This window comes from Pseudomonas yamanorum (assembly GCF_013386765.1).
GTDB lineage: Bacteria > Pseudomonadota > Gammaproteobacteria > Pseudomonadales > Pseudomonadaceae > Aquipseudomonas > Aquipseudomonas yamanorum_A.
This window is the reverse complement of record NZ_JACARE010000017.1, coordinates 111550-226892: the sequence shown is the minus strand read 5'-3', so window position 1 is coordinate 226892 and position 115343 is coordinate 111550. Positions and strand designations below refer to the sequence as shown.

Sequence of the window (115343 nt, the reverse complement as noted above, 5' to 3'; positions counted from 1 at the left end):
CAGCCCTACGCCCGCGGCGGGATGATGATGAAAGCCGCTGCGATGGATTCGGCGCCGACGCCGGAAGTCGAAGCCGGCACCAGCCAGGTGAGCATGAGTGCCGACGGAGTGATTGAAGTCCAGCAATAAACTTATTCAAGATAAAAGAATGGCGCGACCCTATAGGGCTCGCGCCTTTTTTTATCCAGAAGTTCCGACCAAACGGGCAATATGCACGCCGTTGAATATGGTCCACGCCTTATATCGTTGACTGCAAAATACCCAACATGTGAAAAAACCTGATACGTAAATGATATTTACTTACTTATGACTCGGAACTCTTCCTGCATATCCATCCACATAAGTGGATAGAACAATGTCGCTTCACCACGTACGCCATTTGAGGTTACACCAATGAAAGTGGTCGCTCACTCAACGGCGCAGCGCCATAAATATGCATCCCGCACCCTGCCAGGTAACATAAAATGACAACATCGACTCAGTATAATATTGTCCGTTACCCAACAGCACCAATTCCCGGATCTACCCAGGAAGAACGCACCGAGTCACAGGAACAGAAAGTCCCACAACCGTTGAGCAATAGTGAAACATATAGCCTAGAAAACAATACATCACAGACCAGCTCTGACGAGGTTGCATCTTCCACATTCGAATCCAATACCTACAAAACAACAATTTATGGATCGGGCAGCGCTTCTGCGCCTATAGCCGGGCTTTCTCTGCTGGAACGGGAACAGCTTGTTGACGCCTATGCCAACCGTGTAAAGGCGCAAATCGGAAATATAGAAAGTGGCAGCGAAGGCGAAAGAAACGTTAAGTTCCAGAATGTGCGTTTATTCATGGAGCCCTCTGGATATTTCAGTGCTGGCTTGTTGGCAGCCGGGTATGACCCGAATGAAAAAATCACGGTAACGTTCAACTCCTACGTAGGGAAATGGAAACCGGAACACCTGACCGATACCGACACACGCACCTACTTTGCATGGGAAATTGCAGCGGGTGCCCTTAAGCACGATAAGCCACCAGGAGGCGGTCTGCTCAATTTCCATCAGATGGAAATCGCGCCTAAAGATCAGAGTAAGATTAACGATCTGGAGTCACTTGGCAAGAAACTCCAAAATTACTGGGAAGACGAAATAGCCAAGCCGATGCGGGATGAGTCGGGAGAAATTACGAAGCGTTCAGGAAAAGCAGATAACTATCTAACACGGGGAACCTTGCAAAGCCTGGCCAATAACAAGGAAAGTTTTAAAAAATTAAGCACTGAAGGCCAAGAGGCGGTTAATCGTACATTGGAAAATAATGGACAAGTCATTATCCCCAACATATATGGCTTTCCACTGGCGGGGTATGCATTTATCCCTTATACCCCCTATGACGGCAATTATGATCATAGACCCAATAAGGGCCTGATGATCGATTTGAAGAACGGCGCCGTCCATGAAATCAGGGGAGATGAAGATTTTTCCAACTGGACTAAAAGCAATCGAAATGATTTGCTGCGTAGCTTCAATGCCAGCGATAGGCAAGGAGGTAAAGATGCTCATTGGCCAAAGGCGGGGGATGTGCTCGACAACTTGATCGCAGGCAATCATGCCAGCTACCCGGGATACTCCAGCCTCCTAAAAGATAAAGCAGTACCGGTGTGGGAGACATTTAACTATACCGAATCACGGGGTAGCGAATATCGGTTGAAGTACGGCAACCTCGACTCCAGTATTGCGGCAAAATACCAGGAGGTGAACGCCAAAAATGCGGTGTGGTCCGACCAGACCGAAGTGTTTGGTTCCTCGCAGCAAATCTGGAAGGACGCGAAAGAATTGTGGGGGCGCACCTTTGGTTACGTGCCCATCCTTGGCAACGCGGGCAATATTTATTTCGGCGTCCATGACTCCACTTATGGCATGACAGCCGACGATCGCATTGGCGGGTCTGCTGCCGCAGTAATATCGGGCCTGCAATTACTGCACGAACTTGCGCCCTATGCGGCAGAGTCCGGATCGGGTGATGTACCGGCGAACGTTAACGCCCTGAAGGCCAAAGATTACAGCTGGGAATACAATTCAAAGACAAATGATTTTGAGTTGGTACGAGTGCAGAAGGAGCCAACGTCCATGGCGCCACTGGCCCCCATCACCGAAACCGTGTCGAAGGATGGCAATCTGGTCACACTCACAGGGACCAAAGACAACCTGAATAAAGTCGAAGATAACCTTTACACCTTTGCCGACATGAACAAAAAAGGTACCCAACATCGACTCAACATCATTGCCCACGGCGATGGTACGCACATCTTCTACAACGGCAAAAAACACACCCCGCAAGGGCTATACAACACGCTAAAGCGTAACGGCGTCATCGTTTCACACTATGACAACATTCGAATTTTGAGTTGTTACTCAGGAAAGCTCGGCGAAAACTCTTTCGCCGCCGAATTTCAACGGCTCACCGACCGCCCTGTTAAAGGCTATACAGGAGAGATCATTGCCAGGTACTCCGCCGAAGAGATTACAGGCGACTCTAACGTTATCTATAAGAGCGGCGAAAACCCGGTGGACAACCCTGATGCCATAAACAACAACAGTATCGAAAATAAGGAATTCAAACCGGAAAAAAACAACCCTTATTCGATTTTCCAGAACCCGTTCAAGTGGTGGAAATTCAGCTACAAACCCGTCGTATTCGCACCGGGTACTAACAGCCTGTAGCCCAGGAACGCCGACCGGGCCAAGTAGACCCTTCAGTGACCCCTACCTGACAATCCTGAACGGCGGTAACCTCGGTGACCGCCGTTTTCGTTTGGGCAGCCTTCAGCTGCCATCTCAGGGGTCTCCATGGAAAGAATCGCCTTTAAACCGCTCCTCCTCGCTGCCGGCCTGCTGGCATTTATGCCGATGGCCCAGGCGGCCAGCACCCTGGTCTACTGCTCCGAAGCCAGTCCCGCCGGTTTCGATCCCAGCCAGTACACCAGCGGCACCGATTTTGATGCCTCCGCCGAAACCGTGTTCAACCGCCTGACCCAGTTCAAGCGCGGCGGCACCGAAGTCGAACCGGGCCTGGCAACCAGTTGGGATGTGTCCAAAGACGGCCTGACCTACACCTTCCACCTGCGCGATGGCGTCAAGTTCCACACCACCGACTATTTCACCCCGACCCGTGACTTCAACGCCGATGACGTGCTGTTCACCTTCCAGCGCCTGCTCGACCCCGAGAACGCGTTCCGCAAGGCCTACCCGTCGGAGTCGCCGTACTTCACCGACATGGGCTTGAACACCACCATCAAGAACGTCGAAAAACTCGACGAGCACACCGTGCGCTTCAACCTGAACAACGTCGACGCCTCTTTCGTGCAGAACCTGGCCATGAGCTTCGCCTCGGTGCAGTCCGCCGAATACGCCGCGCAGTTGCTCAAGGAAGGCAAGGCCGCCGACATCAACCAGAAGCCGGTGGGCACCGGGCCGTTTGTGTTCAAGCGTTACCAGAAGGATTCGCAGATTCGCTACAGCGCCAATAAACAGTATTGGAAGCCCGAGGATGTGAAGCTCGACAACCTGGTGTTCTCGATCACCCCGGACGCTGCGGTGCGCCTGCAAAAGCTCAAGACCGGCGAGTGCCAGGTCAGCGGTTACCCGCGCCCTTCCGACATTGAAGTGATGAAGCAGGACCCGAACCTGCGGGTGCTGCAGCAAGCCGGCTTCAATCTGGGCTTTCTCGCCTACAACGTGACCCACCCGCCCCTGGACCAGCTCAAGGTACGCCAGGCCCTGGACATGGCCATCGACAAGCCAGCAATCATCAAGGCGGTGTACCAGAGCGCCGGACAATTGGCGCAGAACGCGCTCCCTCCGGCGCAGTGGTCTTATGACCCGACGATCAAGGACGCACCCTACGACCCGGCCAAGGCTCGGGCGCTACTAAAAGAAGCAGGGGTTGCACCAGGTACCACCATCAATCTGTGGGCGATGACGGTTCAACGCGCGTCCAATCCCAATGCCCGAATGTCGGCGCAGATGATCCAGCAGGATTGGGAAAAGATCGGCATCAAGGCCAATATCGTCAGCTATGAGTGGGGCGAATACATCAAACGCGCCAAAGCCGGCGAGCATGACGTGATGATTTACGGCTGGACCGGCGACAACGGTGACCCGGATAACTGGCTCGGCGTGCTCTACAGTTGTGCTGCGGTGAAGGGCAGCAACTATGCCAAATGGTGTAATCCGGCCTACGACAAACTCGTGCAGCAGGCCAAGGTCAGCAGCGACCGCGAGCAGCGCATCAAGTGGTATCAACAGGCACAAAAAATCCTTAAAGAACAAGTACCTATAACGCCTATCGCAAACTCGACGGTTTTCCAGCCCCTTCGAAAGGAAGTGCAGGATTTCAAAATCAGTCCATTTGGGCTCACACCGTTCTATGGCGTCAGTCTGAATAAGTAACAGCCCCGCCCCAACCTAGTGCGCCAGACGCCTCGGCTGGGCATTCCTGGTGCACGCCTCGCACCGAAAAAAACCCTCAAAAGTGCGTAAATGTGTCTGAACTTACACATATGCGACATTCGTGTACGTTCGTACCACTGTTTAGCCGTTGTAGGCTCTCAACATCTTGCATTGGGTATGGGCCCTGCATAAGTATCCGCAGGTCGACTCACGAGGTCGCCCTCACTACCAAAAATGACAACAAATCATGAGGCCAACATGCTTAAACACGCAGTCATTCCGTTATTAGTCAGCGCCGGTTTAATGGCTGCTGCACCTTTCGCCCAAGCGGCGAGCAACCTGGTGTTCTGCTCCGAAGGGAGCCCGGCCGGTTTTGATCCAGGCCAGTACACCACCGGAACAGACTTCGATGCTTCGGCCGAAACCATGTTCAACCGTCTGACCCAGTTTGAGCGCGGCGGCACCGCTGTTGTTCCTGGGCTGGCCACCACCTGGGACGTTTCCCCGGATGGCCTGACGTACACCTTCCACCTTCGTGAAGGCGTCAAGTTCCACACCACCCCGTACTTCAAGCCAACTCGTGAATTTTCGGCTGACGACGTACTGTTCACCTTCAACCGGATGATCAACAAAGATGATCCGTTCCGCAAAGCCTATCCAACCGAGTTCCCGTACTTCACGGACATGGGTATGGACACCAACATCAAGAACATCGAGAAAGTCGATGCCCACACCGTCAAGTTCACCCTTGGCACCGTGGACGCCGCCTTTATCCAGAACTTGGCAATGAGCTTCGCCTCCATCCAGTCGGCTGAATACGCCGCCCAGCTGTTGAAGGAAGGCAAGGCACAGGACATCAACCAGAAGCCAATCGGTACTGGTCCGTTCGTGTTCAAGAGCTACCAGAAAGACTCCAACATCCGTTACACCGGCAACAAGGATTACTGGAAGCCTGAAGACGTGAAGATCGACAACCTGATCTTCGCCATCACCACCGACCCGTCGGTGCGTATTCAGAAGCTGAAGAAAAACGAATGCCAGGTGACCCTGTTCCCGCGTCCGGCCGACCTCAAGGCGCTGGGTGAAGACAAGGACCTGAAACTGCCGCACCAGGCCGGTTTCAACCTGGGCTACATCGCCTACAACGTAATGCCGGTCCTCAAGGGCCAGACTGCACCGAACCCACTGTCCGACCTGCGCGTGCGTGAGGCCCTGGACATGTCGGTGAACAAGCAGCAGATCATCGACTCGGTTTACCAGGGCGCAGGCCAACTGGCCGTCAACGCCATGCCGCCAACCCAGTGGTCCTACGACACCACCATCAAGGACGCCCCGTTCGACGTGACCAAGGCCAAGGCTTTGCTCAAGGAAGCCGGCGTCAAGGAAGGCACCGAGATCACCCTGTGGGCGATGCCGGTCCAGCGTCCGTACAACCCGAACGCCAAGCTGATGGCTGAGATGCTGCAGAACGACTGGAAACAGATCGGCCTGAAAGTGAACATCGTCAGCTATGAGTGGGGCGAGTACATCAAGCGCTCCAAAGGCGGCGAGAACCAGGCCATGATCATTGGCTGGAGCGGCGACAATGGTGACCCGGACAACTGGCTGAACGTGCTGTTCGGCTGCGATTCCCTGGCCGGCAACAACTTCTCCAAGTGGTGCGACAAGAAATTCGATGGCATCGTGAAAGAAGCCAAGGCGACTTCCGACGTAGCCAAACGCACCGAGCTGTACAAGCAGGCGCAACATATCCTCAAAGATGCAGTCCCGATGACACCTATCGCGCACTCGACGGTGTATCAACCCATGCGCAACAACGTGCAGGACTTCAAGATCAGCCCATTTGGCTTGAACTCCTTCTACGGCGTGAGCGTAAGCGGCAAGTAAGGGTCACTGGCGGCGACGTTTCATAAACGTCGCCGTTATTGCATCCGCCAAGACCGTAGGAAACAGACCACATCCGCACACGCTGCCGTCCTACGGCAGCTAACTGCGAATCGCGGCTCCGTTGCCTACAAGGTCTGTCAGATTCGTTGCATTTACTGCCCGGCTCCCGACCCATAACGTCGTGGCACGGCAGAAGCATCGTCTCTGATAAGGCAACTGCCGTTGTGGGATCAGTGTTGTCCCAGGGCCCAGGCCTTGGGATTGCTCACTGACGAAAACAACAAACAAGGATCGGGATTGTCATGCGCCATACCACCGTTCTATCCGCGATATTTGGCACCAGCCTGTTGGCTGTGGCCTCGATGGGCCAGGCTGCCGAGAAAAAGAGCCTGGTGTTTTGCTCCGAAGGCAGCCCGGCTGGCTTCGACACCGCGCAATACACGACGGCCACCGATAACGACGCCGCCGAGCCTATCTACAACCGCTTGGCCGAGTTTGAAAAAGGCGCGACCAATGTCGTACCGGGCCTTGCAACCCGTTGGGATATTTCCGAAGACGGCCTGACCTACACCTTCCACCTGCGCGAAGGGGTGAAATTCCACAGCAACAAGGACTTCAAGCCGACGCGTGATTTCAACGCCGACGACGTGCTGTTCACCTTCAATCGCATGCTTGACCCCGAACATCCGTTCCGCAAGGCCTACCCCACCGAGTTTCCGTACTTCAACGGGATGAGCCTGAACAAGAACATTGCGAAGGTCGAAAAAACCGACCCGCACACCGTGGTGATGACCCTGAACACGGTCGACGCCGCGTTTATCCAGAACATCGCCATGAGCTTCGCCTCGATCCTGTCGGCTGAATACGCCGACCATTTGCTCAAGGTCGGCAAGCCCAGCGACATCAACCAGAAGCCGATCGGCACCGGGCCGTTCGTGTTCCAGCGTTACCAGAAAGACTCGCAGATCCGCTACACCGGCAACAAACAGTACTGGGACCCGAGCCGCGTGAAGCTCGACCAGCTGATTTTTGCGATCAACACCGACGCGTCGGTGCGGGTACAAAAGCTCAAGGCCGGCGAATGCCAGATCACCCTGCACCCGCGCCCGGCCGACGTCGAAGCCCTGAAGGCCGACCCGAAGCTGCAACTGCTGACCAAACCCGGCTTCAACCTCGGCTACATCGCCTATAACGTGCGGCACAAGCCCTTCGACCAGCTCGAAGTGCGCCAGGCCCTGGACATGGCGGTGAACAAGCAGAGCATTCTCAACGCCGTGTACCAGGGCGCGGGGCAACTGGCGGTCAACGCCATGCCGCCGACCCAGTGGTCTTACGACGACACCATCAAGGACGCCGCCTACAACCCGGAAAAAGCCAAGGAATTGCTCAAGGCTGCCGGCGTGAAGGAAGGCACCGAGATCACCCTGTGGGCGATGCCGGTGCAACGGCCGTACAACCCCAACGCCAAGCTGATGGCCGAAATGCTGCAAAGCGATTGGGCGAAGATTGGCCTCAAGGTCAAGATCGTCAGCTATGAATGGGGCGAGTACATCAAGCGCACCAAAAATGGCGAGCACGACATCAGCCTGATCGGCTGGACCGGCGACAACGGTGACCCGGACAACTGGCTGGGCACCCTCTACAGCTGCGACGCCATCGGCGGGAACAACTACTCCATGTGGTGTGACCCGGCGTACGACAAGCTGATCAAGCAAGCCAAGGTCGTGACCGACCGCGAACAAAGGACTGTTCTGTACAAACAGGCGCAGCAACTGCTTAAAGCACAGGTGCCGATCACGCCAGTCGCCCACTCGACGGTCAACCAGCCGTTAAGCGCCAAAGTCGAAGGCTTCAAAGTGAGCCCCTTCGGCCGCAACGTGTTCTCGGGCGTCAGTCTCAACCCATAAAAAGATAACCGGATTGCGCAGGGTGAGCATTCACCTTGCTGCAAACGTGCAGCCTTATTTCGGGTTTTACCCAAGGGCAAACGTTTGCAAAGGCTTGAAAGAGTTACACACCCAATAGCCGGTTCACCTAAAAAGACCGGCATTAAAAAGAGAACCAAAGGAGCTTCACCCATGAAACTGAGCAGCACCGCGCTACTGGCCCTGGCCATCAGCAGCATCACGGCTACCGCCTACGCTGAACCTGCAAGCCAGGACTTCGTTCCAACCACACTGGCCGGCACCAGCGCCCAAAGCGAGGCCAAAGGCTTTATCGATGGATTCAGCCTGGGCGGCACTACCCGCAACTGGTTCTCCAGCGAGAATAAATTCCGTGGTCAGCGTTTCTCGTACGAGAAGCACAACGTGACACAAACCGACGCCAACCGTACCAACTGGGTACAGGGCACCATCCTCAACGGCACCTCGGGCTTCACCCAAGGCACCGTGGGCGTGAGCACTGAAGTGGCGGTCTACAACGCTCTGGTCCTGGACCGCAGCAAGCGCGACATCAAGGGTGGCTCCAACCGTACCCTGGCCGACTCCGACGGCGATGCTGTAGGCCAGTGGAGCAAACTGGGCCTGGCCAACGTCAAGTTCCGTGTTTCTAACACCACCTTGACCGCCGGTCGCCAGAACTTCAGCAGCGGCATCGTCGACACCATCGGCAACCGTGCACTGCCTTCGAGCTTTGAAGGTGTGAGCTTCAACAGTGAAGAGTTCAGCAACCTGTCGTTCCAGGGCGGCGTGTTTGACCGCGTTTCGCCACGGACCGAGCAGAGCCTGTCGAAATTCCGTTCCGAATACGGCAATGGCCAGGAAACCGACAAGGTCAAGACCCTGGGCGTTAACTACCAGCCGTTCAAGAGCCTGAAAACCAGCCTGTTCGCCGCCAACGTAGAAGACTTCTGGAACCAGTACTACTTCGGCGCTACCCACGAGTTGGGCGACAGCCAGACCCTGTCCCTGACCACCGGCCTGAACTACTACAAAACTACCGATACCGGTAAAAAGCTGATGGGGAATATCGACAACGATACCTACTCCCTGTCCCTGGGCCTGACTCACCAAGCCCACAGCCTGACCTTCTCCTACCAGGCCATCAACGGTAACGAGTACTTCGACTACCTGCACGAAACCAACGGCATCTACCTGGCCAACTCCTTGACCTCCGACTTTAACGGACCGAACGAGAAATCCTTCCAGATCGCCTACGGCATCAACATGGCCGAATACGGCGTGCCAGGCCTGAAATTCAACGTCTACTCGGCGCGCGGCTGGGGCATCGACGGTACTCACTACACCGGCACTGCCTACGGCGAATCCGGCGTGGCGCGTAGCGACCTGCGTCTGATGGACGGCGAGACCCACCAGGAATACGGCGTGGGCGCGGCTTACGCGATCCAGAGCGGCTCGCTCAAGGCCACCACCATCCGTGGTACCTACGTGACTCACCGTGCCAGCGCCAACCAGGCTGACGGCAACATCCGTGAGTTCCGCCTGGTCACCACCATTCCGTTCAACATTCTTTAATCAGCGCCAGGTAGGCGGCGGGCTCAGGACGAGCCTGCCGCCTACGCTTGTCTGGTCCAATCGATTGCAGAGGGCTCTTAGATGAAAATGCTCCCGTTACAAGCTGCCATTGCCGCTGCGCTGTTGAGCGTCGCCGTCGGCATCTCGGCCAAACCGTTGGTCGTCTGCACCGAAGCCAGCCCGGAAGGCTTCGATCCGGTCCTGTACACCACGGCCGTCACCGCTGACGCCGCGGCCGAAACCATGTTCAACCGCCTGGTGGACTTCAAGCCCGGCACCACCGAAGTGATCCCGGCGCTCGCCAAGGACCTGCCGGAAATCAGCGCCGATGGCCTGACCTACACCTTTCACCTGCGTGACGACATCAAGTTCCACACCACCGACTACTTTAAACCCACGCGCAACATGAACGCCGACGACGTGCTTTGGAGCTTCCAGCGCCAGCTGGACCCGAAACACCCGTGGCACAACAAGTCCAACGTGGGCTACCCGTACTTTGAAAGCATGGGCTTCAAGGAACTGCTCAAGAGCGTAGAGAAGACCGATGACCACACCGTGGTCTTCACCCTGACCCGCCCTGAAGCACCGTTCCTGGCCGACCTGGCCATGGCGTTTTCCTCGATCCACTCCGCCGAATACGCCGACCAGTTGCTCAAGTCCGGCAAGACCGATGACCTGAACGCCAAGCCAATCGGCACCGGCCCGTTCATCTTCACCCGCTACGCCAAAGACGCCCAAGTGCGCTTCAAGGCCAACCCGGACTACTTCCGTGGCAAGCCGCCGGCCGATCCGCTGATCCTGGCCATCACCACCGACAACAACGTGCGCCTGCAAAAGCTCAAGGCCAACGAATGCCAGATCGCGCTGTATCCGAAACCGGATGACGTGCCGAGCATGAAGGCCGACCCGAACCTGAAGGTGGCGGAACTGGCCGCGATGACCACCGCCTACACCGCCCTGAACACCACCCACAAGTACATGAGCGACGCGCGGGTGCGTCACGCGATCAACATCGCGTTCGACAAGAAAGGCTACAACGAGTCCCTGTACGGCAAAGGCAACGCGGTCGACGCCACCGGCCCGTACCCGCCAACGCTGCTGGGTTTCAGCGACAAGCTGAAGAACCCGCCCCGTGACCTGGACAAGGCCCGCGCACTGCTCAAGGAAGCCGGTGTACCGGAAGGCACTGAATTCACCCTGTTCACCCGCAACGGCGGCGGCCCGACCAACCCCAACCCGATGCTCGGCGCCCAGCGCATGCAGGCGGACCTGGCGCAAATCGGCCTGAAAGTGAACATCAGGGTCATGGAATGGGGCGAAATGCTCAAGCGCGCCAAAAATGGCGAACATGACATGGTCTCCGCCGGCTGGGCCGGGGATAACGGGGACCCGGATAACTTCCTCACGCCGAACTTGAGTTGCGATGCAGCGAAAAACGGCGAAAACTACGCCCGCTGGTGTAACAAAGAGTTTCAAGACTTGATCGACAAGGCGCGCGCCATCGCTGAACCCACCCAGCGCGCTGCACTCTATGAACAAGCAATGGACGTTTTCGACAAGGACCAACCATGGATTCCCATGGCTTACCCGAAAATGTTCACCGCCATGCGTAAAAACGTCGAGGGTTATACCCAAAGCCCTCTGACCACAAATAACTTCGCCACCACCCAGGTGAAGTAGATAAGAGACGCTCGGCACCGTCGACATTGACGGTGCCGAACCTGCCTAACCGGCTGATTGAGGTACACAACAAGATGTTTAGTTTTATTGCCCGCCGATTGGGGTTATTGATCCCCACGTTTTTCGGCATCACCTTGCTGACTTTCGCGTTGATTCGCATGATCCCTGGCGACCCCGTCGAAGTCATGATGGGCGAACGACGAGTCGACCCCGAGATGCACGCTCAGGCAATGGAACGCCTTGGTCTGAACAAACCGCTCTACGCCCAATACCTGGATTATGTCGGCAAGCTCGCCCAGGGCGACCTCGGCGAATCCCTGCGCACCCGTACCAGCGTGTGGACTGAATTCACCGCACTCTTCCCCGCGACCCTGGAACTGTCCATGGCCGCCCTGTTGTTCGCCGGCATCCTGGGGCTGTTAGCCGGGGTGATCGCGGCCTTGAAGCGAGGATCCCTGTTCGACCATGGGGTGATGGGCATCTCCCTGGCGGGATATTCGATGCCGATCTTCTGGTGGGGCCTGATCCTGATCATGTTCTTCTCCGTGAGCCTGGGCTGGACACCTGTGTCCGGGCGGATCGACCTGCTCTACGACATCGAGCCGCGCACCGGCTTCATGCTGATCGACACTCTGCTGGCTGGCGAAACGGATGCTTTCTGGGACGCCCTGCACCACCTGATCCTGCCGGCCATCGTGCTCGGCACCATCCCGCTGGCCGTTATCGCGCGGATGACCCGTTCGTCGATGCTCGAAGTGCTGCGCGAAGACTACATTCGCACCGCCAAGGCCAAAGGCCTGTCGCCGGCGCGCGTGGTGTTCGTCCACGGCCTGCGTAACGCGTTGATCCCGGTACTCACCGTGGTGGGCCTGCAAGTCGGCACACTGCTGGCCGGTGCGGTCCTGACCGAAACCATCTTCTCGTGGCCCGGCATCGGCAAATGGCTGATTGAAGCCATTGGCGCACGGGATTATCCCGTGGTGCAAAACGGCATCCTGTTAATCGCCTGCCTGGTGATTCTGGTGAACTTCGTGGTGGATATCCTCTACGGCTTCGCCAACCCACGCATCCGTCACCAGCGCTGAGATCATGACCATGACCACACCTACTCCCGCGGTAGCAGTCGATCAAAGCCTGCTGTATCCGTCCCCGTACAAAGAATTCTGGCAAGCCTTTTCCAAGAACAAGGGCGCCGTTGCCGGCCTGTTGTTCATGTTGCTGGTGGTGTTTTGCGCGCTGTTCGCCCCTTGGGTGGCACCGCATAACCCGAGCGAGCAATACCGTGACTTCCTGCTGACCCCTCCGGCCTGGCTGGAAGGCGGGCAGATCCAGTTCCTGCTGGGCACCGATGAACTGGGTCGTGACCTGCTGTCGCGCCTGATCCAGGGTTCGCGCCTGTCGTTGCTGATCGGCTTGTCGTCGGTAGTGATGTCGCTGATCCCGGGGATCCTGCTGGGCCTGTTCGCCGGCTTCTTCCCGCGCCTGCTCGGCCCGACCATCATGCGCTTGATGGACATCATGCTGGCCCTGCCGTCGCTGCTGCTGGCCGTAGCCATTGTCGCGATCCTCGGCCCTGGCCTGATCAACACCGTGATCGCGATTGCGATCGTATCGCTGCCGTCCTATGTCCGTCTGACCCGCGCCGCGGTGATGGGCGAACTGAACCGTGACTACGTGACCGCCGCCCGCCTCGCCGGCGCCGGCCTGCCGCGCCTGATGTTCGTCACCGTGCTGCCTAACTGCATGGCGCCGCTGATCGTTCAGGCCACCTTGAGTTTCTCCTCGGCGATTCTCGATGCCGCTGCCCTTGGCTTCCTGGGCCTTGGCGTACAACCGCCAACGCCTGAGTGGGGCACCATGCTGGCCTCGGCCCGCGACTACATCGAACGCGCCTGGTGGGTCGTGAGCCTGCCTGGCTTGACCATTTTGCTCAGCGTGCTGGCAATCAACCTGATGGGCGACGGCCTGCGCGATGCGCTGGACCCGAAACTCAAGAACGCCGCCTGAGGAGATTCCCATGTCACTGCTAGAAATCAAGAATCTCAATGTCCGCTTCGGCGACAAGACCGCCGTACCGGTGGTCGATGGCCTCGACATCTCCGTCGACAAAGGCGAAGTATTGGCGATCGTGGGCGAGTCGGGTTCGGGTAAATCCGTGACCATGATGGCGCTGATGGGCCTGATCGAGCACCCCGGCATCGTCACCGCCGACGCCCTGAACTTCGACGGCAAGGACATGCTCAAGCTGAGCAACCGTCAGCGTCGGCAGATCGTCGGCAAAGACCTGGCGATGGTGTTCCAGGACCCGATGACCGCGCTGAACCCAAGCTACACCGTGGGTTTCCAGATCGAAGAAGTGCTGCGCCTGCATCTGAAAATGTCCGGCAAGCAAGCGCGCAAGCGTGCCATCGAACTGCTCGAAAAGGTGGAAATCCCGGGCGCAGCCAGCCGAATGGATGCCTACCCGCACCAACTGTCCGGTGGTATGAGCCAGCGTGTGGCTATCGCCATGGCAATCGCCGGCGAGCCAAAACTGCTGATCGCCGATGAACCGACCACAGCCCTCGACGTGACCATCCAGGCCCAGATCATGGAGCTGCTGCTGGCCTTGCAGAAAGAGCAGAACATGGGCCTGGTGCTGATCACTCACGACCTCGCAGTGGTGGCCGAAACCGCCCAGCGCGTGTGCGTGATGTACGCCGGCCAGGCCGTGGAAGTCGGCCAGGTGCCACAGTTGTTCGACATCCCGGCGCACCCGTACAGCGAAGCGCTGCTCAAGGCGATTCCCGAGCACAGCCTGGGTGCCACGCGCCTGGCCACGCTGCCGGGCATCGTGCCTGGCCGTTATGACCGCCCGCAGGGTTGCCTGCTGTCACCGCGCTGCCCGTATGTGCAGGAGTCCTGCCGCGCCCAACGCCCGGGCCTTGACCCGAAAAGCAACAGCCTCGCCCGCTGCTTCTACCCGCTGAATCAGGAGGTGGCGTAATGGCCGTCGTACTTACCGCCCGCGACCTGACCCGTCACTACGAAGTGTCCCGTGGCCTGTTCAAGGGCCACGCCCTGGTGCGTGCCCTCAACGGCGTGTCGTTCGAACTGGAAGCCGGCAAGACCCTCGCGGTCGTGGGCGAATCCGGTTGCGGCAAATCCACCCTGGCCCGCGCCCTGACGCTGATTGAAGAACCGTCTTCAGGCTCGCTGAAAATCGCAGGGCAAGAAGTCACCGGTGCCGACAAGGCCCAGCGCAAGCAATTGCGCAAAGACGTGCAGATGGTGTTCCAGAGCCCGTACGCCTCGCTGAACCCGCGCCAGAAGGTCGGTGACCAACTGGGCGAACCGCTGCTGATCAACACCAACCTGTCCGCCGCCGAGCGTCGGGAAAAGGTCCAGGCGATGATGAAGCAGGTGGGCCTGCGCCCCGAGCATTATCAGCGCTACCCGCACATGTTCTCCGGTGGCCAGCGCCAGCGGATCGCACTGGCCCGGGCAATGATGCTGCAACCCAAGGTGCTGGTGGCGGATGAACCGACCTCGGCGCTGGACGTGTCGATCCAGGCCCAGGTGCTGAACCTGTTCATGGACCTGCAGCAGGAATTCAACACCGCCTACGTGTTCATCTCCCACAACCTGGCGGTGGTGCAACACGTTGCCGATGACGTGATGGTGATGTACCTCGGCCGCCCGGTTGAAGTGGGCCCGAAGGAAGACATCTACGCGCGCCCGCTGCATCCCTACACCCAGGCGCTGCTGTCGGCGACCCCGACCATTCATCCGGACCCGAACAAACCGAAGATCAAAATCGTCGGCGAGTTGCCCAACCCGTTGAACCCGCCGTCCGGCTGCGCATTCCACAAGCGCTGCCCGTACGCGACCCAGCTGTGCAGCACCGATGAACCGGTGCTGCGACCACTCGACAACCGCCAGGTGGCTTGCCACTACGCGGAGCAATTTGTGGTCTGACCTGCAAAAAAAATGCTCTGGAGGGTGAGTCCAGAGCATTCCAGTGTTCTACAGCCCTGCTTGTCGGATAGCGCATCTGTCCGGTAAGCGGGGCTTTCTTTTGCCTGCGTTACTTACGTATCGCTGTCGCCATCGTTGTAGGTGTCGCTGTCTTCGCCGTCATTGTCCGGGTTTTCGGCGTCGTCATCGTCCTTGGAACCGCCCTGGTTCTCGTCACCGGGCTCGGATTCGCTCTTGGCCAGCTGCAAGCCACCCGCCTGTACCGTCTTCGCCGCCACAAACCCTGTGCCATGGCTTTGCACGGCCGTATTGGCCCACGCGGCAGACATGCCCAGTGACATCATCACCAGCACTTTGAGCAACAGCACCACACGTTGAAAGATACTCATGGTCGAATTCCGCCCAGTCAGGAGTTGAATTGCGTACGACGGCTGTGCGCCGTCGCCTTGCTTCAAGCTAGTCCCGAACTGAAGTTTTCGCCAATGAAACAACCCGGATAGCAGCCAAAGAAAAAGGCGAAGCCATCACAGCTTCGCCCTCTCTTATATCGCCAACCCTTAGTGATGCTCGCGGGTCGCGCGGAACTTCACATCCGGCCAGCGCTCTTCCATCAGCGCCAGGTTGACCCGGGTCGGGGCCAGGTAGGTCAGGTGACCACCGCCGTCGATCGCGAGGTTTTCCACCGCCTTGATCTTGAACTCTTCCAGCTTCTTCTTATCGCTGCAGTCGATCCAGCGCGCGGAGTACACGGTGATCGGCTCGTAGGAGCATTCGACCTTGTATTCCTCTTTAAGGCGACTGGCCACCACATCGAACTGCAGCACACCGACGGCGCCGAGGATGATGTCGTTGCTGCGTTCCGGGAAGAACACCTGGGTGGCGCCCTCTTCCGCCAACTGCTGCAAACCCTGGCGCAGTTGCTTGGATTTCAGCGGGTCACGCAGGCGTACGCGGCGGAACAGTTCCGGCGCGAAGTGCGGGATACCGGTGAAGCCCAGCACTTCGCCTTCGGTGAAGGTGTCACCGATCTGGATGGTGCCGTGGTTGTGCAAGCCGATGATGTCGCCGGCAAACGCCTCTTCCAGTTGCTCACGCTCGGAGGAGAAGAAGGTCAGGGCGTCGCCGATGCGCACGTCCTTGCCGGTGCGCACGTGGCGCATCTTCATGCCTTTTTCGTATTTGCCGGAGCAGATGCGCATGAAGGCGATGCGGTCGCGGTGCTTGGGGTCCATGTTCGCCTGGATCTTGAACACGAAGCCGGCAAACTTCTCTTCCACCGGCTCCACGGTACGCTCGTTGGCAACCCGGGCCAGCGGCTTGGGTGCCCAATTGACCACGGCGTCCAGCACGTGATCGACACCGAAGTTGCCCAGGGCGGTACCGAAGAACACCGGCGTCAGCTGGCCGTCGAGGAATTCCTGCTGGTTGAACTCGTGGCAGGCGCCCTGCACCAGTTCCAACTGGTCGACAAACCGGTCGTACTCGTCACCCAAGTGGGCGCGGGCTTCATCGGAGTCGAGCTTCTCGATGATTTTCACATCGGTACGTTCGTGGCCGTGGCCGGCGGTGTACACGATGATGTAGTCGTCGGCCAGGTGGTACACGCCCTTGAAGTCGCGGTAGCAACCAATCGGCCAAGTGATCGGCGCGGCCTTGATCTTCAGGACGGCTTCGATTTCGTCCAGCAGTTCGATCGGGTCGCGGATGTCACGGTCGAGTTTGTTGATAAAGCTGACAATCGGCGTGTCCCGCAGACGGCAGACGTCCATCAGCGCGATGGTGCGGGGCTCAACGCCTTTACCGCCGTCGAGGACCATCAGGGCCGAGTCCACCGCGGTCAGGGTGCGGTAGGTGTCTTCGGAGAAGTCTTCGTGGCCCGGGGTGTCGAGCAGGTTGATCATGTGATCGCGATACGGGAACTGCATGACCGACGTGGTGATGGAGATACCACGCTGCTTTTCCATTTCCATCCAGTCAGAGGTGGCATGGCGGTCGGATTTACGGGATTTCACCGTGCCGGCCACCGCGATCGCCTTGCCCATCAGCAACAGCTTCTCGGTGATGGTGGTTTTACCGGCATCGGGGTGGGAAATAATGGCGAAAGTGCGGCGTTTCGCGACTTCGGCGGCCTGGTGGGTCATGGGAAATCGCCTGGCAGGTGAGTCAAAAAAGGGCGGCGAGTATAGCGCAAACCCAAGGTGACGGACCACCGTTCACCCCATTGGGGGTGGCTAATTGCTGCCAAGTATGGAACCTTTTAAAAGGTAGAGACGTCCACTCCCCTGCTACCGCACTCGTAACAGGGGCTGAAAAATCAGCAAGTTAGCCTGACGAGGCTGCGCTCATGGCTCGACCGCATACCGCGTTGCCGGTAATGGCGAGCTGCTATTCGCGACCACATTCGCCGACAGCCAGGAATGGCATTGCCGCTCGGAAATGTGTTCGCCGACAAAAGAAAAAAGGAGTCCGCCTGTGGCTATTCGCTATGGCAAAGGGCTGATAGGAGGAGTGGTTGTCGTCGCTCTCCTGGCCCTGCTGGTCCACTGGATCGGCATCAACACGATCGAACTGTACCGCGACGATTTGTTGTTTTACCTGCAAGCTCATTTGATCCTTGTTCTAGTCTCCATGCTGGCAGCCCTGATTGTGGGCATCCCCGCCGGTATCCTGCTCAGCCGACCGAACATGGTCGGGCGCGCAGAACGCTTCATGCAGATCTTCAACATCGGCAATACCGTCCCTCCCCTGGCCGTACTGGCCATCGCCCTCGGTGTCCTCGGCATCGGCAGCGGCCCTGCGATCTTCGCGCTGTTCCTCGCCTCGTTGCTGCCGATTGTGCGCAACACCTATGAAGGCCTGAAAAACGTACAAGGCTCCCTGAAAGAAGCCGCCGTGGGTATCGGCATGACCCCGCGCCAGGTGCTGTTTCGGGTGGAGCTGCCCAACGCCGTGCCGATCATCATCGGTGGCGTGCGTGTGGCCCTGGCGATCAACGTCGGTACCGCGCCCCTGGCCTTCCTGATTGGCGCCAACAGCCTGGGCAGCCTGATCTTCCCCGGCATCGCCCTGAACAATCAGCCGCAACTGTTGCTCGGCGCCGCGTGCACCGCGCTGCTGGCCTTGCTGCTCGACGGCCTGGTGACCATGGCCAGCCGTCTCTGGCTGGAACGCGGGTTGCGTCCGTCTTAAGGCTTGGCAAAGGAAATCACATGAAAAAACTGACATTGATATTGAGCTGCGTCCTGCTGTTCGCAGGATTTGCACAAGCCGCTGAAAAACCGGTCATCCGCATCGGCGCCCGAGTGTTCACCGAACAGACCCTGCTCGCCGAAATCACTTCCCAGTACCTGCGCACCAAGGGTTACGACACCCGTGTGACCGGCGGCCTGGGCAGCAACCTGGCGCGCAGTGCCCAGGAAAGCGGGCAGTTGGACCTGATCTGGGAATACACCGGCGTGTCGCTGGTGGCCTATAACCACGTCGACGAGAAACTCGACAGCGAACAGTCCTACGCCCGGGTGAAAGAACTCGACGCGAAAAAAGGCCTGGTCTGGCTCTCCCCGTCGAAATTCAGCAACACCTACGCCCTGGCGCTGCCAGAGAACGTGGCCAAGGAATTCCCGCAGATCAACAGCATCAGCGACCTGACCACGGCCCTCGCCGAGAAAACCAAGGGCACGCGCCTGGTGGCCCTCGACACCGAGTTCGCCAACCGTTCCGACGGCATGGCCGGCATGGTCAAGCTCTACGAAATGAACCTGACCCGCAAGAACACCCGGCAGATGGACGCCGGCCTGGTGTACACCGCGCTGCGTAATGGCCAGGTGTTTGCCGGTTTGGTCTACACCACCGACGGTCGCCTGAACGCCTTCAAATTGAAGCTGCTGGAGGACGACAAGCATTACTTCCCGGACTACACCGCAGCGCCTGTGGTGCGTCAGGTTTATCTCGACGCCCACCCTGAATTGGCCGCCGACCTGAAACCGCTGGCCGCGCTGTTCGACAACGAAACCATGCGCCAGCTGAACGCGCGGGTCGACGTCGACCATGAAAGCCCGTCCGCCGTGGCCGCAGATTTCCTGCGCCAGCATCCGATCAACTAAGAGGAGAAGACATGGAATTCCTGAACGCCTTTTCCCATCTTGATTGGGCCCAAGTCCTGCACCTGACCTGGCAGCACATCACCCTGGTCGGCATTGCCGTGATCCTGGCAATCGTCGTGGGCGTGCCCCTGGGCGTGCTGATGACCCGCTTCCCGACACTCGCCGGCCCGTTGCAAGCCAGCGCCACGGTGCTGCTCACCGTGCCGTCGATTGCCTTGTTCGGCCTGCTGCTGCCGTTCTACTCCAAGTTTGGCCAGGGCCTGGGGCCGATGCCGGCGATCACCGCCGTGTTCCTCTACTCCCTGCTGCCCATCATGCGTAACACCTACCTCGCCCTCACCGGCGTTGAGCCGGGCATCCGCGAAGCCGCCAAAGGCATCGGCATGACCTTCGGCCAGCGCCTGCGCATGGTCGAGCTGCCGATTGCCGTACCGGTGATCCTCGCCGGTGTGCGCACCGCCGTCGTCATGAACATTGGTGTGATGACCATCGCCGCCACCATCGGCGCCGGTGGCCTGGGTGTACTTATTCTGGCTTCCATCAGCCGCAGCGACATGTCGATGCTGATCGTTGGCGCCGTGCTGGTCAGTCTCCTGGCCATCTTCGCCGACCTGCTTCTGCAATGGCTGCAACGCACGCTGACTCCAAAAGGACTGCTCAAATGATCGAACTTCAAAACCTGACCAAGACCTTCCAAAGCAACGGCAAGACCATTACCGCCGTTGATTCCGTAAGCCTGACCGTCAACGAAGGCGAAATTTGCGTATTCCTCGGCCCGTCGGGCTGCGGCAAGAGCACCACGCTGAAGATGATCAACCGCCTGATCAAGCCGACCTCGGGCAAGATCCTGATCAACGGCGAAGACACCACCGACCTCGACGAAGTGACCCTGCGTCGCAACATCGGCTACGTGATCCAGCAGATCGGCCTGTTCCCGAACATGACCATCGAGGAGAACATCGTTGTCGTGCCCAAGCTGCTGGGCTGGGACAAGCAGAAATGCCACGACCGCGCCCGCGAATTGATGAGCATGATCAAGCTGGAGCCCAAGCAGTACCTGCATCGCTACCCGCGTGAACTGTCCGGTGGCCAGCAACAGCGGATCGGCGTGATCCGCGCCCTGGCGGCCGATGCACCGTTGCTGCTGATGGATGAGCCGTTCGGTGCGGTCGACCCGATCAACCGCGAGATGATCCAGAACGAGTTCTTCGAGATGCAACGCGCGCTGAACAAGACCGTGATCATGGTCAGCCACGACATCGACGAAGCCATCAAGCTGGGTGACAAGATCGCGATCTTCCGCGCCGGCAAGCTGCTGCAGATCGATCACCCGGACACCCTGCTGGCCCACCCTGCCGATGAATTCGTCAGCAACTTCGTGGGCCAGGACAGCACCCTCAAGCGCCTGTTGCTGGTGAAGGCCGAGGATGCGGCGGACAACGCACCGTCCGTCAGCCCGGAAACGCCGGTGGCAGATGCCCTGGAGCAGATGGACGAACTCGACCGTCGCTACGTGGTGGTCACCGATGCCGAGAACAAGGCACTGGGTTATGTGCGACGTCGCGACCTGCACCGTCAGACTGGCACCTGCGGCCAGTACCTGCGCGAGTTCAACGCCACGGCGGCGTACGACGAGCATTTGCGCATCCTGCTGTCGCGCATGTACGAGTTCAACCGCTCGTGGTTGCCGGTGATGGATGCGGAGCGGGTGTTCCTGGGGGAAGTGACCCAGGAGTCGATTGCCGAGTACCTGAGTTCCGGTAAGTCCCGTGGGGGCAAGACCAGTATCGTGTCGCCTGCCGAGACAGCACTGGCCTGATTGACTTCTGTGGCGAGGGAGCTTGCTCCCGTTGGGCTGCGCAGCAGCCCCAAAAAAGCCGGGAGCGCTACGCACTCCAGCGGGAGCAAGCTCCCTCGCCACAGCAAGCTCCCTCGCCACAAAAGCGCTCCAAATTCCCCTCGAATAACACTCCTGGGGGAACATCAATCCGTCACACCGGTCGGTTACATAAGTAGCTGCACGCGGCCTCACGACGAACGCGTGCAAAAACGCGACATTTTTAGTTGATCTATAGCCCCTCACGTCCTAAAGTTCGCGCCGAACGTCCATGCTGGAAACGATCCATCCGGCTCAAGTACTGACGACGAGACAGCAAGGCCAAGGGAAGCGGTTGATCCCATGGCCTTTTTGCTTTCGGCGACATGCCTTGGGAAGTAGGCGAACCAAAGTGGGGATACGGAGGACGTTCATTTGCACCCATTGATCAATCTAGTTTGCCAGTAGGAGTTCCCAGCATGTCGATCCAGGTCGAAGACTATTTCGCGCGCGCCACTTTTGACAAAATGAAGGCGTTCGCCGATACCCAGGAAACCCCGTTCGTGGTGATCGACACCGCGATGATCAGCCAGGCCTACGATGACCTGCGCGCCGGTTTCGAATTCGCCAAGGTGTACTACGCCGTCAAGGCCAACCCGGCCGTCGAGATCATCGACCTGCTCAAGGATAAAGGCTCGAGCTTCGACATCGCGTCGATCTACGAGCTGGACAAGGTCATGGACCGCGGCGTCAGCCCCGACCGTATCAGCTACGGCAACACCATCAAGAAATCCAAGGACATCCGCTACTTCTACGAGAAGGGCGTGCGCCTGTTCTCCACCGACTCCGAAGCCGACCTGCGCAACATCGCCAAGGCCGCGCCGGGTTCGAAAGTGTACGTGCGTATCCTCACCGAAGGCTCGACCACGGCCGACTGGCCGCTGTCGCGCAAATTCGGCTGCCAGACCGACATGGCCATGGACCTGCTGATCCTGGCCCGCGACCTGGGCCTGGTGCCTTACGGCATCTCCTTCCACGTCGGCTCGCAACAGCGTGACATCAGCGTGTGGGACGCGGCGATCGCCAAGGTCAAAGTGATCTTCGAGCGCCTGAAGGAAGAAGACGGCATCCACCTGAAGCTGATCAACATGGGCGGCGGCTTCCCGGCCAACTACATCACCCGCACCAACAGCCTGGAAACCTACGCCGAGGAAATCATCCGCTTCCTCAAGGAAGATTTCGGTGACGACCTGCCGGAAATCATCCTGGAACCGGGCCGTTCGTTGATCGCCAACGCCGGCATTCTGGTGAGTGAAGTGGTATTGGTTGCGCGCAAATCCCGTACCGCCGTCGAGCGTTGGGTATACACCGACGTGGGCAAATTCTCCGGCCTGATCGAAACCATGGACGAAGCCATCAAGTTCCCGATCTGGACCGAGAAGAAAGGCGAGATGGAAGAAGTGGTCATCGCCGGCCCCACCTGCGACAGCGCCGACATCATGTACGAGAACTACAAGTACGGCCTGCCGCTGAACCTGGCGATTGGTGACCGGATGTACTGGTTGTCTACCGGTGCGTACACCACCAGCTACAGCGCAGTTGAATTCAATGGCTTCCCGCCGCTGAAATCGTTCTACCTGTAAGCCCCCCTTGTAGGAGCCGGCTTGCCGGCGATAGGGCCCTTGAGATCACATTGATCGTTCGGGCCTCATCGCCGGCAAGCCGGCTCCTACAGGTTTAATTGCGTAGCACGATCCTGATAGGCCTCGGCCATCGCCCGTATCTGCGGGTCATTGGCGGCAGACAACGCCTTGTGCGCCACACGCAAAAACTTCAAATTCCCGCCCGCCAGCGCCTTGCGCAGCCACTCCAGCGCCGCGTCGACCTGGCCGCGATCCGCCAACACCGCCGCATAACTGAACTGCCCGCGAAAATCCCCGCCTTCTGCTGACCGGCGATACCACCCCACCGCCGCCTCCAGATCCCTCGGGCAGAACTGCCCTTCTTCCAGGTAACGCCCCAACAGGTTCATCGACTTGGCATGGCCCAGTTCCGCTGCCTGTCGATAACACGCCAGCGCCAGGACTTGATCCTCGGCAACCCCGCGTCCGGTCGCCAGCAGGTTGGCGTAGTTGTACAAGCCCCAATCCAGCCCGGCCTCCGCCGCCAGCCGATATTCCCGGGCCGCCGCCACGGCATCCGCCTCGCAACCCCAGCCATGCTCCAGGCAACGCCCGAGCATATTACGCGCCATCAGATGCCCGCCTTGGGCCGCAATGCGGAACCAGCGCACCGCCAGCGCTTCATCGCGCTCGATGCCACGCCCTTCCAGCAGGATCTGCCCGAGCAGCGCCTGGGCATCCACCACGCCCTCCTTCGCCGCGATCAGAATCGCCTGGGCAGCGCGCACCGGGGAATCGTCGAGCATGCTCTGCAATTGCTCGACGTTGAGCACTTCTTCTCGACGCAATAAAAAGCCCATGGTCAGACCTCAACCCAGCGGCGCAGCAGGTTGTGATAAGTGCCGGTGAGCTGGATCAGCGCCGGGTGGTCGGGCACGTCCCGGCTCAACTGCTGGATCGCACCGTCCATCTCGAACAGCAAGGTGCGCTGGCTGTCTTCGCGCACCAAGCTCTGGGTCCAGAAAAACGAGGCGTAGCGCGCGCCACGGGTCACGGCGTTGACCTTGTGCAGGCTGGAGCCGGGGTACAGCACCATGTCACCTGCTGGCAACTTGACCCGTTGCAAGCCGAAGGTGTCCTGGATTTCCAGCTCGCCGCCGTCGTAGTCGTCGGGGTCGCTGAAAAACACGGTGGAGGACAGGTCGGTGCGCACTCGCTCGTGGCTGCCCTTGGACTGGCGCACGGCGTTGTCGATATGGAAGTCGAAACTGCCGCCAGCGGTGTAACAGTTCACCAACGGCGGGATGACCTTGTGCGGTAACGCCGCTGACATAAAGAGCGGGCTTTTCCACAGGCGCTCAAGGATCGCCGCGCCGATTTCCTTCGCAAGCGGGTGGCCTTCCGGCAGTTGCAGGTTGTGTTTGGCCTTGGCCGACTGATGCCCTGCAGTGATTTTGCCGTCGGCCCATTCGGTGTGCGCCAGGGCTTCGCGGATGCGCAGCACTTCCTCGCGAGAGAACAGGCCGGGAATGTGCAGCAACATGAGGGCGTTACCTGAAAACAGTGAGGCGCCAATGGTAGTGATTCTTATTGACTGTGTACAACCCTACTCCGCCCAAAGGACGAACGAGAGAGTAAAAACCGTAAGCAAAAAGTGTAAAGAACGTAAATTCAGTGCGAATAGTAATGTATCGCAATTGATATAAAGTCTTGTTCTCCCTATATTCCGCGGCCTCAACTCCTTGGGGAAAGGACACTGTCATGCCGCGCACTTCGATAAAAACACCTGCCAGTTCACCGCGTTTGCTGGCCTCGGCCATCGGCGTTGCCATCAGTGCCAGTGCTGCCGCCCAAATGGCGCAAGCAGCTGAAGACACCGAGCAGAAAGGCGAGCGCAACAGCATTTCCCTGGGTGCCACCAGCATCACCGGCCAGGAACAGGACAGCACGTCCTACCAGGTCGAAAAAGCCTCCTCGCAGAAGTACACCGCACCGCTGGTAGATACCCCGCGCTCGGTCACAGTCGTGCCGCAACAAGTACTCAAGGACACCGCCGCCACCTCGCTGCAGGATGCCTTGCGCACCGTGCCGGGGATTACCTTCGGCGCCGGTGAAGGCGGCAACCCTCAGGGCGACCGTCCGTTCATTCGCGGTTTCGACGCCCAGGGCGATACCTACCTCGACGGCGTGCGCGACACTGGCGGCCAGAGCCGTGAGATCTTCGACATCGAATCCATCGAAGTCAGCAAAGGCCCCAACTCGTCCTTCGGCGGTCGCGGTTCGGCCGGCGGCAGCCTCAACCTGGTGAGCAAGACGCCACAGGCGCGGGACTTCACCAACGGTGGTTTCACCTACGGCTCCGACCAGACCCGCCGCTACGTGCTCGACGTCAACCGTCAGTTCCTCGACAGCGCGGCCTTCCGCCTGAACCTGATGAGCCACGAACAGAACGTCGCCGGGCGTGACGCCGTCAACTACGACCGTTGGGGTGTGGCGCCGTCGCTGACCTTCGGCCTGGGCACACCGACCCGCGTCAACGTCAGCTACTACCACATGGAAAGCAACGACCTGCCGGATTCGGGGATTCCGTATGGCTACAGCTCGCCGACCGCCGCTACCCACGGCCATGACAAACCCACCGATGGCGGCGACAGCAATAACTTCTACGGCCTGAAAGATCGCGACTTCCGCAAGACCCGCGCCGACATCAGTACGTTCTCCATCGAGCACGACCTGAACGAGAACATGACGCTGAAAAACACCCTGCGCCATGGCAACACCGGGCAGGATTACATCCTCACACAACCGGACGACAGCAAGCGCAACGTCAGCCAGTTCGGCACCGTATGGCGCCGCGCCAACGCCCGCGTGTCCACCACCGAAACCACCACCAACCAGACCGACCTGTTTGGCAGCTTCCAGGCCCTGGGCTTCAAGCACTCTTACTCCACCGGCCTGGAATTCACCGGTGAAGAAACCCGTGTCAGCGGCTACAACTTCGGCACCTCCAACAACGCGCAAGTGTGCAACCCCGGCACCGCGCCCAGCTGTACATCGTTGAGCAATCCAAACCCGAACGACCCGTGGAACAGCAGCATCACGCGCAACTACAACGGCACCAACACCAAGGCCACCAGCCGCGCGGCCTACGTGTTCGACACCATCGAGCTGGACCCGCAATGGCTGCTGAACGTCGGCCTGCGCTACGACACCTTCGACACCGTGGCCAACACCAACGCGGTGCCAAGCGCTACCGTCAAGGCCCGCAGCAAGATCAAGAACGACAGCCAGTTCTTCAACTGGCAGGCCGGCCTCGTCTGGAAGCCAGCGGAAAACGGCAGCATCTACGCCTCCTACGCCACCTCGGCATCGCCTGCCGGCGGCCTGGTGGGTGAAGGCGCCGACGGCAACCCGCTGTCTGCCGGGGCCGCCACCAGCGACCTGCAACCGGAAGAAACCGTCAACTATGAGCTGGGCACCAAGTGGGACCTGTTCCATGATCGCCTGTCCCTGACCGCCGCAGTGTTCCGCACCGAGAAGAAAAACACGCGGATCCTGGTGGACGCGCTGACCTATGAAAACGGCGGTGAATCCCGCGTCGACGGCCTGGAGTTGTCCGCCAGCGGCAAGCTCACCGATCACTGGCAAGTGTTCGCCGGCTACAGCTACCTGAAAAGCGAACTGGTAGACCCGGGGTTGAACGGTCGTAACGGCGTCATCAGTAGCGGCTCCAGCAAGGGCAACCAAATGCCCAACACGCCGAAGAACAGCTTCAGCCTCTGGACCACTTATGACGTGACACCCAAGCTGACCATCGGCGGCGGTGCGTTCTATGTCGACGAAGTGTATGGCGATGCAGGCAACACCGTGTACGTGCCGTCCTACACCCGCTACGACGCGATGGCCAGCTACAAGCTGACCAAGAATGTCGACCTGCAACTGAACGTGCAGAACCTGACCGACAAGACCTATTACGACAAGGCGTTCGCCGCACACTTCGCCAACCAGGCGGCAGGCCGCACAGCCATGTTGACCACCAGTTTCCATTTCTAAACCGATACAAATCACCGCACAAAACCCCACGCATCGGATGCGTGGGGTTTTTGCGTGTAAAAAAGAATCTTTCTCGACAACTCGCGGCATAATGCGCGCCGTGAGACACCTAACCTGATGACGAGGCCGTACGACGTGTTGAAGAAAACCCTGTTCCAGTTGCATTGGTTCTTCGGCATTACCGCCGGGCTGGTGTTGGCCTTGATGGGGATCACCGGCGCGACGGTGTCGTTCCAGGACGAAATCATCGAGGCGCTGAACCCGACCATATTGACGGTTGAACAGCGCCCGGCCGGTGTACTGCCGCCCGCTGAACTGGTGCACCTGTTGGAAGCCCGGGAAGGCAAAGTCGTGTCGATGCTCACGGTGCAACCCGACAGCACCAATGCCGCCAAGGTCTGGTTCACTCCACCGCCCGGTGAACGTCGCGGCCAGATGCGCTACTTCGACCCGTACACCGGCGACTACCTGGGCGACCCCGTCGGCCAGGACTTCTTCGGCTTCGTGCTGCAACTGCACCGCTTCCTCGCCATCGGCGACACTGGCCGGCAAATCACCGGCGCCTGCACTTTGATCCTGGTGTTCTTCTGCCTCTCGGGCCTGTACCTGCGCTGGCCGCGCCAGGTGGCAAGCTGGCGTGCGTGGTTGACCCTGGACTGGCGCAAAAAGGGTCGCAGCTTCAACTGGGACCTGCACTCGGTGTTCGGCACCTGGTGCCTGCTGTTCTATCTATTGGCGGCGCTGACCGGGCTGTTCTGGTCCTACGAATGGTACAGCGACGGCATGACCAAGCTGCTGTCCGACGCTCCGCAAAACGAACGGGTACGCAAGCGCGGCCCGGCGCCGGAAGGCCCGACGCCCGTGGCCAATTACGACGCGATCTGGAGCAGCATCTACAGCAACGCCGGCCCCGGCTTGAGCGGCTACAACATCCGTATGCCTGCAGTGGCCGGCCAGCCCGCCACGGTCTACTACCTGCTGAAGACCTCGCCCCACGACCGCGCCCTGAACCAGATCAACCTCGACCCGGCCACCGGCGAGGTCAAGTCCCACGCCACCTACGCCGGCAAAAGCTTCAAGGCGCAGATTCTGACCAGCATCTATGCACTGCACACCGGCAGCTATTTCGGCCTGCCAGGGCGGATCATCCTGACCTTCACCGCGCTGCTCATGCCGCTGTTCTTTATCACCGGCTGGCTGCTGTACCTGGACCGTCGCCGCAAAAAACGCCAAGTGCGCGATGCACGCAAAGGCCTGGCCGATAACCACAGCGACGCACCGGCCTGGCTGATCGGTTTTGCCAGCCAGAGCGGCTTTGCCGAGCAACTGGCCTGGCAGACCGCCGGGCAATTGCAGGCCGCCGGCTTGCCGGTGAAGGTGCAGTCGCTGGGCAGCGTCAGCGAAGCGGATTTGCGCCAATCGAGCAATGCATTGTTCGTGGTCAGCACCTTCGGCGACGGCGAAGCGCCGGACAGCGCCCGGGGTTTCGAGCGCAGCGTGCTCGGCCGGGACGTGTCCCTCAAGGGCTTGAACTACTCCGTACTGGCCTTGGGTGACCGCCAGTATCAACACTTCTGCGGCTTCGCCCGGCGCCTGCATTTCTGGCTGACCAACCAGGGCGGCAACCCACTGTTCGCCCCGGTGGAAGTCGACAGCGGCGACACCGATGCCCTGCTGCACTGGCAGCAACAACTGGGTCAACTGACTGGCCATGTACCGGCGACGGCATGGGCCACCGCGACTTATGAAAACTGGACGCTGAGCCAGCGCACGCTGCTCAATCCGGACAGCAGTGGCTCCGGCGTCTATCTGCTCGGCCTCACCCCACCCGCGCCCCGGGATTGGCTGGCGGGTGACCTGGTGGAAGTGCTACCGCGCAATTGCCCGTGGGCCATCGAACACTTCCTGGAGGGTCTGGGCTTGGCCGGCAGTGAAGGTGTCGTGGTCGACGGCCTGACCCACACCCTGGACCAGGCGCTGGCCAGCCGCCAACTGCCGGACAATCGCGCGCACCTGGTGGGCCTGCATGCCCAGGCGCTGGTCAATGCACTGGTGCCGTTGAGCATGCGCGAATACTCCATCGCCTCGATTGCCAGCGATGGCGTGCTGGAACTGATCGTGCGCCAGGAACGCCACTCCGACGGCAGCCTGGGTGTGGCTTCCGGCTGGCTGACCGAGCATACGCCGCAGGGTTCGAGCATCAGCCTGCGGCTGCGGCGCAACAGTGGGTTCCATTTGCCAACCGAACCGGTGCCGATGATTCTATTGGGCAACGGCACTGGCCTGGCCGGGTTGCGCAGCCTGCTCAAGGCGCGGATCGCCGACGGTCAGCAGCGCAACTGGTTGCTGTTTGGCGAACGCAATATCGCCCACGACTACCACTGCCAGGACGAGCTGCAAGGCTGGCTGGCCAGCGGTGACCTGGCGTTGCTGGACCTGGCGTTCTCCCGGGACCAGGCAGAGAAAATCTACGTTCAGGATCGCCTGCGTGAGTCGGCTGATGTGCTGCGTAAATGGGTGGCGGAAGGCGCCGCGATTTATGTCTGCGGCAGTTTGCAGGGGATGGCGGCGGGTGTGGATCAGGTGCTGCACGATGTGTTGGGCAGTGAAGCCGTCGAGCGGTTGATCGAGCAGGGGCGCTATCGCCGGGATGTCTACTAGCCTCTTCCAGCCAATGTAGATCGACTGTAGGAGCTGGCTTGCCTGCGATAGCGGTGGATCAGTCGATAATTTATTGACTGATCCACCGCTATCGCAGGCAAGCCAGCTCCTACATTTTTAACTGCATTCCAAATCAGGCGGGCTGCAGCTTCTGCTCGAACACCGACACGCCATCCAGGTCCCGCAAAATCACCGTCAACTCCGCCGTCTGCCCATCAATCTGCACCTCGCCAAAAAACTGGAAGCCGGCAAACGGCGAGCTGTTCTGCACCGTCGGTGCCTTCTCGAACACCACTTGCGGGCCAAACGTCTTATCAAGCAGATTAGGCCCGAAACTCCCGGCATTCAGCGGCCCGGCGACAAACTCCCAGAACGGCTCAAAGTCCTGGAACGCCGCCCGGTCCGGGTGGTAATGATGGGCCGCGCAGTAATGCACATCCGCCGTCAGCCACACGTGATTGCGCACCTGCTGCGCCCGCAAAAACCCGAGCAATTCGGCGATCTCCAATTCCCGTCCCTGGGCCGGGCCCGGGTCGCCGTTGGCGATGGCCTCCCAGCGCGGCACACCGGGGCTGACTTCACCGTCCGGCACGCCGAGGCCAATGGGCATGTCGGCGGCGATGACTTTCCACTGGGCCTGTGAGGCCTTCATTTCGCGCTTGAGCCAGTCCAGTTGCTCACGCCCCAGGAACGGTTTTTCGCCGCCGAGGTTGTCGTCGTTGGGCCCGCGATAGCTGCGCATGTCCAGCACAAACACATCCAGCAACGGGCCATAGCTGAGCTTGCGATAGATGCGCCCGCCCTGGTCGGCGCTCTGCCGGCGCATGGGGGAATATTCCAGCCAGGCCTGGCGTGCGCGGCCCACCAGGGTGTTGATGTCGCGGGTCTTGTAGCGCTCATCCAACTGCTTGCTCGGCGACCAGTTGTTGATCACTTCGTGGTCGTCCCACTGCCAGATCTGCGGCACTTCGGCGTTGAAGCGGCGCACGTTGTCGTCCATCAGGTTGTAGCGGTAGTTGCCACGGTATTCATTCAGGGTTTCGGCGACTTTGCTCTTGGCTTCGGTGGTGATGTTGCGCCAGAGGCGTCCGTCTTCGGTGGTCAGTTGCGCGGGCACCGGGCCGTCGGCGTAGATGGTGTCGCCGCTGTGGATAAAGAAGTCCGGCAGGCGCAGGCGCATGGCTTCGTAGATGCGCATGCCGCCGATGTCCGGGTTGATGCCGAAGCCTTGGCCAACGGTGTCGCCGCTCCATACGAAGCGGATGTCCCGGCGCTGTTGCGGCACGCTGCGCAAATGGCCGAACCAGGGCTCGCTGGCCACGCCGGTCTGGGCGTCTTCGAAGTGCACACGGTAGAAAATCGCCTGGTCGACGGGCAGGCCGGTGAGTTCGACACGGGCGGTGAAGTCGGTGCGGCTGTCGGCCAGGGGCGAGACGAATTTGCGCGGGTTGCTGAACACGCTGCGGGTGTCCCACTCCACCACCATCCGTGCCGGGCGGTCGCTGCGGCTCCAGATCATCGCGCGGTCGCCCAGCAGGTCGCCGGACTGCACGCCGTCGGTGAGCTGCGGGCGGTCCTTGACCGAGGCGATCACCGCCGGCGCGAGGCCCGGCAGCAACAGGCCGGCGCCGACGGCTTGCATCACGCGGCGGCGGCCGAGATTGAAGTGGCTCATGCAGGTTCCCTCTCGAGCAGCAAAAGGGAAACTTAAGCATGGGGGCGTGAAGGGCGTGTGACACCCTCTCAGACACTGGAGATCAAATGTGGGAGCTGGCTTGCCTGCGATGGCGGACTGCCAGTTGACATCCCTGTTGCTGATGCACCGCTATCGCAGGCAAGCCAGCTCCCACATTGACCGAGTCAGACCTTGACGGGCGCGACCGTCAACTCGACCGCTTCGGGCCGCTTGATCAAGGCATACACCACCGCCGTCAACAAACTCCCCGCCACAATCGCAAACAGATACAGCAGCGCATGGTTGATTGCATTCGGGATCAACATCACGAACAAACCGCCATGGGGCGCCATCAGCTTGCAGCCGAAATACATCGACAGCGCACCGGTCAATGCGCCGCCGGCGATGCTGGCCGGGATCACCCGCAGCGGGTCCTTGGCGGCAAACGGAATCGCGCCTTCGGAGATAAAGCACATGCCGAGGATCAGCGCCGCCTTGCCGGCCTCGCGTTCGGTCTGGGCGAACTTGCGTCGTGCCAGCAAGGTGGCGATGCCCATGCCAATCGGCGGCACCATACCGGCGGCCATGGTCGCGGCCATCGGCGCGCCGCTCTGGGCCGCCAGCAGGCCGACGGAAAACGCATAGGCCGCCTTGTTGATCGGCCCACCCAGGTCGACGCACATCATGCCGCCCAGCAAGATGCCCAGCAGCACGGCGTTGGTGGTGCCCATGGTGCTGAGGAAATCCGTGAGGCCGGTGAGCATCTGCGCCACCGGCGGCCCCACCAGGTAAATCATCGCCAGGCCCGTGAACAGGCTCGCCAGCAACGGGATGATCAGGATCGGTTTGAGGGCTTCCAGGCTCTGTGGCAAGCGGATCGCGCGGCTGATGAATTTGACGCAGTAGCCCGCCAGGAAACCGGCGAAAATCCCGCCGATAAACCCCGCCCCCAAGGTGCTGGCCAGCAGGCCGCCGATCATCCCGGGCGCCAGGCCCGGACGGTCGGCAATCGAATAGGCGATGTAGCCTGCCAACAGCGGCACCATCAGCATGAAGGCCTGGTCACCGACGGTTTTCAGCGCGGCGGCCAGGGTGCCTTTTTCTTCAAAGGCATGAATGCCGAACACGAACGACAGGGCGATCAGCAGACCGCCCGCCACCACCATCGGCAGCATGAACGACACGCCGGTCAGCAGGTGTTTGTAGACACCGGTCTTTTCCGACTTGGCAGCGGCGCCGCTGGCGGCGGACTCCTGCTTGGCTTCGGCCAGCGCCTTGTTGAGAGTCGCCTCCGATTGCTTGAGCGCAATCCCGGTGCCACAGCGATAGATTTTCTTGCCGGCAAATCGCTCGGTGGCGACTTCAATATCCGCCGCCAGCAGCACCACGTCAGCGTCACGAATCGCCTCCGGGCTCAGCGGCGTGCGGGCGCCTACCGACCCCTGGGTTTCCACCTGCAGGTCATACCCCAGGCGCTTGGCGGTTTGCTGCAACGCTTCGGCAGCCATGAAGGTGTGGGCGACGCCGGTCGGGCACGCGGTGATCGCAACGATACGCGGCGTGCTTTTAGCCGGAGCCGCTTCAGCCACCTGCACCTGGGCCTCTTCGGCCCCGCGACGCAACACCGCTTCCACATCCTGCAACGCCTGGGCCGGCGTGCTGCGGAATACGCGCTTGCCGACAAAACGCTGCATGTCCACCGGGGTGCTGGTGACCAGCAATACCCACTCAGCGGCCTCAAGGGTGGCCGCCGACAACTGGCGTTCCGGGTGTTGCACATCGACCACTTCGACGCTGGTGCTCCAGCCCTGGCGTTGTGCGGCGGCGTCCAGCAAGCGGGCGCACAGCACGCTGGTGACCATGCCATTCGGGCAGGCAGTAACAATGGCTAACTTCATGACCAACCCTCTTATTGTTCTGTCAGCGGGCGCACGTGGACGCCGCTCTGCAAAGACTCAAGCTGTGCGTCGTCGGTGATGCCGAAGCCGATCTGCGTGACCGCCATCGCGGCGATTGCGGTGGCGCGGCGCAAGGTGGTTTCGGGCACGTCGAAGGTCAGCAAACCGTGGAGCATCCCGGCCAGCAGCGAATCCCCGGCACCCACGGTGCTGGCCACGCTGACCTTGGGCGGCGTGGCGTGCAACGCCGTGCCGGGGCTATACCAGCTCACGCCCGCAGCACCGTCGGAGACCACCACATGTTCCACACCCAACTGGTGCAGCTCGCGGATTGCATCCGTGGAATGACCCAGGGCATCGGCCAGTTCTTCAGTGTTGGGTTTGATCAACCAGGGGCCGGCATTCAGCCCGGCGCGCAAGGCTTCACCGCTGGTGTCCAGGGCGACTTTCAAACCAAGGTTTTTCAGTTGCTGCAGCAAGCCCTGGAACCACTGCGGGGTGATGCCACGAGGCAGGCTGCCGGCCACGACGACCGCATCGTATCCGGGTGCAATCCGCGCCAGTTGTTCAAGCAACGCCTGTTGCGCCTGCTCGCTGACCACCGGGCCCGGTGCATTGACGTCCGTTACCCGCCCATCCTGCTCGGCGATCTTGATATTGCTGCGGGTTTCGCCCGGCACACGAATAAACGCATCGGTAAAACCACGCCGCGCAATCAGCATCTCAAACGCTTGAGGATTGTCCTCCCCAAGAAAGCCGCCCACGGTCACCTGATGGCCAAGGTCCGCCAGCACCTGGGCCACGTTCACGCCCTTGCCGGCAGCGTGAGTGATCATCGCTTCGCTGCGGTTGACCTCACCCGGTTCCAGGCGGGCCAGGCGTACCGTGAGGTCCAACGCCGGGTTCAGCGTCAGGCTTAAAATCCTTGCCATTTACACGGCCTCCACAAGCGCACGCACTTCGGCGGGAGAACCCACCGCCAGGGCTTTTTGGGCCAGGCCTTGAGCCTCGACCAGACTGAATTCACGTACCCGCGCCTTGACCTCGGGGATGCTGCGCGCCGAGACGCTCAGCTCATCCACACCCAGGCCGATCAGCACCGGAACCGCCAGCGGGTCGGCCGCCAACTCGCCGCACACGCCCACCCATTTGCCATGGGCATGGGCGGCGCGCACGGTGATGTCGATCAATTGCAGCACCGCCGGGTGCAGGCCATCCGCCTGGGCCGACAGCGTCGGGTGGCCACGGTCGATGGCCAGGGTGTACTGGGTCAGGTCGTTGGTGCCGACGCTGAAAAAGTCCACTTCCTTGGCCAGCACCGGCGCCAGCAGCGCGGCCGACGGCACTTCGATCATGATCCCCAGTTGCAGGTCGGCCACCGGGATTTCCAGGCGCAGGCGCTCGGTCATCTCACGGGCCTGGCGCCACTCGTCAACGCTGCCGACCATGGGGAACATGATGCGCAGCGGACGGTTGTCCGCCGAGCGCAGCAACGCGCGCAATTGCGCTTCCATGATCTGCGGGCGTTGCAGGGTCAGGCGAATGCCGCGCACGCCGAGGAAGGGGTTTTCTTCCTTGGCGATCGGCCAGTACGGCAGCGGTTTGTCGCCGCCCACATCGAGGGTGCGCACCACCAGCGGCCGACCGCCGAGGCCGTCGAGCACGCGGCGGTATTCGGCTTCCTGGGTGGCTTCGTCGGGCGCCTGTTTGTGGGCCATGAAAATCAGTTCGGTGCGCAGCAGGCCAATGCCTTCGGCGCCCTGCTCCACCGCGCTGGCAACCCCGGCGCTTTCGCCGATATTGGCGAACACTTCGACGGCGTGGCCGTCGCGGGTCAGGGCCGGCTCATGGCGTTGCGCGGCAGCGGCTTGCAGGCGTTGTTCGCGGGTGTCGCGCTCGACGGTGGCACGCTGCAAGGTGGCGGCGTCGGCGTCGACATGCAGGCGACCGCGCTGGCCATCAAGCAATAGCGGCGTGCCGGACGCCAGCAGCAACACGGCAGCGCCTGCGCCCACCAGCGCCGGAATGCCCAGGGCACGGGCGACGATGGCGCTGTGGGCGGTGGCGCCGCCACGGGCAGTGAGGATGCCGGCGACACGCACCGGATCCAGGCGTGCCACGTCCGAGGGGCCGACTTCGTCCATCACCAGGATGTAGGGTTCGTCGGGCTCCTGAGCAGTTTCGACGCCACACAGTTGCGCCAGCACGCGGCGGCCAATGTCACGCAGATCGGCCGCGCGCTCGGCAAGCAAGGCGTCCTGCAGCGACTCCTGCTGTTTGGCGGCGGCTTCGATCACGCTCATCCAGGCCGCTTCGGCGCTTTCGCCTTGCTTGAGGCGCGTCTCGACTTCGTCGGTCAGTTCCGGGTCGTCGAGCATCTCTTGATGGGTGATGAAGATTTCGCGGATGGCCTTGGATTTACTGCGCTCGATCAGGCCCTGGATATCCTGGCGAACGTCGGTCAACGCGGCGTGCAGGCGTTGGCGCTCGATCACCGGCGACTCGCCGCGCAGCGGGTACTCGAAGGGTTGCAGCACCTGGATATGTGCCGGGCCAATCGCGATGCCGGGAGCGGCGGCGATGGCCTGGATCAGGCTGCCGGATGCTGGCGCGCTGAGCACCGGTTCGATGTCGACCACAGCCTGTTGAACGCTGACCGCCGGCAGCGGCTCGACGTCTTCGCCAAGGCCTTCTTCCACCGCCGCCAACAACGCCGGCAAGGCGTCACCGGCAATGCCCGGTTCAGCGACAAACTCCAGCACCTGACCACGACGCGCGCCGAGGCTCAGCAACTTGCTCAGGCTTTTTACCGACACGGCGCTGACGTCGCCATCCACGATGCGCACACGGATTTCACCGTCAAAACTTTTTGCCAACTGCGCGAGGATCTTCGCCGGGCGCGCATGCAAGCCGTGGGCGTTGGCCAGGACGATGCGCACGCTTGGCCAGTCGGCAGGCAACTCACCGCCGAGCACTTCCAGCACGGCGCGGCTGCTGGTGGCACGGCCGAGTTCCTGGCCGCGACCTTCGATCAGCAAGGCACACAGGCGTTCGAGCAAGGTTTGGTGTGCCTCGCCCAGGCTGGCCAGGCAGAACAGGCCACTCAAGGGCTGGCCCAGGTAACGCATGGGTTTGTCCGGAGTGACAAAGGCCAGGCCCGGACGTTTGACCGTCTGCTCGCTGTGCAGCCACCACAGGCCATCACCCAGGGGCAGCGCGTCGACTTGCTGCAGCACGGCGGCAAAACCATTGCTCACGCAATCGGCCTGGCGCAACAGGCGCGCGCCTCTCCAGACAAGCTCTTCGAAATCGTCAGCCGACACGCCCAGGCCGATCATCTGTGCATCCAGCGCCAACTCCTGCGGCGCGCCTTGCAGCAGCTTCAGCAAGGCTTCGGCGGAGCCGGCGCGACGCAGGGCCTGGCCCAGGTCGGTCTCGCCGAGGGCGCGGGTCAGCAGTTGCAGCAGGCGCAGGTGTTCGTCGGATTTGGCGGCAATGCCGATCGCCAGGTAGACGATCTGGCCATCGCCCCAATCCACACCGTCGGGAAACTGCAGCAGGCGCACGCCGGTGGCGAACACTTGGTCGCGGGTCTCAGGGGTGCCGTGGGGGATGGCGATGCCTTGGCCGAGAAAGGTCGAGCCCTGGGCTTCACGCGCTTGCAAGCCACTGAGGTATCCCTCGGCGACCAGGCCATCGGCCACCAGTTTTTCAGCGAGCAGTTGCAAGGCAGCAGACTTATCCACAGCCGTCTGGCCCATGGAAATCTGCTCGTGGGTGAGCTCAAGCATGCCGTTCTCCTAGTTAGTGCGGCGGGCGCACTAGGTATTATTTTGAATAAATCAGTGCAAAAGCGTTCGAATAAAATTGACTGAGTGGTCAGTTGGCAGGACCACGTTCGTCGCGATAATCGTAAAAATACGCTTGCTGAAACGTTTAATCTAGAATTTATGGCAGATTACGCGTTAATTAAGCATGATTGAAGAGCCACTCGGCTGTTGAGTTGCGACAATGGTCGCCTGCAGTAATCGGTTACGATTGGACAAAATGTCGGGGCAAGCTCTAAAAAACAAGGAAATCCCGGTTTGAAACTCAGTGATATCGCGCGCATTGCCGGTGTGTCCGTGACCACCGCCAGCTACGTCATCAATGGCAAGGCCGAACAGCAACGGATAAGCAGCGCAACCGTCGAACGGGTGCGCGCCGTGGTTGAAGAACATGGCTTTACGCCCAATCCCCAGGCCGCCGGGCTGCGCAGCCGGCACACCCGTACCCTGGGCTTTATCCTGCCGGACCTGGAAAACCCCAGTTACGCCCGGATCGCCAAGCTTCTGGAGCAAGGCGCACGGGCCCGTGGCTATCAACTGCTGATCGCCAGCTCCGACGACGACGCCAACAGTGAACGGCAATTGCTGCAACTGTTCCGCGCCCGCCGTTGCGATGCGCTGTTTGTTGCCAGTTGCCTGCCGGCCAGCGACGACAGCTACCGTGAACTGCAAGCCAAGGGCCTGCCGGTGATCGCCATCGACCGGGTCATGGAGTCTACGCAGTTCTGCTCGGTGGTCAGTGATGATCGCCAGGCCTGCCAGCAATTGACCAGCAGCCTGCTGCAACCGCTGCCCAAGCAGATCGTGTTGATCGGCGCCCGGCCCGAGCTGAGCATCAGCCAGGAACGTACCGCCGGCTTCAAGGAAGCGCTGAAAGACTTCAGCGGTGAAGTGCTGATCGAACAGGGCGAGGCCTTCAGTCGCGACTGTGGCCGACAGTTGATGGAGCAATTGCTGCAAAGCCTGGGGCATTTGCCTGACGCGCTGGTGACGACGTCCTACGTGCTGCTGCAAGGCGTGTTTGATGCGCTGCATGATTTCCCGCTCAAATCCCGCCCCCTGCGCCTCGGCACCTTTGGCGACACCCAGTTGCTGGACTTCCTGCCGCTGCCAGTGAACGCCATGGCCCAGCAGCATCAATTGATCGCCGACACCGCGCTGCGCCTGGCGCTGGCGGCCATTGAAGAACAGCACTATGCGCCGGGCGTGCATGCCATCGGCCGTACCTTCAAGCAGCGGATTCACGCGGAGTAAGCGGTGTGGAGCTGATCGACAGCCACACCCATCTGGACTTTCCGGACTTCGATGCCGATCGCAGTGAAGTCCTGACGCGCAGCCGCGATGCGGGTGTGCGCCGGATGGTGGTGCTGGGCGTCTATCAGCAGAATTGGCAACGGCTGTGGGACCTGGTGCAAACGGACGCGGATCTATTCGCCGCTTTCGGCCTGCATCCGGTGTATCTCGACGACCATCGCCCCGCCGACCTGACGGAGCTGGGCGACTGGCTGACCCGCCTGAGCGGCCACCGGCAACTGTGTGCGGTGGGGGAAGTCGGCCTGGATTACTTCCTCGAACAACTGGATCGCGAACGCCAGCAGGCCCTGTTTGAAGCCCAACTGAAGTTGGCCGTGGATTTCCAGCTCCCGGCGCTGCTGCACGTGCGCCGCAGCCACGGCGCGGTGATCGCCACCCTCAAGCGCATTCGCCTGCCACGGGGCGGCATCATTCACGCATTTGCCGGCAGCCAGGAAGAGGCTCGCGAGTACATCAAGCTCGGTTTCAAACTGGGCCTGGGCGGCGCGGCGACATGGCCCCAAGCCCTGCGGATGCACAAGGTGATCGCCCGGCTGCCGCTGGAAACCGTAGTGCTGGAAACCGACTCGCCGGACATGGCGCCCGTGATGTACCCCGGCCAGCGCAACAGCCCCGAACACCTGCCGGACATCTGCACCGCTCTGGCGGAGCGCATGGGCATCAGTCCTTCAGCGTTGGCGCAAGCGAGCACCCGCAATGCCTGCGAGCTATTCAACTGGTAAGGGTTTTACTTCACGCAGTGTCAGGGTCATTCGCTGGCGGTGACGGGCATAGCGCAAGGTGATGAAGTAGATCAGCACAGCCACCAGTGAGATGTTGAGCTGCCCGATCACGCTGATCAGCCCTATCCACTCCGCCACCAGTGCCACCAGCAGCGCCGCGCTGGTGAGTACGATCATGCTCGGGCGCAGCAGGCCAAGGTTGTCCAGGGACTTGAACTGCTTCAACTGCTTGGGGCAACTCGGTTCCACGCCTTTGTGGCAATACGGGCACTCAAAGGGTTCGTTGATGGCAATGGCGTTGAGCTGCCAGGGCTTGAGCTCAAAGGACACATCGCAAAGGACGCAATGCCCTCTGACGCCGACAATGGCAGCGGTCATAAGCGAACCTCCGAGAAATATGTGGCACAAATTTTGGTCTATTTTGGCAGCGGAAAAAGGTCAGCACCAAAAATAAGACAAATGCCACGCCATCTTCGAAGTTGTCCTACAGCCAAACCTCACACCCGAAAGGCACCGATCAACTGCTTCAGCTCGATCACTTGCAAGGACAACTGCCGGCTGGCCTCTTCGGTCTGGTGCGCGCCGTGTGCCGCGTGTTCACCGGCACGGTTGATTTCAACGATGTTCTGATCGATATCGTGGGCCACGGCGGTCTGCTGCTCGACGGCAGCGGCAATCTGCTGGTTCTGGTCGACGATCATGCCCACGGCGCCGAGGATATTTTCCAGCGCCTGCTGGACTTTTTCCGACTGGCCCACGGTGCCATTGGCCATCTCATGACTGGTGCCCATGGCCTTCACCGCCGCGCCGACGCCGCTGTGCAGCTTGGCGATCATCTGCTCGATTTCCTCGGTGGAGTGTTGGGTGCGCCGGGCCAGGGTGCGCACCTCATCGGCCACCACAGCGAACCCGCGCCCTTGCTCACCGGCGCGCGCGGCCTCGATGGCGGCATTCAGCGCCAGCAGATTGGTTTGTTCGGCAATGCTCTTGATCACGTCCAGTACGCGGCTGATGGACTGGCTATCGATGGCCAGCTGGTTGATCACCCGCACCGATTGATCGATCTCCGAGGCCAACGCTGCGATGCTGCCTTGCTGGGACTGCACCAGGCCACGACCGCTGACGGTTTCATCGTTGACGCTGTGGGCGCTGCTGACCGCCGCTGCCGCGCTGCGGGCCACTTCCTGGGCAGTGGATGACATCTGGTTCATGGCGGTGGCCACTTGCTCGATCTGGCTGCGCTGGCCGGACACGGCCTGGTTGCTACTGGCCGAAACCGACTCCACTTGCCCGGCCTGGTGTTCGACCTGGTTGACGGTGTGCCCTACCCGCTCGATCAAGTCATGGATCTTGGCCACAGTGCCGTTGAACACCTGGCCCAAGTCCCCCAGTTCGTCACGGCTGTGGGCGACGAAGGTGACGGTCATGTCGCCCGCCGCCACCTTGTCCATCATCGCCCCGAGGCGGCGCAGGGTGGTGCGGGTGGAGGCGTAGAACCCGGCGTACAGGTAGAAGATCAGCAAAAACACCGAGGACAGGGCGGCGACCAACCCGATCATGTGTGTGCGGTTTTCCGACAGGCGCTGCTCCAGTTGCTGCTCGAGGAACGCCAGGGTGGCTTCGTCCAACTGATAGGTCTTGGCCATCAATGTGCTGACTTCGTCGTAGAACCCTTGCCACGGGGCGTCCAGGGTTTCGGCCATGACGACCTGTTCTTCGAACAACTCACTGCCTTGCTTGAGGCTGGCTTTGCTCGCGTCCGCCAGGCTCGCCAGGGCGGCGTGAGCGGGTTTGCTGGCGCCGAGGGCGTCTTGCAGTTTCAGGCCATATTCGGCCTGGAGTTTTTCCAGTTGCTGCAGCAATTCATCAAAGCGGGTACTGGAAGATGAGTTGAGAAAGCCCTGGCCCAGCGAATAAGCCCCCATCGCCCGGCCTTCGCCCAGGGTCTGGGTGACGAGCGGAGTGACGCTGGTGATCAGTTCGCTGAGTTGGCGCAGGTCACCTTGGCGGTCACGGCTCAAGCCCGACTGGCTGGCAATGATCTGGCTGAGCATTTGCGCCTTGTTGAGGAGTTTGCCGATCAGCGCGCTTTTGCTGAGCAGCGAGGTTTCCTGTTGCTGGGCCTTGAACGCAGCGATCATTTCATCGCGTTTGCCTTCGAAGGCGGCGGCTTGTTCGGGGTCGGCGGACAGCGCCTGGAAGCGTTGCAGGCGCTGCAACAGGCTCTGTTCAAGGGCGACGATCTTGCCTTCGATATCACCGGCCTTTCCCGACTGGCCAAGGGTTGCGTTGATCTGCACCTGGTTGTTCAAGGTTTCCAGGTCGCGACGCAGGGCCAGGCTGCTGCCCAGCAGGTCGAGGCTTTGCAGCTCGATGCGGGTGCCCTGGAATTCACGCCAGGAATCACGCACCAGGTAGTAATTGGTAGCCAGCATGGGCAACAGGAACAGCACGCTGATCAGGCTGAACTTCATGCCGAAGGTCAGGCGGTTCATGAACGCGACGGCGGGATAGAGCAAGCTCTTCACAGGTGAACTCCCTTTTCTTTTATTTTTATTGAGGGCGCAGGGCGGCGGCAGATAGCCACTATTTGGCGCTCTGTCTGTATAGCTCAATTCGAAAAGGAGGTTTGTAACTTAAGGTTAACGAGGTAGGAGGAAGGAGCGAGCAAGCTCGCTCCTACAGGGGTGGATCAGGGCAGCACGGTCCAGATGGCGAAGCCGGCGTACCACAGCACGGCGGCGCGCAGCAGCAGTTCCCAGATTCGGTCGAGGCTGTTGATGCCCTCGGCGCCCACCACCGGCGGCGGGATTTCAGCGGCCACCAGGCCGACCTTGTCCACCAGTTGCGCCGCCGTGATGTCCCAGCTCAGCAGCTCATGCAGCATCACCCGGCCGACCGCCACAAAGTTGCCCACCAGGGCGAAACTTGCCGCCAGCAGGCGTACCGGCAACCAGTCGAAGGCATGGCGCAATTGCCCGGCACGTTCGGCCACCAGCGGGTTCTGGCTGTTTTCGGTGGCCAGCGCCAGCAGCCGGTAGGCCAGGGCCGCAACCGGCCCGAGGAGGAAGTACCAGAAAATCACCGCAAAGAAGCTTTGGTAGGCCTGCCACAACAGATGGCCCTGGACCCGTTCCAGCAACTGCTCGCCACTGTCGGCGCTGATGCTCAAGTCGCGCTCGGCCACATGCTCGGCGGCTTGCAGGTCACCCCTGCGCCAGGCATCCCGAAACGGTCCCAGCCCGGCCAATAGATCGCCACGGCCCAGGCTGTAGATCACCACCAGCAAATGCACCGGCAGCGCCAACAGGCCATAGGCAACGGGCTCCAGCACCAGCAACAACAGCGCGAGCAAGGCCACCGGCAGCAGCACCAGCAACGCCAGTATCAGCCACGGCTGTTTGCCCAGGCTGGCGCTCGATTCCAGCTTGGCCAGCTCACGCAGCCAACCGCCATCACGTTGTATACGCTGGCGCAGGGCCGAGAACTTCTCGATCCATACCGCCAGCACCAACACCAGAAAACTCATTGTGCGTGTCCTCCATCCTGCAAGGCGCTGCGAAAGCGCGCCCAATCAAAAGCGGGTCCGGGATCGGTCTTGCGTCCCGGGGCGATATCGCTATGGCCACAAATGCGCTGGCGGGTAATGCCCGGGTACGCCGCCAGCAACTGGCGCGTCAGGGTAATCAGGGATTGATACTGGGCATCGGTGAAAGGCAGGTCGTCCGTACCTTCCAGCTCGATCCCCAAGGAAAAGTCGTTACAGGTCTCGCGGCCTTCAAAGCTGGATATACCAGCATGCCAGGCCCGGTCCCGACACGAAACAAACTGCGTCACCGCACCCTCACGCTCAATCAGAAAATGCGCAGAAACCCGTAGGTCGGCAATGCCTTCAAAGTAGGGATGTTCCGTGACATCCAGACGATTCTGGAAAAACTCGTGCACCTTGCCGGTGGCGAATTGCGCAGGCGGCAGGCTGATGTTGTGCACCACCAACAGGGAAATCTCGCCACCGGGGCGCTCGTTGAAGTTGGGCGAGGGGCAATGACGAATGCCCTGGCACCAACCGCTGGCGGGGTCCAACTGCATACAGGTTCCTTGAACGAGGCTGGGGTGACTCAGTATGCCGCGTTCCGCTGTCTGGTTGCGATCACTTGGCGCGATGAAGTTGACGCAGGTTGCCAATCACCGAGGCCAGGGCACGGTCGAACAGCAGCGCATCGTCCAGGGTTCGCACCGCGCCGCGCTTGAACTCCAATGCCAGTTCAACCGGGCTTCTTTCCAGAACCTTGAGGCCGGTTCGATTGACGAAAATACAGGTATTGCCCGGCGCAATAATCGCCGTCAGCTTGCAACGCAGGGTGTTTTCAGCGTCTTCCTGGAACTCGACCCAGCAACCGACCCGCAATTGGCGAGCCTTGAGCAGGTCGGGATCATCTTCCGGCAGGCTCACCGCAATGGCCGGTGCAGCCGGATGGAGGACGAATGCCTCGCGCACCTCGATCGGCGACAACGAAGGTTGTTCGCCGGCATCGCCCCGGAACGATTGAACATGCAGGGTTTGCAACTGGGTGAAAAAATCCCGGGTGATGAAGGGATCAAATGCCGCGCCGCTCAACCCATCCCGCAAGGCCTTGAGCAAGCCCGGTAACTGCTCCAGCAAGTGCCGGCCGGCTTCGGTGTCTTCGTTCAGGCCCACACTCCAGATCAACTCGTCCATGGTGCGCAGCCCGGCTGCCCATTGCGGCGAGTCATCGCCATGTTTCAGGCACGCCAGCAACAGCACCTGGCTCCAGGCTTGCTGCAGGAACTGCACGACGAACGCGGGCAGCATTTTGCCCAGCAACCGCCGATTGAGGGCCTCGGCCACCCGCTGACGGGCGATTTCGGTACGGGCGCGCCCCTCTTCCGCATCGCGGGTGCGTTGTTCCAGCAATTCGCTGCGGCGTCGCTCGTCATGGCTGAACGCGGTGAACTCCGCCAACAGCTGGGAGAAAATCGCCGGGTCATCCACAAAGTCGTTCAACAACCGCTGCACCACCTGCTCGATGTGCAGGTACAGGCTGTCACGCTGATAGTCGTCGCGTCGGCTCCAGCCCATGGCGGCCGCGGCGATTTCATTGAGCAGGCGCCGCGCCGGATGATTGGCGCGGCTGAAAAAGCTCTTGTCCAGTACCGCCACCTTCAGCATCGGAATCTGCAGGCGGGCAATCAACGCCTTGAGGGACTCGGGCACCGTGCCGTCGTTGAGGATGAACTCGAAGAGCATGGCGATCAGGTTGATCACATCCTCGTCAGCATCCTCCACCACCCGCGACTTGCCGCTCTTGACGCTGACTCGGGTCAGCAGCTGTTCAAGCTGGTTGCGCAGGTCGAAATCATCCTCGACCTCGGGCGCGGGCACGTATTGCTGCAAATGGGAGAGCAGGCGCAGCAGGTCGCGGGTGGAAATCGGCTGGGTCTCGGCACTGGCCTCGAGGGTGGGGGCCACACTGCCGCGCACGGCAGACAACAACTCCTGCAGCGCCGCGAAGACTTCCTGCCCACTGTCGTCGGCGGGGTGTTCGGCAACGGGGGGCGCGTCTTCGGGCAACTCAGCGGTGGCGACGGCACGCCGCGATGGCACGGCCTTGAGTTCGGGCAAGACGCCGGTGGCGATCAACAACTGATTGGCTTCGCCGTACAGCAGGTCGGCATCACTGAGGACGTATTTTTCAAACAGCTTGAGAATGATCAGCTTGACCCGGATTTCCACGCCAAGGCTGCGTCCCGCTTGCAGGAAGAACGCGCACAGCATCGCCGGGCCAAGGGGGTTGTCCCGATCGTCCAGCGGGTTGTCGAGCAGCGCGCTCAACCGGGCCGTCAACTGCCCAAGGGCCAGGCCATCACGGCGCAGCACCTTGCCCAGCATGGCCTCAAGGGCGACGGCTTTTTCCAGCTCATCGCCGGAAACACCAGACACCGCGGTGTAGGACACCACCGGAATCAGTTGCAGGTCGCCGCGCTCCACAGTGCCAAGGTTGGCAAACGCCTCGTAGAGCTGCTCCATAAAGCCACGCTCGAAATTCTTGCGCTTGAGGCGCAAGTCGCGCATGGCTTCAAAGAAAATACCGTGGTCGACATTGCTGCGGGTCTTGTCGGCCATTTCGAACAAGGTGTCGTCGGCGTTATCAAACAGTTCCTGCAATCCCTGCCTGAGTTGCTGCGCCGCCTTGTCACGGACCTGAAGCAACACCACCGGCAGGCGGGCAAGCGGCGATGGCGTTGCCCGTGCCTTATTGATCGGCACCACCTTCCCGTCATTGTGCATCCTGGCCTCCTGAAACGGCGGTATTCGATTGTGTGAAAGATCGGTGCAGTCACGGAGCAAACACCCCGGAACACTGCGAAAATCGGGCTATCACTGCGACGTCAAAGCTATGACGCCAATTGCAAGGCGCGAGATTATCTTGCAAATGGGGGTTGTTGCGCCAGCAAACTCTGTGATGGCCGCGCAAATGAGCAGCACAAGCCGCGTCAGGGGTACTTGCTTGCCTTGGGTTCAGGCCCGCCCTGCCCCTATAATCCAGGCACTTTGTTTGTGGAGCCTGTTATGCCCAATCTTCGTCTAGCCGACCTGACCGCCGAAATCGAAGCCAACGTGCGTCGCGCACTGCTGGAAGACATCGGCAGTGGGGATATCACCGCACAACTGATCCCGGCCGAACGCCTGGCCAAGGCCACGATCATTACGCGCGATGCCGCCGTTATCAGCGGCACGGCCTGGGTGGATGCGGTGTTTCGCCAGCTGGACCCCCGCGTTGCGGTGCATTGGCAGGTGCGCGACGGTGAGCGCGTCAGCCCGAACCAGGCGCTGTTTCACCTGGAAGGCCCGGCCCGTTCGCTGCTCAGTGGCGAGCGTTGTGCGCTGAATTTCCTGCAACTGCTGTCAGGCGTTGCCACCCGCGCCCAATATTTGGCGGACTTTGTCGCGTCTACCCAAGTCAAGCTGCTGGACACCCGCAAGACCCTGCCCGGCCTGCGCCTGGCGCAGAAGTACGCGGTGACCTGCGGCGGTTGCCATAACCATCGCATCGGCCTGTATGACGCGTTCCTGATCAAGGAAAACCACATCGCGGCCTGCGGTGGCATTGCCCAGGCCATCAGCGCCGCCCACAAGATCGCCCCGGGCAAGCCGGTGGAAATCGAAGTGGAAAGCCTGGAGGAACTGCGCGAAGCATTGGCGGCGGGCGCCGACATCATCATGCTCGATGAGCTGAGCCTGGATGACATGCGCGAAGCGGTGCGCCTGAACGGCGGCAAGGCCAAGCTGGAGGCCAGCGGCGGAATTAACGAAAGCACCTTGCTGCCCATCGCTGAAACCGGCGTGGACTACATCTCCATCGGAGCGATGACCAAGGATGTGAAGGCGGTGGATTTGTCGATGCGGTTGAGTCTCTGAAACGCCTTTAAATGTAAGCGCATGCTTTTGTGGCGAGGGAGCTTGCTCCCGCTGGGTTGCGAAGCGACCCCAAAAACCTTGGGAGCGCTGCGCACTCCAGCGGGAGCAAGCTCCCTCGCCACATTAAACTTGTGTCAGATCGCGAGATTATTCATCCCGCAATACTCGTTCCAGTCGACACCCAGCACCTCGGCAGCCTCCTTGTGCAACGCCAGGCGCGCCGCCTCGAACGCTTCGGGGGTGGAGGTGTACTTCAGGGTCAATTCCCATGGCTGCAGGCCCTGAGCCTCGGCCTCATCCTCAAATGCCCATTGGATCTGGTCCCTTTGATCATCGGCGCTCAGGTCCTTGATCTCATCCAGCAGTTCCGGCGACTCCGCCACGTACTTTTTGAGGGCTGCTTCGTGCCGCGCTTCCTGGGTCATTTCTTGTGTGGTCATGTCGTTCTCTTAGATCGAGGAATGGGGATGCATCTGGGTCATCAAGGTCGCGCAGATACAAAAGAACAGGCATGAATACCGGTTCGTCTGGCCTTCAGAACCATTCTGGGATCATCTGAAAACTGTGTTGCCTTTTTGCCCGAGACAGGAATCGAACCTGCGACCTTCGCGTTACGAGTGCGCTGCTCTACCGACTGAGCTACACGGGCGGTGGGCTAAAGCTAGCACTGCCTTGGACGTCCGGCAACTCACTGCTTTTCGAGGGCAATCACGCCCTGCACCCAAAAGCGTGGCTGCAGATGACCGTCACTCAGTTTCATATAGTGCTCGCTACGTTGCGTGAGGTGGGGCACGTCACGAGTCGCGACGAACACCAGCAAGCCGATGGCCACGACACTCGCCGCCAGCCAGGTCCTGTAAAACATCGGCGCCGGGGCGACCGGTGGAGTTCGCCACACATGCAATGCCATCAGCCAGCCCACCACCAACGCCAGCCAGAGTTGCGAAACTGGCATCACAATCACCCCGTCCACCATGGACTGGGTCAAAGCCCCCACCAGTGCGCCAAACAGACACAGGCGCAGCAGATCCACGGGCGCCAACGACAACGCACGCTCACGCAACACACCCACCGTTGCCCAACTCGCCCGCGCAACCAACACGATCACACACAGGGCCGACGGTACGCCCCATTCGCTGGCCCACTGCAGGAGCGCCTGGTGAGGATGCGCGGCAATGTCGTTGGCGATGTCGGCGAAATGCATCGGCCCGAAGCCCAGCCATGGCCGCTCAACGATCATGCTCCAGGCCTGCCACCAGATGGGCCCACGCCCCGACAAACTGGTCGTCAGGCGGTCTGCGGCAGCATTGGAAACTTCAATCCCCAGGTAACCTGCCAGCACAGTGAACACCCACCAATACAGCAATAACCCGCAGGCCAGCGCCGCCAACTGCCAGGCCAGCCAGCGCCGCCCCGACGCTCCAAAAAACACCAGCATGGAGCCGGCGATGCCCATACCGAGCCACGTGCCACGGGTGCCGCCAGCGATCGCGATCAGCCACCAGGCACAGAGCAGCGCAAACACCATTGCCCGCGCTGTACGCGAGGTAGTTGAAATCAGCAAGGGAAGTGCCAACAGCGGCAGGGTGAAGGTCTGGAATTGCCCATAAAAGCGCTTATTGGAAAACCCCGAAAGCAGCAGATCCGGGTCCAATACCGCTGCACCGCTGGAAAACGCGAGGATGCCAGCATGCAGATACTGAATACTTTTGATCAGGCACAGCAACAATACGAACAGGATCAACACGCGATCCAGGGACTCATCCCCCTTGCGCCTGACCCGGCTGAAAGTAACGGCAATGGCGCAACAACTGATTGCCAGCGCCAGCTCGGTCAAGGCCCAGACCGGCTGATGGGCCAATACGGCAGAAGCCAGGCCCATCACCCCAATCAGTAACACTCCGACGGCTGTCGGCCTATCGACGCATCGGTCTGCCCGCGGCGAGCACAGCCCATACACCACGGCACACACCGCCACCGATATCTGCACCACACGTTGCCAGTCGTGACTGCTGAAAGGCGCGCAAATAGCCAGGGTCAGCAAACACATCACCACGACGAGGAATGTGCTCCCCCGCTGCTGGACAGACAACGTCATCGGCAACCTCTACTTCCTTGTGGCGGATGTGGAGCGGTTTACGCACGCGCTCTCCATTGTTGGCTAAACAGTAGACGACCTTGCGATCATGCACCGCCGGAGGCACACCCTTTGGCAGCGTATTGATCTTCTGCCGTGGTGACGCACTTCCAGCCGGTTGTGGCGCTGCGGGTCAAGGTGATGCTCTTGCTCAGGACCGGTGCGGGTGCATCGAGGATTTCGCAGGCAATGGTGCCGGCACCGGTGGCGACATCGCCGGTCACGTCAATCTTGCAGTTGGCGGTGGGGCTGGTCCCGCCAATCAACGCCAGGGTCGGCGGCGTACCTTGGTTCAGCGTGTCTTCAAAGCCCGCCTTCAACGCGGAGATTTCAGCCAGCCCGGCAGTGAACTTGGCCTTGGCCTGGTGCTTGGTGTACATGGGCAGGCCGATGGTGGCCAAAATGCCGATGATCGCCACGACGATCAACAATTCGATCAAGGTAAAGCCTTTCTGACGCATCACATTCACTCTCCAGAATAAAACCTGTCGCAAGGTGCATCCTGCACCCCGTCTCGGTAACCGCGCCAGTGTACTCATCCCCGCGCAGCCAATCCTGTACAAGACGCACAAACTGACATTTTTTCGCTCAAGACGCCCAGGCCCCAATCCGTCACCTGACTAAGCTATAAAACTTCCACTGTCGGCGTGCGGAACTGCGAAATGAATGATGTTTCAGCGATCTATGCCTGGGAAGGCGTCAACCGCAAAGGGCACAAAGTATCTGGAGAAACCAGTGGCCATAATCCTGCATTGATCAAGGCCCTGTTACGCCAGCAAGGGATCAGCCCCGGGCGGGTGCGGAAAAAATTCAGGGGTTGGCCGAGCCTAGCAGCTCCGGTCAAATCGACAGAGATCGCCCTCTTCACCCGCCAGTTGGCAACGCTGCTAAAGGCCGGCATTGCACTGTTGCAGGCGCTGGACATCATTACCGAAGGGGTCGAAAACCGGCACATGCGGGCACTGGTACAAGGTTTGAAAAAGGAGATCGCCGCCGGCAGCAGCCTGGCAGCCGCGCTGCAAAAACAGCCACGCTACTTCGATGAGCTGTACTGCAATCTGATCGCAGCAGGCGAGCAGGCGGGCGCGCTCGAAGCACTGCTGGAACGGGTCGCCATTCACCTGGAAAAAAGCCAGCAGCTGAAAGCCAAAATCAAGAAAGCCATGACCTATCCCATCACGGTGCTGGCAGTCGCCACCGTCGTCAGCGCGATCTTGCTGATACACGTCGTGCCGCAGTTCCAAAGCCTGTTTGCCGGCGTCGATGCGCCACTGCCGGGCTTTACCCTGGGCGTCATCAGCCTGTCGGAGTTCATCCAGCAAAACGGGTGGGTGCTGATGCTGGCCGCAGGAACCAGTTTCATCGGGTTGCGCAAAGCCTATGGTGCATCCACGGGCTTTCGCTACTGGCTCGATGCCAGTTTGTTGAAAGCCCCCGTGGCAGGCACACTGCTGAAAAAATCGGCGGTCGCCCGTTACGCCCGTACGCTCTCCACCACCTTTGCTGCCGGTGTGCCGTTGGTGCAAGCACTGGACTCAGTGGCCGGCGCCACGGGCAATGGGCTGTTCAAACAGGCAATCAATCGCATGCGGCACGACGTATCAACCGGAACCCAATTGAATGAATCCATGGCCACAAGCGGTCTGTTTCCTGGCATGGCGATCCAGATGACCGCTATCGGCGAGGAGTCGGGCACCCTCGACACCATGCTGGAAAAAGTCGCCAGCCACTACGAAGCCGACGTCGACAATCTGGTGGACAACCTCACCAGCCTGATGGAACCGCTGATCATGGTGGTACTCGGGGGCATCGTCGGGGCCTTGGTACTCGCCATGTACCTGCCGATCTTCCTGCTCGGTACTGCCTTTTGAGCACGCCATTGACTGAAATCCTGGTTTATCAGCCATGGGTGTTCGTATCGGCTGCGCTGGTGCTGGGCCTGATTGTCGGCAGTTTTCTCAACGTGCTGGTATGGCGCCTGCCGAAGATGCTGGAGCGCGAGTGGCGAGCCCAGGCCCATGAAGTCCTTGGCCTGCCCGCCGAGCCGGTGGCCGCCCCCTACAACCTGATGCGGCCCAACTCCTGCTGCCCCCACTGCAACCACCCGATTCGGCCCTGGGAGAATATCCCGCTGCTCAGCTACCTGCTGCTCAAGGGGCGGTGCTCGAGCTGCCATCAACCGATCGGCGCGCGCTATCCGTTCACCGAGTTGGCATGTGGATTGATCTCGGCGGTTGTCGCCTGGCATTTCGGCTTTGGCTGGGAGGCCGGCGCAGTGCTGGTATTGAGCTGGGGCCTGCTGGCAATGAGCCTGATCGACGTAGACCACCAACTGCTGCCGGACGCACTGATACTGCCATTGCTGTGGCTGGGATTGATCCTCAACAGCTTCGGCGCTTTTGTGTCGTTGCCCGATGCGTTATGGGGCGCGGTAGCCGGTTACATGAGCCTGTGGTCGGTTTTCTGGCTGTTCAAGCTGATCACCGGCAAGGACGGTATGGGGTACGGTGATTTCAAGCTGCTGGCAATGCTCGGTGCCTGGGGCGGCTGGCAAATCCTGCCGATGACGCTGCTGCTGTCATCCATGGTGGGCGTGATGGGTGGCCTGATTCTATTGCGCCTGCGCAAAGCCCAAGCCTCCACGCCAATGCCTTTTGGTCCGTATCTGGCAATTGCCGGCTGGATTGCATTGCTCTGGGGTGGTCAAATAACCGACTTCTATTTGCAGTCTGTCGGTTTCAGATGACCACTTCTGTTGCAACACCCTGGATTCTTGGCCTCACTGGCGGCATCGGCAGTGGCAAAAGCGCGGCAGCCGAACACTTCGTGCGGCTTGGCGTGGACTTGATTGACGCCGACCACGCCGCGCGCTGGGTCGTCGAACCCGGGCGCCCTGCCCTGGTGCAGATTGCCGCGCATTTCGGTGAGGGCGTGCTGCAACCTGACGGGCAACTGGACCGCGGGGCGTTGCGCAAGCTGATCTTTGAAGTACCCAACGAACGCCGTTGGCTGGAGGCGTTGCTGCACCCGTTGATCAACGAGGAGATTCGCAGCCATCTGGCCCGCGCACAATCGCCTTACGCGATCCTGGTGTCACCGTTGCTGATCGAGTCCGGCCAGTACACCATGACCCAGCGCGTACTGGTGATCGACGTGCCGCAATCGTTGCAGATTCAGCGTACCCTGCAGCGCGATGGCATCAGCGAAGAGCAGGTGCAGGCGATTCTCAAGGCCCAGGCCACCCGTGAAGACCGCCTGCGCCATGCCGATGACGTGCTGGTCAACGACCAGGACCTGGCCCGGCTGCATGCCGAGGTCGAGCGACTGCACCACTTTTACCTTACTTTGCGTGGAGGCCGATCATGAGCCAACCCTTGACCGTCGAATGCCCAACCTGCGGCGCGCCCGTGGAATGGAAAGCGACCAACCCCAACCGCCCGTTCTGCTCGGACCGTTGCAAACTGATCGACCTGGGCGCCTGGGCGTCGGAAGAACACAAGATTCCGGTCAGCCCGGACGCCGAGGACGAACTGTTCTCCGAAGACTTTCAGCCCAAACACTAAGGCCGCATAAAGCCATAGTCCTGCTGGTCGTCGAGATTCTCTGCAAGGTATTGCAGCTCGTCGGCCAGGTCTTCAAAACTGCGTACGCCCTTGCTCTGCTGCACCACCGCGCTGAGCATGGCGCGCAGGGTCAAGCCCGGGTCAAAGCCGATTTCCTGCGCCGCGTCCTGGCTTCTACGTAACTCCTGCCGTGCCCACTCATACACACTCATGATTCCGTGCTCCTGGAAATTTTGCAGAGCATGCGACCACTCACGTGTACAGGATTTGACCTGGATCAAGGCCGTGGATCGTCGTCCTTCCAGGGCGCCGAGAGGTAGCGGGTGCGGTTGAATGTCTCCAGCCACTCAGGGCAAAACACCACCAGGGCGCTGATCACCATGCCGTTGATAAAGGCCTCGGGGAAAATGATCAGCCACAGGTAGCCGACGAAATCCTCGATCCACTCCGGCATCGCGAAACGGCCGTCGAACCATAGCAACCCCAGGCCAACCAGCAGGCACAGCAACGCCGACAGCGCGGCGGCGAAAAAGCCCGAACAGAAGATATACACAAAGGGATTACGCGGTTTCGCCCGTTCCACCAGCAGCGCACAGCCTTCGGTGACCAGCACCGGCAACAGGATCAACAGCATGCCGTTGATGCCCACGGCGGCCAGGTCCTGGCGACCGAGCAACACCAGGCCCAACTGCGCGGCAAACCCGCCGACGATGGCCAGGGGCCAATCGAGCAACAAGGTCACGGCAGTCATGCCGATGAAGTGGTAGGACACACCGGTGTCGAAATCCCGGCGCACTAACCACAACATAAACAGCGCAAACACGGTACCAAACAGTAAATGCTGGCGCCGCCGGTCGGCAAACAGTTCGACCCACGGCGAACGCAGGAGCGCCCACATCACTACCGGCGCATACAGCAGCCAGCCGATGCTGAGGGTTTCCGGCGCCAGCACCGCTGCGCTGATCACGGCTGCACCTGCTCCAGGGCCTGGCGCAGTTCAGCGGCGGAAGCGTATTCGTGCTGCGCCACCAGCGTGCCGTGGTTCAGTTGCAGCCACAGGACTTTATCCACAGGCGCCGGATAGCGCGGCGTTATGCGCGCATCGCGGTCCAGCATGACGCGATAGTTGTAGGCCTGCATCGCCGGCACCGCGAACAGCTTCGCAATCAGCCGGGGCATACGCTGGATATCCGCGAGAAACACGGTATGCCGCGCCTCCAGATAACCCTTGGGGTGGCCTTGCAACGCCGCATCGACGATTTTGGCCGCGTCCATGCTGCGGGCGACGAGCAGGGTTTGCGCCTGGTCATCCAGGGTGTAGGCCTGGTCGAACTGGTCAAGCAACGTCCAGGGTGCAACACGCTCACCGACCTCGACGGCCTGGGCCCACAAGGGCAGAAGACTCAAGAACAGCACCACAAAAAACTTCACTGCACGCACCTCTCAGCACGGGAAACGGTCGAGCGGCCAGTCTACACCGACCTTTTGACGCGGGACTTCCTGCGGTCATCATTTGGACGCTAAGCTGGTGACATGGATGACTCAGATTATTTGCGCCTGCTCACCGTAGCGGCCGAACAAGCCAATGCGTTCCTGTCCAATGCCCGCAAATGGGAGCGTGAGCGTTGGGTCTGCCAGCGCCTTTTGCAAGGTTTGAACGTGCCCTACCGTGCCGAAGAATTCCACGCCGCCGGGCAAGAGCCGCCGGATGTGTTGTTTCGCGACGCCAGTTTCGAGGTGTTTTTCGTACTCGACGAAGGCCGGCGCCTGAACGACGAGTGGCGCGACGAACTGCTGCGTCGACGCAGTGCCTTTTCCCTGAGCCAACTGGTTCGGCGCGAAGCCAAGCCGCGGCGCATTCCCGCCCACGAATTCCTGCTGCGCCTGGCACCCACCCTGCGCAAGAAGGCTCATAACTATAAGGAGCGCGGGATGGACCTGGGGGAGCTGGACCTGATCGCCTTCGCCAGTCTCAAGCGCGAAGTGCTGGACCTCAACAGCCATTTTCCACCGCCCACCGAGTACCTGCGCCAGGGCTGGCGCTCGTTGTCCCTGGTCGGCCCGACATTTGCCCGCGTATTGTTTGCTCATCCGGACGCTCCGGACTTCTTGCGCAACAATCTGGGGCGCAGCATAGTGTTCGATGTGGGCATCAGCCTGTGATCGGGTTGGCGACTATGCTTCCTGCAATGCCGCCAATCACACGACTGTAACGTGGCGCCCTTTAGCAACGTCTACCTGACGAGGCCTTTATGACCAGCCGCCTGAACCCCGACGACCAACAGCATGTCGAAGAGTACCTGCAACTGTCCCAGAACCAAGTCGAGCGCAAGCCTTTCCGGCCCTGGCTGCTCCTTGCCGTGGTGCTGGTTGCAGTGATCGGCATGGGTTTGCTGAGCCGCCTTTTGAGTTACCTGACGCTATGAGCTGCCTTGCGCTCGCACGGGTAACCGCACCGATTTCTTTTAGCCTTGCGAGATATCCCCATGACCCATCGTATTATTATCGTCGGCGGCGGCGCCGGCGGCCTGGAGTTGGCTACCCGCCTGGGTAAGACTCTGGGCAAGCGCGGCACCGCCAGCATCACGCTGGTGGACGCCAACCTTACCCATATCTGGAAACCCTTGCTCCACGAGGTGGCGGCCGGTTCGCTGAACTCTTCGGAAGATGAACTCAATTATGTTGCCCAGGCCAAATGGAACCACTTCGAGTTCCAGCTGGGGCGCATGAGCGGGCTTGATCGCGAGCAGAAAAAAATCCAGCTGGCCGCCACCCTCGACGAAGAAGGTCGGGAACTGGTGCCTGCACGCGTGCTGGGCTACGACAGCCTGGTGATCGCGGTCGGCAGCACCACCAATGACTTCGGCACCGAGGGCGCAGCACAGCACTGCCTGTTCCTCGACACCCGCAAACAGGCCGAGCGTTTCCACCAGCAGTTGCTCAACCACTATCTGCGGGCCCATGCCGGGCAAACGGATGTGGTGGAGCAGATCAGCGTCGCCATCGTCGGTGCCGGTGCTACCGGGGTCGAGCTGGCCGCCGAGCTGCATAACGCGGCCCATGAACTGGCGGCCTACGGCCTGGACAAGATCAAACCGGAAAACATGCACATCACCCTGATCGAAGCCGGCCCACGGGTGCTACCTGCCCTGCCGGAGCGTATCGGCGGGCCGGTGCACAAAACCCTGGAGAAACTTGGGGTGACCGTACTGACCAACTCCGCCGTGAGCGAGGTGACTGCCGACGCCCTGATCACCAGCAGCGGCCAGGTGATTCCCGCCAGCCTCAAGGTCTGGGCCGCCGGGATTCGCGCACCAGGGTTCCTCAAGGATATCGACGGCCTGGAAACCAACCGTATCAACCAGCTGCAAGTGCTGCCGACCCTGCAAACCACTCGCGACGAGAACATCTTCGCCTTTGGTGACTGCGCGGCCTGTCCGCAACCTGGCACCGATCGCAACGTGCCGCCACGGGCCCAGGCAGCTCACCAGCAGGCGTCCTTGCTGGCCAAGTCGCTGAAACTGCGGATCGAGGGCAAGGACCTGCCGTCGTACAAGTACACCGACTACGGTTCGCTGATCTCACTGTCGCGTTTTTCGGCGGTGGGTAACTTGATGGGCAACCTGACGGGCAGCGTGATGCTGGAAGGCTGGCTGGCGCGGATGTTCTATGTGTCGCTGTACCGCATGCACCAGATGGCGCTGTATGGCTTCTTCCGCACGGCGATGCTGATGCTGGGGAGCAAGATTGGGCGAGGGACCGAGCCGCGCCTTAAATTGCACTGATAACACGGCCCCGGATGGGGCGCGGTTAGTGTGGGAGCGGGCTTGCTCGCGAAAGCGGTGGTTCAGTGCCAGATGTACTGACTGACACACCGCTTTCGCGAGCAAGCCCGCTCCCACATTTTTTTGTGGTGAACCCAGGATTTTCGCGGGCAAAAAAAATCCCCGTATCTTTCGATACGAGGATTTTTAATATGGTCGGGGTAAGGGGATTCGAACTCCTGACATCCTGCTCCCAAAGCAGGCGCGCTACCGGACTGCGCTATACCCCGGTAAAAAAAAGGCGACCTTTCAGTCGCCTTCTTCGATCAGCGCTTTTGGCCTCTGATCTTAAGATTCGATTCCAGCGTTAACTGGTCTCAAAAATGGTGGGTCGTGTGGGATTCGAACCTACGACCAATTGGTTAAAAGCCAACTGCTCTACCAACTGAGCTAACGACCCAAATATGGTCGGGGTAAGGGGATTCGAACTCCTGACATCCTGCTCCCAAAGCAGGCGCGCTACCGGACTGCGCTATACCCCGGTTTGAAATTGGCTCCGTGACCAGGACTCGAACCTGGGACCCAATGATTAACAGTCATTTGCTCTACCGACTGAGCTATCACGGAACTACATATTTCAAAGTGTTACGTTGTTGCTTGTTACCTTCTCTTCGACGCTTCCGTATCGCTACGTTAGTGCCTCTGAGGCGCGCTATTCTACAATCTTAAAAACCTCTGTCAACCCTTTAAATTGCTTTTAAGACAAGGATTTGCGCTTCTTTCTGATTTCTCCTTGGGGAGAAGAAACCGTTGGGCTGACGTTGCTGCGGGGCGCACTTTACAAGCCTTTGCCTTACAGTTCAACGCCCTATCGAAAAAAAAGGCCCCGCAATGCGGGGCCTCTTCTTATAGCACTACAGCCTGGACTCAGTGGAAGACGATTTCGTCGTTCTCCACCGTAGCCTCGACGCTGGTGCCCGGCATAAAGCTGCCCGACAGGATCAGCTGTGCCAACGGGTTCTCGATCCAGCGCTGGATAGCACGCTTCAACGGCCGTGCACCATACACCGGGTCGTAACCAACGGCGATCAGCTTGTCCAACGCCTCGCGGCTCAGTTCCAGCGACAACTCGCGCTCCGCCAGACGGCTGCGCAGGCGGCCCAACTGGATCTCAGTGATGCCCGCGATCTGATCCCGAGCCAAAGGCTCGAAGATCACCACTTCATCGACCCGGTTGATGAACTCCGGCCGGAAGTGGCTGGTCAGCGCGTCCATCACGGCTGCACGCTGGGCTTCACGATCACCCACCAGTTCCTGGATCTGTACCGAGCCCAGGTTGGAGGTCATGACGATCACCGTATTACGGAAATCCACGGTACGCCCGTGGCTGTCCGTCAGCCGGCCATCTTCCAGCACTTGCAGCAACACGTTGAACACATCCGGGTGGGCCTTCTCGACCTCGTCCAGGAGGATCACCGAGTAAGGCTTGCGCCGCACTGCCTCGGTCAGGTAACCGCCCTCCTCGTACCCTACATAGCCTGGTGGCGCTCCGATCAGGCGAGCCACGGAATGTTTCTCCATGAACTCGGACATATCGATCCGTACCATGGCCTCTTCGGTATCGAAGAGGAACTCGGCCAAGGCCTTGCACAGTTCGGTCTTACCCACGCCGGTCGGGCCGAGGAACATGAACGAGCCGCTCGGACGGTTCGGGTCGGACAACCCGGCCCGGGAACGCCGTACCGCGTTGGACACCGCGACAACCGCCTCTTCCTGGCCGATGACGCGCTGGTGCAACAGGCTTTCCATCTTCAACAGCTTGTCGCGCTCGCCTTCGAGCATTTTCGACACAGGGATACCGGTCCACTTCGAGACGACTTCGGCGATTTCTTCCTCGGTCACCTTGCTGCGCAGCAATTGGTTCTCAGGCTTGCCGTGCTGGTCGACCATCTGCAGGCTGCGCTCCAGGTCCGGGATCACCCCGTACTGCAACTCGGCCATGCGGTTCAGGTCGCCTTTACGTCGCGCCGCTTCCAACTCCTGGCGGGACTGCTCGATCTTTTGCTGGATCTGCGCCGAACCCTGCACTTCGGCTTTTTCCGAGGTCCAGATTTCTTCGAGGTCCGAATACTCGCGTTCCAGACGAACAATTTCTTCCTGAAGTTTTTCCAGGCGTTTCTTCGCCGGCTCATCCTCTTCTTTCTTCAGGGCCTGGGATTCAACTTTCAGTTGAATCAGGCGCCGATCCAGACGATCCAGGACTTCGGGCTTCGAATCGATCTCCATCCGAATACGGCTGGCCGCTTCGTCGATCAGGTCGATGGCCTTGTCCGGCAACTGACGATCAGTGATGTAGCGATGGCTCAATTTCGCCGCCGCAATGATCGCGCCGTCGGTGATTGCGACTTTATGGTGAACCTCGTACCGCTCTTTCAGGCCACGCAGGATCGCGATGGTGTCTTCTTCGCTCGGTTCTTCCACCAGCACTTTCTGGAAGCGTCGCTCGAGGGCCGCATCCTTCTCGATGTACTGGCGATATTCATTCAGCGTGGTCGCACCGACGCAATGCAACTCACCACGAGCCAGTGCTGGCTTGAGCATGTTGCCCGCGTCCATCGAACCTTCGCCTTTGCCGGCGCCGACCATGGTGTGCAGTTCGTCGATAAACAGAATGATCTGCCCTTCCTGCTTCGACAGTTCATTCAGCAGGGACTTGAGGCGTTCTTCGAACTCGCCACGGAACTTGGCGCCGGCAATCAGCGACCCCATATCCAGCGACAACAGGCGCTTGCCTTTAAGGCCATCCGGCACTTCACCATTAATGATGCGCTGGGCCAGGCCTTCGGCAATCGCGGTTTTACCCACGCCAGGCTCGCCGATCAATACCGGGTTGTTCTTGGTGCGGCGCTGCAGGACCTGAATGGTGCGACGAATTTCATCGTCACGGCCGATCACCGGATCGAGCTTGCCTTCTTCGGCGCGCTTGGTCAGGTCGACGGTGTATTTGTCCAGGGCCTGGCGGGACTCCTCGTGGTTAGGGTCATTTACCGCTTCGCCGCCACGCAAATTGTTGATGGCATTTTCCAGGGCTTTCTTGCTCACGCCCTGGCCCAGCAACAATTTACCGAGCTTGCTGTTGTCGTCCATCGCGGCGAGCAACACCACTTCACTGGAGATGAACTGGTCACCCTTCTGCTGGGCCAGGCGGTCGGCCTGGTTCAACAGGCGCGCCAGGTCCTGGGACATGTTCACGTCGCCAGTTGGATTTTGGATTTTCGGCAGTTGGTCGAGCTCTTTGCTCAACTCCTTGCGCAGGCTGTTGACGTCAAAGCCCACCTGCATCAGCAAGGGTTTGATGGAACCGCCTTGCTGCTCAAGGAGCGCTTGCATCAAGTGCGCAGGCTCGATGGCCGGATGGTCCAGGCCAACCGCCAGAGATTGGGCGTCAGATAAAGCCAACTGCAATTTGCTGGTTAAACGATCAATACGCATTAGTCACCTTCCTTTTGAGCAGGCCGGAGCTATGAACAAACACATCCTGAATGAAGAAACCTGCCAGATACCCCTATAGATGGGGTGGATTCTGCAAGATTCAAGCAGCCTATTGCTGACTTGCGTCAGGATTGACCCAAGTCAAGAGAGTCTAGCGTTCGAGCCAGATAAGGGAGGCAAACCGACCGGTGCGCGGGCTGCGACGGTAGGAATAGAAACGGGGATCGGTCACGGTACAGAAGCCGCCACCGTACACAGCTGTGACTCCGCGGGCTGCGAGGCGCAGGCGGGCCAGCTGATAAATGTCGGCCATGAACTTGCCCGTATTCTGACTGGGGACAAACGCCGCAATCGTTTCCGGAAGTTGCTGCACAAAGGCTTCCCGCACTTCCGGGCCGACTTCAAAGGCTTGCGGACCAATGGCAGGGCCTAGCCAGACCAGTACTTCGCCAGGTTCGGTATCCAGGCTTTCAAACGCTGCTTCCAATACACCGGCAGCCAGGCCACGCCAACCGGCATGGGCTGCCGCAACGCGGGTGCCCGCGCGGTTGCAGAAGAGCGCAGGCAGGCAATCGGCAGTCATTGATGTACAGGCGATGCCAGGGGTGCTGGTCCAACTGCCATCTGCTTCGGCAGTCCGACCGGGATCGGCCTCAACCACAACGACACCGTGAACCTGACGCAGCCAGGCCGGCTGGATATTGAAGGCATCGGTGAGGCGACGGCGATTTTCAAGAACGGCCTCGAGGTTGTCCTCGACATGATCGCCAAGATTGAGGCTGTCGAACGGCGCCACACTGACGCCGCCCGCACGGGTGGTAACACAGGCTTTCACCCCTGCCGGCGCGGGCCAGTCAGGAATCAGCCAGTCACTCATCCGATAAACGCCTCGCGATCCTGCTTGAGCAGCGACAACAACCAGACAAAATCGTCTGGAAGTGGCGATTCCCAGCTCATCCGCTTACCGCTCGTCGGATGATCCAGCTCCAGGAAGCGTGCATGCAGTGCCTGGCGCGGGAAGGTTTTCAGCGAATCGACCATGGTTGCACTGGCCGCCGGCGGAATACGGAAGCGACCACCGTAGGCCGGATCTCCGACCAACGGGAAGTTGATGTGCGCCATGTGCACCCGAATCTGGTGGGTACGACCGGTTTCCAGCTTCACCCGCACGTGAGTGTGGGAGCGGAAACGTTCGAGCACACGGTAGTGGCTGACAGCCTGTTTGCCGCCTTCCATCACCGCCATGCGCTGGCGCTGCTGGCCGTGGCGACCGATCGGGGCATTGATTTTGCCACCAGCGGTTACCACGCCGATCACGATGCATTCGTAGATCCGGCTGACACTGCGGCTCTGCAGTTGTGTGACCAGCTGCGTCTGCGCCTGAATGGTCTTGGCCACCACCATAAGGCCGGTGGTGTCCTTGTCCAGGCGGTGCACGATGCCGCAGCGCGGGACATTGATGATGTCCGGCACGTGGTGCAGCAAGGCATTGAGCAGCGTGCCATCAGCGTGCCCGGCGGCCGGGTGAACCACCAGGCCTGCGGGTTTATTGATCACCAGGATGTCGTCGTCTTCGTAGACGATGTCCAGTTCAATGTCCTGGGCGATCCATTCTCCCTGGGCTTCCTGCTCGGCAGTCAGCTCAAGAATCGCACCACCATGGACTATGTCTCGCGGGCGGATAACCGCTCCATCCACAGTCAGGCGGCCGTCTTTGATCCAGGCGGAAAGGCGCGAGCGCGAGTGCTCAGCGAATAATTGTGCGGCGACTTGATCGAGGCGTTGGCCGCCCAATTCGGACGGCACCTCTGCGCGAAGTTCAATTTTATCGGACATGCTCAGACTAGGCGTGGCACAGCCTTTGGTTTCGGCTGCGCGCTTGTGGTTAAATACGGCGTCTTTTGCCCCGAGGCTTTCCAAGGGGCGCTCATCATAACAGGACGGCCCCGCCCAAGACAGCGGCCGTCATAGGGACGCAAGCCGCCATGCAAGTGAAACACCTGCTGCTGATCGCCATCCTCGCCATGACTGCTGCTTGCTCGTCAACAAAGGAAGTCGTCGACGAAAACCTGAGCGAGGTCGAGCTGTACCAACAAGCTCAGACCGACCTGAACAACCACAGCTACACCAGCGCCACGGCAAAGCTGAAGGCACTGGAGTCGCGGTATCCGTTCGGGCGCTACGCCGACCAGGCCCAGCTTGAGCTGATCTACGCCAACTACAAGAACGCCGAGCCGGAAGCTGCCAAGTCCGCCGCCGAGCGTTTTATCCGCCTGCACCCGCAACACCCGAACGTAGACTACGCCTACTACCTCAAGGGCCTGACTTCGTTTGACCAGGACGTCGGCCTGCTGGCGCGCTTCCTGCCGCTGGACATGACCAAGCGTGACCCGGGCGCTGCCCGCGACTCCTACAACGAGTTCGCCCAACTGACCAGCCGCTACCCCAACAGCCGCTACGCGCCGGACGCCAAGCAGCGCATGATCTACCTGCGCAACCTGCTGGCTTCCTACGAGATCCACGTAGCCCACTACTACCTGACCCGCCAGGCGTATGTCGCCGCTGCGAACCGTGGCCGCTATGTCGTGGAAAACTTCCAGGAAACCCCGTCCGTGGGTGACGGCCTGGCCGTGATGACCGAGGCTTACCAGCGCCTGCACCTGGACGCCCTGGCGGCCACCAGCCTGGAAACCCTGAAGCTCAACTACCCGGACCACCCAAGCCTGAAGGACGGCCAGTTCGTACCTCAGGTAGCCGAAGCCGACAACCGTTCGTGGTTGAGCAAGTACACCCTGGGCCTGATCGAATCCCGTCCACCGCTGCCTCCGGGTGAAACCCGCGCCAACCAGGACATCATCAAGCAATACCAGGACGCCAAGGATTCGATTCCATCGGACCTCAAGCCCCGTGACGAAAACGGCGACATCATCGAAGAGCAAGGGCCTCAAGCCCTGGGCAACAACGAAGACCGCTCGTGGTTCAGCTACATGACGTTCGGTATCTTTGACTGATCGTTCGCCGCGACGCAAAAAGGGAGCTCTTCGGAGCTCCCTTTTTTATTGCGCAGCATTATTGCGCTGTGCGCCTGCCACGTCCTTGGCTAAACTGGCGCATTCCTTGTCGAGAAGCTGCCCACCATGGTTCGTCTACTGTTCTGGATTGCCGTTATTGCTGCCGCGGTATGGTTTTGGCGCAAATTCAAAAGCCCGGCCGCCAAACAGCAGCGGCCCAGCGAACCCGGCACCATCCAGATGGTGCGTTGCGCCCACTGCGGCCTTCACCTGCCGCAGGACCGGGCCTTGAGCCAGCGCCAGGAGTGGTATTGCACCCAGGCGCACCTGGAGCAAGGGCCGAAGGCTATCCAGCGTTGATTCGGCCTGCCGGCGCGTACGGTGCCGGATCAATGATCGGCTGACGCTCCAGCAACAAATCGGCGAACAACTGGCAGGACGCCGGCGCCAGCACCAGGCCATTGCGGTAATGCCCGCAGTTGAGCCACAGCCCCTCAAACCCGGATACTTTGCCAATATAGGGAATGCCTTCCGGCGACCCTGGCCTCAAGCCGGCCCAATGCCCAACCACTTCGGCATCGGCCAGGGCCGGAATCAACTCGACGGCCGAGGCTTTCAGGCTTTCCAGCGCGGAAACGGTAGGCGTCTTGTCGAAACCCTCATGCTCCAGTGTGCTGCCGATCAGAATATGCCCATCGCGCCGGGGAATCGCATAACGGCCCTTGGCCAGGACCATGCACGACAAAAAGTCCGACGCGCACTTGTACAGGATCATCTGGCCCTTGACCGGCTCCACGGGTAACTCCAACCCCAGGCTACCGAGCAACTCACCGCTCCAGGCGCCGGCGGCGAGCACTACCTGATCACCACGGATCGGCCCAAACGCCGTGTTCACTCCAACGACCTTCCCGCCTTCCTGAATAAACCCATCAACCGCGCACTGCTCGTGAATCGTCACGCCTGGCAAGGCCAACAAGGCCGCCTTGAGGGATTTGACCAGTCGCGGATTACGCACATTGGCCACATCCGCCATATAGATCGCCTGGGAAAACCCGGCGCCCAGTACCGGCACCGCGTCATGGGCCGCTGAAACATCCACCTTGCTCAGCGGGCGTCCTTCGCGGGCCGCCCAGGCAAGCGCCTCGGCCTCATCGTCCAGGTCCAGCCAGTACAGGCCCGTGGTGTGAACCTCCGGATCAACGCCAGTCGCGGCGAACAGGCGCTGTGCCAGTTGCGGGTAGAAGTCCTGGGACCAGTGCGCCAGGGCCGTCACCGCCGGGCTGTAGCGCCACGGATAGAGTGGGGAAACAATGCCGCCGCCTGCCCACGAAGACTCCTGCCCGACCGCCGAACGATCCAGCAGCACAACCGCCTGCCCCTGGGTCGCCAGGTTGAACGCTGTCAACAAGCCGATGACCCCACCACCCACAACCACTACTTGCTGTTGCTTAGCCATTGTTCGATCCAGCCGATAAAAAGAAAAAGGCACGCCCGGCGCCCAATCGTCCAGCTTCCTCATCATTGCCCCCAACACGCCTTGCCCGTCATATCAGGCGCGGCGCCCGGATTGCTTCGCGCACCGGTACTGCTCAGGCTGAAGGCGGCACAGGGATCACCCGCCATCACCGAGTCAATCGCCGGCGTGGCAAGCAGAACGAAATCCTGAGGGTTCAATGCAGGGGTGATTCTATAGCGATCATTGCCGGCGATGACGCCAGTCGCATCAATAAAAGTACCGTTCCTCGCGTAATAACGCTCAAGGTACTGGGCTTGCTCAGTCAGCAACCCGGCAATTTCCGCGCGATAGACCTTTTTCATATGGCTGGCGTACCCGGGATAGGCGACGCCGGCCAGGAGACCGATGATCGCCACGGCGATCAATAATTCGATCAGGGTGAAGCCTGTGCAATCCTTGCTCATCGTGCTGCTCACCTATTGAAGTTGTCGCCACATGATTCGTCGAAAACGCTCACCGGGACCGCTGCCCACGTGCGCATACACAGATTCCAGGACGGACCGCGAGTGGCCACTGACACCCACCGACGTCACGCGATAGAGGGTGGCCTGGGTTTCTGCCGGCAGATGAGCCAGCCCCGTCCCCGAGCCCAGGTTTTGAATGCCGTAAAGGCTGTCCTTCATCCCGACCCAGGTCACGGTCGACACGGGGTTCGTCCCTGGTCCCACGACGGAAACCGACTCGGCAGGAGGCGCGCAGGCAGTAGTCGAGCGACAACGGCGTAGGGCAAAACCAGGCGCCTGCACCGAAGACTCGCCAAGCCTTAGGCCGCTTTCGGCCAACTGAAACGACTGGTTGCGCTGGCGAACGCTGCCGGTCATTTTTTCCTGGGAGATTGCGCCCTGCATCGACGACAACCCGATTAGCGCCAACAGCAGCAGGAATACCAGGGCGACCATCAACACCATGCCAGACTGCCTCGAACGTGAGAGGTAATAACCCATCATCGAGCTACTCCAGCCGATTACGCAGCGCCGCTACAACGCTGTAGGTCTGGTCTTTAACCAATCCTTTCGGGTCCTGAAGCGTCAGCAGAATCCGCACACTACGTATCAGCGACTCATCAGCGGGGTCAGGGTCGTATCGGCTGACAATCGTTGAGCCCGCCTTCCCGGCCACCCCGAAACTGATATCGAAAGCACCCACGTTATCCACCAGCACGGCCTTGCTCGGGGCCGCCAGCGTGCTGAACTTCAACTGCCCGCCCTCGAAGGTGTAAGTCAGCCTGCGCAGTGGAAAGCGGGTCTGCCCGGGCGCTGGCACAGGCCCGCTCCCTGCATAGGCTTGGGCAGCGCCGGTGCAATCGGAAAGCACTGTCCAGTCAGGCTTGCTGCCACTCTCTCCGACATCGGCGGTCACCAGCGTTAGGGACCGTGAGCTGCCAGTGATACTCCAGCCGATGGGACGATCAAACCCCGCAGGCGCATTGCCGATTGAGGCGGTGGACAGGCAGCCAAACATGCCCGCCAGGCGTATTTCCTGAATCAGCTTGCCCAGGACAAAGCGTGCATCATCCTGCAACAGCGAGGCTGAATTCTGGCTGGCATGAGTGATTCGGGAGCTGAGCGCGACCTGGGTCACCCCCATGATCAGCACCAGGCCAAGCGCCAATGCCAGCAGCATCTCCACCAGACTGAAACCGCGAGCCGCGCCCCTCATGGCAGCGCCCTCGAGTCGACGGCAACCCGGCTCGTCAGGGTGAATGTTTCCCGGGCGCCTTGAGCCTTCGCTGCGCGAGAGTCGTCCCAACTGATGCTGATGGTCACCTCTCGCTGATTGACCACGACCGAGCCTTTGGCGCTCTCCCCGGCAAACCCTGCAATGTTGGCTTCGAAATCGTGCAGGTCCAGATCACGGACACTGGCGACCGCCGTACTGGCAGGCGCGCGCTCGCTCTGCCCCCATGAGTAATCGGCGCCCGAGTTGGCCCGGATTCGGTCAAGCATGTCGTACGCAATGAAACTGGCCTGGCTGGTCATCCTGGAACTGTCGGTGTACTTCAGCGCATTGAGCTGAATCACCGCCGCCCCCAGCAGGCCAACGGCGAGGATCAGCACAGACACCAGGACTTCGATCAGGGTCATCCCGGCCTGGGCCGGTTGAGGTCGAAACGTTACGGGGCAAGTGTTCATTACCATCGCCATCCATGTCGAAGGTCGTCAAAAAGCAGAAGAAAATCTGCAGTGCGACGCAAGACTAGCGTCGGTCTTGGCCCAGCGCTGCACCCCGGAACAAAGCGAAATACTTTGGACAGGATGGCCATCATTCGAGGTTCCAACCCCAGCGCTATAACTATGTCTGCCATCCGGCATCGACTGAAAAAACACACCGCGTCCACGGAGGGACGGCACATGAAACAACGAGGTTTCTCGCTGATCGAGCTGATACTGGGCCTGTTCCTGAGCGGCATCCTGGCCAACCTGGCAGTGCCGAGCCTCAAGGGGCTGCTGGAGTCGCAACGGCGCCAAAACGCCGCCGAATCCCTTGCCGGTGGTGTGCGCTACGCCCGCACGGAAGCCATCGCACGCAATCGCACGGTGGTCATCCATGCATTGGACGACGACTGGAGCCGAGGATGGAGGGTGATACTGGACCTGAACGGTCGCGGTCATCTGGACGACGACAACCCGATACTGCTGGAGCGCCAGGACAGTGGGCAGATACCGATTGTGGGGAATACGCCAGTGCGAACCCAGATACGCTTCAGCGGCCTGGGGGAGCCACTGCTGTCAGCGGGGGCCTTCAGTGCTGGCACGGTCCACGTGTGCGCGACCGACCAGCAACTGAGCCTGTATCAGATAGTGCTGGCAGCCAGCGGGCGAATCAGCCTGCGCAGCAACAAGACCGAGCAGGCGCTGTGCCGGGGCTATGCCGGCACCCTGGGACTCAGAGCAGCGAACGAACCCGCAGCTCCTTGGGCATGGAGAAAGTGATGTTCTCTTCACGACCAGCCAGTTCATCAGCGCCCGTGGCGCCCCAGGCCTGCAATTGTTGAATCACACCACGCACCAGCACTTCCGGGGCCGAGGCACCCGCAGTGATACCAATGCGCTCGACACCGTCGAACCAGCTGCGCTGCATGTCTTCGGCACCATCGATCAGGTAGGCCGGAGTTGCCATGCGCTCGGCCAGCTCACGCAGCCGATTGGAGTTGGAGCTGTTGGGGCTGCCCACCACCAGTACCACGTCGCATTCGTCAGCCAATTGCTTGACCGCATCCTGGCGGTTTTGTGTGGCGTAGCAGATGTCATCCTTGCGTGGCCCGCCGATGGCCGGGAAACGCGAACGCAAGGCATCGATGACGCGGCTGGTGTCGTCCATCGACAAGGTGGTCTGGGTAACGAAGGCCAGCTTTTCAGGGTTGTGCACCTGCAAGGCGGCGACGTCTTTTTCGTCCTCTACCAGGTAGATCGCGCCGCCATTGCTGGCGTCGTACTGGCCCATGGTGCCTTCGACTTCCGGGTGACCGGCGTGGCCGATCAGGATGCATTCACGACCGTCACGGCTGTAGCGCGCGACCTCGATGTGCACCTTGGTTACCAGCGGGCAGGTGGCGTCGAAGACTTTCAGGCCACGGCCTGCAGCTTCGGTACGCACCGCCTGGGAAACACCGTGGGCGCTGAAGATGACGATTACGTCGTCCGGCACCTGGTCCAGCTCTTCAACGAAGATGGCGCCGCGACTGCGCAGGTCTTCGACCACGAATTTGTTGTGGACGACTTCATGGCGCACGTAAATCGGCGGCCCGAAGACTTCCAGGGCGCGGTTGACGATTTCAATCGCCCGGTCCACGCCGGCGCAGAAGCCACGGGGGTTGGCGAGTTTGATTTGCATGCTGTGCCTCGTGTCTTGCAGGGCAAGAAATGGGATCAACTCTACTCTGTAAGAGTAAGCCTCTGTGGGAGCCGGGCTTGCCCGCGATGCAGACGACTCGGCATATCAGGTACGCCAAGGTGATTCCATCGCAGGCAAGCCAGCTCCTACAGGGGCCGGTTTCGTTAGTTACAGCGCTTTAACGTCGATGATTTCAACATCAAAGGTCAAGGTTTTCCCGGCCAACGGGTGGTTGAAGTCGATGGTCACTTGCGCGTCATCAAAGGCTTTCACCACACCTGGCAGCTCGGTATTCGCCGCATCATTGAAGATCACCAGCAAGCCTTCCGACAGCTCCATGTCCTGGAACTGCGAACGCGGGATGATCTGCACGTTTTGCGGGTTGGGCTGGCCAAAGGCGTTTTCCGGCAGGATCTGCAGGTTGCGCTTGTCGCCGGCCTTGAAACCGAACAGTGCCGCCTCGAAGCCCGGCAGCAGGTTGCCGTCACCGACCTTGAAGGTCGCCGGGGCCTTGTCGAACGTGCTGTCGACCGTGTCGCCATTCTCCAGGCGCAATGCGAAATGCAAGGTGACTTCCGTGTTCTGGCCGATGCGTTGCTCAGCCAATACCTGTTCAGTCATGAACGGTCTCTCCGGTTTTCTTACTTTTGAACATATCCAACGCCAGCATGATTGCACCGACGGTGATGGCGCTGTCGGCAAAATTGAACGCCGGGAAGTACCAGCGGTTCTGCCAATGCACCAGAATGAAGTCGATCACATGGCCCAGGGCGATACGGTCGTACAGGTTGCCCAGCGCACCGCCCAGCACCAGCGCCAACGCGACGGCCAGCCAGGTGTCATCGCGCCCCAGGCGCTTGAGCCAGACCACCAGCACCGCACTGACCACCACGGCAATCAGGGCAAACAGCCAGCGCTGCCAGCCGGAGCTGTCAGCCAGGAAGCTGAACGCAGCGCCGGTGTTGTAGGCCAGGGTCCAGCTGAAGTAGTCGGGAATCACCACGATCTGCTGGTACATCTGCAAGGCGCCTTCGAAATGAGCCTTGCTGAGCTGGTCAATGACCAGCACCAGCACGCTCAGTACGAGCAAGCCCAGGCGTCCAAAACGACTGGCTTTAGGCATAGTGACGAACCTCGCCAGCGCCAGAGATGTTGTCGACGCAACGACCGCAGATTTCCGGATGCTCCGGGTTCACGCCGACATCTTCACGGCAGTGCCAGCAACGGGCGCACTTGGGGAAGGCCGACTTGACCACTTTGAGCTTGAGGCCCGGGACTTCGGTCGCCACGGCGTCCGCCGGAGCCTGGGTAAACGGTGCAAGGCTGGCGGTGGACGTGATCAACACGAAGCGCAGTTCGTTGCTCAGCTTGGCCAGGTCAGCGGTCAGGCCTTCCTCGGCAAACAGCGTGACTTCGGCCTGCAGGTTGCCGCCAACGGCTTTCGCCGCGCGCTGCACTTCCAGCTCCTTGTTCACGGCAACCTTCACCGCCATCACGCCTTCCCAGTACTCGCGACCCAGCTCGAAGTCGGCCGGCAATTCGGTCAGGCCTTCGTACCAGGTGTTGAGCATCACGGATTCGTTACGCTCGCCCGGCAGGTATTCCCACAGTTCGTCGGCGGTGAAGGCCAGGATCGGTGCGATCCAGCGCACCAGCGCTTCGGAGATGTGGTACAGCGCGGTCTGCGCCGAACGGCGGGCCTTGCTGTTGGCGCCGGTGGTGTACTGGCGGTCCTTGATGATGTCGAGGTAGAAGCCACCCAACTCCTGCACGCAGAAGTTGTGGATCTTCGAGTAGACGTTCCAGAAACGGTATTCGCCGTAGTGCTCCTGCAACTCGCGTTGCAGCAACAGGGTACGGTCCACGGCCCAACGGTCCAGGGCGAGCATTTCCTCGGCCGGCAGGATGTCGGTGGCCGGGTTGAAACCGGTCAGGTTCGACAGCATGAAGCGTGCGGTATTACGGATCCGGCGGTAGGCATCGGCGCTGCGCTGCAGGATCTGCTCGGACACGGCCATCTCGCCCGAGTAATCGGTAGAGGCAACCCACAGGCGCATGATGTCGGCGCCCAGGGTGTCGTTGACCTTTTGCGGCGCGATCACGTTGCCCAGGGACTTGGACATCTTGCGACCGTTCTCGTCGACGGTGAAACCGTGGGTCAGCAACTCGCGGTACGGGGCGTGATCGTCGATCGCGCAGCCAGTGAGCAGCGAGGAGTGGAACCAGCCACGGTGTTGGTCGGAACCTTCCAGGTACAGATCGGCACGCGGGCCGGTCTCGTGACCCATCGGGTGCGAGCCGCGCAGGACGTGCCAGTGGGTGGTACCCGAGTCGAACCACACGTCGAGGGTGTCGCTGATCTTGTCGTACAGCGGCGCTTCGTCGCCCAACAGCTCGGCGGCGTCCAGTTTGAACCAGGCTTCGATGCCCTCTTGCTCAACGCGCTGGGCAACCACTTCCATCAGTTCGACGGTACGTGGGTGCAGCTCGCCGCTTTCCTTGTTCAGGAAGAACGGGATCGGCACGCCCCAGTTGCGCTGGCGGGAGATGCACCAGTCCGGACGGTTGGCGATCATCGAGTGCAGGCGCGCCTGGCCCCAGGCCGGAACGAACTTGGTGTCTTCGATCGCTTTGATCGCGCGCTTGCGCAGGGTTTCGCCGCTGTTCGGCTCTTTGTCCATGCCGATGAACCACTGCGCGGTGGCGCGGTAGATCAGCGGAGTCTTGTGGCGCCAGCAGTGCATGTAGCTGTGGGTGATGGTTTCGGTGTGCAGCAGCGCACCGACTTCCGACAGCTTGTCGATGATCGGCTGGTTGGCCTTGAAGATGAACTGGCCGCCGAAGAATTCCAGGGACGGCGCGTATACGCCATTGCTTTGCACTGGATTGATGATGTCGTCGTTGACCAGCCCGTACTGCTTGCAGATCACGAAGTCGTCTACGCCATAGGCAGGCGAGCAGTGAACCACGCCGGTGCCGGCGCCCAGTTCAACGTACTCGGCCAGGTAGATTGGCGACAGGCGGTCGTAGAACGGGTGACGGAAGTTGATCAGCTCCAGCGCGGAGCCGGTCGTGGTCGCGATCACCGAGCCTTGCAGGTTGTAGCGGGCCAGGCACGACTCGACCAGCTCTTCAGCCAGCACCAGCAGGCGATCACCGACGTCCACCAGGGCATAGGTGAATTCCGGGTGCACGTTCAGCGCCTGGTTGGCCGGGATGGTCCACGGGGTGGTGGTCCAGATCACGATGGAGGCTGGCTTGGCCAGGCTCGCCAGGCCGAATGCCTCGGCCAGCTTGGCTTCGTCGGCGATCGGGAAGGCCACGTCGATGGTCGAGGACTTTTTGTCTTCGTATTCCACTTCTGCTTCAGCCAGGGCCGAACCGCAGTCGAAGCACCAGTTCACGGGCTTGAGGCCCTTGAACACGAAACCGCCCTTGACGATTTCGGCCAAGGCACGGATTTCACCGGCCTCGTTCTTGAAGTCCATGGTTTTGTAAGGGTTGGCCCAGTCGCCCAACACACCCAGGCGGATGAATTCGGACTTCTGCCCTTCGATCTGCTCGGTGGCGTAGGCACGGCACAGTTCGCGGGTTTTATCCGCGCCCAGGTTCTTGCCGTAGGTCACTTCGACTTTGTGCTCGATCGGCAGGCCGTGGCAGTCCCAACCCGGAACATAAGGCGCGTCGAAACCCGACAGGGTTTTCGAACGCACGATCATGTCCTTGAGAATCTTGTTCAGCGCATGACCGATGTGAATCGTGCCGTTGGCATAAGGAGGGCCGTCGTGCAGGACGAATTTCGGACGATCCTTGCCAATCTCGCGCAACTTTCCGTACAGGCCAATACTGTCCCAGCGCTGCAGGATCTGCGGTTCGCGCTGTGGCAGGCCGGCCTTCATTGGGAAGGCGGTGTCCGGAAGGTTTAGCGTGGCTTTATAGTCGGTCATTTAAGGCTCTTCATTAGCGATGGGCGCTAGGTGCGGCTAGTGCACGGGCGGCGGCGACATCCGCATTGATCGCCGTTTTCAACGCCTCCAGGGAGGCGAAACGCTGCTCTTCACGCAGCTTTTGGTGGAAAGCCACCGTCAAACGCCGGTCATACAGATCACCGGCAAAATCCAAAAGGTGAACTTCCAGGTGGGCTTTGCCATCACCTGCAACCGTGGGCCTGACGCCTATGTTGGCGACTCCGGGCCACGATTGGCCGTCGATGTCGACACTCACCAGGTAAACCCCTGTCAGCGGCACACGACGGCGCTTGAGTTGCACGTTGGCGGTCGGCGTGCCCAGTTGGCGCGCCAGCTTCTGGCCGTGCAAAACCCGCCCGGCAATCCGGAACGGGCGACCGAGCAAGCGCTCGGCCAAGGCGAAGTCGGCAGCGGCCAGGGCGTTACGCACCTGGGTACTGCTCACGCGCAGGCCGTCCAGTTCGACGGTTTGCGCGGCTTCGACGGTAAAACCCTGGGTGACGCCGGCTTGTTGCAGGAAATCGAAATCCCCTACCCGGTCGCAACCGAAACGGAAGTCGTCGCCGACCTCCAGGTGCTGCACGCCCAGGCCATCCACCAGGATGCGGTCGACGAACTCGGCGGCACTGAGGCTGCGCAAACGCTGGTTGAAAGCCAGGCAAAGGACACGGTCCACGCCCTCTTCCGCCAGCAGCTGCAGCTTGTCCCGCAGGCGGGCCAGACGTGCCGGCGCCGTCTCAGGAGTAAAAAATTCGCGGGGTTGTGGTTCAAAAATCACCACACAGCTGGGCACGCCCAACTCAACCGCACGCTCACGCAGGCGGGCCAGGATAGCCTGGTGGCCACGGTGAACACCGTCAAAGTTGCCAATAGTGGCGACGCAGCCCCGATGCTGGGGGCGCAGGTTGTGGAGACCTCGAACCAGCTGCATAACGCGCTTCTTGCTCATAAAGTGGTCGATTATAACCACACCCGGCCCTGGACGACAGGCAACAGCGCAGGCCATTTGCGCGAATCGATAAAACAACTGCTTTATCGACGAAAAGTCTCTAGCTCAGCGACTTGCGATTGAAATCCCGCAAGCGGAAGCCCATCAGCAGCAACATGCCGAAGTACACCACAACGCCAGCGACCACCAACGCACCGAGGCGCATGAAGCGCTCCAGCATCTGGCCCTGATCCCAGGCTGGCATGAAGTGCATCAGGCCCAGCAGCACCGCGGCCATTGCCCCCACGGCCACCACCAGCTTGATCGCGAACAGACTCCAGCCCGCCTGAGGCTGGAACATTTTCTGTTTACGCAGTTGATAAAACAGCAGGCCGGCATTGATGCAGGCCCCGACACTGATTGCCAGTGCAAGCCCGGCATGCTTCAGCGGGCCAATGAACGCCAGGTTGAGCAGTTGCGTCACCACAAGGGTGAAGATCGCGATTTTTACCGGGGTACGGATGTTCTGTTGAGCATAAAAGCCGGGAGCCAGCACCTTGATCACGATAATGCCCAGCAGGCCGACGGAATAGGCGATCAACGCACGCTGGGTCATCGAGGCGTCAAACGCGGTGAACTGGCCGTACTGGAACAGCGCAACCGTCAGTGGCTCGGCGAGCAACCCTAGCGCCACGGCGCACGGCAGCACCAGCACGAAGCACAGGCGCAGGCCCCAGTCGAGGATCCGCGAATACTCGTGGCGGTCCTTGCTGGCATAGGTGCGCGACAGCGTAGGCAGCAGGATGGTACCGAGCGCAACGCCCAGCACGCCGGATGGCAACTCCATCAGGCGATCGGCGTAGTACATCCACGACACCGAGCCCGAGACCAGCAGCGAGGCAAAGGCCGTGTTGATGATCAGCGAGATCTGGCTGACGGAAACCCCAAGGATCGCCGGCAGCATGTTGCGCATCACCCGCCAGACGCCCGTGTCCTTGAGGTTCAGGCGCGGCAGCACCAGCATGCCGATTTTCTTCAGGTGCGGCAGTTGGTACAGCAGTTGCGCGAGGCCGCCGGCCAATACCGCCCAGCCCAGGGCCATCACGGGCGGATCGAAGTACGGCGTCAGGAACAGCGCAAAAATAATCATGCTGACGTTAAGCAGGGTCGGCACAAACGCCGGCACCGAGAAACGGTTCCAGGTATTGAGGATCGCCCCGGCCAGGGACGACAGGGAAATCAGCAATATATAAGGAAAGGTCACCCGCAACAGATCAGTGGTCAGGGCGAATTTTTCCGGCGTATTGGCAAAGCCGGGCGCCGTGGCCCAGATCACCCAGGGCGCAGCGAGCATCCCGGCGATCGTCACCAGCGTCAGCACCAGCGTCAGCAAACCCGACACATAAGCAATAAAGGTACGGGTCGCCTCCTCGCCTTGCTGCGCCTTGTATTCGGCCAGAATCGGCACGAATGCCTGGGAAAAAGCCCCCTCGGCGAAGATCCGCCGCAGCAGGTTGGGCAGTTTAAAGGCAATAAAGAAGGCATCCGTGGCCATGCTGGCGCCAAAAATACGCGCCAGCAGCGTGTCACGCACAAACCCAAGAACCCGGGAAATCATCGTGATAGAGCTGACGGCGGCCAACGACTTGAGCAGATTCATTGAAAGAGTTTTTGCCTATAGATAAAGAGCAGGCGAACAAACGGCCCACATATGCGATACTCCGCGCCTGCAACAAGCACAGAGCCAAAGCTCGCGAGTTTACAGGTCAAGCGCCGGAAATAAATCACCCGCCTCTTAAGATCGACCACTCAGCAGTTCGCATCACCCGCCCTTGACAAGACTTCAACTCATCGGCATGATTCGCGGCCTATTTTGTTTGCTATTTCCTAAAAAGTCTTTCGAGGAGCTCGACGGTGGCCAACACACCTTCCGCCAAAAAACGTGCAAAACAGGCTGAGAAGCGTCGCAGCCACAACGCCAGCCTGCGTTCCATGGTTCGTACCTACATCAAGAATGTAGTTAAAGCCATTGACGCAAAAGACGCTGAAAAAGCTCAAGCTGCTTACGTTCTGGCCGTGCCAGTTATCGACCGTATGGCCGATAAAGGCATCATCCACAAGAACAAAGCTGCTCGCCATAAAGGTCGTCTGAATGGCCACATCAAGGCTCTGAACCTTGCTGCTGCAGCCTAAGCGATAAGCTTGTTAAAAAACCGACCTCAGGGTCGGTTTTTTATTGCCTGCGTTTTTACAGGCACTGCAAAACAAATGTGGGAGCTGGCTTGCCCGCGATAGCATCACCTCGGTATCACTGATACACCGAAGTGCCTGTATCGCAGGCAAGTCAGCTCCCACATAGAGCAGGGTTATTGCCCAGCAGGCCACGGCAGGATCGGAATCGCCGTCACCGCATTCTGCGGGCTGCCTTCGATCAAGCGGTCGCTGTAGACCAGATACACCAGGGTATTGCGCTTCTTGTCGAGGAAACGCACCACCTGCATGGTCTTGAACACCAGGGACGTGCGCTCCTTGAACACCTCATCCCCATCCTTCAGCTCGCCCTTGAAGCGAATCGCCCCCACCTGACGGCAGGCAATCGACGCCTCGGCGCGATCCTCAGCCAGACCCAAGCCGCCCTTCACCCCGCCCGTCTTGGCGCGAGACAGGTAGCAGGTCACACCATCCACCTTCGGATCATCAAAGGCCTCGACCACGATCCGATCATTGGGGCCGACAAACTTGAACACCGTCGACACCTGGCCAATCTCTTCGGCCGACGCCAGCAACGGCATCGCCAGCAGCAAACCGAGCAATCCCTTCATTACGCGCATCGAGACATCCCTATTACTTAAACCAGAATCAGGTTATCCCGGTGAACCAGCTCCGGCTCAGCCATGTAACCCAACAGACCGACAATCGCCTCAGACGACTGCCCAATGATTTTCTGCGCCTCAAGGGCGCTGTAGTTAGCCAGGCCACGGGCAATCTCACGCCCGTCAGGCGCCACACAAACCACCATCTCGCCACGGCGGAAGCTGCCCTGGACCAGTTTTACACCCACCGGCAGCAGGCTTTTGTTGCCCTGAGACAACGCAGACACCGCCCCCGCATCCAGCACCAGGGTACCGCGCGTCTGAAGATGCCCCGCCAGCCACTGCTTGCGCGCCGCCAGCATGCCGCGCTCGGGCGACAGCAGCGTACCGATGCGCTCGCCCGCCTTGAGACGATCCAGCACCCGCTCGATCCGACCACCGACGATGATCGTGTGCGCACCGGAACGCGCCGCCAGCCGCGCCGCACGCAGCTTGGTCTGCATGCCGCCGCGCCCCAGGGCACCACCGACACTGCCGGCTACCGCATCCAGCGCCGGGTCATCGGCACGCGCTTCGTAAATCAGCTGGGCATCCGGGTTATTGCGCGGATCAGCGTCGAACATGCCGTCGCGATCGGTGAGGATCACCAGCAAGTCAGCCTCGACCAGATTAGCCACCAAGGCTGCCAAGGTGTCGTTATCGCCGAAACGGATTTCGTCAGTCACCACGGTGTCATTCTCGTTGATCACCGGGATCACCTTGAGTTCAACCAGAGCGCGCAGGGTGCTGCGGGCATTCAGGTAACGCTTGCGGTCGGACAAGTCATCATGGGTCAGCAGAATCTGCGCCGTGTGGCGACCGTGCTCGGCAAAGCTGGATTCCCAGGCCTGCACCAGGCCCATCTGACCAATGGCGGCAGCGGCTTGCAGCTCGTGCATCGCGCTGGGTCGCGCGGTCCAGCCAAGACGGCTCATGCCCGCGGCAACCGCCCCGGACGACACCAGCACCAACTCGACGCCAGCCTCATGCAAGGCCACCATCTGGTCCACCCAGACGCTCATGGCCGCACGATCCAGCCCTTTGCCATCCGCCGTCAGCAGCGCGCTACCGATCTTAACGACCCAACGCTGCGCACCTGTCACCTTGCTCCGCATCATCTTCAACCTTAGATAGAGGGCCGCGCGACCCAGCGCCGCCCATAACGTTATTCGTGACTACCGATTTCCAGATACCAAAACGCCGCTCGATTGAGCGGCGCTTAAGTTTACTGCAACGAATCAGTCGCGCACGTAAATGATTTCCGGGCCATCTTCATCATCCACGTCTTCTTCGTCCCAGTCGTCGTCACCGATATCATGGACCGACTTGACGCCACTGCGACGCAGCGCACGCTGGTCATCCAGCGCCTGCAGCTGGGCACGGGCTTCGTCTTCGATGCGCTGATCCAGCTCGGCCAGCTCTGCCTTGTAGACAGGGTCGGCCGCGAGGCGATCGGCACGATCTTCGAGGTAACGCATGATGTCACGCGTCAGGCGCTCAGTGCCTTCTTTGGCAATGGCCGAGATCACGTAGACCGGACCGGTCCATTCCAGGCGATCAACGATCTCCTTGACGCGCTCTTCGTGCTCTTCCTCGAGGATCTGGTCGCACTTGTTCAGCACCAACCAACGATCACGCTCCGCCAGGGACGGGCTGAACTTGGTCAGCTCGCTGACGATCACTTCAGCGGCGTCCGGCGCACTGGTGTCGTCCAGCGGCGCCATGTCGACGAGGTGCAGCAGCAAACGGGTACGGGACAAGTGCTTGAGGAAACGAATCCCCAGGCCTGCGCCATCGGAAGCACCTTCGATCAGGCCCGGAATGTCCGCAACCACGAAGCTTTTCCAGCGATCGACGCTGACCACGCCCAGGTTCGGCACCAGAGTGGTGAACGGGTAATCGGCGACTTTCGGCTTGGCAGCCGACACCGAGCGGATGAACGTACTTTTGCCGGCGTTCGGCAGACCCAGCAGGCCTACGTCAGCCAGCACCTTCATTTCCAGCTTGAGATCACGCTGCTCGCCAGGCTTGCCCGGCGTGGTCTGGCGTGGCGCACGGTTGGTACTGGATTTGAAACGGGTGTTACCCAGACCGTGCCAGCCGCCATGAGCCACCAGCAGGCGCTGACCGGCCTTGGTCAGGTCACCGATGATTTCCTGGGTAGCGGAGTCGATTACGGTGGTGCCGACCGGAACCCGCAGCACCAGCTCTTCGCCTTTCTTGCCGGTGCAGTCGGTGCTGCCGCCGTTGGAGCCACGCTCGGCATCAAAGTGCCGGGTGTAACGGTAGTCCACCAGGGTGTTGAGGTTTTCGTCGGCGATCATGTAGACCGAGCCGCCATCACCACCATCACCGCCGTTAGGACCACCGTTTTCGATGAATTTTTCCCGACGGAAACTCATGCAACCGTTACCGCCGTCGCCAGCTTTTACTCGGATCGAAACTTCATCAACAAACTTCATAACAAAACGCCTCTCGTCGCACGGACGAGCTTAAGAAACCAAGACATAAGACTCTTGCAAAAATGAGCGCAGCGACCTCAAGCAACGACCGCAAATCCACTGCTTTCGCCCATCACAAACAGCTTTGCAAGAGACTCACCCCACAAACGAAAAAGCCCCGTCGCGAGACAGGGCTTTTCCAGCAACTACGTAATTATGCCGCGACGACTTCAGTCTTCGGGACAATGCTCACGTAACGGCGGTTGAAAGCGCCTTTTACTTCAAACTTGATCACGCCGTCGATTTTAGCGAACAGAGTGTGATCTTTACCCATGCCAACACCGTAACCGGCGTGGAATTGGGTGCCGCGCTGACGCACGATGATGTTGCCCGGAATAATAACCTGGCCGCCATACATCTTCACGCCAAGGCGTTTGGCTTCTGAGTCGCGACCGTTACGGGTACTACCACCAGCTTTTTTGTGTGCCATGAGTCAATTCTCCTAGTGAGGAATTAGGCTGAAATTAAGCCTGAATACCGGTGATTTTGATCTCGGTGTACCACTGGCGGTGGCCCATACGCTTCATGTGGTGCTTACGACGACGGAACTTGATGATGCGGACTTTATCGTGACGACCTTGGGAGATCACTTCAGCCACAACGGTAGCGCCTGCAACAACTGGAGCGCCGATGTTCACGTCATCGCCATTGGCGACCAACAGAACGCGATCAAAAGTAACGGATTCGCCAGTAGCGATTTCCAGCTTCTCGATCTTCAGGTATTCACCTGGGGCGACCTTGTATTGCTTGCCACCAGTAACAATTACTGCGTACGACATGGTATTTCTCCGATAATCCTGCTCACCCAGCGCTTTATAAGAAGAGGTATTGGCTGGCATGGCTGCATGGGATGGACGTCCCGAATGCAATTGCGTAAGGCAGGTGCTGCCCAGGAAGTTCAGGGTGCGCGATTGTACGCAAGCTATGGAGGTGTTGCAAGTAGCCGTCTATCGCGCCTTGACACTACGGGACGTGGGTCCTAGCATGCCGCGCAACCCTTCTGGAGCGACTGTCGCTGATGCAACCCCAAGCTTTCTACCGCGCGGTGGCGGACGATTTTAGCGCCGTCGACGGCATCATCAAGAAGCAGCTGACTTCTAAAGTGCCGCTGGTCTCCAAAATTGGCGACTACATTACGTCGGCCGGCGGTAAACGCCTGCGTCCTTTATTAGTGTTGCTGTGTGGCAAGGCCCTCGGCCGCGAAGGCGATGACCTGCGCCTGCTGGCCGCGACCATCGAGTTCCTGCACACCGCCACCTTGCTGCACGACGACGTGGTCGACATGTCCGGCATGCGCCGCGGTCGCGAGACGGCCAACGCGATGTGGGGCAACGCGCCGAGCGTGCTGGTGGGCGACTTCCTGTACTCGCGCTCGTTCGAAATGATGGTCGAGCTGGGCTCGATGCCGGTGATGAAGATTCTTTCACAGGCCACGCGCATCATCGCCGAAGGCGAAGTATTGCAGCTGTCGAAGGTTCGTGACGCCAGCACCACCGAAGAAACCTACATGGAAGTGATTCGCGGCAAGACCGCGATGCTCTTCGAAGCCTCGACCCACAGTGCCGCAGCCCTGTGCGAAGCGACGCCCGAGCAGCGCGAAGCCCTGCGCACCTTCGGCGATCACCTGGGCGTGGCCTTCCAACTGGTGGACGACCTGCTGGATTATCGCGGCGACGCCGAAACCCTGGGCAAGAACGTCGGTGACGACCTGGCCGAGGGCAAGCCGACCTTGCCGCTGATCTACACCATGCGCGAAGGCACGCCGGAACAGGCGGCCCTGGTGCGCAAGGCGATCCAGAAAGGCGGGATCGAAGACCTGGAAAGCATCCGCGAAGCCGTGGAAGCCTCGGGCTCCCTCGAATACACCGCACAACTGGCCCGTGACTACGTCGCTCGTGCCATCCAGTGCCTGGAAGCCCTTCCAGCCAGCGAATACCGGGACGCCCTGGTTGAGCTGAGTGAGTTTGCGGTCGCCCGTACTCACTGATTCTGCTCTGCTTCATGTGGGAGCTGGCTTGCCTGCGATGCAGGCACCTCGGTTTGTCTGTCACACCGCGGTGATGCAATCGCAGGCAAGCCAGCTCCCACAGCGTTCTCTGGCGTTGCTGCACCCTGCCCGGCTAAAACCCTATACAATGTGCGCTTTTTAGCCATCCTGAAACTAAAGGAGCTTTAGTGAGCACGTTGCCACCCTGCCCAAAATGCAATTCCGAATACACCTACGAAGACGGCGCCCAGCTGATTTGCCCGGAATGCGCCCATGAGTGGGCCGTCGGTGGCGAAGCCGAGGCTGCCAGCGATGAATCCGTGAAGAAAGACTCTGTGGGCAACGTCCTGCAGGACGGCGACACTATCACCGTGATCAAGGACCTCAAGGTCAAGGGCACGTCCCTGGTGGTCAAGGTCGGCACCAAGGTCAAGAACATCCGCCTGTGCGACGGCGACCACGATATCGACTGCAAGATCGACGGTATCGGCCCGATGAAACTCAAGTCCGAGTTCGTCCGCAAGGTCTGAACCTGCTGCCTCCATCCCGTGCCCTGCACGGGATGGCGCTTCACCCTCCCCGCGTCACTTCCGCACTGGCGGCAAAAGGCCAGGCCTTTTGATCAGAAACAATATCCACACAGAAAAGTCCGGAAATCGCCAATAGGCACTTGCTATTCCTTGAATAAGAATTATTCTCATTGAAACCCATCAAGGAGATGCTTCCCATGACTTATTTGATCGATGCCTGGCTGGACCGTCCACACCCTTACCTGCGAATCCTCCATCGGGAAACCGGGGAAGTCTGCGCAGTACTGGAAGAAGAAGCGCTAAGCGAACTGCAGGACCAGGGCGACCTGGACGTCAATGGCCTGAGCTCGAGTGAACCTGGGGTATTGAAGGAGGTGGTGAGAAATCTGTTTCTGTTCTGCTATGCCCGGGCGTTGCGCCCAGTGACGGATCTCAATGGCAAGTTTCATCCATGAGCAACCTGCAAACCCTGAATAACACTGGCTCTATGTGGGAGCCGGGTTGCCCGCGATGCAAACGACTCGGTTTAACTTGAAACCGAGGTGATGCTATCGCAGGCAAGCCAGCTCCCCCCTAGAGCCAGGAGCAACTGTCAGCAGGTATTACAGAACGTCGAGCAGCTCGACGTCGAACACCAGAACGCTGTGCGGCGGGATGCTGCCAACGCCTTGAGCGCCGTAAGCCAGTTCGCTCGGCACGTACAGACGCCATTTGCTGCCGGCATTCATCAGTTGCAGGGCTTCGGTCCAGCCAGGAATCACGCCGCCAACCGGGAATTCAGCAGGCTGGCCACGCTCGTAGGAGCTGTCGAACACAGTGCCGTCGATCAGGGTGCCATGGTAGTGAGTACGTACCTGGTCTTCACGGGTCGGCTTGGCGCCGCTACCTGCAGTCAGCACTTCAAATTGCAGGCCGGAAGCCAGGGTGGTGATGCCGTCACGCTTGGCGTTTTCAGCCAGGAAAGCCAGGCCTTCGCCCGCAGCGGCTTCAGCTTTTGCAGCAGCTTCGGCTTGCATGATCTCGCGGATGACCTTGAAGCTGGCGGCCATTTGCTCCTGGTCCACACGGGAAGGCTTGCCGGCGAAAGCGTCGGTCAGGCCAGCCAGGATCGCATCCAGGCTCACGCCCGGTGGCGGGTTGTCGCGCAGTTGGTCGCCCAACTGACGGCCAATGCCGTAGCTCACGCGGGTTTCGTCGGTGGACAAGTTGACTTCGGACATGGAACTGCTCCGCTGTAGGACGACAACACACGCCGTCCAAACTAAAAGGGCGAGCAGCCTAGCACACAAGCCACGCCCTTGATGAGCCCCGCGCAGGAGAGCGCCAGGGGGTAATTAATGCTTGGTGACCTTATCCAGGTAACCCATGGCAAACGCCGACACTACAAACGTCATGTGAATGATCACGTACCACTTCAGGTGCTCGGGGTCGACGTTCTTGGCGTCCATGAAGACCCGCAGCAAATGGATCGACGAAATCGCCACGATGGACGCCGCAACCTTCATCTTCAGCGACGAGGAGTCCATGGTCCCCAGCCAGTTGAGCTTTTCCTTGCTTTCGTCGATGTCCAGCTGGGAGACGAAGTTCTCGTAGCCACTGATCATCACCATCACCAGCAGGCCGCCCACCAGCGCCATGTCGATCAACGACAGCAGCACCAGGATCACATCCGACTCGCTCATGGAGAACACCATGGGAATCACATGGAAGACTTCCTGGAAAAACTTCAACCCCAGCGCCAGCAGCCCCAGGGACAAACCGAAGTAGATCGGCGCCAACAGCCAGCGTGAGGCATACATTGCATTTTCGATAAAGCGTTCCATTGAATCTCACACAGCGTGGCTAAAAATGGCGCCGAGTATACCAGCCGCATCCAAACCCCAGAAACCGTCGAGAAAACTGATCTGTACGGCATCTGTAAAAGAATTTTTCTGCTAGTGTCGAGCTCATCAACTCGGCTCGATGATGTCGGACAGGAAAACTCAGATAATGGATGTGCGATCCCCTTTGGCCAGCATTGGCCTGTGTGCGGCGTTGCTGATGGGCAGCGGTTGTTCCCCCAGCGATGAACACAAGCAAGCCAGCCTCGAAGAGAAAACCGCCAAGTTCGAACAGTCCCTGGACGCCATCCAGGACCCCAAGCTCAAGGACGCCGTGTCCGAGCTCGGTGGCTCGTTGCTGTTGCTGGAACGGGCGCGGGCCAAGCTCGCCACCAAGCCCATCGAGGCCGAGTACAGCGAAGACAGCCTGGCGCTGCTCAAGCATTACCCGACGCCCCAGGCCCTGGTTGATACCTACATCAATGGCCTGTTTGTGCTGCGCAAGGCGTCCCATTCGGACTACCTGACGGACCTGCAGCCGATCTTCCCCTTCAACTTCAACGTGCCCGACCAGTTCCCCTTTCCCCACGGCCTGGAATGGCAGTCGGTGACCCTGAGCAACAACAAGGTCATCCCGTTCCAGCCGGAATGGTCGGAAACCGACCCGGGCATCCAGTTGAGCCCCACCAGTTCCAACCTGACCAACCCCGATGACCTGACGGTGACCTACCCGTTCGTCGAAGGCATCGAGACTGACAACAAGAGCCAGCCGCAGCCCGTCACCCTCAAGGGCAAGGTAGAAGTGATCGCGCCGCGTAAAGTCTTCACCTTCGACTTGTCGAAAAAGGACGTGGGCCGCAAACGCACCGAAGAAAACGTCACGGTCACCCTGCTGACCCTGGAAAAGAACTACGCCGAGATCGAACTGACCAACAGCGCCCCACTCGCGCCGGAAGTCGCCGACGAATCGCCTAACCCGCTGCTGGTGCAGGCGCGCGACACCACCGGGCAATTCCTTTCACGCTCGGGCTCGATCAACGAGAACGCCGCACAACTGGCGTTCTACGAGAAACAACTGGCGGAGATGCAAAAGCAGAAGGCCTGGTCCGACACCTTCGAGAAGCAGCTGGAAGACGAGCAGAAAGCCTTCGAACACAAGCAGGACAGCCACTACACCAAGGTGTACTTCAACGGCCTGATCGACAACGTGCAAGTCAGCGTCCTCGACTTCTCCCAAGCCACGATTACCCGCAAGGACCTGGACTTGCCCGTACGGCGCTTCGACAAGAACAGCCTGGAGAAAACCGTACAGCCCCTGCCGATGCCGGTCACCGTGTATGACGACCAGGCCTCCGACTGGCTGAAGGATGCCACGCTGTCCGAAGACCAACTGAAGAAAAGCGTCACCATCAATCAATCGGTGGATGACGCCAGCGCGGCGCACATCGAGTTTGATCACCCGTACACCTTCAACGACGACCTGCTGGGCGACGACCGCGGCGGCGGCGATGCCCCCGTGACCTTCCTCACGGCCAACGACGAAGGCAAGCTCGGCGAGCCGATCGAACTGCCCGCCGAAGCCTACGAGGTCGACCCGGGCCGCGCCACCATCACCTATGACCTGAACCTGTTCCCCGAGAACCCGGGATTTGCCGTGGGATCAATGCCGCTGTTCCTGGCCACCATCGAAAAAGGCACGCTCACCGCCGGGCAACTGCCCAAGGGCCTGGAGCTGAAAGACAACGCACTGATTGTCGACCAGAAGCAGTTCCCCGCCGACAGCTGGCGGTTCTATGCCAAGGACGCAAGCGGCAACTACCTGAAGGAAATCCTCGGCGTCAGCCACCGGGCCGAGGAATACGGCACTGCGTTGTTCGACGTGCATTACTTCTACGGCCAGCCGACCACATTTGAAACCTATCAGCGCACCGGACTGAATACGGTGGAGTATGGATTTGAGGTCAAGCTGGACAAGCCCGAGGCAGCGCCTGCCCCCAAACCGTAAGCGCCACCAGTACAGAAGCTCCAAGCCGGCTTGTGTGGGAGCCGGGCTTGCCCGCGATAGCATCACCTCGGTCTGGCTGAAAGACCGAGTTGCCTGCATCGCAGGCAAGCCAGCTCCCACACAAACCCACACATTCGGTTTTCGATGTTTAGCGGATATCACTCAACGCCGTTTGCCGTCCGCCATTGAGCTGTCGCAAGTGCGCCTGCAGGTGCAGACACCAGATCTGCGGATCATCAGCCAGCTCGTACCCGTGCAGGGTCAGGCTTTCGACAATCGAATCGAGGATGGTTTGTGCCACGAAAGGTCCGTGAAACGGGCCTTGGGACTTGATGGTGGAAGGCTGCTCGCCAGTCATTCCGGCGGCAAACAACAAAGTCCACATCCCGGTATCCCCCGCGAGAGGGCGAATCGAACATTCGATACGGGTGACCAGGCCCAGGCACTGGCGGGTAAGGCAGAGGTTGCGCGACATGGCGGCGACCCTCGGTAGATCCGGTATTCAGCCTTGCAGGGCAAGACTGTTTCTATCCAGCGACTCCTTTGGATATCCCTTGAGCTGAGAATAGAAGAAACCCGCTACAAACCAAGGCTGGGGGACCAACGGACGACTGCCGTCATGGCGGCGTCAAAAATATGCCGAAGGGGCCGGACAGCCGGCCCCTTCGGCATTGATTACACCGGCTTGGCCTCGGCCAACGCCTCCTGCGCCAGCTCCTTCTCGGCTTCCTTCAGGTCATCTTCGCTGATCATCTCGGCAATCGCCCGCAGACGCTCCACCACTCGCGCATTGACGCTGCCTTCAGGGAATTGCCCCTCCTCGTCCGGCGAACCGGCCGGCTCGCCCACCAGCAGGCTCAGGGCCTCGTCAGCCTGACGCACGGCGTAGACATGGAATTGCCCGTCCCGCACGGCCTGCAACACCTTCTCATCAAGCATCAGCGTCGCGACGTTGGCCTGGGGAATGATCGCCCCCTGCTCGCCGGTCAGCCCGCGGGCTTCACAGAGGCGGAAGAAGCCTTCGATCTTCTCGTTGACCCCGCCCACCGCCTGCACTTCACCAAACTGGTTGATGGAGCCGGTGATAGCAAAGCACTGCTTGAGCGGCGTCTTCGACAGGGCCGAGATCAAGGTACAGGCCTCGCCCAGGGACGCACTGTCACCGTCGACGTAACCGTAGGACTGCTCCAGGGCGATACTCGCCGAGATCGCCAGCGGGAATTCCTGGGCATAACGGCTGCCCAGGTAACCGGTGAGGATCATCACGCCTTTGGAGTGGATCGGCTGGCCGAGGTTGACCTCACGCTCGATATCCACGATGCCACTGCCGCCCGGATACACCGAGGCGGAAATTCGTGCCGGCACACCGAACGCCGAGTCACCCACCTCCAGCACGGTCAGCCCGTTGCACTTGCCCACCGCCGCACCGGCGGTGTCGATCAGGATCACCCCGGCGAGCATGTCATCGAGAATCCGTGCGGAAACCCGTCCAGTGCGCGTGGCCTTGGCCTTGAGCGCGCGCTCGATGTGCCCGGCGTCGGTACGCTCATCACCCGCCAGGTGGCGAATGAAGTCCGCCTCGCTGACCAACTGGAACAAATCACCGATACGCGCCGACAAGCGCCCCTGGTTCTCCGCCAGGCGCGCGCTGTAGGTCGCCAGCCGCGCCACGGCATCCGAGGTCAACGGCGCCATGCCTTCTTCCGAAGTGCGGGTTTTCAGCAACTGGGCGAACTGCTCCAGGCTTTCATCCACCATCGGGATGTCTTCGTCAAAGTCCACCAGCACCCGGAACATCTCCTGGAAGTCCGGATCCGCGTCCTGCAACGCGTAGTACAGCTGACGGGAACCAATGATGATGACCTTGAGTTGCAGCGGAATCACTTGCGGGTTGAGGGTCACGGTGGCCAGGCGGCCCAGTTCGCCCAACGGTGACTCCATCTTCAGCTTGCGCGATTGCAGGGCGCGCTTGAGGGCGTCCCACACAAACGGCTCGCTGAGCATCTTCTCGGCTTCAAGGATCAGGAAACCGCCGTTGGCCCGGTGCAACGCACCCGGCCGCAACTGACGGTAAGTGGTGTAGAGCGCGCCCTGGTCGGTGCTGTATTCAATGCGGCCGAACAGGTTGTCGTAGGTCGGATGCGGCTCGAAGACCACCGGCGCGCCACCGTTGACCGGATGGCCCACCACCAGGCTCGGGCAGTACTGCTCTTCCAGCAACTTGCGGGCCTGGGCGTCGGTTTTCGCGTCGTCCACCAACTGCTCGACCACGGTTTTCAGCAGGTAGACCTGCATCGCCTGCAAGTAGCCGCAGACCGCCGCGTTCTCCGCATACTTCTCGGAAAGCGGCGCCAGCAGTGGCTGCAAGGCCAGCGTGATGGTTTCTTCGTTGAACTGGCGCATCTGGTTGTTGGACTCGCGCTTCCACTGGGGCAGGCTGGCGAGTTCTTCGTTGAGGCGTTCTTCCAGTTCGGAAATGTCGGTGTGGAAACGCTCGCGATCGGCTTCCGGCAGTTGCGAAAACTCCGCCTCGTCCAGGGCCTTGCCGTCGAGCATCGGGGTAAACGCGATGTTGCTGCTGTCACGGTACAGCGCCACATCCTTTTCAAGGGCCAGGCGCTCGATCACATCCAGGGCGCGGTCGTAACGCTGGTTGAAGGCACGGTCGATGGCGCTTTTACGCTGTTGATAAGTCGGGTGTTCAAAGACCGCCGGGAAGGTCGCGACCAGGTTATCGATCAGGCCGTTGATGTCGCTGATGAACGCAGCTGCACCGCCCGCTGGCAACTCCAGGGCACGGGGTTCGCGAGGCTCATCGAAGTTATTGACGTAGACCCAGTCGGCCGGGGTCTGCAGGCGCTTGCCCTCGGCCTTGAGGTAGCGTTTGACGAACGAAAAGCGGCCCGTACCGGGCTCGCCCATGACAAATACGTTGTAACCGGGGCGTGGCATGGCCACACCAAACTGCAAGGCTTCGACCGCACGTTCCTGGCCAAGCACACCGCGAAAGGGCTCCAAATCATTGGTGGTCGAGAAGCTGAACTGTTCAGCGGAAAAAGGACGAGTCAGCGCTTCGGGCGCTAGACGCAAGCTGGCAGCAACAGGATCAGGCATCGGGCTTCCTTACATCAGGCGGGGCAGATGACGGCATTCTGGCGCCGGGTTGGGCCGGCTGGCAAGGCACGGCTTAGGGAAAGCATAGACACGGGTTCGGGGCTGTAAAAAAACCGAGTGTTTCCGGCTTGTTTCATAAAAAGTCACGGAACCCTTGGATCATGCCTAAACTCCAAACTGCGCGGGTTGGACTAATAACCGGCCCCTAGGGCGCTTTGAGGCGCCTGAACCCTTGTCCATTGGTTTGCACACAAAGAGAACAAAGCTATGAAACGGATCCTTCTCGGTACTCTCTTCACCGTCGTCTCCCTCAATGCAATGGCTGAAGCGCCAGGTGGCCCGAACTGCGGTTGGGGCAACATGTTGTTCGAAGGCCAACGCGGCACTCCCGCTCACTTCCTCGCCTCCACCACCAACGGTACCTCGGGCAACGCCACCTTCGGCATGACCTCGGGCACCAACGGCTGCAGCACCAACAGCGCACTGACCTACGGTGGCAAATCGTGGATTGCCATGAATGGCATGATGAACGAGCTGTCCGAAGACATGGCCAAGGGTAACGGCGAGGCGCTGACTACCTACGCCGTGGTACTGGGCGTTGCTCCTGAAGATCGCGAGCACTTTGCCGCTGTGACTCACGAGCACTTCCAGCAAATCTTCAGCAAGGCTGACGTCACTGCTGATGACGTGCACAACAACACCCTGGCGGTACTGAAAGGCGACACCCGTCTGGCGAAATACGCTACCCAGGCTTAAGCTCGACCTGCCCGTGCCTCGTGAGGCACGGGTTTATTATTTTTTGGACCTGCCTCCCCTTTGGGTCTTTTTATCTCGACTTAAGTTGCCCACATGCTCAAACGCCTTGCCTGGTTGGCACTCTTCGCCTGCGCCCCGCTGTATGCGGCCCCGCACCTTGATGATCAACGTTTGCAGCAACTGGCCAACGATCCGTTCTGGCTCTCGCTGGGGCATTACGAATCCGGCAAGTTCAAGGGCTGGCGCAGTTATGTCAGCGACAAGAAATTCTTCCTCGCTCCCGATGGCGCCCACCATCCGGACCAGGAGCTGAAGGCGACTGTAGAGGCGCTGTATGCCCCGGCCAGCCTCGGTGAAAAACACGCCCAATGCGTGTATCCGGCACGTACCCGTTGGCTCAAGGACCAGTTGCACCTGACTGACCTGCCGGCGCTGGACTGCAAGGAATTCAAGCAATGGTTCAAGGACGTCGCCCCCCACAGCGCGGTGATGATCTTCCCGGCGGCCTACCTCAACAGCCCCTCGTCAATGTTCGGTCACACCCTGCTGCGCATCGACCAGGCTGACGTACAGAGCAACAACACCGCCCTGCTCAGCTATGCGATCAACTTCGGCGCCTATATCGAAGGCTCGGACAACAGCATCCTCTACGCCTGGAAAGGCCTGATGGGCGGCTATCCGGGCCTGTTCGCACTGGTGCCCTACCAGGAAAAACTCTCGGAATACCGTAGCCTGGAGAACCGCGACCTGTGGGAATACCGCCTGAACCTGACCCAAGTCGAGACCGAGCGCATGGTCGAGCACGTGTGGGAGCTCAAGCAGATCCAGTTCGACTACTTCTTCTTCGACGAAAACTGCTCCTATCGCCTGCTGGAACTGCTGCAAGTGGCCCGCCCGAGCCTGCGCCTGACCGAACAATTCCCGCTGACCGCCATCCCCACCGACACGGTCAAAGCCGTGAAAGAAGCCGGCCTGGTGGAGAAAATCGACTACCGCCCCTCCCGTGAACGGGAACTGCTGGAACGCGCCAAGCCGCTGGACAGTGACGAGCAGCAATGGGTGCTGAAGATCAGTGACGACCAAAAACAACTGCAAGAGCCAGCCTTCAAGGCCATCGCCAAAGACCGCCAGGCCCTGATCATCGACGCCGCCTACCGCCTTGGCCGCTACCGCGCCAACGGCCTGGAGCGCGACACCGAACGTTCCCAGCGCAGCTTTGAACTGCTGCGGGCGATCAACCAGAACCCGGCACCGGACCTGAAGATCGAACGCCCCGGCCTGCCCGAAGACGGCCACGAATCCCGCACCTGGCAAGCGGGCATCGGCACCCGGGGCGACAAAGCGTTCGGCGAATACGGCCTGCGCATGGCCTACCACGACCTGAACGACAACGCCGAAGGCTTCCCATTGGGCGCGCAGATCGAAATCCTGCAAATGAAACTGCGCCAGTACGAAGGCAACCACTGGCAATTGCAGCAACTGGATCTGGCGACCATCCGCTCACTGACCCCGCGCAACGAACTGCTGCAACCCTGGTCGTGGCAAGTGACCGGCGGCCTTGAGCGCGTACCGGGCAAGCATGACGACGAAACCCTGGTCAGCCACGTCAACGGCGGCGCTGGCAGCACCTGGCAACTGCGCGACGACATGCTCGGCTTTGCACTGGGCACCGTGCGTGTGGAACACAACAGCGACTTCGGCGAAGCCATCTCCCCGGCGGCCGGGTTCAATACCGGCGTGCTGTGGCGCAACCCGCTGGGCAACCTCAGCCTGGAAGCCAAGGGTGATTTCTTCACCAATGGCGAAGTGCGGCGCAGTATCAGCCTGAATCAACAGTGGGAACTGTCGCGCAACCTGGGGTTGAGACTGAGTGCGCAGCGGGAATACAGCCACTTGGCGACACCGGTCAATGAAGTGATGCTGGAAGTGAAGTGGTATCACTACTGACCCCACTCTCCAGGAAAACACCTATCAAATGTGGGAGCTGGCTTGCCTGCGATGCAGACGACGCGGTCTGCCAGTTGCACCGCAACGATGCCATCGCAGGCAAGCCAGCTCCCACACTTCAGACGCAGCAGTGCCAACAGATTAATCACAGCCCTTTCACATCCCCCCAACGAATCGCCTTCTAAACTCCCCTCATCAGCCGTTCAACGGCCAGGGAGCAAGCGATGTGGCGGTACGCAGTAATGCTGGGCGTGTTGGCCTTGCTGTCGGGTTGCCAATCGACCCACGAAGATTTGCTGGCCAAGGGTTACCCACCCGCCTTCGCCGACGGCTATGACGACGGTTGCAGCAGCGGCCGCCAGGCCGCCGGGGTAATCACAGGGGAGTTTCGCAAGAACGTCCCCCGCTATCTGAAGGACCGCACCTACGCCGAAGGCTGGGATGACGGCTTTCGCCAGTGCAAGGCCATGCGCGAGAACGAAGACCTCAACGACTACAAGAACCGCCACTGGGACGACCGCGAACGCGCCTGGCAACAGGAAAAGGACCGCGACGCCGCCCGGGCCTTTCGCTCGCCATAGGTCGCTTTCAGACATCCGGCGAAACTTAACCCCTGCGACCATGGCCCAAACTCCATAGCAGGAGAATCCCATGAGTCGAGCGTTCGTCAACGAAGACAGCGCCGCTGCCCAGGCCAGCCAGCCGGTGGAACGCCAGGTCAGCGCGCAACCCAATCACCTCACCGCCCTGGGGCTCGCGCAGTTGCAGGCCAAGGTGGCGCAGTTGCAGAGCGAGCACAGCGAAGAGTCCGCCAAGGGCGAGCAGGCCGATAAACAGCGTCAGGCTGACCTCGAGCGGGATTTGCGTTACTTCAACCAGCGCCTGCAAAGCGCGCAGGTGGTGGCGCCGGCGACCTCCACCGACAAGGTGCAGATCGGCAGTTGGGTGACGTTTGCCAATGAACAGGACGAAGAGCAGCGCATTCAGTTGGTCGGCGAAGACCAGGCCGATGCCACGGTGGGCCTGATCAACTGGGGGTCGCCGCTTGGCCGGGCGCTGCTGGGTGCGCAGGTGGGCGACGAGGTGCTGTGGAAGCGCCCCGTCGGTGATCAGTTGATCGAAATCCTGCGCATCGAGCCCGAGGCTTAAACGATGCCTTGGGCCAGCATTGCGTCCGCAACTTTCACAAAGCCGGCGATGTTGGCGCCCTTCACGTAGTTGACCCGGCCGTTTTCTTCGCCGTAGTGCACGCACGCATGGTGGATCGACTGCATGATGTTGTGCAGCTTGCTGTCCACTTCGCCAGCGGTCCACAGCAGACGCATGGCGTTCTGCGACATTTCCAGCCCGCTCACCGCCACGCCGCCGGCATTGGATGCCTTGCCCGGCGCGAACAGGATGCCGGCCTCGATAAAGATATCCACAGCCTCAAGGGTGGTGGGCATGTTGGCGCCTTCGGCCACGCACACGCAGCCATTGCGCAACAGGGTGCGCGCCGCGTCAGTGTCCAGTTCGTTCTGGGTCGCACAGGGCAGTGCGATGTCGCAGGCCAGTTCCCACGGTGCCTTGCCGGCACGGAATTCCAGGCTGAAACGCGAAGCCAGATCGCTGATGCGCCCGCGCTGGACGTTTTTCAGCTCCAGCAGTGCCGACCATTGTTCTTCGGTCAAACCGCTTTCGCAGTACAGGGTGCCTTCGGAGTCGGACAGGGAAATCACCTTGCCGCCCAGGTCCATGACTTTGCGCGCCGCGTACTGGGCGACGTTACCGGAACCGGAGATGGCCACGCGCTTGCCTTCGACACGCTCGCCATTGCGCTTGAGCATTTCCTCAGCGAAGTACACACAACCAAAACCGGTGGCTTCCGGGCGAATCAGGCTGCCGCCGTAGCTCATGCCCTTGCCGGTCAGCACCGAGGTGAACTGGTTGCTCAAGCGTTTGTATTGCCCGAACAGGAAACCGATCTCCCGCGCGCCCACGCCGATATCACCGGCGGGCACATCCACGTCCGAACCAATATGGCGGTACAGCTCGCTCATAAAGGCCTGGCAGAAGCGCATCACCTCGGCATCGCTCTTGCCCTTGGGATCGAAGTCCGAGCCGCCCTTGCCGCCGCCCATGGGCAGGGAGGTCAGGGAGTTCTTGAAGGTTTGTTCGAAGGCGAGGAATTTCAGCACGCCCAGATTCACCGACGGATGGAAACGCAGGCCACCCTTGTACGGACCGATAGCGCTGTTCATCTGGATCCGGAACCCGCGGTTGACCCGCACCTTGCCCTGGTCATCTTCCCACGACACCCGGAACACAATCGCACGCTCCGGCTCGCAGATGCGCTCCAGGATGCCCGAGTTCAGGTAGTGGGGATTGGCTTCAAGAAACGGCCACAAACTGCGCAGGACTTCTTCCACGGCCTGGTGGAATTCAGGCTGGTCGGGGTCGCGTTTCTTGAGGCGGGCAAGGAAGGATTCAACGGATTCAATCATGAAAAGTCTCGGCAAATTTATTGTCGTTAAAGGAGATTTGTCCCGGACTTTATCAATTCATGTCGCACCGCGACAGGGCAAAATGTCGCTTTTGTGAATTTAAATGGTGCATTTAATATAAATTAAAGCGGTTTTTGCACCTTAATGAGGATTTCAATCCGAATTTTGCACCACTAGGTAAACCGCTATCGCAGGCAAGCCCGCTCCCACATCTGGAATGCATTTCAACTGTGGGAGCTGGCTTGCCTGCGATGAATCCACCTCGGTCCAGCTGAAAAAATGCAAAAAAAAGCGGAGCCACAAAGGGCTCCGCTTTTTCATACCACCAACCCGAATCAGGCCAGTTTCTTGTGCCGTACACGATGCGGCTGGGCAGCGGCTTCGCCGAGGCGTTTCTTGCGATCGGCTTCGTATTCGGTGTAGTTGCCTTCGAAGAACACGGCTTGGGAGTCGTCTTCGTACGCCAGGATGTGAGTGGCCACGCGGTCAAGGAACCACCGATCGTGAGAGATCACAATGGCGGCGCCCGGGAAGTCCAGCAGGGCTTCTTCCAGGGAACGCAGGGTTTCAACGTCGAGGTCGTTTGACGGTTCGTCGAGCAGCAAGACGTTGCCGCCCTCTTTCAAGGTCAGGGCCAGGTGCAAGCGACCGCGCTCACCACCGGACAGGTCCTTGACGAACTTCTGCTGGTCGCCACCCTTGAAGTTGAAGCGACCCACGTAGGTACGCGACGGGATTTCATAGTTGCCGATGCGGATCTGGTCGGAACCGTCGGAAATCTGCTGGAACACGGTCTTGCTGCCGTCGAGGTCGTCGCGGCTCTGGTCCACGCACGCCAGTTGCACGGTTTCGCCGACTTCGATAGTGCCCGAGTCCGGTTGTTCCTTGCCCATCAGCATGCGGAACAGGGTGGATTTACCCGCACCGTTACCGCCGATCACGCCAACGATGGCGCCTTTTGGCATGGAGAACGACAGGTTGTCGATCAACACGCGGTCGCCGTAGCCCTTGCAGACGTTCTTGAACTCGATGACCTTGTCACCCAGGCGCGGACCGGCCGGGATGTAGATTTCGTTGGTTTCGGAACGCTTCTGGAATTCCTGGGACTGCATCTCTTCGAAACGCGCCAGACGGGCCTTGGATTTCGACTGACGCGCCTTGGCGCCTTTACGCACCCACTCCAGCTCGTCTTTCATGGCCTTTTCATGGGCCGACTGCTGCTTGGATTCGGCCGCCAGACGGTTGGACTTGGCTTCCAGCCAACCGGAGTAGTTGCCCTCGTAAGGGATACCGGCGCCACGGTCGAGTTCCAGAATCCAGCCGGCAACGTTGTCCAGGAAGTACCGGTCGTGCGTGATCGCAACTACGGTGCCCGGGAAGTCGTGGAGGAAATGCTCCAGCCAGGCGACGGAATCGGCGTCCAAGTGGTTGGTGGGTTCGTCGAGCAGCAGCATGTCGGGAGCCGACAGCAGCAGGCGGCACAGGGCCACACGACGCTTTTCACCACCGGACAGGTGCTCAACCTTGGCGTCCCACGCCGGCAGGCGCAGCGCATCGGCGGCGACTTCCAACTGGCGGTCCAGGTTGTGACCGTCAGCGGCTTGCAGGATGGCTTCGAGCTTGGCCTGTTCTGCCGCCAGCTTGTCGAAGTCGGCATCTTCTTCCGCGTAGGCCGCGTAAACCTCGTCCAGGCGCGCCTGAGCGTTTTTGATCACGCTGACCGCTTCCTCGACCACTTCACGCACGGTCTTGGTCGGGTCCAGGATTGGTTCCTGTGGCAGGTAGCCGATGTTCAGGTCGGGCATCGGGCGGGCTTCGCCGTCGAACTCGGTGTCGACGCCTGCCATGATTTTCAACAGGGTGGATTTACCCGAACCGTTGAGGCCGAGCACGCCGATCTTGGCGCCCGGGAAGAAGGACAGAGAAATGTTTTTCAGGATTTCCCGCTTCGGCGGAACAACTTTTCCCAGCCGATGCATGGTGAAGACGTATTGAGCCATGGTGAACCTAGCGTCAGTGACTGATGAATTAAGCGGGCGAAGCCCGTGCCAGGCCATGCGCCGCGCGGGCCGTTGATGACGATCAATGCCTGCGTACGGTAGATGCCTGATTGTCTGGGGCTGGAACGCCCTCGCGTAACCGGCAAAGCTACCTGAATGCGGGTGGGCAGTCCAGCCAGGCGGGGCTGGCACTTTGCCACAACACAAGGCATGCTAGCCGCCCTCCGGGCGTCCGGCTTATAGTGCACGTCGCGCGCCAGTCCAGCCAAACCGCAGGATCACAGTTTGTCCAACGTAACAAAGCCAACTCCCCTGCGCGCCGCTCATATAGCGCCGGGAGCGCCCCTGCACGGAACCCTCAAGGGCGCATTGGCGACGCTGGTCCTGCTGCTGCTCGCCTTATTGTTCTGGCAACTGCTGGACCAACTGCAGCAAAACCAGAAGAACCAGCAGCAATACACCATCGACTACAGCGCCGACCTGGCCGAACAGATCAGCCTGAACATGGCCCTCAGCGCGCAGATCGCCCTGAACCTGCTACCGATCGTCGAGCCGCCGCGGGACACCGAACAGCAGCAAATCCTGATGCGCACCCTGCAACGCTCCCTGCCGGAGCTGCGCAGCGTGGCCCTGCTCGCCCCCAGCGGGGCGATGATCAGCGACAGCGCCAACGACAGCCAGGACAGCGCCTGGCTCGAAGAGCTGGTCAAGCGCAGCCACGCCCAGTCCTATTACCTGAGCAACAACAACGACGGCACGGTCATCTACCTGCTGCTGCACCAGCCCAGCGGCGGCACCAAGATGTACTGGGCCCTGCGCCTGGCGCCCAATTACCTGGCCAACCTGACCCGCCAGGACGGCCAGGGCCAGCGGCCGATGTGGGTCATCGAAAACCGCCTTAACCACCGCGTGGTCAGCCGTGACAGCGGCATGCCGGCCCAGTGGGCCTCGGCGTTGACCCCGGACGAACTGAACAAAAGTGTGCTGGTCACGCCCCTGAGCAAGAGCGACTGGCAACTGCGCGGCCTGTTCGACCGCGCCGCCGTGCTGGAGCAATTGCTGCCGGCGTTTATCGGCAAATGCCTGCTGGGCCTGGCCTTCTCGCTGATCCCGGTGATCGTGCTGCTGAACATGCGCCGCCGCCAGCGCCAGGTGCATGAGGGGCGCCGCCGCTACCAGGACATTTTCGAAGGCACCGGCGTGGCCCTGTGCGTGCTCGACCTGTCGGGTTTGCGCGCGTTCTTCGACAAGGCCCAATTGCAAACCCGCGAGCAACTGCAACAGTTGCTGCAAGACAACCCGGAGCAACGCCAGCAATTGCTCAAGGAGCTGCGCATCACCGAGGTCAACCAGGTGGCGGTGCGCCTGCTGAATGTGGCCTCTTGCGAACAAGCCTGGGAACGCCTGATCGACGCCTGCCCGTCGAGCCCGACCGCCATCGGCAACCAGGTGATCGACGCGGTACTGACCCAGCAAAAGCAGCTCGAACTGGAAATCCAGCTCAGCGATGTCGAAGGCAACGACCAATATCTGTGGCTGGTGATGCGCCTGCCGGAACAACAGGACGACTTCAAGGCGGTGATCCTGAGCATCAGTGACATCACCAGCCGCAAGCTGATCGAGCTGTCGCTGGTGGAGCGCGAAGGGTTCTGGTCGGACGTGGTGCGCACCGTGCCCGATCACCTGTATGTGCAGGACGTGATCAGCCAGCGCATGATCTTCAGCAACCACCACCTCGGCCACACCCTCGGCTACAACAAGCCCGAGTTGCAGCAGATGGGCGAGTACTTCTGGGAAATCCTGCTGCACCCTGAAGACGCCGAGCGCTATCACGACCTGCGCCTGCAACAGCGTCAGGCCGGCTACCTCAGCCAGTTGCAGTGCCAATTGCGCTTTCGCCACCGCAACAACCAATGGCGGCGTTTCGATATCCGCGAACAGGCCCTGGCCCGGGACAAGACCGACCAGGTCACGCGCATCATCGGCGTGGCCAAGGACATCACCGACCAGATCGAGGCCAGCGAGTCCCTGCGCGACAGCGAACAGCGCTACCGCATGCTGGCCGAAAGCATCAGCGACGTGATCTTTTCTACCGACAGCAAGCTGGCCCTCAACTACGTCAGCCCGTCGGTGAATGCGGTGCTGGGCTATGACGTGGACTGGATCTTCGAAAACGGCTGGCAGTCGACCATCGCCAACCCGCAGCAACTGACTGGCATCTACTCGCTTGTGGAGCAAGTCAGCCGCGCCCTGGACCAACCCGAATCCCTCGCCGCGTTGCGCAACGACGTGCAGACCCAGTTGTTCCTGTTCGATTGCCTGCGGGCCGACGGGCGCAAGGTCCCGATCGAACTGCGCCTGGTGCTGGTGTGGGACGAACACGGCGCGTTCGAAGGCATTCTCGGCGTGGGTCGTGATATCAGCCAGCAACGCCGTGCGGAAAAAGACCTGCGCATGGCGGCCACGGTATTCGAACACTCTACGTCGGCAATCCTGATCACCGACCCGGCCGGTTATATCGTGCAGGCCAACGAGGCGTTCAGCCGGGTCAGCGGTTATGCAGTGGCGGACGTGCTCGACCAGTTGCCGAACATGCTCACTGTCGACGAACAGCAGGAAGCCCACCTGCGCTACGTGCTCAAGCAATTGCACCAGCACAGCACCTGGGAAGGCGAAGTGTGGCTCAAGCGCCGCAACGGCGAGCATTACCCGGCGTGGGTCGGGATTACCGCCGTGTTCGATGACGAAGGCGACCTGGCCAGCTACGTGTGTTTCTTCAGCGACATCAGCGAGCGCAAGGCCAGCGAACAGCGGATCCACCGCCTGGCCTACTACGACGCCCTGACCCACCTGCCCAACCGCACGTTGTTCCAGGACCGCCTGCACACCGCGTTGCAGTCGGCGGAACGGCAGAAGTCGTGGGTGGTGCTGATGTTCCTCGACCTTGACCGTTTCAAGCCGATCAACGACTCCCTGGGCCACGCCGCCGGCGACCGCATGCTCAAGGAAATGGCCACCCGCCTGCTGGGCTGCGTGGCCGAAGACGACACCGTGGCGCGCATGGGCGGCGACGAGTTCACGTTGCTCCTGCAACCCCGGGTCAACCGCGAGATGGCGCTGAACCGGGCGATTCATGTGGCCGAGCAGATTCTGGCGAGCCTGGTGAAGCCGTTTGTGCTGGAGGGTCGCGAGTTCTTCGTCACCGCCAGTATCGGCATCGCGTTGAGCCCGCAGGACGGCAACGAGCTCAGCCAATTGATGAAGAACGCCGACACGGCGATGTACCACGCCAAGGAGCGCGGCAAGAACAACTTCCAGTTCTACCAGGCCGACATGAACGCCAGCGCCCTGGAACGCCTGGAGCTGGAAAGCGACCTGCGTCACGCCCTGGAACAAAACGAATTCGTGCTGTATTACCAGCCGCAGTTCAGCGGCGACGGCAAACGCCTGACAGGCGCCGAAGCCCTGCTGCGCTGGCGTCATCCGCGCCGCGGGCTGGTGCCGCCGGGGGACTTCATCCCGGTGCTGGAGGAATTGGGGCTGGTGGTGGACGTGGGCGACTGGGTGATCAGCGAAGCCTGTCGCCAACTCAAGACCTGGCACCAGAACAAGGTGCGGGTGCCCAAGGTCTCGGTGAACATCTCGGCCCGGCAGTTCTCCGACGGGCAACTGGGCGAGCGCATCGCCACCATCCTCAAGGACACCGGCCTGCCGCCGGCGTGCCTGGAGCTGGAGCTGACCGAAAGCATCCTGATGCGCGAGGTCAACGAGGCGATGCAGATCCTCGCCAGCCTGAAAAACCTCGGCCTGAGCATTGCGGTAGACGACTTCGGCACCGGTTATTCATCGCTGAACTACCTCAAGCAATTCCCCATCGACGTACTGAAAATCGACCGCACCTTTGTCGACGGCCTGCCGTCGGGTGAGCAGGACGCGCAGATTGCCCGGGCGATTATCGCCATGGCCCACAGCCTGAACCTGGCGGTGATCGCCGAGGGCGTGGAAACCCATGAGCAGCTGGACTTCCTGCGGGAGCACGGTTGCGATGAGGTGCAGGGCTACCTGTTCGGGCGCCCGATGCCGGCGAACCGGTTTGAGGCGCAGTTCAGCAATGATGCCCTCTTCATGTTCGATTAACCCCCCGTAGCAGCTGTCGAGCGCCAGCGAGGCTGCGTAAGCCGCACCGCCGAGCCATCGCCCGGCACTGGACCGAGTCGCTGCCGACGCAGCCTCGCTGGCGCTCGACAGCTGCTACGGGGCTACGGGGCTACGGGGCTACGTGAGCCCCGCTTGTCCGCGACATGATGTCCTTTCATATGCCATCTAAAACCCATTGGGTTAGAATGCGCTTCTTTTCTGCCCCCGATCCTTGAGGACCGCCATGTTCAGCCGTGATTTGACTATTGCCAAGTACGACGCCGATCTCTTTGCCGCCATGGAGCAAGAAGCCGTGCGCCAGGAAGAGCACATTGAGCTGATCGCTTCGGAAAACTACACCAGCCCTGCGGTTATGGAGGCTCAAGGTTCGGTTCTGACCAACAAGTACGCCGAAGGCTACCCGGGCAAGCGTTACTACGGTGGTTGCGAGTACGTCGACATCGTTGAGCAACTGGCCATCGACCGCGCCAAGGAACTGTTCGGCGCCGATTACGCCAACGTCCAGCCACACGCCGGCTCCCAGGCCAACAGCGCCGTCTACCTGGCCCTGCTGCAAGCGGGCGACACCATCCTGGGCATGAGCCTGGCCCACGGCGGTCACCTGACCCACGGCGCCAGCGTTTCCTCCTCCGGCAAGCTGTACAACGCCGTTCAGTACGGCATCGACGGCAACGGCCTGATCGACTACGACGAAGTCGAGCGCCTGGCGGTTGAGCACAAGCCAAAAATGATCGTGGCCGGTTTCTCTGCCTACTCGCAGATCCTGGATTTCCCACGCTTCCGCGAAATCGCTGACAAGGTGGGCGCCTACCTGTTCGTCGACATGGCTCACGTGGCCGGTCTGGTCGCCGCTGGTGTCTACCCGAACCCGGTTCCATTTGCTGACGTAGTGACCACCACTACCCACAAGACCCTGCGCGGTCCACGTGGCGGCCTGATCCTGGCGCGTGCCAACGCCGAGATCGAGAAGAAGCTGAACTCCGCTGTGTTCCCAGGTGGCCAGGGTGGCCCGCTGGAGCACGTGATCGCTGCCAAGGCGATCTGCTTCAAGGAAGCGCTGCAGCCAGAGTTCAAGACCTACCAGCAGCAAGTGGTGAAAAACGCCAAGGCCATGGCGGGCGTGTTCATCGAGCGCGGTTTTGACGTGGTGTCCGGCGGTACCGAGAACCACCTGTTCCTGTTGTCCCTGATCAAGCAGGACATCTCCGGTAAAGACGCTGACGCCGCACTGGGCAAAGCCTTCATCACCGTGAACAAGAACTCCGTACCGAACGACCCACGTTCGCCGTTCGTCACCTCCGGCCTGCGCTTCGGCACCCCGGCTGTGACCACTCGTGGCTTCAAGGAAGCAGAGTGCAAGGAACTGGCTGGCTGGATCTGCGACATCCTGGCGGACCTGAACAACGACGCAGTGATTGATGCTGTTCGTGAGAAGGTCAAGGCCATCTGCAAGAAGCTGCCGGTATACGGCGCTTGATTGCAGTAGCTTGAATAAAAAGCCCGGCTCAAGAGCCGGGCTTTTTTATGCCGGTTTTCAAATTGAAATACGGTTAAGTGTGGGAGCTGGCTTGCCTGCGATAGCGGTGTGCCAGTTGATACACCTGTGACTGACACACTGCTATCGCAGGCAAGCCAGCTCCCACATTGACCGCATTTCAAGTCAGCGTTGATAGACCCGTGCAAAGCCTTCGCGAATCTTCTCTTCCGGCAACTCATCGGCAATAAACACAATCACACTTTCCCGCAGCTCGCCTTCGGCCCATTCGGTGTCCCAATCGAACCCGTAGAGCTTCAGCACGCCCTGGAACACCATGCGCCGGTCTTCCCCGGCAATGTTCAGCACGCCTTTGTAGCGCAGCAGTTGCTTGCCGTGGTCTTCCAGCAATTCGTTCATGAACTCGCTGAGTTTGTCGATATCCAGCGGCTGGTCAGTGCGCAGCACCAGGCTGGATATGCGGTCGATGGACGGCGCCTGGCTCACCGGGCGCAGGCTCATGCCGGCATTCAGGTTGAAGCCGCGCACGTCCAGCAGTTCGCCGAGGTCGATCTTGCCGTGTTCCACCACACGAATCGGTGCGCGGCGGTTGATGCGGGTCAGGCGCTCGCTGAGGGCGTCGAACGTGGCGTCGTCCACCAGGTCGCGCTTGCTCACCAGCAGGCGGTCGGCGAAACCGATCTGCGCCTGGGCGATGGTCTGGGTCAGGTGGTGCTCGGCGTGGGCCGCGTCCACCAGGGTAATGATGCCGTCGAGGATGTAGCGCTCGCGCAGTTCTTCATCGATGAAAAAGGTTTGCGCCACTGGCGCTGGGTCGGCCAGGCCGGTGCACTCGATCACCAGCCGGTCGAAGGCAATCTCGCCGCTGTCCAGGCGCTCCAGCAGCAGGTACAGGGCCTTGGTCAGGTCGGTGTGGATGGTGCAGCAGACGCAGCCATTGGACAGGGTCATGACTTGCACCGGCTCGGTACCCAACAGTTGGGTGTCGATACCGGCGTCGCTGAATTCGTTTTCGATCACGGCGATTTTCAAGCCGTGCTCGGCCTTGAGCAGGTGGCACAACAAGGTGGTCTTGCCAGCGCCGAGAAAGCCGCTGAGGACGGTGACGGGGATGGGGGTTAACAAAACAACGATCTCCCATTCGCTAAAAGAAATGTAGGAGCCCGGCTTGCCGGCGATGGCGGTCTGAAGATCGCTATCGCCGGCAAGCCGGGCTCCTACAGTAGTGGTGTTGGGTTCAAGCGCGGTGCTTCAACAGCACTTGGGCCCACCCTTGCCGCCGTAACGGGCTTCCTGGCGTTCCCTGAAGAACGCCTTGTAGTCCATCATCGGCTTGTCCGGGTGTTTGGTTTGCATATGCTCGACGTAGGTGTCGTAGTCGGGCATGCCGACCATCAGGCGCGCGGCCTGACCGAGGTATTTACCGAGGCGACTGATGTCATTGAACATGATTGCAATCCTCTATCAAGCGTCCGGGATGGCCTGGTATGGCGCTTCTTTATCCGTACGTTCCTTTTTGCCCCAGGCGGCAATGCCGACCTTGAGCGCATAGAACAGGATGCTGAAGACCACGAACAGGAACAGCGCCGTCAGCGTTGCGTTGGTGTAGGCGTTCCAGATCACGTGTTGCATCTGGTCGATGCTCTTGGCCGGTGCGAGGATCTGGCCGGCGGCCAGGGCATCGCTGTATTTCTTGGCCAGCGACAGGAAGCCGATCGCCGGGTTGGCGTCGAACAGCTTGATGAAGCCTGCGGTCACGGTGCAGATCAGCAGCCAGACAGCCGGCAGCATGGTCACCCAGATGTAGCGCTGGCGTTTCATTTTGATCAGCACAACAGTGGCGAGCATCAGCGCGATACCGGCCAGCATCTGGTTGGAGATACCGAACAGCGGCCACAAGGTGTTGATGCCGCCCAGTGGGTCGATAACGCCTTGGTACAGCAGGTAACCCCACATCGCCACGCAACCTGCGGTGGCAATCAGGTTGGCCGTCCAGGACTCGGTACGCTTGAGCGCCGGTACGAAGGAGCCGAGCAGGTCCTGGAGCATGAAGCGACCGGCACGGGTACCGGCGTCGACAGCGGTCAGGATGAACAGCGCTTCGAACAGGATCGCAAAGTGGTACCAGAACGCCATGGTGTTTTCACCCGGCAGCACACTGTGCAGGATCTGCGCGATACCGACCGCCAGGGTCGGCGCACCGCCGGCACGGGCCAGGATGGTGGACTCGCCGATGTCATGGGCCACTGCCTGCAACGCTTCCGGGGTAATTGCAAAACCCCAGCTGCTGATGGTTTGCGCAACGGTAACCACATCAGCGCCGACAATCGCGGCCGGGCTGTTCATGGCGAAGTACACGCCTGGCTCGATCACCGAAGCGGCAACCATTGCCATGATGGCCACGAATGACTCCATCAGCATGCCGCCGTAGCCGATGTAACGGGCGTGCCCTTCACTGGCCAGCAACTTGGGCGTAGTGCCCGAGGAGATCAGTGCGTGGAAACCCGAGACCGCGCCGCAGGCGATGGTGATGAACAGGAACGGGAACAGACCGCCCTTCCACACCGGGCCGGTGCCATCGATAAACTGGGTCAGCGCCGGCATTTTCAGATCGGGCATGGTCACCAGGATGCCAATCGCCAGGGCGATGATGGTGCCGATTTTCAGGAAAGTAGACAGGTAGTCACGTGGCGCGAGGATCAGCCACACCGGCAGCACCGCAGCCACAAAGCCATAACCCACCAGCATCCAGGTGATCTGGATCCCGGTGAAGCTGAAGGCCTTGGCCCACACCGGGTCAGCGGCAATCTGCCCGCCCAGCCAGATCGAGCCCAGCAGCAACAGCACGCCGACAATCGAGATTTCGCCGATGCGGCCCGGGCGGATGTAGCGCATGTAGATGCCCATGAACATCGCGATCGGGATGGTCGCCATCACCGTGAAGATGCCCCACGGGCTTTCGGCCAGGGCCTTGACCACGATCAGCGCCAGCACCGCGAGGATGATGATCATGATCAGGAAGCAGCCAAACAGCGCGATGGTGCCGGGCACGCGGCCCATTTCTTCGCGGACCATGTCGCCCAGGGAACGGCCGTTGCGACGGGTGGACAGGAACAGGACCATGAAGTCCTGCACCGCGCCCGCCAGCACCACGCCGGCGATCAGCCACAAGGTGCCGGGCAGATAACCCATCTGCGCCGCCAATACCGGGCCGACCAACGGCCCTGCGCCGGCGATTGCCGCGAAGTGGTGGCCGAAAAGGATGTGTTTGTTGGTCGGCACATAGTCCAGACCGTCGTTGTTGAGCACAGCGGGGGTAGCCCGCAGTGGATCGAGCTGCATCACATGGTTAGCGATGAACAGACTGTAGTAACGGTAAGCAACCAGATAAATGGCCACTGCTGCGACCACAATCCACAAGGCGTTGATCGCCTCGCCGCGGCGCAAGGCCACTACGCCCAGGGCGCACGCTCCTACGATTGCCAGCAGCAGCCAGGGTAGATGGCGTAGCAGGCTATTATTATTTTTCATTTTTATATTCCAGCCAGGGTGGACAGAAAGACAGCCATCCCGAGTTTAGCGCTACTGGCCTTAAAGGCCACCCCCCTACGTTGGTCTAGAGCCTTGCGGGGGCGAAAAAAGCAGAAATAATCGCCCCATGATGGCGCAGGGCTACAATTCTCTTATCCACAGAGGGTTTTACCATGAGCGAACAGCCTTCAGACCGACGCCGTTTCCGACGGATTGCCTTCGATGCCAAGACCGAGCTTACGCAAGACGGCCATGTCTGGCCGGTGCAACTGGTGGATTTGTCCCTCAAGGGACTGCTGGTGCAACGGCCCGAAGGCTGGCAGGGCCATCGCTACGAATCGTTCGACGTGGACATTCACCTGGACGCCGAGACCGATGTGAAGATGCAAGTGCGGCTGACCCATGACGATCATGGGCAACTGGGCTTTGTGTGCGAGCACATCGACCTCGACTCGATCAGCCACCTACGGCGGATAATCGAGCTGAACCTCGGCGATCAGGCAGAGTTGGAGCGGGAATTCGCCGCCTTGCTGGAGATATAAGCCTCAACCTGAATCAGTGTGGGAGCTGGCTTGCCTGCGATAGCGGTGTATCAACTAATGGATATGCAACCTGACCCACCGCTATCGCAGGCAAGCCAGCTCCTACAGGGGACCGGGTTGTAGCCGACTATTCGAAGAGGGCATCCAGCGCCTGCTCCAGGCGCGTCACCCCGATCACCTGCAAGCCCGGCGGCATTTCCTTCGGTGCATTGCCCTTGGGCACGATGGCGCGCTTGAAGCCGTGCTTGGCCGCTTCCTTCAGGCGCTCCTGGCCGCTGGGCACCGGGCGCACTTCACCCGACAGCCCCACTTCACCGAACACCAGCAGGTCATGGGGCAACGGCCGGTTGCGCAGGCTGGACATCACCGCCGCCATCAAGGCCAGGTCAGACGCGGTCTCCAGCACCTTGACCCCGCCCACCACGTTGAGGAACACGTCCTGGTCATGGGTGGGAATCCCGCCATGGCGGTGCAGTACCGCCAGCAACATCGCCAGGCGGTTCTGATCCAGGCCCAAGGTGACACGACGCGGGTTGGCCAGGTGGCTGTCATCCACCAGCGCCTGGACTTCCACCAGCATCGGACGGGTACCCTCCCACGTTGCCATCACCACACTGCCCGGAACTTCTTCCTGGGCGCGGGTGAGAAAAATCGCTGACGGGTTGGAGACTTCTTTCAAACCCCGGTCGGTCATGGCGAACACGCCCAGTTCATTGACCGCGCCAAAACGGTTCTTCACCGCCCGCAGCAAACGCAAGCGGCCGTCGGACTCGCCTTCGAAATACAGCACGGTGTCGACCATATGCTCCAACACCCGTGGCCCGGCCAGCGCGCCTTCTTTAGTCACATGGCCCACCAGGAAAATCGCCGTACCACTCTGTTTCGCATAACGCACCAGTAACGCGGCACTTTCCCGCACCTGGGACACGCCACCCGGCGCCGATTGCAATTGTTCGGTGAAAATCGTCTGAATCGAGTCGATCACCATCACCTTGGGCTTTTCCAGGCGCGCGGTGGCGATGATGCTTTCGATGCAGGTTTCGGTCATCACCCGCAACTGGTCCTGAGGCAAGCCCAGGCGACGGGCGCGCATGGCCACCTGCTGCTGGGACTCTTCACCGGTGACGTACAGCGCCGGCATGCGGCTGGCGATGCTGCACAGGGTTTGCAGCAGGATCGTGGATTTACCGATGCCCGGGTCACCGCCGATCAGCACCACCGAGCCGTCCACCAGGCCGCCGCCCAGCACCCTGTCGAGTTCACCGGAGGCCGTGGAGAAACGCGGGATTTCTTCGACGCTGACTTCGGCCAGGGTCTTGATCTGGGTTTGTTGCCCGGTCCAGCCGGAGCGGCCGCTGGGGGCCACGGCGCCGCCACTTTCAATCATGGTTTCGGTCAGGGTGTTCCACGCACCGCACTCAGTGCACTGGCCGGCCCACTTGGGAAAGGTCGCGCCGCACTCCGTGCAGCCATACATGCGCTTGGCCTTTGCCATTTGAGAACCTCCAACCGAAAAACCGCGATGATAGCTCAGCGCGGCGCCGGGGTACGGATTTCACCACTGGCCAAACGTGAAGCGCTGTTACCGATCGGGTCTTCGGCATTCAGATCGGCGCCCTTGGCTTTCAGCTCATCCAGCAGTTCCACGCGTTTGAACAGCCCGGCGTACATGGCTGCCGTTTGTCCGGCGCCGTTGCGCTGGTCAGGGTTGCAGTCGGTGGCGAGCAGGCGTTGGGCGATTTTCAGCTCTCCCTTGAAGATCGCGCCCATCAACGCGGTGTTGCCGCGCTTGTCTTGCACGCAGGCGTCGGCGCCGGCGGCGAGCAATCGGTCCACGTAGGCACCTTCGCCGTGATAGGCGGCGAGAATCAGCGCGGTGTAGCCTTTTTCGTCCTGGGTGTTCAGCGAATAACCGGATTCGATAAAGGTGTTGAGCATGTCCACGTCGCCACGGCGGGCGGCGTCGAAGTAGTAATCCTGCAGTTGTGCCTTAAGCGCGGCCGGGTCAGCTTGTTCGGCCAATACGCTGAACGACAAACACGCAAGGACAGCGCCTATAAAGATTCGCATGGCAAATTCTCAGTGATGTGCCCCTGTAGGAGCCGGCTTGCCGGCGATGGCGTACTTGTGGGCGCTATCGCCGGCAAGCCGGCTCCTGCAGGGAGCGTGGGCGGTTAGTCGGTCAGCTTTTCGGCCAGTGCTTTAACGCGGGCCAGGTCGCCCTTGGCCACTTTGGTCACGCCGGTGCCGTACTCCGGATCAGCCTTATAAAGGAACGACAGGATGATGTGCTTGCTCTCGTCATCGGTGGTGGCCAATGAGCCGCCGAAGTTCTCGATCAAGTCCTCACGCTCTTTCTTGTTGAACGAGCGATACAAATCACCGGCCTGCTTGAAGTTCTGTTCACGCTGGATCTTCGCCTGCTGGGTGCTGCCCGACAGCACCGACTGGCTGTAACGGGCAGTTTGCGGCTCTTCCCGTGGCATCAGGCGGCTTGGCTGGTAGTTCACGCCGGTGGTGGTTTTACCGAAGTTCATCGCGCCGTCCTGGTTACCGTTGTTGACGGTCACCCGTGGGGCGTTGATCGGCAGTTGCAGGGCATTTGGCCCCAGGCGGTACATTTGCGTATCGGCGTAGGAGAACACCCGGCCTTGCAGCAGGCGGTCTTCCGACGGCTCGATGCCCGGCACCAGGTTGGCCGGGGCCATGGCCACTTGTTCGGTTTCCTGGAAGACGTTGGCCGGGTTGCGGTTCAGCACCATTTGCCCAACTTTGCGTTCCGGCACATTTGGCCAGATCTTGGTGGCGTCCAGCGGGTCGAAATCAAACTTGACCAAGTCCTCAGGTTTCAACACTTGCACATACAAGTCCCACTTCGGGAAGTCGCCCTTGTTAATGTGCGTGACCAAATCATTAGTCATGTGGCTGTAATCACGCCCCTGAACTTCAACCACTTGTTTGGGATCGAGATTCTTGATGCCTTGCAAACTTTTCCAGTGAAACTTGACGTAGTGCACTTCGCCTTTGGCGTTAATCAACTTATAGGCATGTACGCCGTTGCCGTCCATCTCGCGATAACTGGCGGGAGTGCCGGAGTCGGAATATAGCTCCGTCAGCGTGCGGGTGGACTCCGGAACATGGGAGAAGAAGTCAAAACGACGGGAGTCGTCATCCAGGTTAGTGCGCGGGTCCGGTTTAAAGGCGTGAACCATGTCCGGGAACTTGATGGCGTCGCGAATAAAGAACGTCGGAAAGTTGTTGCCAACCAGGTCCCAGTTGCCTTCGGCGGTGTAGAACTTGGTGGCGAAGCCGCGCGGGTCGCGCAGGGTTTCCGGGGAATGGTTGCCGTGAACGACCGCAGAGAAGCGCACAAATACCGGCGTGGCTTCGCCGGCGGCAAACACCTTGGCCTTGGTCAGGTCGCTGAGGTTGTCGGTGACGGTGAACGTACCGTGGGCACCGGTGCCACGGGCATGCACCACGCGCTCCGGAATACGCTCGCGGTCAAAGCGCTGCAACTTCTGGATCAGTTGCACATCCTGCAACAGCACCGGGCCATTGGCACCGGCGGTTTGCGAGTTCTGATTGTCACCCACCGCCGCGCCATTATCGCGGGTGAGGTTGGCGGCGTGTACGGACAGCGAAAGAAGACTGGCGCCCATTACGAGCAGCACCTGTCGCGCAGAAATAGGCCCGCGGCTAATAGGGTTTTTCATCGAGGTATCCTCTGGTTTTTTTAGTGCACATTGAGTTGTGCTTGCCAGAGGCTAGTGACCCGCGAGTCAGAAGATAAATAGAAAAGCCGTACCACCCCGATAAAGAAAATAGTGTGGTAACCCCCTGAAATAGCGGGTATTCCGCGCGCGATTGGTGGCACTTTGCAAACTATTTGCAATTTAGTGTGTCGATAAAAACTGACACTGTTAGCAGTTGTGTCGAGCAGGCCTCGCCACACTGTCTTACACTGGCTTCTACCCTCCTCATCTGTAACAAGGAATAACCTATGGGCGTGTTAAGTGAGTTCAAGGCCTTCGCGGTCAAAGGTAATGTGGTCGACATGGCCGTCGGTATTATCATCGGCGCCGCCTTCGGAAAGATTGTTTCCTCGTTTGTAGGCGACGTGGTGATGCCCCCTATCGGCCTGTTGATCGGTGGCGTGGACTTTGGAGACCTGGCTGTAACACTCAAGGCCGCCCAGGGCGATGCGCCAGCGGTGGTGCTGGCGTACGGCAAGTTCATCCAGAGCGTGATCGACTTTGTGATCGTCGCGTTTGCGATCTTCATGGGCGTGAAGGCCATCAACCGCCTGAAGCGTGAAGAGGCCGTAGCGCCTAGCCTGCCGCCGGTCCCGACCAAGGAAGAAGAGCTGCTGGGAGAGATCCGCGATCTGCTCAAGGCACAGAACAGCAAGCCCGAGTAAGCTCGGCAAATAAAACAAAGGCGCCTGCAGGGCGCCTTTGTTTTACCAGTAGTTTTCTACCGCCACCTGGCCGGGGCGGCGGGCCAGGCTCAGTTGCATGTCGCGCTGTTTGAGCAACTGGCGCGTGTCATCGATCATCTGCGGGTTGCCGCAAATCATTACCCTGGAATGCTCGGGCGTCAGCTCGACGCCGGCAGCGCGCTCCAGCTCGCCATTCTCGATCAGCGTGGTGACCCTACCATTCAATGCGCCCGGATGTTGCTCACGGGTGACGATGGGAACGTAGGTGAGCTTGTGGGCGTACTCCGCCAGGTACTCGCGCTCACCCAACTCGTGAATCAGTGACTGGTACGCCAATTCCCTGGCCTCCCGCGCGCTGTAGACCAGGATGATGCGCTCGAATTTTTCCCACACCTCGAAGTCCTGCAGGATCGACAGAAACGGCGCAATGCCGGTCCCGGTGCCCAACAGCCAGAGATCGCGACCGTCCACAAACCGGTCAAGGGTCAGGAAGCCTGTGGCCTGGCGCTCCACCAGCAAGGTATCGCCTTCGCACAGGCGGCTCAGTTCACTGGTGAACTCGCCGCCTGGCACCACGATGGAGAAGAAGTCCAGGTGCTCATCAAAAGGCGAGGAGACCACCGAATAGGCACGCCACACAATACTGCCGTCGGCCTTGGTGACGCCCAGGCGCACGAATTGCCCGGCGCGAAAACGAAAGCCCGGGTCCCGGGTCGTACGCAGAGTAAACAGGCTGGGGGTCAGGGATTGCACGTCAAGCAACGTCTGGCGGGTGAATTTTTCAGCGCTGGCCGTCATGGGGAACTCCGTTTTGCACAGGCCCCTAGTGTCCCTCAAAGCGGCGCAGGGAAACACCGCCGGTTTGTACTGGCATTGCCTCTGCGAAGGCCTTGGGCCGCAGTTGTGTCTGAAAACACATAAATAGCAAGCTTATAATTCTGACTAATCATTTAGCTATTAGAATGTTTCACATCAGCTATCAGATGAGGGGGCGCATATAAACAACATCAAAATAACACTATCACTAAGCTGTTAAAAATATTAGAAAAAACTCGCTGAATAAACACAACTTGTACAAGCAGTCAGGTTTGTAAAATTGCCCCCCTACTGAACGCCTGTCCAAATTTTCATTTTGAGCTGTGGTCCATGTCCTACAATTGGTTTCGTGCCGAACTAAGGGACCGAGCAGTACCCATTCAACGGTAAAGGTGTAAACCCATGGAGAGTTACCAATGGTCAACTGGCGCAATACTCGGCTACCCAAACTGGAAGGCGAGAGCGAAATCACCAGCATGTATGAAGCAGCCCTGAACCTTACCTACGAGCTCGACTTTCAATACTGCGCATTCACACTTAGTGCTCATCTTCCAACCAATCAGACGAAGACAGTTCGAATAAACAACTACTCAAATGAGTGGAACACTCTCTACAAACAAGAAAACTACTTTGACCTGGACCCCATCGTGGCCCATTGCAAGCGCTCGGTGCTGCCGATCGTATGGGACGAGAAAACCTTTTCCACCGTGCCGGACCTATGGGTTCATTCCCAGTCTTATGGCTTGAAGTTCGGATGGACCCAATCGGTGCATGACTTTCAAGGTGTGTTCAGCATGCTGAGCCTGGGACGTGACACCCGCCCCGTAAGCCCTGAAGAGCTGTATGAGAAAGCCGGGCAGGCGCTTTGGCTGTGTCACGCCCTGCACGCGGTGGTGGCGCAGAAGTACGCCGACAAGCCCAGCCTGCAAGCTCCCAGCAAGCTGACCCCGCGCGAGACCGAAATCCTGCAATGGTCGGCCATGGGCAAAACCGCCTCGGACATCGCCACAATCCTTTGCCTTTCGGAACGCACCGTGGGGTTTCACATCAGCAGCGCCATGAAGAAGCTTGGGGTCAACAACAAGATTGCCGCCGTGATCACCGCCGTGAAAGCCGGCCTGTTTTGAAACACCGAATGTAATCCCCTCGAAAAAAACGTAACATTTGCAGCCAGTTCCGGGTGATGACGCCAGCTCAATGGGCCCCGCGTCGCCGTTCACCCAGATGGTTCGCTTACCCAGAGTCTCCCGCGCCATGCCCCTGCTCGACAGCCCCTTCGCCCAACTCGACCTGATCCGCCAGCCCGAACAGCACAACGACCCGTTGCAGGCGTTTGATGCAGCCGATGAATACTTGCTCAGCCACCTGGCGGAACAACAGCCGGCGCCTGCGACCCGCGTGCTGGTGCTCAACGACAGTTTCGGCGCCCTGGCGGCCAGCCTCGAAGGGCATGTGCAGGTCACCTCCAGCGGCGACTCGTTCCTGGGGGCCCTGGGCCTTGAAAAAAACCTGGCGCGCAACGGCAAGGCCTTCGACGCGGTAACGTTCCTGCCCGCCAGCCAGACACCGACCGGGCCGTTCGACCGCGTGCTGATCCGCGTGCCCAAGACCCTGGCCCTGCTCGAAGAACAACTGATTCGCCTGCAAGGCCAACTGGCCCCTGGTGCCGAGGTGATCGCCGGGGCGATGGTCAAGCACCTGCCGCGCGCCGCCGGTGAATTGCTGGAGCGCTATATCGGGCCGATGCACGCTTCGCTGGCGGTCAAAAAAGCCCGTCTGCTGATCGCCACCCTGGCCGAACGGCCACACGCCGTGTCGCCCTACCCTACGCGCTACAGCCTGGAAACCCCGGCCATCGAACTGCTCAACCACGCCAACGTGTTCTGCCGCGAAGGGCTGGACATCGGCACCCGTGCGTTCCTGCCGCACTTGCCACAGAACCTGGGCGGCGCCCGCGTGGCGGACCTGGGCTGTGGCAACGGTGTATTGGCGATTGCCAGCGCGCTGCAGAACCCCGAGGCGCACTACACGCTGGTGGATGAGTCCTACATGGCCGTGCAATCGGCTACCGAGAACTGGCGCGCGGCGCTGGGCGAGCGCGAGGTGCTGATTCACGCCGGCGACGGCCTTGCCGATCAAGCGCCGCAATCCCTGGATGTGGTGCTGTGCAACCCGCCCTTCCACCAGCAACAAGTGGTGGGCGACTTCCTCGCCTGGCGCATGTTCCAGCAGGCGCGGGAAGCCCTGGTGGTGGGCGGCGCGCTCTATATAGTCGGCAACCGTCACCTGGGTTACCACACCAAGCTGGCGCGTCTGTTCCGCGGCGTCGAGCAAGTGGCGACCACGCCCAAGTTCGTGATTCTCAAGGCGCGCAAATAAAAAAGCCCTCCATTAAGGAGGGCAATAGGTACTACGGGATGTCAGTGGGTGGTCAGGCCTGCGGCATTCATGAACATGCGCATCAGGCTGGCCACCACGAACAGGGCCAGGACGCTCCCGGTCCAGATCATCGCCAGCCAGCCCAGGCGCTGCCAGAGCGGCTTTTTCTCGGCCTGTTCGATGTCGTGCAACGAAGGTTTGCCGGACATGAGTCAATCCTCCTAGTGATAACCGTCTTCATGGGTGACCTTGCCGCGGAACACGTAGTAGCTCCAGAAGGTGTAGCCCAGGATGAACGGGATGATGAACAGCGTGCCCACCAGCATGAAGCCCTGGCTTTGCGGCGGCGCGGCGGCGTCCCAGATCGATACCGACGGCGGGATGATGTTCGGCCACAGGCTGATCCCCAGGCCGCTGTAGCCGAGGAAGATAAGCACCAGGGTCAGCAGGAACGGCGTGTAGTGCGCGTTGCGGGCCACGGCGCGAATCAGTCCGTACATGGTCACCAGCACCAGGATCGGCACCGGCAGGAACCAGAACAGATTCGGCAGGGTGAACCAGCGCGAAGCGATTTCCGGGTGGGCCAGCGGCGTCCAGAGGCTGACGATACCGATCACCGCCAGCACCACGAATGCCAGGGGCCGTGCCAGGTTGTGCATCTTCTCCTGCAAACTGCCTTCGGTCTTCATGATCAGCCAGGTGCAACCCAGCAGCGCATACGCCACGATCAGGGCCACGCCGCAGAACATGGTGAACGGCGTCAGCCAGTCCAGTGAGCCGCCGGCAAACTGGCGGTCGACCACCGGGATGCCATCAATGAACGCTCCCAGCGCCACGCCCTGGAAGAACGTCGCAGCCAGCGAGCCACCGATGAAGGCCTTGTCCCACAGGTGACGCTTGTCGTCCTTGGCCTTGAAGCGGAACTCAAAGGCCACGCCGCGAAAGATCAGCCCGATCAGCATCAGCATCAGCGGCAGGTACAGCGCCGAAAGCACCACCGAGTAAGCCAGCGGGAACGCGCCAAACAGCGCCGCGCCCCCCAGTACCAGCCAGGTTTCGTTGCCGTCCCACACGGGGGCGACGGTGTTCATCATCACGTCACGGTCGGTCTTGCCCGGGATGAACGGGAAGAGAATGCCGATCCCCAGGTCAAAGCCGTCCATGACCACGTACATCATGATGCCGAAGATGATGATCACGGCCCAGATCAGCGGAAGATCAATACCCATGGCTCAGTTCCCCTTGTTCAAGGTGTCGCCGTGATCGGCGTCGCCGCTGTCATCGGCCGCCGACAACGGACGGGCCGGTGTGCGTTTCTGCCCGGGGCCACCGTGGGTGGGCTCGGTGCTTTCGTGGGTCACAGGCCCTTTGCGCACCAGGCGCATCATGTAGCCCAGGCCCGCACCGAACAGCGCGAAATACACCACCACAAACAACACCAACGTAATGCTCATCTGCGCAAAGCTGTGGTTGGACGAGGCGTCCGCCGTGCGCATCAGCCCGTAGACCACCCACGGCTGACGACCGATTTCGGTGGTGAACCAACCGGCGAGAATCGCGATCAGGCCGGACGGGCCCATCCACAACGCCAGGTACAGGAACGGCTTGGACGTGTACATCTTGTCGCCCTTGCGCAGCCAGAGGCTGAACAGGCCGGTGAAGATCATCAGGAAGCCCAGGCCCACCATGACCCGGAACGACCAGAACACGATGGTCGAGTTGGGACGGTCCTCAGGCGGAAACTCCTTGAGGGCCGGCACCTGTTTGTCCAGGGAGTGGGTCAGGATCAGGCTGCCCAGGTACGGGATTTCCACGGCAAATCGGGTTTTCTCGGCCTTCATGTCCGGCCAGCCGAACAGGATCAGCGGCGTGGGTTCGTTGCCGATATTTTCCCAGTGGCCTTCAATCGCGGCGATCTTCGCCGGCTGATGCTTCAGGGTATTGAGGCCGTGGAAGTCGCCGATGACGGCCTGGATCGGCGCGACAATCAGCGCCATCCACATCGCCATCGAGAGCATGGTGCGGATCGCCGGGTTGTCCTTGCCGCGCAGCAAGTGCCAGGCTGCCGATGAGCCGACGAAGAACGCGGTCGCGACAAACGCGGCCGTGGCCATGTGCATCAGGCGGTAGGGGAACGACGGGTTGAAGATCACGGCCAGCCAGTCGGTAGGAATCACCCGGCCATCAATGATTTCAAAGCCCTGCGGCGTCTGCATCCAGCTGTTGGAGGCGAGAATCCAGAAGGTCGAGATCAGCGTCCCGACGGCCACCATCACCGTGGCAAAGAAGTGCAGTTTGCGCCCGACCTTGTTCCAGCCGAACAGCATGACCCCCAGGAAACCGGCCTCGAGGAAGAAGGCTGTGAGCACCTCGTACGTCAGCAGCGGCCCGGTGACGGCGCCGGCGAAGTCCGAGAAGCGGCTCCAGTTGGTGCCGAACTGATAGGCCATGACCAGACCGGAGACCACGCCCATGCCGAAGTTGACGGCAAAGATCTTCGACCAGAAATGGTAGAGGTCACGGTAGGTGTCGTTGTGGGTCTTGAGCCACAGGCCTTCCAGTACCGCGAGGTAACTGGCCAGGCCGATGGTGATGGCCGGGAACAGGATATGGAATGAAATGGTGAACGCGAATTGAATTCGGGCGAGATCTAGCGCCTCCAAACCGAACATAAGTCTTCCTCTGTCAGGTAATACCGAATGCTGGCTGGAGGCCTGCACCCACTGCCCCCACGGATATGGAGTGTGGCGAATTTAAATTCGTTTCTTTTTTTAACCAGCCACGCAGGGATTCTGGCCTTGCGGCCGCCAGAGCAATCCCGGGGGAGGGTTTTGATCTGGATCAAGCATTGCTGAAAGAGTAGTCCCATTTTCGCGTGAGCAAGGCGTGGTCTTTTGCCGCGTGACAGGTTGCCTCAGTGGTGAGTGGGGATTGTCTGTGGTGGGGGTGGGCGGGCCCCTGGGTGTATATCCGTTATTTGGGTAACGGCCGCCTATGGTTCCGCTCTTACAGCGGCTCACTTTTGAAAAGCCGGAATGCCGGCCCAGTCAAAAAAAATCAAGATCAAAAGCCAGAGCACAGCGGCCTACAGGCCGGCTTGAGTGTGGTGAAGCAAAGGCAAGATCAACATCTGAAGCCAGAGCGGGCACGGTCAACTGTGGGAGCTGGCTTGCCTGCGATGGCATCACCTCGGTGTATCTGATGT

The 115343-nt window shown here is 60.3% G+C and carries 100 protein-coding genes and 5 tRNA genes (1 of these 105 running past the window's edge); 46 read left to right on the top strand and 59 right to left on the bottom strand.

Annotated elements, in window-relative coordinates:
- The 11 genes from HX875_RS12500 to HX875_RS12450 all read left to right on the top strand — a co-directional run.
- Positions 1 to 129 carry the end of an SIMPL domain-containing protein gene (locus HX875_RS12500; RefSeq protein WP_177043418.1) on the top strand. 582 nt of this gene lie to the left of the window's left edge, so 129 of the gene's 711 nt are visible here — the last part of the coding sequence; its start codon lies off the left edge, out of view; the stop codon is at positions 127 to 129.
- Positions 130 to 464: 335 nt separating this feature from the next.
- Positions 465 to 2708, top strand: coding sequence for a hypothetical protein (locus tag HX875_RS12495; protein ID WP_256348094.1), 2244 nt, complete (start codon positions 465 to 467; stop codon positions 2706 to 2708).
- A gap of 126 nt (positions 2709 to 2834) precedes the next feature.
- Positions 2835 to 4436 carry an ABC transporter substrate-binding protein gene (locus HX875_RS12490; protein WP_177043417.1) on the top strand — a complete coding sequence of 534 codons (1602 nt, stop codon included), beginning with the start codon at positions 2835 to 2837 and terminating at the stop codon, positions 4434 to 4436.
- Positions 4437 to 4694: 258 nt separating this feature from the next.
- Positions 4695 to 6323: an ABC transporter substrate-binding protein gene (locus HX875_RS12485; RefSeq protein WP_010175075.1), complete on the top strand. Its 1629-nt coding sequence runs from the start codon at positions 4695 to 4697 to the stop codon at positions 6321 to 6323.
- A gap of 362 nt (positions 6324 to 6685) precedes the next feature.
- On the top strand, positions 6686 to 8230 hold the full coding sequence (locus HX875_RS12480) for an ABC transporter substrate-binding protein (RefSeq protein WP_371318569.1): 1545 nt from the start codon (positions 6686 to 6688) through the stop codon (positions 8228 to 8230).
- Positions 8231 to 8401: 171 nt separating this feature from the next.
- Entirely contained in the window at positions 8402 to 9799 is a 1398-nt protein-coding gene (locus tag HX875_RS12475; protein WP_177043415.1) for an OprD family outer membrane porin, read from the top strand.
- An 81-nt stretch (positions 9800 to 9880) separates the two neighbouring features.
- Positions 9881 to 11479 carry an ABC transporter substrate-binding protein gene (locus HX875_RS12470; protein ID WP_177043414.1) on the top strand — a complete coding sequence of 533 codons (1599 nt, stop codon included), beginning with the start codon at positions 9881 to 9883 and terminating at the stop codon, positions 11477 to 11479.
- A gap of 74 nt (positions 11480 to 11553) precedes the next feature.
- Positions 11554 to 12564 carry an ABC transporter permease subunit gene (locus tag HX875_RS12465; protein WP_177043413.1) on the top strand — a complete coding sequence of 337 codons (1011 nt, stop codon included), beginning with the start codon at positions 11554 to 11556 and terminating at the stop codon, positions 12562 to 12564.
- Between the two features lie 10 nt (positions 12565 to 12574).
- A complete protein-coding gene (locus tag HX875_RS12460; protein ID WP_003215991.1) occupies positions 12575 to 13486 on the top strand; it encodes an ABC transporter permease subunit in 912 nt (303 codons plus the stop codon).
- Positions 13487 to 13496: 10 nt separating this feature from the next.
- Positions 13497 to 14465 (top strand): ABC transporter ATP-binding protein, encoded by a 969-nt coding sequence (locus HX875_RS12455; RefSeq protein WP_017138287.1) that lies wholly within the window; start codon positions 13497 to 13499, stop codon positions 14463 to 14465.
- Complete coding sequence (locus tag HX875_RS12450; protein ID WP_177043412.1) at positions 14465 to 15436, top strand: peptide ABC transporter ATP-binding protein; 972 nt, start codon at positions 14465 to 14467, stop codon at positions 15434 to 15436. Before HX875_RS12455 ends, HX875_RS12450 begins: the two co-directional genes overlap by 1 nt.
- A 113-nt stretch (positions 15437 to 15549) precedes the next feature.
- Here the strand turns inward: HX875_RS12450 and HX875_RS12445 are convergent, their stop codons facing one another.
- Together HX875_RS12445 and HX875_RS12440 are read right to left on the bottom strand one after the other, a co-directional pair.
- Positions 15550 to 15825, bottom strand: coding sequence for a hypothetical protein (locus HX875_RS12445; RefSeq protein ID WP_003215984.1), 276 nt, complete (start codon positions 15823 to 15825; stop codon positions 15550 to 15552).
- Between the two features lie 168 nt (positions 15826 to 15993).
- The gene (locus tag HX875_RS12440) at positions 15994 to 17577 is read right to left on the bottom strand and encodes a peptide chain release factor 3 (protein WP_010175060.1); all 1584 of its coding nucleotides are present in this window, start codon (positions 17575 to 17577) and stop codon (positions 15994 to 15996) included.
- Between the two features lie 331 nt (positions 17578 to 17908).
- On the opposite strand from HX875_RS12440, the gene HX875_RS12435 reads away from it, so the two are divergent.
- The 5 genes from HX875_RS12435 (at position 17909) to HX875_RS12415 (ending at position 22998) form a co-directional block, all read left to right on the top strand.
- On the top strand, positions 17909 to 18625 hold the full coding sequence (locus tag HX875_RS12435) for an ABC transporter permease (protein ID WP_177043411.1): 717 nt from the start codon (positions 17909 to 17911) through the stop codon (positions 18623 to 18625).
- 20 nt (positions 18626 to 18645) lie between these two features.
- Positions 18646 to 19539: a glycine betaine ABC transporter substrate-binding protein gene (locus HX875_RS12430; protein WP_177043410.1), complete on the top strand. Its 894-nt coding sequence runs from the start codon at positions 18646 to 18648 to the stop codon at positions 19537 to 19539.
- Positions 19540 to 19550: 11 nt separating this feature from the next.
- Complete coding sequence (locus HX875_RS12425; RefSeq protein WP_003215973.1) at positions 19551 to 20204, top strand: ABC transporter permease; 654 nt, start codon at positions 19551 to 19553, stop codon at positions 20202 to 20204.
- Complete coding sequence (locus HX875_RS12420) at positions 20201 to 21358, top strand: osmoprotectant ABC transporter ATP-binding protein OsmV (protein ID WP_008437274.1); 1158 nt, start codon at positions 20201 to 20203, stop codon at positions 21356 to 21358. Before HX875_RS12425 ends, HX875_RS12420 begins: the two co-directional genes overlap by 4 nt.
- 476 nt (positions 21359 to 21834) lie before the next feature.
- On the top strand, positions 21835 to 22998 hold the full coding sequence (locus HX875_RS12415) for a type III PLP-dependent enzyme (RefSeq protein WP_003215969.1): 1164 nt from the start codon (positions 21835 to 21837) through the stop codon (positions 22996 to 22998).
- A gap of 86 nt (positions 22999 to 23084) precedes the next feature.
- On the opposite strand, the gene HX875_RS12410 is transcribed toward HX875_RS12415, so the two are convergent.
- Positions 23085 to 23837, bottom strand: a complete 753-nt coding sequence (locus HX875_RS12410) for a tetratricopeptide repeat protein (protein ID WP_177043409.1) — start codon at positions 23835 to 23837, stop codon at positions 23085 to 23087.
- A 2-nt stretch (positions 23838 to 23839) separates the two neighbouring features.
- The gene (locus tag HX875_RS12405) at positions 23840 to 24520 is read right to left on the bottom strand and encodes a Fe2+-dependent dioxygenase (protein ID WP_177043408.1); all 681 of its coding nucleotides are present in this window, start codon (positions 24518 to 24520) and stop codon (positions 23840 to 23842) included.
- 218 nt (positions 24521 to 24738) lie between these two features.
- Here HX875_RS12405 and HX875_RS12400 point away from each other — a divergent pair, with 218 nt between their 5' ends.
- Together HX875_RS12400 and HX875_RS12395 are read left to right on the top strand one after the other, a co-directional pair.
- A complete protein-coding gene (locus HX875_RS12400) occupies positions 24739 to 27030 on the top strand; it encodes a TonB-dependent receptor (protein ID WP_177043407.1) in 2292 nt (763 codons plus the stop codon).
- 135 nt (positions 27031 to 27165) lie between these two features.
- Positions 27166 to 29691: a PepSY domain-containing protein gene (locus tag HX875_RS12395; RefSeq protein ID WP_177043516.1), complete on the top strand. Its 2526-nt coding sequence runs from the start codon at positions 27166 to 27168 to the stop codon at positions 29689 to 29691.
- A 133-nt stretch (positions 29692 to 29824) separates the two neighbouring features.
- On the opposite strand, the gene HX875_RS12390 is transcribed toward HX875_RS12395, so the two are convergent.
- From HX875_RS12390 to ptsP, 4 genes are all read right to left on the bottom strand, one after another.
- Entirely contained in the window at positions 29825 to 31366 is a 1542-nt protein-coding gene (locus HX875_RS12390; RefSeq protein WP_177043406.1) for an alkaline phosphatase D family protein, read from the bottom strand.
- 185 nt (positions 31367 to 31551) lie between these two features.
- Complete coding sequence (locus HX875_RS12385; protein ID WP_177043405.1) at positions 31552 to 33264, bottom strand: PTS fructose-like transporter subunit IIB; 1713 nt, start codon at positions 33262 to 33264, stop codon at positions 31552 to 31554.
- Positions 33265 to 33275: 11 nt separating this feature from the next.
- On the bottom strand, positions 33276 to 34196 hold the full coding sequence (pfkB, locus tag HX875_RS12380) for a 1-phosphofructokinase (RefSeq protein WP_177043404.1): 921 nt from the start codon (positions 34194 to 34196) through the stop codon (positions 33276 to 33278).
- Entirely contained in the window at positions 34197 to 37055 is a 2859-nt protein-coding gene (gene ptsP / locus HX875_RS12375) for a phosphoenolpyruvate--protein phosphotransferase (RefSeq protein ID WP_177043403.1), read from the bottom strand.
- 294 nt (positions 37056 to 37349) lie between these two features.
- Between ptsP and cra the strand changes: the two genes are divergently transcribed.
- Both cra and HX875_RS12365 read left to right on the top strand, forming a co-directional pair.
- A complete protein-coding gene (gene cra, locus HX875_RS12370) occupies positions 37350 to 38345 on the top strand; it encodes a catabolite repressor/activator (protein ID WP_177043402.1) in 996 nt (331 codons plus the stop codon).
- Positions 38346 to 38350: 5 nt separating this feature from the next.
- Positions 38351 to 39127 (top strand): TatD family hydrolase, encoded by a 777-nt coding sequence (locus HX875_RS12365; protein WP_177043401.1) that lies wholly within the window; start codon positions 38351 to 38353, stop codon positions 39125 to 39127.
- On the opposite strand, the gene HX875_RS12360 is transcribed toward HX875_RS12365, so the two are convergent.
- The 5 genes from HX875_RS12360 to HX875_RS12340 all read right to left on the bottom strand — a co-directional run bounded on the left by HX875_RS12360 (position 39113) and on the right by HX875_RS12340 (position 45437).
- Complete coding sequence (locus HX875_RS12360) at positions 39113 to 39505, bottom strand: hypothetical protein (protein ID WP_177043400.1); 393 nt, start codon at positions 39503 to 39505, stop codon at positions 39113 to 39115. The genes HX875_RS12365 and HX875_RS12360 overlap by 15 nt on opposite strands.
- A gap of 119 nt (positions 39506 to 39624) precedes the next feature.
- Positions 39625 to 40329, bottom strand: a complete 705-nt coding sequence (locus HX875_RS33120; protein WP_371317250.1) for a methyl-accepting chemotaxis protein — start codon at positions 40327 to 40329, stop codon at positions 39625 to 39627.
- A gap of 1490 nt (positions 40330 to 41819) precedes the next feature.
- The gene (gene ampE / locus HX875_RS12350) at positions 41820 to 42656 is read right to left on the bottom strand and encodes a regulatory signaling modulator protein AmpE (RefSeq protein WP_177043398.1); all 837 of its coding nucleotides are present in this window, start codon (positions 42654 to 42656) and stop codon (positions 41820 to 41822) included.
- Positions 42653 to 43216: a 1,6-anhydro-N-acetylmuramyl-L-alanine amidase AmpD gene (ampD, locus tag HX875_RS12345; RefSeq protein WP_177043397.1), complete on the bottom strand. Its 564-nt coding sequence runs from the start codon at positions 43214 to 43216 to the stop codon at positions 42653 to 42655. Before ampD ends, ampE begins: the two co-directional genes overlap by 4 nt.
- Positions 43217 to 43277: 61 nt before the next feature.
- Complete coding sequence (locus HX875_RS12340; RefSeq protein WP_177043396.1) at positions 43278 to 45437, bottom strand: DUF1631 domain-containing protein; 2160 nt, start codon at positions 45435 to 45437, stop codon at positions 43278 to 43280.
- Between the two features lie 282 nt (positions 45438 to 45719).
- Here HX875_RS12340 and nadC point away from each other — a divergent pair, with 282 nt between their 5' ends.
- Positions 45720 to 46568 carry a carboxylating nicotinate-nucleotide diphosphorylase gene (gene nadC / locus HX875_RS12335; protein WP_177043395.1) on the top strand — a complete coding sequence of 283 codons (849 nt, stop codon included), beginning with the start codon at positions 45720 to 45722 and terminating at the stop codon, positions 46566 to 46568.
- A 134-nt stretch (positions 46569 to 46702) separates the two neighbouring features.
- Here the strand turns inward: nadC and HX875_RS12330 are convergent, their stop codons facing one another.
- From HX875_RS12330 to HX875_RS12315, 4 genes are all read right to left on the bottom strand, one after another.
- Entirely contained in the window at positions 46703 to 47008 is a 306-nt protein-coding gene (locus HX875_RS12330) for a DUF6388 family protein (protein ID WP_008437299.1), read from the bottom strand.
- A gap of 136 nt (positions 47009 to 47144) precedes the next feature.
- Positions 47145 to 47217 (bottom strand) — tRNA-Thr (locus tag HX875_RS12325).
- Between the two features lie 39 nt (positions 47218 to 47256).
- A complete protein-coding gene (locus HX875_RS12320) occupies positions 47257 to 48666 on the bottom strand; it encodes an O-antigen ligase family protein (RefSeq protein ID WP_177043394.1) in 1410 nt (469 codons plus the stop codon).
- A gap of 86 nt (positions 48667 to 48752) precedes the next feature.
- Complete coding sequence (locus HX875_RS12315) at positions 48753 to 49166, bottom strand: pilin (protein ID WP_177043515.1); 414 nt, start codon at positions 49164 to 49166, stop codon at positions 48753 to 48755.
- A gap of 201 nt (positions 49167 to 49367) precedes the next feature.
- Between HX875_RS12315 and HX875_RS12310 the strand changes: the two genes are divergently transcribed.
- From HX875_RS12310 to yacG, 4 genes are read left to right on the top strand one after another with little or no spacing between them, the layout of a single operon-like run.
- Complete coding sequence (locus tag HX875_RS12310) at positions 49368 to 50576, top strand: type II secretion system F family protein (protein WP_177043393.1); 1209 nt, start codon at positions 49368 to 49370, stop codon at positions 50574 to 50576.
- Positions 50573 to 51451, top strand: a complete 879-nt coding sequence (locus tag HX875_RS12305) for a prepilin peptidase (RefSeq protein WP_371321478.1) — start codon at positions 50573 to 50575, stop codon at positions 51449 to 51451. The genes HX875_RS12310 and HX875_RS12305 overlap by 4 nt, the downstream gene beginning before the upstream one ends.
- On the top strand, positions 51448 to 52071 hold the full coding sequence (gene coaE / locus HX875_RS12300) for a dephospho-CoA kinase (protein WP_177043391.1): 624 nt from the start codon (positions 51448 to 51450) through the stop codon (positions 52069 to 52071). The genes HX875_RS12305 and coaE overlap by 4 nt, the downstream gene beginning before the upstream one ends.
- A complete protein-coding gene (gene yacG / locus HX875_RS12295; RefSeq protein WP_010174995.1) occupies positions 52068 to 52268 on the top strand; it encodes a DNA gyrase inhibitor YacG in 201 nt (66 codons plus the stop codon). Before coaE ends, yacG begins: the two co-directional genes overlap by 4 nt.
- Here yacG and HX875_RS12290 read toward each other — a convergent pair.
- From HX875_RS12290 to HX875_RS12280, 3 genes are all read right to left on the bottom strand, one after another.
- Positions 52265 to 52480 (bottom strand): hypothetical protein, encoded by a 216-nt coding sequence (locus tag HX875_RS12290; RefSeq protein WP_003215917.1) that lies wholly within the window; start codon positions 52478 to 52480, stop codon positions 52265 to 52267. The two genes, yacG and HX875_RS12290, sit on opposite strands and share 4 nt — an antisense overlap.
- A gap of 65 nt (positions 52481 to 52545) precedes the next feature.
- Positions 52546 to 53235 carry an energy-coupling factor ABC transporter permease gene (locus HX875_RS12285; protein WP_177043390.1) on the bottom strand — a complete coding sequence of 230 codons (690 nt, stop codon included), beginning with the start codon at positions 53233 to 53235 and terminating at the stop codon, positions 52546 to 52548.
- Positions 53232 to 53699, bottom strand: coding sequence for an FAD/FMN-containing dehydrogenase (locus HX875_RS12280; RefSeq protein WP_177043389.1), 468 nt, complete (start codon positions 53697 to 53699; stop codon positions 53232 to 53234). Before HX875_RS12280 ends, HX875_RS12285 begins: the two co-directional genes overlap by 4 nt.
- Positions 53700 to 53801: 102 nt before the next feature.
- Between HX875_RS12280 and HX875_RS12275 the strand changes: the two genes are divergently transcribed.
- The 3 genes from HX875_RS12275 (at position 53802) to HX875_RS12265 (ending at position 56053) form a co-directional block, all read left to right on the top strand.
- Positions 53802 to 54431: a DUF1780 domain-containing protein gene (locus HX875_RS12275; protein WP_008437312.1), complete on the top strand. Its 630-nt coding sequence runs from the start codon at positions 53802 to 53804 to the stop codon at positions 54429 to 54431.
- Positions 54432 to 54520: 89 nt separating this feature from the next.
- Positions 54521 to 54694, top strand: a complete 174-nt coding sequence (locus HX875_RS12270) for a DUF3094 family protein (protein WP_177043388.1) — start codon at positions 54521 to 54523, stop codon at positions 54692 to 54694.
- A 60-nt stretch (positions 54695 to 54754) separates the two neighbouring features.
- Entirely contained in the window at positions 54755 to 56053 is a 1299-nt protein-coding gene (locus HX875_RS12265; protein WP_177043387.1) for an NAD(P)/FAD-dependent oxidoreductase, read from the top strand.
- A gap of 192 nt (positions 56054 to 56245) precedes the next feature.
- Here the strand turns inward: HX875_RS12265 and HX875_RS12260 are convergent.
- The 7 genes from HX875_RS12260 to rluD all read right to left on the bottom strand — a co-directional run bounded on the left by HX875_RS12260 (position 56246) and on the right by rluD (position 61360).
- Positions 56246 to 56322, bottom strand: a tRNA-Pro gene (locus tag HX875_RS12260).
- 94 nt (positions 56323 to 56416) lie between these two features.
- Positions 56417 to 56492, bottom strand: a tRNA-Lys gene (locus HX875_RS12255).
- A 5-nt stretch (positions 56493 to 56497) separates the two neighbouring features.
- Positions 56498 to 56574 (bottom strand) — tRNA-Pro (locus HX875_RS12250).
- A gap of 9 nt (positions 56575 to 56583) precedes the next feature.
- A tRNA-Asn gene (locus HX875_RS12245) sits at positions 56584 to 56659 on the bottom strand.
- Between the two features lie 300 nt (positions 56660 to 56959).
- Positions 56960 to 59524, bottom strand: coding sequence for an ATP-dependent chaperone ClpB (clpB, locus tag HX875_RS12240; protein ID WP_169386332.1), 2565 nt, complete (start codon positions 59522 to 59524; stop codon positions 56960 to 56962).
- A gap of 151 nt (positions 59525 to 59675) precedes the next feature.
- A complete protein-coding gene (pgeF, locus tag HX875_RS12235) occupies positions 59676 to 60401 on the bottom strand; it encodes a peptidoglycan editing factor PgeF (protein WP_177043386.1) in 726 nt (241 codons plus the stop codon).
- Entirely contained in the window at positions 60398 to 61360 is a 963-nt protein-coding gene (gene rluD / locus HX875_RS12230) for a 23S rRNA pseudouridine(1911/1915/1917) synthase RluD (RefSeq protein WP_003215899.1), read from the bottom strand. The genes pgeF and rluD overlap by 4 nt, the downstream gene beginning before the upstream one ends.
- Positions 61361 to 61509: 149 nt before the next feature.
- Between rluD and HX875_RS12225 the strand changes: the two genes are divergently transcribed.
- Positions 61510 to 62535 (top strand): outer membrane protein assembly factor BamD, encoded by a 1026-nt coding sequence (locus tag HX875_RS12225; protein WP_008432851.1) that lies wholly within the window; start codon positions 61510 to 61512, stop codon positions 62533 to 62535.
- A gap of 126 nt (positions 62536 to 62661) precedes the next feature.
- Complete coding sequence (locus tag HX875_RS12220; RefSeq protein WP_177043385.1) at positions 62662 to 62895, top strand: PP0621 family protein; 234 nt, start codon at positions 62662 to 62664, stop codon at positions 62893 to 62895.
- On the opposite strand, the gene thiO is transcribed toward HX875_RS12220, so the two are convergent.
- The 5 genes from thiO to pilV all read right to left on the bottom strand — a co-directional run bounded on the left by thiO (position 62882) and on the right by pilV (position 66183).
- Positions 62882 to 63991, bottom strand: coding sequence for a glycine oxidase ThiO (gene thiO / locus HX875_RS12215; protein WP_177043384.1), 1110 nt, complete (start codon positions 63989 to 63991; stop codon positions 62882 to 62884). The two genes, HX875_RS12220 and thiO, sit on opposite strands and share 14 nt — an antisense overlap.
- Before the next feature lie 62 nt (positions 63992 to 64053).
- Complete coding sequence (locus HX875_RS12210; protein ID WP_177043383.1) at positions 64054 to 64455, bottom strand: type IV pilin protein; 402 nt, start codon at positions 64453 to 64455, stop codon at positions 64054 to 64056.
- Positions 64456 to 64467: 12 nt separating this feature from the next.
- On the bottom strand, positions 64468 to 64995 hold the full coding sequence (locus tag HX875_RS12205) for a pilus assembly PilX family protein (protein WP_177043514.1): 528 nt from the start codon (positions 64993 to 64995) through the stop codon (positions 64468 to 64470).
- Between the two features lie 7 nt (positions 64996 to 65002).
- Positions 65003 to 65710 carry a PilW family protein gene (locus tag HX875_RS12200; RefSeq protein ID WP_177043382.1) on the bottom strand — a complete coding sequence of 236 codons (708 nt, stop codon included), beginning with the start codon at positions 65708 to 65710 and terminating at the stop codon, positions 65003 to 65005.
- A complete protein-coding gene (gene pilV, locus HX875_RS12195; protein ID WP_177043381.1) occupies positions 65707 to 66183 on the bottom strand; it encodes a type IV pilus modification protein PilV in 477 nt (158 codons plus the stop codon). The genes HX875_RS12200 and pilV overlap by 4 nt, the downstream gene beginning before the upstream one ends.
- A 219-nt stretch (positions 66184 to 66402) precedes the next feature.
- Between pilV and HX875_RS12190 the strand changes: the two genes are divergently transcribed.
- Positions 66403 to 66984, top strand: coding sequence for a GspH/FimT family pseudopilin (locus HX875_RS12190; RefSeq protein WP_177043380.1), 582 nt, complete (start codon positions 66403 to 66405; stop codon positions 66982 to 66984).
- On the opposite strand, the gene ispH is transcribed toward HX875_RS12190, so the two are convergent.
- From ispH to murJ, 6 genes are all read right to left on the bottom strand, one after another.
- A complete protein-coding gene (gene ispH / locus HX875_RS12185; protein WP_010174963.1) occupies positions 66938 to 67885 on the bottom strand; it encodes a 4-hydroxy-3-methylbut-2-enyl diphosphate reductase in 948 nt (315 codons plus the stop codon). The two genes, HX875_RS12190 and ispH, sit on opposite strands and share 47 nt — an antisense overlap.
- A gap of 168 nt (positions 67886 to 68053) precedes the next feature.
- Complete coding sequence (fkpB, locus tag HX875_RS12180) at positions 68054 to 68491, bottom strand: FKBP-type peptidyl-prolyl cis-trans isomerase (RefSeq protein ID WP_003215879.1); 438 nt, start codon at positions 68489 to 68491, stop codon at positions 68054 to 68056.
- Between the two features lie 7 nt (positions 68492 to 68498).
- Positions 68499 to 69008: a signal peptidase II gene (lspA, locus tag HX875_RS12175; protein ID WP_010174962.1), complete on the bottom strand. Its 510-nt coding sequence runs from the start codon at positions 69006 to 69008 to the stop codon at positions 68499 to 68501.
- On the bottom strand, positions 69001 to 71832 hold the full coding sequence (gene ileS, locus HX875_RS12170; protein WP_177043379.1) for an isoleucine--tRNA ligase: 2832 nt from the start codon (positions 71830 to 71832) through the stop codon (positions 69001 to 69003). The genes lspA and ileS overlap by 8 nt, the downstream gene beginning before the upstream one ends.
- A 13-nt stretch (positions 71833 to 71845) precedes the next feature.
- Positions 71846 to 72784 (bottom strand): bifunctional riboflavin kinase/FAD synthetase, encoded by a 939-nt coding sequence (gene ribF, locus HX875_RS12165; RefSeq protein WP_076014011.1) that lies wholly within the window; start codon positions 72782 to 72784, stop codon positions 71846 to 71848.
- A gap of 118 nt (positions 72785 to 72902) precedes the next feature.
- Positions 72903 to 74441 (bottom strand): murein biosynthesis integral membrane protein MurJ, encoded by a 1539-nt coding sequence (murJ, locus tag HX875_RS12160; RefSeq protein ID WP_177043378.1) that lies wholly within the window; start codon positions 74439 to 74441, stop codon positions 72903 to 72905.
- A 254-nt stretch (positions 74442 to 74695) separates the two neighbouring features.
- On the opposite strand from murJ, the gene rpsT reads away from it, so the two are divergent.
- Positions 74696 to 74974: a 30S ribosomal protein S20 gene (rpsT, locus tag HX875_RS12155; RefSeq protein ID WP_003215870.1), complete on the top strand. Its 279-nt coding sequence runs from the start codon at positions 74696 to 74698 to the stop codon at positions 74972 to 74974.
- A 173-nt stretch (positions 74975 to 75147) separates the two neighbouring features.
- Here rpsT and HX875_RS12150 read toward each other — a convergent pair whose 3' ends face one another.
- The 5 genes from HX875_RS12150 to rplU all read right to left on the bottom strand — a co-directional run bounded on the left by HX875_RS12150 (position 75148) and on the right by rplU (position 78913).
- Positions 75148 to 75612: a CreA family protein gene (locus tag HX875_RS12150; RefSeq protein ID WP_177043377.1), complete on the bottom strand. Its 465-nt coding sequence runs from the start codon at positions 75610 to 75612 to the stop codon at positions 75148 to 75150.
- A gap of 17 nt (positions 75613 to 75629) precedes the next feature.
- The gene (gene proB / locus HX875_RS12145; protein WP_010174957.1) at positions 75630 to 76748 is read right to left on the bottom strand and encodes a glutamate 5-kinase; all 1119 of its coding nucleotides are present in this window, start codon (positions 76746 to 76748) and stop codon (positions 75630 to 75632) included.
- Between the two features lie 123 nt (positions 76749 to 76871).
- Positions 76872 to 78095, bottom strand: coding sequence for an Obg family GTPase CgtA (gene cgtA, locus HX875_RS12140; RefSeq protein ID WP_076014014.1), 1224 nt, complete (start codon positions 78093 to 78095; stop codon positions 76872 to 76874).
- Between the two features lie 193 nt (positions 78096 to 78288).
- On the bottom strand, positions 78289 to 78564 hold the full coding sequence (gene rpmA / locus HX875_RS12135) for a 50S ribosomal protein L27 (protein WP_003215862.1): 276 nt from the start codon (positions 78562 to 78564) through the stop codon (positions 78289 to 78291).
- A 34-nt stretch (positions 78565 to 78598) separates the two neighbouring features.
- Complete coding sequence (gene rplU / locus HX875_RS12130; protein WP_003176051.1) at positions 78599 to 78913, bottom strand: 50S ribosomal protein L21; 315 nt, start codon at positions 78911 to 78913, stop codon at positions 78599 to 78601.
- A 239-nt stretch (positions 78914 to 79152) separates the two neighbouring features.
- Here rplU and HX875_RS12125 point away from each other — a divergent pair, with 239 nt between their 5' ends.
- The 3 genes from HX875_RS12125 (at position 79153) to HX875_RS12115 (ending at position 81106) form a co-directional block, all read left to right on the top strand.
- A complete protein-coding gene (locus HX875_RS12125; protein WP_177043376.1) occupies positions 79153 to 80121 on the top strand; it encodes a polyprenyl synthetase family protein in 969 nt (322 codons plus the stop codon).
- Between the two features lie 188 nt (positions 80122 to 80309).
- Positions 80310 to 80651: a zinc ribbon domain-containing protein YjdM gene (locus HX875_RS12120; RefSeq protein WP_003215858.1), complete on the top strand. Its 342-nt coding sequence runs from the start codon at positions 80310 to 80312 to the stop codon at positions 80649 to 80651.
- A 197-nt stretch (positions 80652 to 80848) separates the two neighbouring features.
- Positions 80849 to 81106 (top strand): PA4570 family protein, encoded by a 258-nt coding sequence (locus HX875_RS12115; protein WP_003215856.1) that lies wholly within the window; start codon positions 80849 to 80851, stop codon positions 81104 to 81106.
- 147 nt (positions 81107 to 81253) lie between these two features.
- Here the strand turns inward: HX875_RS12115 and HX875_RS12110 are convergent, their stop codons facing one another.
- Both HX875_RS12110 and HX875_RS12105 read right to left on the bottom strand, forming a co-directional pair.
- Positions 81254 to 81871, bottom strand: coding sequence for an FKBP-type peptidyl-prolyl cis-trans isomerase (locus tag HX875_RS12110; protein WP_177043375.1), 618 nt, complete (start codon positions 81869 to 81871; stop codon positions 81254 to 81256).
- Between the two features lie 114 nt (positions 81872 to 81985).
- Positions 81986 to 82474 carry a TIGR00645 family protein gene (locus HX875_RS12105; RefSeq protein WP_010174946.1) on the bottom strand — a complete coding sequence of 163 codons (489 nt, stop codon included), beginning with the start codon at positions 82472 to 82474 and terminating at the stop codon, positions 81986 to 81988.
- Positions 82475 to 82640: 166 nt separating this feature from the next.
- Between HX875_RS12105 and HX875_RS12100 the strand changes: the two genes are divergently transcribed.
- Positions 82641 to 84476: a hypothetical protein gene (locus HX875_RS12100; protein WP_177043374.1), complete on the top strand. Its 1836-nt coding sequence runs from the start codon at positions 82641 to 82643 to the stop codon at positions 84474 to 84476.
- A 148-nt stretch (positions 84477 to 84624) separates the two neighbouring features.
- Here HX875_RS12100 and HX875_RS12095 read toward each other — a convergent pair whose 3' ends face one another.
- Positions 84625 to 84951, bottom strand: a complete 327-nt coding sequence (locus HX875_RS12095) for a PA4575 family protein (RefSeq protein ID WP_076014017.1) — start codon at positions 84949 to 84951, stop codon at positions 84625 to 84627.
- Between the two features lie 200 nt (positions 84952 to 85151).
- Entirely contained in the window at positions 85152 to 87590 is a 2439-nt protein-coding gene (locus tag HX875_RS12090) for a Lon protease family protein (RefSeq protein WP_177043373.1), read from the bottom strand.
- Between the two features lie 267 nt (positions 87591 to 87857).
- Here HX875_RS12090 and HX875_RS12085 point away from each other — a divergent pair, with 267 nt between their 5' ends.
- From HX875_RS12085 to HX875_RS12070, 4 genes are all read left to right on the top strand, one after another.
- The gene (locus tag HX875_RS12085) at positions 87858 to 88346 is read left to right on the top strand and encodes a DUF3015 domain-containing protein (protein WP_177043372.1); all 489 of its coding nucleotides are present in this window, start codon (positions 87858 to 87860) and stop codon (positions 88344 to 88346) included.
- Between the two features lie 93 nt (positions 88347 to 88439).
- Positions 88440 to 90293 carry an Lnb N-terminal periplasmic domain-containing protein gene (locus HX875_RS12080; RefSeq protein WP_177043371.1) on the top strand — a complete coding sequence of 618 codons (1854 nt, stop codon included), beginning with the start codon at positions 88440 to 88442 and terminating at the stop codon, positions 90291 to 90293.
- Between the two features lie 224 nt (positions 90294 to 90517).
- Positions 90518 to 90874, top strand: a complete 357-nt coding sequence (locus HX875_RS12075) for a hypothetical protein (protein WP_169386343.1) — start codon at positions 90518 to 90520, stop codon at positions 90872 to 90874.
- Between the two features lie 70 nt (positions 90875 to 90944).
- Positions 90945 to 91442, top strand: coding sequence for a GreA/GreB family elongation factor (locus HX875_RS12070; RefSeq protein WP_177043370.1), 498 nt, complete (start codon positions 90945 to 90947; stop codon positions 91440 to 91442).
- On the opposite strand, the gene gdhA is transcribed toward HX875_RS12070, so the two are convergent.
- Complete coding sequence (gene gdhA / locus HX875_RS12065) at positions 91439 to 92776, bottom strand: NADP-specific glutamate dehydrogenase (protein WP_177043369.1); 1338 nt, start codon at positions 92774 to 92776, stop codon at positions 91439 to 91441. The two genes, HX875_RS12070 and gdhA, sit on opposite strands and share 4 nt — an antisense overlap.
- 335 nt (positions 92777 to 93111) lie before the next feature.
- A complete protein-coding gene (gene ettA, locus HX875_RS12060) occupies positions 93112 to 94776 on the bottom strand; it encodes an energy-dependent translational throttle protein EttA (RefSeq protein WP_177043368.1) in 1665 nt (554 codons plus the stop codon).
- Positions 94777 to 95061: 285 nt separating this feature from the next.
- Between ettA and HX875_RS12055 the strand changes: the two genes are divergently transcribed.
- Both HX875_RS12055 and glyA read left to right on the top strand, forming a co-directional pair.
- The gene (locus HX875_RS12055) at positions 95062 to 98913 is read left to right on the top strand and encodes a bifunctional diguanylate cyclase/phosphodiesterase (RefSeq protein ID WP_177043367.1); all 3852 of its coding nucleotides are present in this window, start codon (positions 95062 to 95064) and stop codon (positions 98911 to 98913) included.
- A 244-nt stretch (positions 98914 to 99157) separates the two neighbouring features.
- Entirely contained in the window at positions 99158 to 100411 is a 1254-nt protein-coding gene (gene glyA / locus HX875_RS12050; protein ID WP_177043366.1) for a serine hydroxymethyltransferase, read from the top strand.
- Between the two features lie 183 nt (positions 100412 to 100594).
- Here the strand turns inward: glyA and yjiA are convergent, their stop codons facing one another.
- From yjiA to HX875_RS12035, 3 genes are all read right to left on the bottom strand, one after another.
- A complete protein-coding gene (gene yjiA, locus HX875_RS12045; protein ID WP_177043365.1) occupies positions 100595 to 101554 on the bottom strand; it encodes a GTPase in 960 nt (319 codons plus the stop codon).
- A gap of 126 nt (positions 101555 to 101680) precedes the next feature.
- Complete coding sequence (locus tag HX875_RS12040) at positions 101681 to 101878, bottom strand: YbdD/YjiX family protein (RefSeq protein WP_003176208.1); 198 nt, start codon at positions 101876 to 101878, stop codon at positions 101681 to 101683.
- Positions 101879 to 101893: 15 nt separating this feature from the next.
- A complete protein-coding gene (locus HX875_RS12035) occupies positions 101894 to 103960 on the bottom strand; it encodes a carbon starvation CstA family protein (protein WP_177043364.1) in 2067 nt (688 codons plus the stop codon).
- Positions 103961 to 104133: 173 nt separating this feature from the next.
- Between HX875_RS12035 and HX875_RS12030 the strand changes: the two genes are divergently transcribed.
- A complete protein-coding gene (locus HX875_RS12030; RefSeq protein WP_177043363.1) occupies positions 104134 to 104502 on the top strand; it encodes a PilZ domain-containing protein in 369 nt (122 codons plus the stop codon).
- A gap of 127 nt (positions 104503 to 104629) precedes the next feature.
- On the opposite strand, the gene radA is transcribed toward HX875_RS12030, so the two are convergent.
- From radA to katB, 3 genes are all read right to left on the bottom strand, one after another.
- A complete protein-coding gene (radA, locus tag HX875_RS12025) occupies positions 104630 to 105997 on the bottom strand; it encodes a DNA repair protein RadA (protein WP_003215821.1) in 1368 nt (455 codons plus the stop codon).
- Positions 105998 to 106032: 35 nt separating this feature from the next.
- A complete protein-coding gene (locus tag HX875_RS12020) occupies positions 106033 to 106572 on the bottom strand; it encodes an ankyrin repeat domain-containing protein (RefSeq protein ID WP_177043362.1) in 540 nt (179 codons plus the stop codon).
- 104 nt (positions 106573 to 106676) lie between these two features.
- Positions 106677 to 108218 carry a catalase KatB gene (gene katB / locus HX875_RS12015; RefSeq protein WP_177043361.1) on the bottom strand — a complete coding sequence of 514 codons (1542 nt, stop codon included), beginning with the start codon at positions 108216 to 108218 and terminating at the stop codon, positions 106677 to 106679.
- 287 nt (positions 108219 to 108505) lie between these two features.
- Between katB and mscL the strand changes: the two genes are divergently transcribed.
- Entirely contained in the window at positions 108506 to 108922 is a 417-nt protein-coding gene (mscL, locus tag HX875_RS12010) for a large-conductance mechanosensitive channel protein MscL (RefSeq protein WP_177043360.1), read from the top strand.
- A 42-nt stretch (positions 108923 to 108964) separates the two neighbouring features.
- Here the strand turns inward: mscL and HX875_RS12005 are convergent, their stop codons facing one another.
- Positions 108965 to 109741, bottom strand: a complete 777-nt coding sequence (locus tag HX875_RS12005) for a ferredoxin--NADP reductase (RefSeq protein ID WP_177043359.1) — start codon at positions 109739 to 109741, stop codon at positions 108965 to 108967.
- A 434-nt stretch (positions 109742 to 110175) separates the two neighbouring features.
- Here HX875_RS12005 and HX875_RS12000 point away from each other — a divergent pair, with 434 nt between their 5' ends.
- Both HX875_RS12000 and HX875_RS11995 read left to right on the top strand, forming a co-directional pair.
- On the top strand, positions 110176 to 110886 hold the full coding sequence (locus HX875_RS12000; protein WP_177043358.1) for a helix-turn-helix transcriptional regulator: 711 nt from the start codon (positions 110176 to 110178) through the stop codon (positions 110884 to 110886).
- A 127-nt stretch (positions 110887 to 111013) separates the two neighbouring features.
- On the top strand, positions 111014 to 112138 hold the full coding sequence (locus HX875_RS11995; RefSeq protein WP_177043357.1) for a methyltransferase: 1125 nt from the start codon (positions 111014 to 111016) through the stop codon (positions 112136 to 112138).
- 41 nt (positions 112139 to 112179) lie between these two features.
- Here HX875_RS11995 and HX875_RS11990 read toward each other — a convergent pair whose 3' ends face one another.
- Genes HX875_RS11990 through HX875_RS11980 form a run of 3 tightly spaced genes read right to left on the bottom strand, consistent with a single transcriptional unit; the run spans position 112180 to position 114810 of the window.
- The gene (locus HX875_RS11990; protein ID WP_003215809.1) at positions 112180 to 112347 is read right to left on the bottom strand and encodes a DUF2474 domain-containing protein; all 168 of its coding nucleotides are present in this window, start codon (positions 112345 to 112347) and stop codon (positions 112180 to 112182) included.
- Positions 112348 to 112359: 12 nt separating this feature from the next.
- Positions 112360 to 113367, bottom strand: a complete 1008-nt coding sequence (gene cydB / locus HX875_RS11985; RefSeq protein ID WP_008432810.1) for a cytochrome d ubiquinol oxidase subunit II — start codon at positions 113365 to 113367, stop codon at positions 112360 to 112362.
- A gap of 3 nt (positions 113368 to 113370) precedes the next feature.
- A complete protein-coding gene (locus HX875_RS11980; protein ID WP_177043356.1) occupies positions 113371 to 114810 on the bottom strand; it encodes a cytochrome ubiquinol oxidase subunit I in 1440 nt (479 codons plus the stop codon).
- Positions 114811 to 115343: the final 533 nt, after the last annotated feature.

Bases quoted from the DNA above. Each gene is read 5' to 3' on its own strand.
- HX875_RS12110 (WP_177043375.1), bottom strand. From the start codon at position 81,871: ATGTCCGAAGTCAACTTGTCCACCGACGAAACCCGCGTGAGCTACGGC.
- HX875_RS12220 (WP_177043385.1), top strand. From the start codon at position 62,662: ATGGTTCGTCTACTGTTCTGGATTGCCGTTATTGCTGCCGCGGTATGG.
- HX875_RS12315 (WP_177043515.1), bottom strand. From the start codon at position 49,166: ATGCGTCAGAAAGGCTTTACCTTGATCGAATTGTTGATCGTCGTGGCG.
- katB (WP_177043361.1), bottom strand. From the start codon at position 108,218: ATGAAAAACCCTATTAGCCGCGGGCCTATTTCTGCGCGACAGGTGCTG.
- HX875_RS12330 (WP_008437299.1), bottom strand. From the start codon at position 47,008: ATGACCACACAAGAAATGACCCAGGAAGCGCGGCACGAAGCAGCCCTC.
- HX875_RS12420 (WP_008437274.1), top strand. From the start codon at position 20,201: ATGATCGAACTTCAAAACCTGACCAAGACCTTCCAAAGCAACGGCAAG.
- HX875_RS12070 (WP_177043370.1), top strand. From the start codon at position 90,945: ATGAGTCGAGCGTTCGTCAACGAAGACAGCGCCGCTGCCCAGGCCAGC.
- HX875_RS12495 (WP_256348094.1), top strand. From the start codon at position 465: ATGACAACATCGACTCAGTATAATATTGTCCGTTACCCAACAGCACCA.
- HX875_RS12475 (WP_177043415.1), top strand. From the start codon at position 8,402: ATGAAACTGAGCAGCACCGCGCTACTGGCCCTGGCCATCAGCAGCATC.
- ptsP (WP_177043403.1), bottom strand. From the start codon at position 37,055: ATGCTTGAGCTCACCCACGAGCAGATTTCCATGGGCCAGACGGCTGTG.
- HX875_RS12430 (WP_177043410.1), top strand. From the start codon at position 18,646: ATGAAAAAACTGACATTGATATTGAGCTGCGTCCTGCTGTTCGCAGGA.
- murJ (WP_177043378.1), bottom strand. From the start codon at position 74,441: ATGAATCTGCTCAAGTCGTTGGCCGCCGTCAGCTCTATCACGATGATT.
- HX875_RS12030 (WP_177043363.1), top strand. From the start codon at position 104,134: ATGAGCGAACAGCCTTCAGACCGACGCCGTTTCCGACGGATTGCCTTC.
- HX875_RS12105 (WP_010174946.1), bottom strand. From the start codon at position 82,474: ATGGAACGCTTTATCGAAAATGCAATGTATGCCTCACGCTGGCTGTTG.
- HX875_RS12040 (WP_003176208.1), bottom strand. From the start codon at position 101,878: ATGTTCAATGACATCAGTCGCCTCGGTAAATACCTCGGTCAGGCCGCG.
- HX875_RS12340 (WP_177043396.1), bottom strand. From the start codon at position 45,437: ATGCACAATGACGGGAAGGTGGTGCCGATCAATAAGGCACGGGCAACG.
- HX875_RS12125 (WP_177043376.1), top strand. From the start codon at position 79,153: ATGCAACCCCAAGCTTTCTACCGCGCGGTGGCGGACGATTTTAGCGCC.
- clpB (WP_169386332.1), bottom strand. From the start codon at position 59,524: ATGCGTATTGATCGTTTAACCAGCAAATTGCAGTTGGCTTTATCTGAC.
- cydB (WP_008432810.1), bottom strand. From the start codon at position 113,367: ATGGGTATTGATCTTCCGCTGATCTGGGCCGTGATCATCATCTTCGGC.
- HX875_RS12425 (WP_003215973.1), top strand. From the start codon at position 19,551: ATGGAATTCCTGAACGCCTTTTCCCATCTTGATTGGGCCCAAGTCCTG.
- HX875_RS12385 (WP_177043405.1), bottom strand. From the start codon at position 33,264: ATGAAGTTAGCCATTGTTACTGCCTGCCCGAATGGCATGGTCACCAGC.
- HX875_RS12480 (WP_371318569.1), top strand. From the start codon at position 6,686: ATGGGCCAGGCTGCCGAGAAAAAGAGCCTGGTGTTTTGCTCCGAAGGC.
- HX875_RS12200 (WP_177043382.1), bottom strand. From the start codon at position 65,710: ATGAGGGGCGCGGCTCGCGGTTTCAGTCTGGTGGAGATGCTGCTGGCA.
- HX875_RS12405 (WP_177043408.1), bottom strand. From the start codon at position 24,520: ATGTTGCTGCACATTCCCGGCCTGTTCTCTCGCGAGGAAGTGCTGCGC.
- HX875_RS12090 (WP_177043373.1), bottom strand. From the start codon at position 87,590: ATGCCTGATCCTGTTGCTGCCAGCTTGCGTCTAGCGCCCGAAGCGCTG.
- HX875_RS12000 (WP_177043358.1), top strand. From the start codon at position 110,176: ATGGTCAACTGGCGCAATACTCGGCTACCCAAACTGGAAGGCGAGAGC.
- pilV (WP_177043381.1), bottom strand. From the start codon at position 66,183: ATGAACACTTGCCCCGTAACGTTTCGACCTCAACCGGCCCAGGCCGGG.
- pfkB (WP_177043404.1), bottom strand. From the start codon at position 34,196: ATGGCAAGGATTTTAAGCCTGACGCTGAACCCGGCGTTGGACCTCACG.
- glyA (WP_177043366.1), top strand. From the start codon at position 99,158: ATGTTCAGCCGTGATTTGACTATTGCCAAGTACGACGCCGATCTCTTT.
- thiO (WP_177043384.1), bottom strand. From the start codon at position 63,991: ATGGCTAAGCAACAGCAAGTAGTGGTTGTGGGTGGTGGGGTCATCGGC.
- rplU (WP_003176051.1), bottom strand. From the start codon at position 78,913: ATGTCGTACGCAGTAATTGTTACTGGTGGCAAGCAATACAAGGTCGCC.
- nadC (WP_177043395.1), top strand. From the start codon at position 45,720: ATGCCCAATCTTCGTCTAGCCGACCTGACCGCCGAAATCGAAGCCAAC.
- lspA (WP_010174962.1), bottom strand. From the start codon at position 69,008: ATGCCTAAAGCCAGTCGTTTTGGACGCCTGGGCTTGCTCGTACTGAGC.
- coaE (WP_177043391.1), top strand. From the start codon at position 51,448: ATGACCACTTCTGTTGCAACACCCTGGATTCTTGGCCTCACTGGCGGC.
- HX875_RS12490 (WP_177043417.1), top strand. From the start codon at position 2,835: ATGGAAAGAATCGCCTTTAAACCGCTCCTCCTCGCTGCCGGCCTGCTG.
- HX875_RS12465 (WP_177043413.1), top strand. From the start codon at position 11,554: ATGTTTAGTTTTATTGCCCGCCGATTGGGGTTATTGATCCCCACGTTT.
- HX875_RS12265 (WP_177043387.1), top strand. From the start codon at position 54,755: ATGACCCATCGTATTATTATCGTCGGCGGCGGCGCCGGCGGCCTGGAG.
- pgeF (WP_177043386.1), bottom strand. From the start codon at position 60,401: ATGAGTGACTGGCTGATTCCTGACTGGCCCGCGCCGGCAGGGGTGAAA.
- ettA (WP_177043368.1), bottom strand. From the start codon at position 94,776: ATGGCTCAATACGTCTTCACCATGCATCGGCTGGGAAAAGTTGTTCCG.
- ileS (WP_177043379.1), bottom strand. From the start codon at position 71,832: ATGACCGACTATAAAGCCACGCTAAACCTTCCGGACACCGCCTTCCCA.
- HX875_RS12150 (WP_177043377.1), bottom strand. From the start codon at position 75,612: ATGCGCGTAATGAAGGGATTGCTCGGTTTGCTGCTGGCGATGCCGTTG.
- HX875_RS12080 (WP_177043371.1), top strand. From the start codon at position 88,440: ATGCTCAAACGCCTTGCCTGGTTGGCACTCTTCGCCTGCGCCCCGCTG.
- HX875_RS12095 (WP_076014017.1), bottom strand. From the start codon at position 84,951: ATGTCGCGCAACCTCTGCCTTACCCGCCAGTGCCTGGGCCTGGTCACC.
- radA (WP_003215821.1), bottom strand. From the start codon at position 105,997: ATGGCAAAGGCCAAGCGCATGTATGGCTGCACGGAGTGCGGCGCGACC.
- HX875_RS12485 (WP_010175075.1), top strand. From the start codon at position 4,695: ATGCTTAAACACGCAGTCATTCCGTTATTAGTCAGCGCCGGTTTAATG.
- HX875_RS12320 (WP_177043394.1), bottom strand. From the start codon at position 48,666: ATGACGTTGTCTGTCCAGCAGCGGGGGAGCACATTCCTCGTCGTGGTG.
- yacG (WP_010174995.1), top strand. From the start codon at position 52,068: ATGAGCCAACCCTTGACCGTCGAATGCCCAACCTGCGGCGCGCCCGTG.
- HX875_RS12115 (WP_003215856.1), top strand. From the start codon at position 80,849: ATGACTTATTTGATCGATGCCTGGCTGGACCGTCCACACCCTTACCTG.
- HX875_RS11980 (WP_177043356.1), bottom strand. From the start codon at position 114,810: ATGTTCGGTTTGGAGGCGCTAGATCTCGCCCGAATTCAATTCGCGTTC.
- HX875_RS12190 (WP_177043380.1), top strand. From the start codon at position 66,403: ATGAAACAACGAGGTTTCTCGCTGATCGAGCTGATACTGGGCCTGTTC.
- ampE (WP_177043398.1), bottom strand. From the start codon at position 42,656: ATGAGTTTTCTGGTGTTGGTGCTGGCGGTATGGATCGAGAAGTTCTCG.
- HX875_RS12290 (WP_003215917.1), bottom strand. From the start codon at position 52,480: ATGAGTGTGTATGAGTGGGCACGGCAGGAGTTACGTAGAAGCCAGGAC.
- HX875_RS12360 (WP_177043400.1), bottom strand. From the start codon at position 39,505: ATGACCGCTGCCATTGTCGGCGTCAGAGGGCATTGCGTCCTTTGCGAT.
- rpmA (WP_003215862.1), bottom strand. From the start codon at position 78,564: ATGGCACACAAAAAAGCTGGTGGTAGTACCCGTAACGGTCGCGACTCA.
- HX875_RS11995 (WP_177043357.1), top strand. From the start codon at position 111,014: ATGCCCCTGCTCGACAGCCCCTTCGCCCAACTCGACCTGATCCGCCAG.
- HX875_RS12210 (WP_177043383.1), bottom strand. From the start codon at position 64,455: ATGAGCAAGGATTGCACAGGCTTCACCCTGATCGAATTATTGATCGCC.
- HX875_RS12020 (WP_177043362.1), bottom strand. From the start codon at position 106,572: ATGCGAATCTTTATAGGCGCTGTCCTTGCGTGTTTGTCGTTCAGCGTA.
- HX875_RS12455 (WP_017138287.1), top strand. From the start codon at position 13,497: ATGTCACTGCTAGAAATCAAGAATCTCAATGTCCGCTTCGGCGACAAG.
- HX875_RS12005 (WP_177043359.1), bottom strand. From the start codon at position 109,741: ATGACGGCCAGCGCTGAAAAATTCACCCGCCAGACGTTGCTTGACGTG.
- HX875_RS12415 (WP_003215969.1), top strand. From the start codon at position 21,835: ATGTCGATCCAGGTCGAAGACTATTTCGCGCGCGCCACTTTTGACAAA.
- HX875_RS12410 (WP_177043409.1), bottom strand. From the start codon at position 23,837: ATGGGCTTTTTATTGCGTCGAGAAGAAGTGCTCAACGTCGAGCAATTG.
- HX875_RS12270 (WP_177043388.1), top strand. From the start codon at position 54,521: ATGACCAGCCGCCTGAACCCCGACGACCAACAGCATGTCGAAGAGTAC.
- gdhA (WP_177043369.1), bottom strand. From the start codon at position 92,776: ATGATTGAATCCGTTGAATCCTTCCTTGCCCGCCTCAAGAAACGCGAC.
- HX875_RS12075 (WP_169386343.1), top strand. From the start codon at position 90,518: ATGTGGCGGTACGCAGTAATGCTGGGCGTGTTGGCCTTGCTGTCGGGT.
- cgtA (WP_076014014.1), bottom strand. From the start codon at position 78,095: ATGAAGTTTGTTGATGAAGTTTCGATCCGAGTAAAAGCTGGCGACGGC.
- HX875_RS12100 (WP_177043374.1), top strand. From the start codon at position 82,641: ATGGATGTGCGATCCCCTTTGGCCAGCATTGGCCTGTGTGCGGCGTTG.
- HX875_RS12400 (WP_177043407.1), top strand. From the start codon at position 24,739: ATGCCGCGCACTTCGATAAAAACACCTGCCAGTTCACCGCGTTTGCTG.
- ampD (WP_177043397.1), bottom strand. From the start codon at position 43,216: ATGCAGTTGGACCCCGCCAGCGGTTGGTGCCAGGGCATTCGTCATTGC.
- HX875_RS12390 (WP_177043406.1), bottom strand. From the start codon at position 31,366: ATGAGCCACTTCAATCTCGGCCGCCGCCGCGTGATGCAAGCCGTCGGC.
- HX875_RS12225 (WP_008432851.1), top strand. From the start codon at position 61,510: ATGCAAGTGAAACACCTGCTGCTGATCGCCATCCTCGCCATGACTGCT.
- HX875_RS12310 (WP_177043393.1), top strand. From the start codon at position 49,368: ATGAATGATGTTTCAGCGATCTATGCCTGGGAAGGCGTCAACCGCAAA.
- ribF (WP_076014011.1), bottom strand. From the start codon at position 72,784: ATGCAGCTGGTTCGAGGTCTCCACAACCTGCGCCCCCAGCATCGGGGC.
- rluD (WP_003215899.1), bottom strand. From the start codon at position 61,360: ATGTCCGATAAAATTGAACTTCGCGCAGAGGTGCCGTCCGAATTGGGC.
- HX875_RS12440 (WP_010175060.1), bottom strand. From the start codon at position 17,577: ATGACCCACCAGGCCGCCGAAGTCGCGAAACGCCGCACTTTCGCCATT.
- HX875_RS12035 (WP_177043364.1), bottom strand. From the start codon at position 103,960: ATGAAAAATAATAATAGCCTGCTACGCCATCTACCCTGGCTGCTGCTG.
- proB (WP_010174957.1), bottom strand. From the start codon at position 76,748: ATGCGGAGCAAGGTGACAGGTGCGCAGCGTTGGGTCGTTAAGATCGGT.
- HX875_RS12450 (WP_177043412.1), top strand. From the start codon at position 14,465: ATGGCCGTCGTACTTACCGCCCGCGACCTGACCCGTCACTACGAAGTG.
- mscL (WP_177043360.1), top strand. From the start codon at position 108,506: ATGGGCGTGTTAAGTGAGTTCAAGGCCTTCGCGGTCAAAGGTAATGTG.
- HX875_RS12275 (WP_008437312.1), top strand. From the start codon at position 53,802: ATGGATGACTCAGATTATTTGCGCCTGCTCACCGTAGCGGCCGAACAA.
- HX875_RS12470 (WP_177043414.1), top strand. From the start codon at position 9,881: ATGAAAATGCTCCCGTTACAAGCTGCCATTGCCGCTGCGCTGTTGAGC.
- HX875_RS12445 (WP_003215984.1), bottom strand. From the start codon at position 15,825: ATGAGTATCTTTCAACGTGTGGTGCTGTTGCTCAAAGTGCTGGTGATG.
- ispH (WP_010174963.1), bottom strand. From the start codon at position 67,885: ATGCAAATCAAACTCGCCAACCCCCGTGGCTTCTGCGCCGGCGTGGAC.
- HX875_RS33120 (WP_371317250.1), bottom strand. From the start codon at position 40,329: ATGTCATCCACTGCCCAGGAAGTGGCCCGCAGCGCGGCAGCGGCGGTC.
- HX875_RS12205 (WP_177043514.1), bottom strand. From the start codon at position 64,995: ATGGGTTATTACCTCTCACGTTCGAGGCAGTCTGGCATGGTGTTGATG.
- HX875_RS12460 (WP_003215991.1), top strand. From the start codon at position 12,575: ATGACCACACCTACTCCCGCGGTAGCAGTCGATCAAAGCCTGCTGTAT.
- HX875_RS12085 (WP_177043372.1), top strand. From the start codon at position 87,858: ATGAAACGGATCCTTCTCGGTACTCTCTTCACCGTCGTCTCCCTCAAT.
- HX875_RS11990 (WP_003215809.1), bottom strand. From the start codon at position 112,347: ATGTCCGGCAAACCTTCGTTGCACGACATCGAACAGGCCGAGAAAAAG.